Raw genomic sequence first — 91,532 nt, 5'->3', positions numbered from 1 at the left:
TCATATTAGATATGATTTTCTATAAAATAGTAAATATCATATCTGATATAATATCTATCGAAAATAAAAGCAATCATATTAGTTGTGTGATTTAATTTTCTGTGCCAACAGGAGCTTACGAATGGCATAATCCAATACCGTTTTCTCTCAACGATGCGCAGCTGACGGCTGAACACTCGATGGCATCCATGCTTTGCGTGACGGAGTGCGTATGTATCAGACAAAAAAAGAGCGGATGCGGCGTTTCTGCTGTAATTCGTTCAGGTACGTACAGGATAGATCGGTATATGTAATGCAGAACAGATTAAGTACGCCCCCTTGAGCAGTTTGACCTGATAATCAGGATATAAATATGACGTCCCACATGAAGATACGGCAGCCTTCTCCGCTGCAGCGAAGAATACTTATTGTGCTGGCAGCCCTCGATGCGAAGCATCCCGGGCCAGTGGCCACTCGGGATATAGAGAAACTACTGGGGAAGGATGGAACTGTCCCGGTTTACGGGCCTAATCTCAGGGCCTCATGCCGTCGAATGGAAACCTCAGGCTGGTTGCGCACCCTGCGCGCGCCGAACCTTAGGCTGGCTGTTGAGCTGACTGAGGCAGGTTATAAGCTTGCCGCCCCACTACTGACGGCCGAGCAGGAGCGCGTCCACGCTGAACAGCGTGCGACGGAAATCAGAGTTCTGCCTCTGGTCCCGCTCAGTGAGACCGCTAATGCAGACGGTAGTCGTGACGATCTCCCGGTAGAACTGAACGGTACCTGGCACATGGTGTGCCGTAGCGATTATGTTATTCGTATCGACGGGAGCACCTGCATGCAGCTGTGGAACGCAGCGGGTCTGGTCACTCGCCTGGCTGACGATCCCCTTCAGATCGCGCAGTGGCTGCAGGCCTGCCATGATGCCGGGATAAACATCCGGATACAGATCAATGAAAGCGGTACACCTGATGAAGGAACAATGGAAGGTACAGAGCCGTCTGATCGGACTGACACATGGTTCTGCCAGTTGGATGGCGCGCTGCGGGCGGAGGGGATCACAGGACTGAATGAGGATATCAGACAGGCAGTTATAATGCCAGGCGAGGATTTGCGCGCCCTGTCGGCACCGGCACGCCTGCTGCACGTTTTGCGCGATAGTCTGGATGCGTTCCCGCTCATGGGGGACGGATATGAGGAAAACACTGAAACCGCGCTGGCTGACCTGCTTGCCCGCGCAGGGTTCACCGCCGTCCAGGCTGAAGAACTGCAGCTGCATCTCCGCTGGTCGCTGACGAGTGAAGACGGGTTCTCCAGCTCCCTCCGAAAAAATGACAACGATAAGGAAACAGAATGACGCCAGATATAAGAAGGCCTTATTGATGCTCCGAAAAATTAGTCAGTATTTCTGACAGGTGCTCACTTCGGTGGCAGGGCAACGTATCGTCTCTGTCATGGTGACCGATGTGGCTCGCGATGAACGCATACTAGGAGGCAGTATGGATGTGAAATTGTTGTGTTCTTAGCGTGAAATGTTGCTGGTAGTAACTGTATAGTTGCCTGTATACCATTGTCTTTATCTGGCTCAGACGTACTTTCTGACTGGCTCTACCTTTTTAGCGGCATCAAATTGGTCTTAAATCAGGGATGTAATTGCCACCAACAGACATGATGCAAGTTGCGGATCGACAGGGGCATCCAGAATAGCTGGGAGCTTACTGATATGTTCTTTAATTGTTCTTGAGACATCCATAGACTTTATTGCGTCAGCATATATTTTATTTTTTACTAAGTATAGAGATAGCCTGATACTATCAGGCTATCTCTATACTTAGTAAGCAGAACCGGACAGAATGTCCAGTGAAGTGTGAGACGGCTGTATTATAAATAAATCTTATACCACATTCTGGTTTTACAGACTGTTATATATCACGACGATCCCTAGTATATATTCAAAGTTGTGAACGTAATTTTTTCAAGGAAAATACCATCTTAATATTCTTCTAAATAAGAAGAATATTTCGTAATCTATAACTTTGTTGTAAGGTAGTTTTCCTCTGTTACGTTTTCTTGTTAGATCCTGTACTGAAACTAATACAGCGAATGACAATGAGTTTTTTTCGACCCCACGTCAGATGCACATTTTAACATATTTATAGTGTTGGAAAATAACTTTTATTTCGTCATAAAATAAATTATGCACGAGATGATAAAATTATAACAATTTGCAGTTCAGTGTCTTTCAGGGTATATCCGGTATCCGGATGTGCCTTTATACTGACGACAGGAAACTGAGTTTACTTACTTACCTTTCAAAAGTGAAAGGTCATCGCAGAACGCTGTTTATAGGCGGACTGGCAGAAGAGGCGGTTGACAAAATTAAGATGAATGAGTGATGGAGTACCCTTATGAAATTAAAGCATTTGTCCTGTATAATCCTTGCCTCACTGGCCATGGGTTCATTTTCTGTAGCTGCTGATAATAAATCAGCTATTTATTTCAATACCACTCAACCCGTAAATGATCTGCAGGGTTCGCTGGCCGCCGAGGTGAAGTTCGCACAGAGCCAGATTATACCCGCCCATCCTAAGGAAGGGGAAAGTCAGCCGCACTTGACCAGCCTGCGGAAAACTCTGCTGCTTGTTCGTCCGGTGAAAGCCGATAATAAAACTCCTGTACAGGTGGAAGCCCGTGATGATAATGACAAACTTCTCGGTACGTTAACACTTTCTCCTCCTTCGTCACTACCGGATACCGTCTACCATCTGCAGGGCGTTCCGGCTGGAGGTATCGATTTTGTCCCTCTCAATGGAACAAAAAAGCTTATTAATACGTTTGCTGAAGTCAAAAAACTCAGTGACACCAGCGGGAGTTCCATTAAAAGCTATCTGGCAAATAATGCTCTTGTGGAGATCCAGACTGCGGATGGTAGCTGGGTAAAAGATATTTATCTGCCGCAGGGGGCTGGGCTGGAAGGCAAGATGGTGCGCTTTGTTTCGTATGCAGGCTATAACTCAACGGTGTTCTATGGCGGCCGTAAGGTCACGCTCTCGGTGGGTAATACCCTGCAGTTTAAGTATGTAAACGGTCAGTGGTTCCGCGAGGGTGAGCTGGAGAATAACCGTATAGCTTATGCGCCGGATACATGGAGTGCTGAACTGCCTGCGCACTGGATCGCGCCTGGGCTTAACTTGGTGGTTAAGCAGGGCAACCTGAGCGGCCGCCTGAGTGATATTAAGGTTGGTGCACCGGGTGAGTTGCTGTTGCATACCATTGATATCGGGATGCTGACTTCTCCCCGGGATCGCTTTGATTTTGCCAAAGACAAAGAGGCGCACCGGGAATATTTCCAGACCATCCCGGCCAGTCGCATGATCGTCAACAATTATGCTCCGCTTCATCTGAAGGAAGTTATGTTACCCACCGGTACATTGCTGACAGACGCGGATCCAGGTAACGGGGGATGGCATGCAGGTACTATGCGTCAGAGTATTGGTAAGGAGCTGATCTCTCACGGTATCGATAATGCCAACTACGGTATTAACAGCACAGCTGGTTCGGGGGAGGGCAGCCATCCTTATGTGACTGCACAGCTGGCCGCGCACACAAGCCGCGGTAATTACGCCAATGGAGTACAGGTGCACGGTGGTTCAGGAGGCGGGGGAATTGTTACCCTGGACTCTACGCTGGGTAATGAGTTCAGCCACGAAGTCGGGCATAACTTCGGTCTGGGTCATTATGTGGATGGCTTCAGGGGCTCCGTTCATCGTAGCGCTGACCAGATCAACTCGGCATGGGGTTGGGACAGCGATAAAAAACGCTTTATGCCTAACTTTTATCCGACCCGGACGAACCAGAAAAGTTGTCTTGACGGACAGTGTCAGGAGCCGTTCGAAGGCCGCAAGTTTGGTTTTGACGCCATGGCGGGAGGCAGTCCCTTCTCCGACGCGAACCGTTTCACGATGTATACCCCTAATTCATCGGCAATAATCCAGCGCTTCTTTGAAAATAAAGCTGTGTTCGATACCCGTTCCTTCACCGGTTTCAGCAAGTGGAATGCAGACACGCAGAAAATGGAACCGTATAAACACACGATTGACAGGGCTGAGCAGATTACGGCTCCCGTCAGGGATCTGAGTGAAAACAAAATGGCTGAGCTGATGGCGGAGTACGCCGTCGTCAAAGTACATATGTGGAACGGCAATTGGACCAGGAATATCCATATCCCTGCGGCATCTGCAGAGAATAAAGGCCGTATCCTGAGCATCAACCATGAGGCCGGTTATAACAGTCATCTGTTTATAAACGGCGGCGAAAAGATAGTTTCCCAGGGTTATAAGAAGAGCTTTGTTTCCGATGGTCAGATCTGGAAAGAACGTGACGTGGTTGATACCCGCGAAGCGCGTAAGCCAGAGCAGTTTGGCGTTCCGGTGACGACCCTGGTGGGTTATTACGATCCAAAAGGCACCCTGTCAAGCTACATCTATCCTGCGCTGTATGGTGCTTATGGCTTCACTTATCCCGATGACAGTCAGAACCTGTCCGGCAACGACTGCCAGCTGCAGGTGGATACGAAAGAAGGGCAGTTGCGATTCAGACTGGCTAATCACCGGGCTAACAGCACTGTAATGAACAAATTCCACATTAACGTGCCAACAGAAAGCCAGCCCACTCAGGCAACGTTGGTCTGTAATAACAAGGTACTGGATACTAAATCGCTCACACCTGCGCCAGAAGGTCTGACCTATACCGTAAATGGACGGGCTCTTCCAGCAAAAGAAAATGAGGGATGTATCGTTTCCGTGAATTCAGGTAAGCGTTACTGTCTGCCGGTTGGCCAGCGGTCAGGATACAGCCTGCCTGACTGGATTGTTGGCCAGGAGGTCTATGTCGACAGCGGGGCTAAAGCGAAAGTCCTTTTGTCTGACTGGGACAACCTGTCCTATAACAGGATTGGTGAGTTTGTGGGTAACGTGAATCCTGCTGATATGAAAAAAGTCAAAGCCTGGAGCGGCGAGTACCTGGATTTCAGCCGACCCAGATCGATGAGGGTGGTCAGTAAGTAATCCTGCAGACGGAGCGGCCATCTTGGCCGCTCCGGTAACACATTCGTCCCGTTAATCAAAACCGAAAGTGGCTCTCAACGTTGTATGTCGTTACTTCGTCCATCTCGGGGAGACTGGGTGTTATTCATGAAAGATATCGCACGCAGAATGCTGACACCGAACCGGCTGTTGTGCGTGGTTTTATTCATTACTGGGTATCAACTGGTTACCCTCATACGCCACTTATGGCCGCCACAGGTACCACCGGCGTCCGATTTATCCCGTGTAGCCGCAGCAGAAACGGCGGTAACCGGTAGCCACACTGAGGAAAATTTTGTGTTTACTGTATTTGGTACAGCATCCTCGTCGACACCGGAGCGGGGAGCGCAGGAAACGACTTCTTCACTGTCTGATCTTCCACTTTCAGTGCTTGATCTCGACGTGACAGGTATCCTTTGCAGTTCGGTTGCCGAGAATTCGATTGCCATTATTATACAGAATAGCAGGCAGTACAGTCTGGGCGTCGGTGAAAAAGTACCCGGTTACGATGCCACGATTAGTGCTATTTTTGGCGATCATATTGTTATTAACTACCAGGGAAAAAATGCCACGCTGCCGCTGCGATATGATAATCCGGTAAGAAAGAAAGCACAGGACGATAATAATTTAACGGCTGGAATAGTGACGGCCCGAGGTGACTCCCAGCCCAAAAATGTTTTGGATATTATGAGTATTTCACCCGTTACGGTGAATAATACATTAAACGGCTTTCGCCTGAATCCAGGTAAGGACAGTTCGTTATTTTATAATGCCGGGTTGCAGGATAAGGATCTGGCCGTATCACTTAATGGTTCAGATCTACGTGATGACAGGCAGGCGCAGCAAATAATGAAACAATTGCCAGAACTTAATGAAATAAAAATAACCGTCGAGCGGGATGGTCAGCTGTATGATGCTTTTATTGCTGTGGGAGAGATCTGATTGTTCAGGAAATGGTTGAATGGGTGCTTACCTGTATTTGTGCTCACAACAACAATTCTGGGAGCCATTCCGGGATGGGGGGCTGAATTTTCTGCCAGTTTTAAAGATACCGATATTCAGGAGTTTATTAACACCGTCAGCAAAAATCTGCACAAAACGGTCATTATTGATCCCGACGTTCAGGGGACCATCACCGTACGCAGCTACGATAAGCTGAGCGAGGAACAATATTATCAGTTCTTTCTCAGCGTACTGGATGTGTATGGTTTTGCCGTGGTCGATATGCACAACGGCATACTGAAAGTGGTGCGCTCAAAAGATGCCAAAACGGCGGCGGTGCCGGTAGCCAGTGATGCCAGCCCCGGGACCGGCGATGAGGTTGTCACCCGGGTTGTACCCGTCAGTAACGTGGCGGCAAGGGACCTAGCCCCCCTGCTGCGCCAACTCAATGATAATGCCGGCGCAGGAAGCGTGGTGCATTATGAACCCTCTAATGTTCTGTTGATGACAGGCCGCGCTGCCGTGATCAAACGACTGATGGAGATTGTCGAACGGGTGGATAAAGTGGGCAACCGTAGCGTTGTCAGTGTACCGCTCACCTACGCTTCCGCAACGGACGTGGCCAGACTCGTCACGGAACTGACTAAAGAAAGCGATAAGACTGCCATGCCCGCCTGGATGACGGCGAAGCTGGTTGCCGACGAGCGGACAAACTCAGTCCTCGTCAGCAGCGAACCAGTCTCCCGCCAGCGTATCATCGCCATGATTAAGCAGCTGGATCGAGAGGAGGAGGTTCAGGGTAATACGAAAGTAATATACCTGAAATATGCGAAAGCGAAGGATTTAGTAGAAGTCCTCACGGGGATCAGCAGCAGTATTGACAACGATGCCAAAAAGAGCCCGTCAGCGGAAGCCCTGCGCAAAGGGGTGACGATTAAATCCCATGAACAAACCAATGCCCTGATCCTGACGGGGGCACCTGACGTCATCCGTGACCTGGAAAATGTCATTTCGCAGCTGGATATTCGTCGTTCTCAGGTCCTGGTGGAAGCCATCATTGCTGAAGTGCAAGATGCTGATGGGCTGAATTTAGGCATCCAGTGGGCGAATAAACATGCAGGCGTAACACAGTTCACCGGTACCGGATTGCCCATCACCACGATAGGACAGGCTCGTCAGAACGGCACCGTTGACAACGATAAGAGCAACGCTCTGAGTGCTTTTAACGGTATTGCTGCGGGATTTTACCAAGGTAACTGGGCGATGCTGCTGACGGCACTCTCTACAAGCAGCAAGAACGATATCCTTGCAACCCCCAGTATTGTCACGCTGGACAATATGGAGGCGACATTTAACGTTGGTCAGGAGGTCCCGGTCCTTTCGGGCTCACAGACCACCTCCGGAGACAACATTTTTAACACGGTTGAGCGTAAAACGGTGGGGATCAAACTCAGGGTTAAACCTCAAATCAACGAGGGCGATTCCGTATTACTGGAAATAGAACAGGAAGTGTCCGGTGTGGCGGATAGCGCTGCAGGCACTACAGCTGATCTGGGGGCAACCTTCAATACTCGGACGGTGACTAATGCCATGCTGGTAGGGAATGGCGAAACGGTGGTTGTCGGCGGGTTACTGGATAAGTCGATAAGGGGGAGTGAGAGTAAACTGCCGCTGCTAGGGGATATCCCACTACTGGGGCATCTTTTTCGCGCGAAAAGTGAACTGACAGCCAAACGTAACCTGATGTTGTTCATCCGGCCTACCATTATTCGCGAGCGCGACGGATTCCGCCGTGCGTCGGCCGAAAAATACCAGTCATTTAATCAGGAGCAGGTGCAGTCGCGCGGCAAAGACATAACTTCGCTGACGCTGAAAGAGGAACAGCTCAGGTTATCGCCCGCTCGGGACGATACAGCTTTCCGGAAGGCGAAGGCTGCGATAGCTGCGTTTTATCTGCAGGAAACTCAATGAGCAGAGCAGTACAGAACGTCAGTGAATCCCGTCCTCTGCTGCCTTTTCCCTTTTCCCGAACGCAGCGAATCTTGTTGTTGCGTGACCAGGAGGGAGACCGGGTGTTCTGCATAGCGGACACGCCTGCCAGTGCCCTGCTGGAAGTGCGCAGGGTAGCTGAAGGACCTATGACCGTCACCACTTTGTCGGCGGAAGAATTTGAAAAAAAACTGGTGAGCAGTTATCAGCGTGATTCTGATGAAGCGCGACAGATGATGGCGGAGATTGGTAATGAAATGGATTTTTATACCCTGGCCGGGGGTTTACCTGACAGTGAGGACTTACTGGATGCGAATGACGATGCGCCGGTCATCCGCCTGATTAACGCCATGTTGACGGAGGCAATTAAAGAGAAAGCCTCCGATATTCATATTGAAACGTACGAACGCCATCTGCAGGTTCGCTTTCGCATCGACGGCGTTCTGCGGGAGATCCTCAGTTTACAGCGACATCTGGCTTCGTTACTGATTTCACGCATCAAAGTCATGGCTAGGCTGGATATTGCTGAAAAACGCATCCCCCAGGATGGCCGTATGGTGCTACGTATTGGCGGTCGGGCGGTGGACGTGCGTGTTTCAACGCTGCCTTCGAACTATGGCGAACGCATTGTACTGCGTTTGCTGGATAAAAACAGCGTCAGTCTCGATCTTGCCACCCTTGGCATGTCGCCGCAAAACCAGCGGCACATCGATGCGCTGATCCGCCGGCCCCACGGCATTATTCTGGTGGCCGGTCCTACCGGGTCGGGCAAAAGCACGACGCTGTATGCCGCATTAAGCCGGCTGAATGCCCGGGATCGCAACATCATGACAGTCGAGGATCCTGTCGAATACGAACTTGACGGTGTTAGTCAGACCCAGGTCAACCCGAAGGTGGATATGACCTTCGCCCGGAGCCTGCGCGCAATTTTACGTCAGGATCCGGACGTGGTGCTGGTGGGGGAGATCCGTGACAGTGAAACCGCCCGGATTGCCGTGCAGGCCTCGCTGACTGGGCATCTTGTGTTGTCAACATTACATACCAACAGTGCAGCAGGGGCGCTGTCGCGTCTCCAGGACATGGGTATCGCTCCCTTTCTCCTTTCCACGTCATTACTGGCTGTTCTGGCCCAGCGCCTGGTTCGCACGCTGTGCCCGCACTGTCGTCAGCCCTGTCAGGTCGGTACTGAGCTGGCGAGGGACATGGACATTTCCCCGGGAACGACGATCTGGCAGCCTGCCGGGTGTCAGCAGTGTAATTTTAGTGGCTATCACGGACGAACCGGGATCCACGAACTGTTGCTGATTAACGATCGCATCCGGACGGCAATCTGTCAGGGGGAAGGTGAGCTGGGTATTACTCGCCTGGCAGGGAGCAGCTATCAGACGCTGCGTGGCGACGGGCGACATAAGGTGCTTGCCGGTGAGACCAGTTGGGAGGAGGTAATTCGCGTCACTGAAAGCAGGCTGCAGGAAGAAGAATGACATGGCGTTATTTCATTATCAGGCGACAGATATTCACGGCAAAAGACGCCGTGGCGTACTGGAGGCGGATTCGGCTCGACATGCCCGCCAGCTGCTGCGTGAACAGGCGCTTATTCCGCTCAGGCTGAATGAGCGACAGGTTAATCACCGGCACTCAACGTGGAGTATTAGGCTCTTTCGGCCGCAGGGGGTGAGCAGCGCCGAACTTACGTTACTGACCCGGCAGTTAGCCACTCTGGTTGCTGCCTCACTACCGCTCGAAGAGGCGCTGGATACGCTGGCGAGGCAGAGTGAAAAACAGCGTCAGCGGGAATTAATCGCTGCAGTTCGCACTAAGGTTCTTGAGGGCCATTCACTAGCTGCGTCGATGGGCAGGTTTCCCGGTACGTTTGAGCGTCTGTATTGCGCGATGGTAGCGGCGGGTGAAACGTCCGGTCACCTGGATATGGTACTTAGTCGTCTGGCTGATTACACCGAGCAACGCCAGCTAATGCGGAACCGTCTGCTTCAGGCACTGATTTATCCCTGTGTTCTGACGTTGGTGGCGATCGGGGTGATTTCTATTCTGCTTACTGCGGTTGTGCCGAAAGTGGTAGAGCAGTTTATGCACATGAAACAGGCATTACCCCTCTCCACCCGCGTACTGATGGGGCTTAGTGAGGGCGCGCAGATCTATGGTCCATGGCTGCTGCTGGCCGCGGTACTAGGCGGGATAGCATTTCGCATAATGTTACGCCAGCCCTCACAGCGTCTGGCTTTTCATCATCTGCTGCTGCGGTTGCCGGTCGTGGGCCGTATATCGCGTGGGCTAAATACCGCACGCTATGCCCGAACGCTGAGCATTCTTAATGCCAGCGCAGTGCCGATGCTCCAAGCCATGCACATCAGTGGCGACGTGCTGAGTAATGACTGGGCTCGTCGTCAGTTAGCCGCCGCCGCAGAATCGGTGCGGGAAGGCGTCAGTCTGCATCACGCGCTTGAGCAGACCGCGCTGTTTCCGCCCATGATGCGGCACATGATAGCCAGCGGTGAAAACAGTGGCGAACTCGACAGCATGCTGGAGCGGGCGGCCGACAATCAGGATCGTGAGTTCAGCGCACAGATGCAGCTGGCGCTGGGACTGTTTGAGCCTTTGCTGGTGGTAAGTATGGCCGGCGTAGTCTTGTTTATTGTTCTGGCAATTCTGCAGCCGATCCTGCAGCTCAACAACATGATGAGTATGTGAGTCATTGATTAACACACAACGGAGATAAACATGCGTAAACAGCGTCAGCGCGGTTTTACCCTGCTGGAAATAATGGTGGTGATTGTGATTCTGGGGGTTTTGGCAAGTCTGGTGGTGCCCAATCTTATGGGGAACAAGGATAAGGCCGATCGACAGAAAGTGATAAGCGATCTGGTTGCGCTGGAAAGCGCACTGGATATGTACCGGTTAGATAACAACCGTTATCCGACAACGGAGCAGGGTCTGCAGGCACTGGTCAATAAACCCAGCGTACAGCCTGAGCCCCGCAACTACCGGCAGGATAGTTATATCCGCCGTTTGCCTCAGGATCCATGGGGGGGCGATTATCAGCTGTTAAATCCTGGTCAGTACAGCGATATTGATATTTTCTCTCCCGGCCCGGACGGTGTACCAAACACGGAAGACGATATTGGTAGCTGGACGCTTGGTAACGTGCAGCCGTGAACCAGCGCGGCTTCACAATACTGGAAATGATGCTGGTGCTTCTGCTGACTGGCGTCACCGCCGGCCTGGTGCTGATGTCATTTCCTGATGCTGCGCAGAATCAACTGCAGCAACAGCGGGAACGTCTGCAGGCGCAACTTGATTATGCCCTGGACAGAAGCCTGCAGGACGGCTTGCTGATGGGGATTAAGTTCCGGTCTGACGGATGGAGCTTTATGATTCTGCAGCAAGGGGCTGCAGAATCTTCCCCTTTGTCAACAGGGGGGGAGATCTGGCAGGGATATGTCTGGCAAACCTGGCAACCGCGCCGTGCTGCCATCGAGGGCAAACTGCCGGAAGATATGTATCTTGAACTGAAATATCTAAGAGGTCAGCAGTGGATGTCTGAGCATGGCGATAGGGCCGAACCCGATATTTTTCTGCTGCCTGGAGGCGAGGTGACACCGTTCTGCCTTCTGTTCAGACAGGACGGAGGCGAGGCCGTTGTGGGGCTTCAGGTTGATGAGAGTGGCCTGATGACCACTTTTGAAGGTGAAGTCGCGTTGTGAAGGAGCAGGAAGGAATGACATTACTGGAAGTCATGGTGGCGCTTGCGGTGTTTGCGCTGGCAGGAATGGCACTGATGCAGACCACGACTCAGCAGACCGTGGGGATCGGGCGGATGGAAGAGAAGGTGCTGGCAGGCTGGCTGGCCGATAACCAGATAGTCCAGCTGCAGTTGGAGAGGAGTTGTCCGGAAAAAGGTTGGGTTGAGAAGACGGTCAGCTTCGCAGGCAGCGAATGGTATTTACGCTGGCGTGGGCTGGGCAGCGACATACCACAGCTGTGCAGCTTGGAGGTTGAGGTACGGCGTACCAGAGAGGAGGCGTTCGCGCTGGTTTCGTTGTGTGCCTATGTGGATCGTGAATGTTTCAGCAACGGGTAAAGGGCTTTACGCTACTGGAAATGCTACTGGCGCTGGCTGTTTTTGCCGCGCTAAGTATCAGCGCATTTCAGGTGCTGCAGGGTGTAATACGGGCGGACGAGCTTTCCCAGAATAAAGTACAACGTCTGGCTGAGCTGCAGAAGGGATTCAGCCAGATGGAGCGGGATTTTACGCAGATGATCCCAAGGTACAACCGGGAGAGTGAAAGCCTGCTACTCGCTGCACCTCATTTGCTGAAAAGCGATGACTGGGGGATTTCCTTTACGCGTAACAGCTGGCTGAATCCCGGCGGGATGCTGCCACGCCCGGAATTGCAGCGGGTAGGCTATCGGTTGCAGCAGCAAAAGTTAGAACGCCTGGGCTACTTTCATGTCGATCACCCAGCCGGTGTTTCTCCGGATGTAAAGGTAGTTCTGGATGGCGTTAATACATTTCGTCTGCGTTTTTTTGTTAACGGCGCCTGGCAAGACCACTGGGACAATACCAGCATCCTGCCACAGGCTGTTGAAGTGACGCTGGCGGTGGATGAATTCGTTGAACTGACTCGTCAGTTTCTTTTAAGCCAGGAGAGGGGAGAATGTCGTCGCGGGAGCAGGGCGTGGCGCTTCTAGTGGTGTTGTTGATCCTATCGTTGATGGTAACAACAGCGGCGGCGATCGCGGAGCGCAACGGCCGGACATTTTTACGTGCAGTGGCGCAGTTGGATCAACTGCAGGCAAAGTGGGATGCCTATGCGGCAGAAACGATGGCAAAACAGCTCTTACAGAGGGACAAGCAGGACTCACCCCGGAAAACGCATCTGGCGCAAAACTGGGCGCAGTCTGAACGGCAGTTTCAGGCCGGAAGGGGAGATGTGCGGGGGCAAATTGTGGATGCGCAGGCCTGTTTTAATCTTAATGCTATTAATTATGGCGCAGTGGATCAGGCCAGTATGCCTTACGCCGCCAGAATTTTTCAGCAGCTGTTAATAAACCTGCAGGTGGAGACGTTACAGGCCGGGAAAGTAACGGCTGCCCTTCGTGACTGGATCGATCGTGATGATAAACCGGTGAGGGGAGGCGCTGAAGACGAGGCATATATGGGCATGGCCCCCCCCTATCTTGCTGCCAATCAGCCGATGCAGGACATCAGTGAGTTACGCCTCATCCGAGGTATTGATGCCGGGCTTTACCGTAAACTTTTGCCGTATGTTTGTGTACTGCCCGTATCGGACCTGTCAGTGAACGTGAATACCCTGCATGATTCACAGGCACCGCTGATGGCGGCTCTCTTTCTGACGGATCCGGGCAGCCTCCCGGTGACGAAATTACTGCAGCAGCGGCCCCGTACCGGGTGGGACAGCGTGGCGGCATTTCTGGCGGTGCCACAACTTAAGGATACCGACACTGCGGCGGCCATACCTGTACTGGCAGTCAACAGCAACTATTTTCTGGTCCGGCTACATGTGCATTCCGGGGAGCACCGATTCAGTCAGCAGAATTTAATGCAGTGGAGGGAGGAGCGTTTCTGGAGTGTTCAGCGACAACATGGATTAACGGTGAGTAAGTGAGCTTTAAAAGGAATAAAAAGCACGACGAGGGCGGCCGGCTTTTTCTGCGTCTGCCGGAGGATGAGACACAGCCTGTATGGTGGCGGCTGGCTTCGTCCGAGGAGACAGAGGCCGGCAGCGTAGCGGCCGGAGCAACAGACCCACGGTTGGCCGGTTTACTGTCCCGTTATCCCGTCAAGGTCCTAGTACCTGCAGGAAAAATTGCCTTCCATCATGTGAGGCTGCCACAGCGTACGCGGCGTCAGTGTCTGCATGTACTTCCCTTTCTTCTGGAAGAACACCTAGCGACAGACATTGACAAACTGCACTTCGCTATTCTGCATCAGACGGGTGATATGTGTGACGTGGCGGTGGTCGAAAAATCGGTTATGCAGCGCTGGCTGGCGTACTGTGACCAGTTGGGGGTCCGGAACGCGAGGCTGCTACCTGACGCGCTGATGCTGCCACTGGTTGCTGAAGGATGGAGCGCCGTAAGATTTGCCGATCAGTGGCTGTTTCGCCGGGACCGTTATGCCGGGATGGCGGTAGAGTCGTCGTGGCTGGAGTTGTTCCTGTCTCTTACTGCGCCACCGGTGATTGAGTCTTACTCCGTACCGCCAGCGCAATGCTCGGGGACGGATATCACTGAGTGGCGAAGTCAGGAAGAGCGTGATCTGCTACAGCTGGCAGCCGAAGGTGACGGGTATGATGGTGTAGATCTGCGGCAGGGGGAATTTGCCCGCCAGGGAACATGGTACGCGGGATTCCGTCCGTGGCGGTATGTCGCAGGGGTAATGATGGTCTGTTTGCTTCTGGCAGGAACCAACGCGAGTCTGGCTCATTACCGGCTCTGGCAGCAGGCTGAATTCTGGCAGCAGGAGAGTGTACGCGTTTATAAGCACCTGTTTCCGGGCGAAAAGGCGGCGCAGGATCCCCGTCGGCAGTTGCTGAAACATCTGCAACAGTCACCGGGAGATAATACGCCGGAACTCGGCAGTGTGGTGCGCCAGCTTCAGCAATTGCTGTCAGAAAACTCAACTGTTCGTGTACAGGCACTGGCCTGGGACAGCAGCAGTCAGACACTGAAAATTGATATGCAGGCACCCTCTTTTCAGTCGCTGGAACAATTTCAGCAACGCGCTGGGGAAGTATACCTTCTCCAGCCTAGCGAGATACGACAGCAGCCGCACGGTGTGGAAAGTCGTCTGATCCTGAGAGTGAACAATGAACGAGCTTAGAAAACGACTGCAGCAAATCAGCTCCCTTGAGGGAAGTCTGCTTACCGGATGTGTTGCCTTACTTACTGTCATTTTTGTCTATTATGGTCTCTGGCAGCCCTGGCTGTTACGGGAAGATAAGTGGCGGGCTACAGCTGCCCGTGAAAAAAGCACAGTGGAGTGGATGAAACAGCAGGCCCCTAACATAAAGAGACTGGAGCTCGGTATGCCACAACAGGAGGAGCCGTTAAGTTTATCTGCAGCTGTAGCACGTACTTCAACCGCATACGGTGTGTCAGTCTCCCGACTGCAGCCTCAGGGAGAGCGTCTGGCCGTCACCTTGGCTCCCGTTGAATTTAATGCGCTGATGCAGTGGCTTACGCAACTGAAGCGCCAGCACCGTATCCGTACCGTAGTATTTGATGTGTCGGCGCAAAGTAACCCACCCGGACAGGTCACGGTTAACCGGTTGCTTCTGTCCCGGGATGACACAAAGAGGAATGCTTCGCCGGGGCACTGACGTTGCGATTTGACAGGTTAACGCCTGAATACGGATTGATAAGTAGGAGGATGTGTGAACAGGTTGCCGGAATTTGCGGCAGATTTTCCGTTGTTATGGTTCATCTTCACTGGAATGCTGGGGGGCATTACCGGCAGTTTTCTTAACGTCGTGATTTACCGTTTACCGGTCATACTGGAAAGACGCTGGCAGCGTGAAGCTCTGCTACAGCTGGCACAACCTTTGCCTGTGTCTGCGCAGACCTTTAACCTGATATTACCGCGGTCACATTGTCCCAACTGCTCTCATCCGCTCAGGAACCGGGATAACATACCCTTAGTCAGCTATCTCCTTTTAAAGGGAAGGTCTCGCTGCTGTGGTGAACGTATTCCCTGTCACTACCCGCTGGTCGAGATAGCGTGTTCAGTTTTATTTATTCTGGCCACGGGCAGGTTTGCGCCGGGGCTGCCATTAATTGCTGCCTGGCTTTTTTTTGCTATGTTATTGGTCCTGGCGGTTATTGACTGTCGAACGGCGCTAATGCCGGATGTACTGACGTTACCGCTGCTCTGGCTTGGCCTGTTATTCAGTTTACAGGGAGGGATTGTCCCCCTGGAGGAGGCGGTGATGGGGGCGGTCTCAGGATATCTCTTTCTTTGGGGAGTATACTGGCTTTTTCGTTTCGCCACCGGCAGGGAAGGACTCGGTTACGGTGATTTTAAATTATCAGCGGCACTGGGCGCCTGGCTGGGATGGCAGACATTACCCTCCGTTCTCCTGTTAGCTTCAGTAAGCGGGTTCGTTATTACGGTCCTGATACGTTTTGTGGCAGCCACGGACCTTACCCGGCCATTGCCTTTTGGTCCGTGGCTCGCCTTGGGCGGGATGTGTCATTTTTTATTGTTGTAGGGTCCAGTTACCGGCGCTGTAAATAAAAACAGCTCAGGTGAAAACGGGACAGTAGTAAACTTAAATCGGGTTAAACAACCCGGGGTTAAAATTACAATGATTAATAAGTTAAACAGAGTGAAACGTATCACTTCCTTACTGCTAATGCTGGCTATCGCCGGTTGCCAGCAGTCTCCCTCCCCCCATAAACAGACTGCCGTTTCCCTGAGCGATCAGCTGGAACAGACGGCTTCTCTGGTAGCGGCGACCCAGTATCTTAAATCAGCGTGCAACCGCAGCGATTTGCCTGATGAGCAGGTAATCCTCCACGTCGCAACCCGTGTCGCCATTGAGAAAGGGTGGCGATCCATAACTCGTGAGGGGATACATAAACACAGCGACATAATTTCTGAGCGTCTGAACAGGGACAGCACTCCTGAGCAAATAAAATGCAGCGAATTTAACCGGCTGCTGAGCCCGTTTATCAGTGAATTACAGGCAGAGTCCCACAAATAAGAAGGGACTGACAGGCACAGAGTGTGTATACCGCTTTGCCCCACAAGTCTCGTTTTTTGCCAGGGCCGTATACAGCCTGATCTTGTTCAGGCTGTATACGACTTCGCAGGCGTGATACATCGTACTTAGCTGAATGATTAACCGGTCATGATTTGTCGCGGGCTTAATTTAATAATTAAACTTATGTAAAAAAAGTAATCTATTTGATAAGTTATGATATTTATTTTTTAATTGTATGTTTTAAATTTATGATGTTGTTATTTTTATATCATATACAGAGGGCTAATTATGGTTATAGTTGAAGAAAGTGTAGTGGCTGAAGTTATGGCTGAACTTCTTGATTACAAAAAGTGAAATGTTAATAATCTAAGGTTCTAGTAAAGTGCTTTTATCTCTATCACCAAAAACAAAAGGTGTTCTTGCTATTGGAGCACACCCTGATGATATAGAACTTGGTTGTGGGGCATCCCTTGCGCGTCTTGCACGTAATGGAATTCATATTTCCGCTGTAGTAATGACGCCAGGAAGGTCAGGAGCAAGCGAACTGATTGATCGTCACCAAGAGTCTCGTGATGCCTTGAAAATATTAGGGTGTCAGCAAACTATTCATCTTGACTTTGCTGATACGCGTACTCATTTGCAGCTCAATGAGATGATTGCCGCATTAGAAAATATCATTCAGCATCAACTTCCCTCAGATATTGAAATTAAGCGAGTATATACAATGCACAATGCTGATCGCCATCAGGACCATATGGCGGTCCATCAAGCTTCTATGGTTGCTTGTCGGGCTATTCCACAAATTCTTGGTTATGAAACGCCAAGTACTTGGCTTTCTTTTATGCCACAAGTATTTGAGTCAGTCAAAGAAGATGATTTTAAATTAAAACTTAAAGCCTTAAGTAAACATCAAAGCCAGAGTGGCCGTGACTATATGCGTCCTGAGCGCCTTCGCGCACTTGCACAATTTCGCGGGCAACAGATTAATAGTGATTATGGGGAAGGCTTTGTTATTCATAAAATGATTCTCTGAGTGTATTAGATGAAAACATTAATCTTCATATTTATGGCTTTAGTAATATTGATATGGTTTATCTGCACACTAAAGCTTAAACCAAGTCAGAAAAAAGGGAGCGTTGATGCTATTATTCCTGCATATAATGAAGGGCCTTGCTTGGAGGAAGCATTAGAGAATCTTTTGCGAAACCCATATTTTTGTCGAGTTATTTGTGTAAATGATGGTTCTACCGATAATACATCTGACATAATGGAAAAAGTAAAACAAAAATGGGGTGATCGTTTTATTGCTGTTACGCAGAAAAATACTGGTAAGGGCGGGGCTCTTATGAAGGGACTTGATCATGTAACTTGTGATCAAGTCTTTTTAAGTGATGCAGATACTTACGTTCCGCCGGATAACGACGGCATAGGATATCTTCTTGCAGAAATTGAACGGGGCGCAGATGCTGTGGGTGGGGTTCCTTCCACATCATTAAAAGGTGCTGGTTTGCTACCCCATATTAGAGCCACCGTAAAGTTACCAATGATTATCATGAAACGAACATTGCAGCAGTTTCTCGGAGGGGCTCCATTCATTATTAGTGGTGCATGTGGAATGTTTCGAACAGATGTTTTACGCAAGTTTGGTTTCTCCGATCGAACAAAAGTAGAGGATCTGGATCTTACTTGGACTTTGGTTGCCAATGGTTATTGTGTTCGTCAGGTCAATCGTTGTATTGTTTATCCCCAAGAGTGCAACAACCTGAGTGATGAGTGGCGTCGCTGGAGACGTTGGATTATTGGCTATGCTGTATGTATGAGATTACACAGATCGCTCTTGTTAAGTCGTTTTGGCATATTCAGCATTTTTCCTATGGTCATGGTTGTGCTTTATGGCGTGGGCATTTATCTGGCTACTTGGCTTCATGAGTTTTATGCTAACGGACTATATGGTGTGATATTAGCTATATTTCCTTTAATTTGGCTAGGGATAGTAAGCTTGATTGGGATATTTAGTGCATGGTTTCATCGTTGCTGGATGTTAGTGCCATTAGCACCTCTATCTATTTTATATGTTCTCTTAGCATACTCTATATGGATTATTTATGGAACTGTTGCCTTTTTTACTGGACGTGAGCCTCAAAGAGATAAACCCACACGCTATTCGGCCTTGGTGGAAACGTCAGAAACTAATACCCAGACATCTTCCCCAGGCTGTGAGGGATTTTCTAGGACTTGATACCGAAGAAAAAAATATTAAAATTGATGAGAATGTAATTATAGATGAAACCGACGGTGAAGTTATTATAGGCTCTAATACAAGAATTTGTCACGGTGCGGTTATTAAAGGGCCTGCAGTAGTTGGTGCTGACTGTTTGATTGGTAACTACGTATTCATCCGTCCTGGAACGGTGATTGGCAATAGAGTGAAAATAGGATTCGCAACCGAAATTAAAAATGCGGTTATTGAGTCTGAAGTATCAATTGGACCACAATGTTTTGTTGGTGATTCTGTTATTGAACATAAGGTATATTTAGGGGCGCAGGTGCGTACCAGTAACCATCGTTTGGATGAACAGGTAGTATGTGTTCGCACTCAAGAAGGAACAATTTCTACTGGCTGTATTAAATTAGGATGCTATATCGGGCAGCGTTCTCGACTTGGAGTGCAAGTTATTATTTTACCTGGGAGAATTATCGCTCCAGGCACTCAGCTTGGACCACGAATTATAGTGGAGCGTAATTTATTTTCAGGAAAATACTCCCTTCGACAAGATTTAATTTGTTTAGGTGATTAAAATGAAAAAGCCAGTACTATTCGCATTAGGTATTCTAAGCTCATTGCCAGTGTATGCGGAGTTAAAATCAATTACTACAGGATATGATTTTATCGATTATTCTAGCAAGCATGGATCGAAAAATATAACATATGCTGAAATGATCGCAAATATTGAAAAGGCGACACTGCTTTTGAATATTTCTCGAGGACAGCGAGATTATGATACAGAACGGTTCACTGCTACGAGAGGACAGGGAGCTGTATGGTATAGATGGAATAACTGGTTGACAACTCGTACAGGTATTGGTTTTGCTGAAAATAGCCCTGTCTTTGCTCAACAGGATTTTCGCCAGGATATTAATCTAAATCTGCTACCTAAATCGTCGTTTACAACCGGATATCGCTATACCAAATATTATGATGATGTAGAAGTTAATGCTTTGCAGGGGGGGATCATCTACTATATAGGTCCGTTTATAACTAGCTATCGTTATACCCACTATGATTCAAGTAGAACAGGTAGCAGTTATAGCAACATGATTTCAATTCGTTTCAAAGATTCGTATGATAGTGGATATACTCAACTTTGGATTAGTAGAGGAACGGGGGCTTATATCTATGACTGGTCTCCAGAAACTCAACATGGCAGTATGAAGAACATAAGTCTTCAACGTATCCAGCCACTGACTAAGAAAATGAATTTGGGGGTTACTGCAGGTAAAATCTGGTATGAGACACCAATACATGATTATAGTGGTTTACAACTTGCGGCCCAGCTTTCTTGGAAATTCTAACTCCCCCACTTTAATATGTGGTGTTATTATATGACTAACATAACACCTATTTCTATGTAGAGCTGGTCTTGGAGCTATTATCATCCTAGAGTTATGGAAACGGATTTGCTATTAGCTCAGAGCGTTCTTCAGCGCACAAGCAACATTCTAGCTCTAATTGATCTTTCTGGTCTATTTATAGGCCAGAATACCTTTATTGCTGATCAGATTATACTGATACCCATAACTATCTACGATGTTTTATGTAAGATAAATAATGATATGAATTTTGATATTAATTTTGTTCTGGTTACTATAAAAGAAATCAATGGCAACAATTCTAAATAAAAAAGATGGGCAAAAACTATATCACGTCACCTTGTGTTTGCCCATCCAATATGACAAAAGAATGATTCTTAGTATATTAAAGTATTTTGGTTGTTTCTATCTCTAAAGTAAATTATGAATTGTTTTGGTGTAATTCCAAAGTAATTTTTAAAGCATTTTATAAAGTAAGATGTGCTAAGTATCCCAACATCCTTTGATATTTGATGCATTTGCAAATCGTTTTCAAGTAATAATTGTATTGCTCTGTTCATTCTTACCTCAATTAATAGGTTATTAAATGACTCTCCCTCTGAGTCTAATCGTTTTCTAACAGATATTTCTGAAATGTTAAACTCATCAGCGATCATATTAAGACGCCATTTCCTTGATACATTCCTTTCTATTATACCTTTCACTTTATCTGTAAATGTAATGGCAGCTGAGGCAATCAATGAGTTAATTATCTCATGCACAATCCCCATTCTTGAGATAATATATGCTAACTTAAGTATTTTCAGTCTTGTATCTCTGGAATATTCAATTCGATTAAATATTTTTATACAATCTGTGCATCCATTAGTCCCAAAAATTTTGTTTTTAATTCTTCTTTCAAGAATTTTCTCATCAATATAGTAGCTGTGTGTTGATCTAAATATATCTTTTAACATCAGCAATTCTTCTTTATCAAGCCGTATAGCTCTATAAGGTTTTTTATCAGAGTTTTTCTTCTTTATATTGCAGGAGAATTTTATACTTCGTTCTATAAACACAAAACTCCCTTGCGGAAAAGAAAGAACTTCGTTCTGTTTTTGTATCGTTAAATCACAGTTATCCGTATAAATGATCATGTATTTATTAGTTGTTATGTTTTTTATAGCGATAATAGATGGGTCAACGTTATGTAGTTCATCTAATACATCATTCATGTTCTCTCCTGAGGGTGTTTTATAAATTTAATATCCATACTGAATTACTCTCTATTGTGTTTTATTTTTAGAGCTGAACTTGATACTTTTTTGCCATGAAATGTGAGCTTGTTTTTTGTTTTGCGTTTTTTTTATCGTATGCTGTGGATTCTTGGAGATCTAAAACATTTGTAATATACTTTTGATATTTGACCGTATTCTGAACGAAACATCATAATTGCTTTAGACTTTGTCAGCCATTACAGAGTTACTTGAATCTGCCGGGCAGAAATGTAATAAGATAATTCATCAGTCCCTTCTTGAATCATGCGCACAATTGAAGATATGTCATCGCATGATGACGTTTCTTGCAACCGATGAGTCCTGAGCAGGACACAAATAGTCGATCGATGTGAGGCAGGATGTAGGAAGATTTTAACTGTATCACAGTAGATTTTGAGATCGAAATCGAGCACCATTCTCTATATAACATATTTATTATTTAACATAATCATTCTTGTGCGCACTAACGTTGTCAGCGCAAAGCGTTATCGTCGTCTCAGCACAATTCACACGCGTCGATTCGCGGGTTGCGGCTTGCCGACAGAACGCATCATTCGTTCTGCCCATATTTTACGTGTCCCGCACCGTTGGTAGAGTGAAAAACTAGGGATATGAGCTGATTGAGTTGCTTGCTTAAACCAAATGACAGCTCTGGGAGAAGAGCAGGCAGTGATACTTAAGGTCAGTTATAACCATCAATCTATAGTATTGACGTGTAGGACTCACCAAGGGTAAGTTTACTTTTTATACTACGAATTCCACGCTCGGCATATAAAAGCGAGCGTTGCCATCCCAGATTTCGCTGCCAGGAAGTGGCGCCACGCAAACGCCACGCCCCGGCATTTATGCCGGGATGAAGCTTTATATAGTCGTATCGCATAACACCGTTGGTGCTTTTGTATCTTGTCTGTTGCGACTCAACCTGATAATCCATCAGTAATGCCGGGATCCCATCATCCCATAAATTTTCTGGTACCCTGTTTTCTGACCTTGGAACAAGAGTCTTTGGGGGAACAACGATAGACAGTTGTTCTTGGTTAAAATCGAAAGAAATATCTGCCTGAGGTACAAGTGAAAAATCGACACAACCTTCGACTGGCTTTAACAAAGCCGGGAATTTATTTTTATCAATACCATAATCACTTAACCATTCAGGCAGAATACAGGGCATCAATGACAATGAATCTGATACTTTGCTAAGTCTGAAATCAATATAGCGCTTATCGACAATATTACCGTTCAAATAAACAGATACATAGTATCGCCCAGGCAACTGTAATCCATCGTTAAACAACGATATATCTATCGATTCATCTCCTTCATTGAACATAGCCGCATCAAATTTGTAACTCTTTCCTGCAGAAAGGAAAGGAAACAGCGCAAATATAAATACAGTAATCTTACGCAATAACATTGCAAACCATACAGACATTATCAGAATCAGATTTTATTCGTAAAATCTTTACTTACTGCACCATAATCGTCAATAACATTCCAGGTTACCGTTCCGGTATCATCCCCCCCTTTTCTCTCAAGCATAAACCTGCGCTCACCACCTGGCGGAATATAATCTGGTGTCAGCTTTACACCATTAAACGACAGAGTGCTCAAATTTATGTAAAACGCAGATTTATTGTAACCAATAAGTTCATTACCCGACTTGCGCCAGAGGAGCTGATTAGCATGATCCAAGGTTTACGCAAAAGCACACCTCATTACATTGCATTATTCTCATTGATAATAATTGATTTTACTCAAGGGAAAAACACAAAAAAAATACAAAAAAATATAAAAACAGTCGAAATGTTCAGCCAAATTAAAATATATAAAATAAAAAACTACAATCTATTTGGTGTAGTGAAATTATATTTCAATAAAATACAAAAAAACAATCACTCAAAATATTCTTTTTCTACACAGTAAATGCCGAGTATTTGTCATCAGCAATACAGGCGGACGTAATGCGTGGCATTTTTAATAATGTCCGTTCTGAGGTAGCGTTTATGCAGAGACTGATCGAACTCATTCAGTATGATGTTCGACAGCAACTGAGAGATCATACCGCCCTGAGACATACCTTCACTGGCCGCCCGGAAGAGACCAACATCAACATGCCCAGCCTTGATTGTTTCCACAGTTGGTGAGCTGTAATTTCACCGTGCGGATTGCGTTCAGGCTGGAAGCCATACGAGAGCGTATCAAAATCACTCTCCCAGATAGGCTCCATCGCCATCAGCATTGTCCGCGGAACAATACGATCCTGCAACGCGGGGATAACCAGGGGTCGCAGTTTGCTGTTGCTTTTTGGGATATAAACAGTCTGGACTCAGACATACTGAAGAGGCTGCCCGTCGCACTCTTTATCCTTTCTTGCCGCAAGTTGGCAGGAGGCAGCAGTTCGGACTGTGAAAAAAACTGCTGACCCGATTTTCAGCCTACATGTCTGATTATCTTCGCCCGGCAACGGCTGCATATCTTTTCGTCATTCCCGTTTCAGCTGGTCGTCAAGGCACTTTCGCTGAGTACGCTTCTCCGGATGCTGGCGGTATCCTGCAGCGGCATTATTTTTTCCACAGTCGGTCGTACTCCGCCTTCGCAAAATAAGCTGAGGCCTGGCGCAGAATATCGTTGCTGCGCCGCCGTTCACGAACCTCTTGTTCCAGCAACTTGAGGCGCTGATGCTCATCGCTAGTGAGTCCGCCATCGCCAGCACCATTATTGCGTTCATGCTGACGCAGCTCTGGTGGGTAACGGTTTGCTCGTTTAGATGTTATTTCGGCTCTCCTTTCACTGAGAGCTTAGTCTCCCGAAAACCCGGTACGGTTTACCTAGTCCGGCTCCCATTTTCCGGGTTCAGCAAGCTCGTTCCGCAGTACAGCGATAATGTTATCACGACGTGATTCGTATCCAGCCTCAGCCAGGGCAAATACGATGCTGCCGCTACCTAGCATATTTCTTCATGCTGACGCATGAAGGTATCTGAATAATTCATCCTGCCCCCTTGAAAATATACCCCACTTTCTGGAGTGATTATGTCGCGAGGTGGCATGGAGGCGCCAAAGGATGATACATATGGCACTGTAGTAGAATGGCGCCGTAGCCCGGCACAGCCGGTTACAGAGTTGATAGTTTCCACCAGGCCATCCCTCCGCCTGAAAAGCCATAATTTGTTTATAACTATGCGTTATATCATTAAGCCCTTTCAACTCCGGTGAGCGGGCTGTACGGCGCTTGCGACGTACAGGGCGTGATTTCCGGAGCCGTGGTGCCGGCAAAGCCGGTGCCGGGGGCTGTACAGAGGAACTTACCGCGATGTAACTGGCAGTGGTTCAAATGTTTAGTTACATCATCCAGCATTAAAAGCGATGTAGTTCCCGGCCTTCGGCCGGGGCGGCGGCGCTTTTCAGTGGTGGGGAGGGGCTGGCTGGATGGTTGGGTGGGCACTGGTTTTTGCCTAAATATTTTGGATGTTGTAACTAATTTATGATGTTTTTTTGCCCGCCACTTGTTGGCGGGAGGTACCTCAGTTTTTCCGAACCGGCGCGGACGTAAGTCCGCTGCAAGGGCGGTCATTCTTATGAGCCTGTCCACAGGACGGGCGACGAACAGGTTATGTATTTATAAGAGAGAAAGGTTATGTATTTAAAAGAAGTACAGAGCAGGTTTTTAAAGGAAACCACGCACATTGAAATCACAGCGGCTGGCGCTCTGTCAGGATAACGGTTGTAGCCTAATGGAAATTTCCCTTGCAGTTATATGTTGATAACTCAATCTGGCGACCGCAAGCAGGGTCGAAGGATGAATCTCGGGCCACTGCAGGTGAATTTCAGTGCATTTTTGAAGTTAAAACAGCGCGGATTGGGTAGATTAACAGGCTGGAGAGAGGTACAGACGTGAGAAATCCTCCGGCGTCAGCCGGATTTTTCGGTCAGGAGGATCTATATGGGGACGGTGGCCAGCCGCGTGTAGTTGTTGCCACGCGACATCAGCATGCGCTCTGTGACACGCCGCTCAAGTTCACGTTTTATCGCATCGCCGCCTCCGGTAAAGCGACCACTGGCGAGTTCTCGCGTCAGTTGCTGCTTCACCAGAGTTTCAATGTCCTTGCGGGTTCTGTCGACATCACGTCGCGCACGGGCGCGCTTCAGTCCGTGCTGTTTACGTTCCGACTGATAGCTACGGAACCGCTCGCGTACAAAGCGCCAGGCCTTCGCTATCAGTTCATCCATCTGCAGCGGTTCCAGGCTCTGCTTTTTACGCAGCTTGTTTTCCCACTCAACGCGGCTGCGGCGCGCGGCCAGTACAGCCACGTCAGAAACATCGAGCGCGGAAAACAGTGCCGGCGTAAAGGTGATATCGGTCGGAATATTGCAGCCAATCTGCGGGTCATATTCTGTCTGGTACGTTATCAGCCCCAGCTCCGACATAAACTTCAGTGCGCGTGTGGCACGGGTGATGGACAGATTACCGCTTTTCGATTCCGTGGCCAGGCCGCACTCGATGGCCAGATTGGTAATGGAGCGCTGAACGCGATTAGCCAGGGGGTCGTAGTGGAAGCATAACCCCTGCATCAGCGCATCGATGGCCCGACGACGCAGTACCGGCGGCATACGCTGCCGCTTACCCAGCGATCGCATAAACGCCACATGTATGGAAAAATCAAAACGGGATGTAAAACCTTCGGCTTTCGCCATCAGCTTACGACAGAACGGCAGAGTCTTTTTGCCCTCTCGCGGAGTAAACTCCGGCTCAGGATTTTTGACCTGTCTGTAAAAGATAGGTTTTTTCTCAGTCACACCGACCTTTTCTTATGGCGGTCGGGTGTTGTTTTATATGGTGCGTGCGTTATAATCCTTCACAGGCAACGCGCCTGCTTTTGGACCCCCTGATATTCTGAACAGCCCGCCAAAGTTGAGCAGATTTCAGGGGGTTTTGCATTCAGGCTCCGGAGAACTTTCCGTCACCTGTTCCTGAGCGTCTTATGGACACGCTCCCATCCATGTTCCTGCTTCCGGAAGTCCGCATTTCTTCCGAAATAAAGTTTTACCCCCATCTGCCTCACCACAAAGCAGCCAATAAAGTTTGGATTAGGGCGTAAATCTAAAATTATTCAACAGAATACCCCACCACAAGGCATCTGTACGTCCGGGAAGTTTACCTTTTCACTCGTAAATTTTCCATACGAAAAGATCGCGGATCGTGACAGAAACCCATAGGATCTCGCAAGAAATACTCTAACTACCAGGGGGTAATATGGGAATCCTTCACGGCGCTTTACGCAGGATAGCCGCCCAGGTGCAATAATGGGGTTATGTTTTAGCAGGATACATACCGGCATTATCAGACAACGTTTTCTGGCGGGAAACCGCTGTCAGGCCGGGAGCATGGTGTTATCTGGAGGCTTTTTCGATAGCAGACAGCAGTCTTTCTGCCGGAATAAAGCCTGGAAATACAGTGATGTTTTGGGGCGACGCACCACTGATGGGCATGACAATGATACCCGGAGTACCGGTGAGACCCAGTTTGCCTGCAAGTTCCTTGTTTCGGGAAAGCGCCGGGGTAAAATCTTCTCTTCCCGGATCCATCCAGCCAGCCTGACGGGAAGCCTCTGAAATATCGTTTGTACTTAGTCTTCCCTTATCATGGCCAGTTCTGTAAATAGCACTGTGGTATGTCATATACCCTTCAGCCCCCTTTTGCTTCCAGACAGACAATCCACGTTCAGCCGCCTTCAGGGAGTTTTCCCATCGTTCACCAAAGATTGGCAATTCTTTAAATACATACCGTACATCAGGATGCGCCTGCATGATTTTTTCCAGAGCTGACGCCAGCTTGCTGGTAAGCGTCTAGCGAGAACCGTATTGACGGGGATGTGTTATTCAGTTGGCAGTGTGATGCGCCAGGGTAGCAGCTCGCTGACCCGGTTGACCGGCCAGTCAGCTATGACGTCAAGGACATGGCGAAGATAGCTTTCTGGATCCACGCCGTTCAGTTTGCACGTCCCGATCAGACTGTACAGCAACGCTCCACGCTCACCACCGTGGTCTGAGCCGAAGAACAGCCAGTTCTTTCTCCCCAGACTGACCATCCGCAGCGCATTTTCGGCCAGGTTGTTATCGGCTTCGGCCCATCCATCGTCTGCATAGTACGTCAGTGCCGGCCACTGGTTCAGGACGTATGCGAACGCTTTCGCCAGTTCTGAGTGTCGCGACAGGGTTTTCATCTTTTCACGTAGCCAGCTTTCCAGGGATTTCAGCAGCGGTTTCGTTTTCAACTGGCGTTCGGCAAGGCGCTGCTCTGCCGGCATTCCCCTTTTCTCCGCCTCGATGGCGTACAGTTCGCCGATCCGTCTCAGGGCTTCTTCTGTCAGTGCTGACGGGGTACGAACGTGCACATCGTGGATTTTACGGTGGGCGTGAGCCCAACAGGCAGCTTCCGTTATCCGGCCATCCCGGTACAGCTCGTTGAACCCGGCGTATGCATCCGCCTGCAGCACACCACTGAACCCCGCAAGATGGGTCTGCGGATGGATGCCTTTTCTGTCGGGACTGTAGGCGAACCAGACCGCCGGCGCCAGTTCTGAACCGGCGTTGCGGTCATCACGAACATACGTCCACAACCGCCCGGTCTTCGTCTTCTTATTGCCCGGCAACAGCACCTGGACGGGGGTATCATCGGCATGGAGTTTGCCGTCGGTCAGGACATAGTCCTGAAGCACCTCTTCCAGCGGTGACAGCAGCCGGCAGCACGCATCCACCCAGCCCGACAGCAGTGAACGGCTCAGTTCCACACCCTGACGGTCGTATATTTCAGACTGGCGGTACAGCGGGGTGTGCTCTGCATACTTTGAGCTCAGCACGCGGGCCAGCAGCCCCGGTCCGGCGATACCCCGCTCGATGGGGCGTGAAGGCACGGGAGCCTGCACTATAGCGTCGCATTTTGTGCAGGCATGTTTTTCCCGCACCGTACGGATAACCCGGAAGGCGCTGCGCATCAGCTCCAGCTGTTCGGCTGCATCTTCACCCAGGTAGCTCAACGCACCGCCGCAGTCCGGGCAGCACGGCTCTGTCGGCAGCAGCCGTTTTTCATCACGGGGAAGTGATTCAGGGAACGGTTTGCGGGTGCGGGTCTGCCGCAGAGGGCGCTGTACTGCCGGGTCGTCAACCCGGCCGGTCAGCGTATCGCTTTCTTTCTGCAGCCGGTTCAGGTCTGCTTCTATGTGTGCGATACGGCGGGAGACTTTTTCGGAACGACTGCCGAAGTTCATCCGGCGGAGTTTATCCAGCTGCGCCTGCAGATGGTCTATTTCACGCTCCCGGTTGCTCAGTTTTTCCTGCAGGGCGTGGATCAGCGCTTCCTGTTCGGCAAGGCGCTGTTTCAGCAGAAGGATATCGTCAGAAGAGGTGTCGTTCATAAGCCCGTATTTTACCAGGCTTATTCTGCGACAACCAGGATTAAAGAGGCCTACAGCATCGTCAGGGAGGTCAGCAACCGCTTTGGCTGCCGCCAGTCGATACCTTCCAACAGCATTGCCAGTTGCGCCGGCGTCAGGAACACTTTGCCATCACGGGCCGAGGGCCAGGCGAAGCGGCCACGTTCCAGCCGTTTGGTCAGCAGACACAGCCCGTCGCCGGTAGACCACAGCAGTTTGACCTGGCTGCCACTGCGGCCGCGGAAGATGAAGACATGGCCGGACATCGGATCGTCTTTCAGCGCCGTCTGCACTTTTGCAGCCAACCCGTTGAAGCCGTTTCTCATATCGGTAATACCGGCAACCAGCCAGATTTTTGTTCCGGAAGGTAACGGGATCATCGCTTCAGTTCCTGTATCAGCAGAGTCAGAAGATTTTCGCTGACAGTACCGTTGAGGCGGAGTGTCCCGTGCCGGAACGTTATCTCACAGCTGATACTGAGTGATTCAGGTACCGCAGCTGCTACAGGTTGTGACCGGGAGGAAGTTGTAGGAACAACATCTTCGGCATCAAGTGTTATCGGGAGCAGCTCAGGCACGCTGTTTTCTGTTGCTGAAGGAGGACGTAGTTTTCCTTCGCGCCAGTACTGGCGCCACTTGAACAGCAGATTATCGTTGATCCCATGCTCACGAGCGAGTTGCGCTACGGAGATCTCTGGTCGATGCGAGAGTTCAACCATTTTGATTTTGAACTCAACGGGATAATTAGGGCTTTTTTTACGCACTGCGGTTAATGATTTCATGGATAGCGTCCACCATATTTGGTGTCCACTATCCTCTCAGGAATTTCAGGATCTGCCAGACGGTGCTGAGACGACGCTTACGCTTGCTGCAAAACTCGCACTGGTAATCAAAAAATGTTATGAGGGCCACTTTCGCGCGCTCTGGCCCGATAACGGGCGTGTCGTAATCATTCAATAACTCTTTCTGGTTTTTCATCACGCGGACGGCATAATTCAGCTGTTCACGCCGTAGTTGTTGTTCCTGAAGTTTTTTACTGACCGTGACCAGCACATCGGGATGTGCCACCAGGTAGTCTGCTGCAATTTCACCAATTCTGGCTTCCTGCTCAGGTGTAAATGGAGAAGGTTGTGCTGAAGCCTGTGCGACTGGATTTATAAAAAAGGATGTTGCAACGACAAAGAGGGATAAGATCGTTCTCTTCATAAACGGTTTCTCGATTTCTATAGGGGATGGGGATTAGCGTTCTTTCTGGATGGTACGTGTCAGTGACGGTTCTTCACGCTCCGGTAAACGACCGTGTTCAATACTGTTTGTCTGTCGCGCTATATCTCGTTCATTACGGGCCAGTTCAGTCACCTGGCGGGATACACCAGAAATATCCGCACCACGTCCGGCATCAATCTCCTGCCCGGCACGCAGTAATTTTGCCGACTCAATCTCCTGGCGTTCCTCTGAGGACGCGATCCTTCTGAGGACATTTTTATCGGGTTCAGGAATGTCTTTTTGTCCATCAGCACCATAAATCTCCGGTTTGATGTTCAGCTCTTCTCCTGCCGGCTGAATTATCTTCACTGACAGCGGATCTGCAGCTTCTCCCGAAGATTTACCGGCATCGGCTGCCAGTGACTCTTCTGTAAGCCTTCGGGCTTCATCCTGGTCACGAATAAGACTGATATCGACAGTGGAATTCTTGTCGGCGTTGTGTTCAGTTTCGGGCAGAATAATTTCAGAGGATTCACGGCTGACACGTTGTACACTGATTTCTTCGTTCTCCCGTCTTTCTCCGCCACTGACTTTAATCAGTTGTGCAGAGAGAGACTCAGTGCCAACCTGCCAGAACACACCATCTTCCGGTCGATTGCGAACGGCATCGAGCGCAGCCGAAAGCTCACTTACAACGACCGTATTCCCCGACTTACTTCGCTGCAACAACGCTCCGCGGCCACGTTCACTCATCACCATACGTGTCTCGCCCTGCGTCAGCCTCCCTTCATTGCTCGCAACCAGAGAAACTAGCGCCAGGCCTGAACTTTTGCCGTTGTTATCATAGACAGGCAGAGCGAGCGCAGGCTCCGGAAAGCGTCGGGTCGCCGGGATGATTTTCGCGGTAAGTGATGAGTCATGCATGTTCTGGTGTCGCAACCAGGCTCGTCCAATGGCCGTCTTACTGACAGGTTGCCCCATTGACCAGATAGCTTTTGCCTGTTTACGCTGTGTTTCTGGCGCAAGCGCATCGTGGGCGGTTTTGATATCACGCTCCGGGGATTTAACCGCTTTGATCCAGTCCTGCTTACCGTCTGTATAAATCTGGACGTGCTCCTTCACACGCGAAGCTGATATGTAAAATGCCCGGCGGGTAGCCAGAGCCTTACGCCCTTCTTCTGTGCCCTCCAGTGTTATCACGTAATCGGTGCTGGCACCTTGTGCACCATAGCCGGTTACTGCCCAGCCGTAGTCTATGTGCTGCTGTGCGCGAACGTCTTTCGGGTTAATGGTTGTGTAACCTTTCTCGCCCTTAAGCCTGATATCACCTGTCTCACTGACAGATTCGACGGTATATCGCTTATTCGCTGTCTGGCCCAGGTCGCGATCGGTCGCCGTAAATTTCAGTAAATCTCCGGCTCTGACTTCTATCTCACGACGGTGAAACAGCTGCACATCACCGGTAATAAGCTCCCGGGGTGAATAAAGGCCAATCCGACCTTCGTCATCACGTACTGTTACGGTACGGCCATTACGGTCAACAGCCAGCACATCCTGATAACGATCGCCACGTTTCACCACCATTCCCGACTGCCAGGCCTGAGTCTGGTTGAATTCATGACGTGTATGCGTGATTTTCTCAAGCACAGGCACTCTGACCGCTTTCTCGCCCAGCTCTCCCCGTTTTGCCAGCGTGGTATGAATGCCGGCATTTACTGCTCTGCGGTCGGCGTTAAGCTGTGTAATGATAAGTGTGCGATCACGTGCATCCTGCGTCCGGCCCGTCCAGTCAGCCACAATATCATCCACCGGCGTGGTCGTTTCCTGAAAGGCACTGTCAGGCGCGGTCGCATCCACATTGCGCGACACACGGTCACCGGGCTGACTTTCAATTCGTTTCAGGGCCGCATCAATACGATTATCGATAATGTCATGAACCGCGCCTCGCAGCTGGACATCTTTCTGACGAACTATCTCCTTCATGATGGCCACGTCCATCGGGCTGCGTTCCTGCATCAGTTTAAAAGGCGCGCCAACATCGACAGACTCAAACTGGTCGATGTCCCCCATTGAAACAGCGCGACCTCCCCCTGCAGCAATCGCCTGAAACAGCGCTGCAGTATCCTGGTTTCCTGCCATTGAAGATTCATCAATAAGGAATACCTGCCCTTTATAGTCAGGTTTTTCTCCACCGGCTGTCGCCTGTTCATGTTCCACAATAAAAGATTTAATGGTCTGTGCCCTAACGCCTACATCACTCATCTCCTTCACTGCCTGGTGTGTCGGTGCCAGACCTGTCAGTACCGGACGTACACCTGCTGGAAGAGTATCCAGTGCGGCAATGACAGCCTTAATTTGTGTGGTTTTCCCTACCCCTGCATACCCCTGAATTCCGATAAACTGGTCGGTACTGCCAAGCACCAGGGTGGTAGATTTTCTCTGACCATCAGTCAGGCCGCTCATGACGGCTTCAGGGACATGGTCAAGTAGCGGTAGCTGCGTGTTTTTCCCCTGATCCACAACGCGCAGAATTGCCTTTTCCATCTCCCATGTTGAACGGGCAACCAGCTTAGGCTCCCCGCTCAGTGAAACCTGCAACAGTTCACCGGTTTTAAGCATCGAGTTAATTTCATCCCCGATGGCATCCAGGTCAGGGTGGTATTTCACAGCATCTTTTGCCAGAACCAGTGGGCTGAACGTTACCGTTCTCTGGTCGTTGACCGCGCGCCAGACAGCAAGCCCTGCCTCTGTACGTACGCCGTCCTGCAGGGTTTCAACCGCACTACTGACGTTATCCTGCCCACTGAGTGTGCGGACCAGTTGCACGGGGGACACATTCGTTTTCATCCTCTGCAACCGTGCTTCAGCTCTGTCCTGCACTTCAGCTGTAAAAATTTCCGCCCTGTGACCACTTTGCGCCAGAGAGTTAACCGTCTGACCTGATATATCCCGTGTGTTCAACGCGGCCAGAACCACACCACGGTCATTATCACGCCCACCAGGCGCACTGACGTAAGCATGGGTTACATACAATGGCTGGTTTTTAGGGAGCGTCAGCATGTCATTTCCTCGTCTGATTTCTATTCCTTTGTCACTGATCCCTGTAACCTCGAGACGGTCTTTAGCTTTAAGATGATGTTCGCGGTCACCGGCAACAGCCAGAAGCTTTTCACCGGTAGACACATTCAGTGTTTCCCGGTTAAAAAGACGCCAGTCTGCGGTGACATCGCTTAATTTCATCCTGGTAAGCACTCCATCTCCGTCAATGAGTGAAAGTACACGGGTATCCTCATGCACCCGATCAATCACGTAAGACTGACGATTTCTGGAATCACTGCGGTCCTCAAGCACCATTTCGGGGCGATAAGAACCTGGCATGCGGCGGGTCCGCTGATCGAGCCAGACAGGGTGTCTGGCTTCAATATCCACACCGTCGCGGGCCAGTTGCCCTGCATTTTGAAGCGCATTACGAATAAGCCCTGTCAGGTGTGACTGTTCACGCTTTCCGATTACCACTGCAGTTACGTTCTCGCTACCGCCGTTCAGCTCTGCGAAGCGCGTGGCCAGTGATTCGTAGCGTTCGCGTTTGTCAGGGATACTGACCACCGAGGCTTCCAGACCTGGTGCTGGTTCTGTTCGACGGGAACGACTTATACCGGCTGACTCCAGTACCGACATGGCGTTACCGTTAGCCTGGCGCCCGGCGCTGTCGAGAAAGACCAGTTGAGCATCCTGCGCGCGGGCTTCACCCAGCAAAACCAGTGTTTCTTTCAGTCCAAGACGTTCTGCCCCCTCAATAATCAGCGTACTCTGGGGTTTAAGATGGAAATCGCCACTCAGGACATGCTGGCGGCTGATAAGTCTGTCGCGCAGTGTGTCTGATTTTGCCAGTGATATGGCACGTTCTGCGGAACTGGCCAGAACCTGAACATCACGACCGAGTGCCGTGGAAATACCGGTTAGCTGAGTCGTCAGGTCGCGGATACCTGCCACCCCTGACGGAGCATTCATCAGTACCAGTGGGTCCTGCTCCACGACCGCCAGTGACGGCGGTGCATACTGCTCAGGTCGGGTAAAACTGACCACACTTGTGGATTTAATGTGTTCCTGGCTAAGAGCCTGAATGGACAACTCATCCAGCAGGTGGATCCTTGAAGTAAAAACACCCTTTTCACTGTCCAGCGGTACAATCATGCCGTCTTTCAGTGACGCATCAATCGCAACACGAATATCTTTCATGTCCGGGAGTTTTTCACTCAGTTCGGCCGTTGTCAGCATCAGTTCACCAAAGGTGAAACGTGTTTTATTGTCGCTCAGCTGCGAGATGGCCTGGCGAACAGCTTCGGTCACCTCCGGAATCGGTAATGGTTCCTCGAAGCGACCGTTCGTGGTGAGATGAATCCCTCTGTCACGCGTCTGAGAAGGTGCCTGTTTCTCTCCCGACACTTTACCCTGATCCTGTTCCGGAGTTGTTGAGGTGGTTAATCCGGGCGTTACGGGAGTGTTTCTGAGTACGCTCCCTGCTTCTGGTACCTTTTCCTGGCCTGTGTATTCAGAAGGTTGAATACTGTCCTGGTAAGCCCTGAGATCAAATCCCTTCTCTTTCATCTGCCCCAGCCAGCGCTCCATGAGGCGTAACCGGGAGGGATCAACTTTGGCCCTTCGGGTATCCTTTGCCGCCACATCCCGGCTGCGTAATGTGGCCTCAGCGCCGATTGCCCCCTGAATTTCGCGTCCCCGCGAGGAAAATTCTTCCCTGACTTCTTCCGGCACCCCCTTTATTTCCCACATGCCATGTTTACCGACTTCTTCTACCTCATGGCCCAGCGCCTCCACACGGCTTCGCAGTGCGCTGCGGTATATTTTCCCGAGCGTCACCTGCATTTTCATAACCGTCTCAATAAAACCGGCATTATGGATATAGTCAGTGGCCAGCGCTTTCCACTTACCATCCTGTTCTGTCATGTTGGCCACAAGAAGATGCGTGTGCAGCTGGGGATCAAGATTTCTGGATGTATCATGGGTGAATGCCGCCGCCACCATTTTGCCGGTATGTACGATGGAAGTGATCCCGTCTTTTGTATCACGGGCAGAAATCAGCTTCTCAACATAACCTGCAGCAATACGAACGGCATGGTTATGGGCTTCCAGCATCTCCTTATCGCCCCCAATGAGTGCCAGTATTGAGACGCTTTTGGGAGCAGAAAAGGTAAGATCATGGCCCGGCCGGTGTACATGGTTGCCATTAATTTCTTTACCCAGGCGGGAACCATCAGGTAAACGCCCTTCCAGTACGGCTGTCAGGTCATCTCCCCTGACCTGACCATCGAGGCCCAGCGCGTCAGCGCCTTCCCCCATCCAGAGGCTTTGCAGGTTACCGAGGAAATAATAGTTATCTGAATGGCTGTAGTAGCCAGCAGCATCCGCTGCCGAGCCAATAGGGGCGACTGACATCATAATTCAGGTTCTCTGTCGTCATAATGTTGATCGTGTTCGCCATAACCCGGATCGTCGGGATGGCGATGCAATAAAATATTTTCTTCGTCCTGCGCGAGACGTTTATTCGTCTGGTGTGTTTCCGGACTGGTGTCTGTACGGGCTGTTTTTCCCGACGTCGTGACCGTTATTCCCCCATCACTATTCGGGGTGATTCGTGCATCCAGGTTCAGCGTTTCCCCTGCCGCGCTCTCATCTCCCTGCTGATCGTTCCCTGATGCGTTAGGCCGTTGGCGCGCCTTTTGCAACATATCCAGGGCTGAGGTAACGGGCTGTTCAGTACCGGATGTACGATGGCGGAGACTGCGCAATGCCGCCGGCAGAGTGCTGTCCTGAACAACAGGATTGGGCACAACTGGAATGGCTGGTTCCCCAGAACACGGAGAGTCATTTGCAGAAACAGAAACTGAGGGCGTCGGTATTTGCTGTGGCGCTTGCCGGGTAAAAGGCAGTGGGAAAACATTATTTTTCTCAACGGAGGAAACCTTCACGACATGAGATTTTTTTTCGGGAATTACTGATGGCGAAACAATGTGTTCCTGCTTCGGCTCCGGTTCCGGTTCTGTGGCCCGGACAGGAGTAACGTCTGCCGGTGGTGTTTCTTTTTCTGTCACAATGGGTGAGGGCCGGGAAGTAATGACTGTATCGCCTCCGGATGCAGTTGTATTAGTACCCGACTTTTCCAGTATTTCATCCCCGGTCGGGAAGGTCAGACCGGCAGCAGAAGCAGCACGCTCATTTTTTTGAATCACCTTTTCCAGCTCGGGACTCAGAGCATCGCGAATGTTTCTTTCAATCAGTCCGGGATGATGTTTCTTTGGCTTCCGGTATTTGAGTTTCAGTCGAACAACAGGATATTCACCCGGCATGCGAACATAAAAACTCAGGTTAGGCAGACGCATAATCTGGTCGTAATCGACAATTGGGTCGTTAACCTCATCCTTGCCCAGTGACACACCATCACGGACCTGATCCAGACCGTAGCTGTTCTGTTCACGGATTTTTCGTTTACGCTGATGCCCCAGTTCCTCTTCCACCACTTTGGCCATCTCCGCGCTTGGGGAGCGGCCATACATGCGGGTGTTCATCAGGTCGAAAATGCTTTTGGCCAGTTCACGACCATAGACGTGGATCATCTGTGCCATGTTCTGCATTCCCAGGACAAAACAGCCGCCGAATTTACGCGCTTCAGCCATCGTTTCTGCCAGTTCGGGAATGCGCTGAAGGCTGGGAATTTCGTCACAGATAAACCACACTCGCCGATCGCTGTTCTCCCCCATACTCTGTAAAAACATGGTGGCCAGTGATAACCAGAGAGATATCAGAGGCCGGACACTTTTGCGGTGTCGGGCCTGTGTGGAAATAAAGAGCCAGCTGCTGTCGTACTTCGACTGTGTCATCCATTCGCGGATGGTAAACGGGGGTTTGGTACCGTCATCCAGTCCCTGCAGGTATCGCAGTGATTTGGCATAGTTGGTGACTACTGAACGGATCGATATGGCGGTCTTTTCAATTTTCTCCTCAACCAGGTTGGCCGATGGGGTGTTGGCCAGATAATCACGCAGGCTTTTCATGCTGAGGGACAACAATGTCTTGAGAAATTTCTCGATGCTGCGCTCCGGGTCAGCAGACATCCTTATGGCCAGGTCAGCATAAATGGTCCGGGAACTGGATACCCAGAAGGGGTCGGACTCACCTTCAACGGGGATAAGACTCGTTGCAAGGTTGTCATAGTCCACAGCATCCACACACTCTCCCCACATATCCCAGTTAGCGCAGCGTTCGTCATGAGCGTTAAGAATGAAATCAGTTCGGGGGTTGTAGTGAGTCTCGGTAAATGTACAGCCGGAATCATATATTATGGCCCGATCGCCACGTTTTCGGATGAACTCCAGCAGCCAGCGAATAAGTGTCGACTTACCCACGCCAATCGTGCCGTGGATCAGGAAGTTCATTACTTCGGCCATCCTGACCATGTGTAATTCACCCACACGTAAGTCGGACAGTTCTCCACTCTTACGCAGTAGCCGGTTCACCTCAGCCGGATTTTCCGTCAGTTGCATGCCGGAAATATACTGGTCTTCACTTTCCTTGCGGCCAATGTCGGCAATGTACCAGGCGATGCCCACGAATACACACAAGCTGAACACCCCGCTGACCAGCACTGCCCACTGCAGTTGATTGAAAAACTGCTCCCCCATAGCCGTCATGTAAGGGTCTGTGAGTATCTGTGGCAGGGTCATTTTCAGGACCATCTGCGTCTGAGTGGCGGCATACCAGTAATGGATGTCATAGAGTTTTGGAGTGCCCGGCGGCATCAGGTCGATGAAGCTGCTGTTAATGCTGGCAAACCACCACAGTGAGCCGTTATCGAAAACCTCCTGTGGTATGCGTAAGAAAAAGATGACGGCTGCCAGCACAGCAAAAAGGATGAAGATCCAGAATCCTATCCAGTTGTTGACCTGAAAGAACATGCGCCAGCGATAGGCAGTCATCTGCCCACCCTGAGTGAGATTTTTACCTGCAAAGCTCATAGAATTTACCCGGCAGTAATCGCATCGCCAGAACGGCAACGAGACAAATGGTTGGTTAAAAAAGAAATTCCAGCGCTCGCCGCAGACATGACTGCGCCTGTGCAGTCATGTGAGGAAGCGAAATATCACAGGAATAACGGCAGGCACTTACGCTCTGGAGCAGAAATGCGCTATATTTATGCGCATACATGATGCGCAGAGGATTTAACAATGAATACGACTATACGGTCGCGCAAAAGAAGCACCAATATTTCGCTGGATGCCGCCCTGGTGGACGAAGCGAAGATGCTTAACATCAATCTTTCAGCAGCCCTTAATTCTGCTCTTGAAGACGTGGTCCGTGCCGAACGTCAGGCCAGATGGAAACAGGAAAACAAAGCGGCTATCGATGCCATGAACAAATTTACTGCTGAACATATTATTCCTGGCAGCAGTGCAGCTTTGAGAGTCTTTAAATGAATCAGGGAACCGTATTCAGAAGACTGGACAATCCGGAATATCCGTATTTCGTCATAGCGCAGTCCGATCAGCTAATCGATCTCAATACGCGGGTCATCATTCCTTTTGTCAGATGGCGCCAGTCATTACCTGGAATGAGCAAGATTAATCCCGTCGTTAACATCGATGGTGAACGATATATTCTGATGACGCAGCTGATTCAGACGGTCTATCTTCATGAGCTTGATGAGGAGGATATTCACAGTTACCGCCCTGAGATGAGAGATCTCATCGTCAGTGCGGTAGATTTCCTGACAACGGGAAGTTGAAAGGAGTTACATAATACCGGCGATTGATTTGGCCAGTTGTGCTTCCAGTACTGGCTTCGCCTCTTCAAATTTGAGGTTTACCTTGTTGGCATTGGAGACCACGCGGGTTTGATATTTTGCCCTGTTACCTTGTTCCGTGCTTGTCTGCACCTTAACTCCAGAAGTCCCTTGCTTTAAAGCGGCAACATTATCCGTTGTTACAGTCGCTTTACTGCGCTCAGAGATTTGCAGATCGGTCACCATCGTGTAGTTAATATCTTCAACCATCGCATCAGCGGCCATACCGATCAGGCCGCTAGCCAGGCCAACTCCGAGTGTGGCGCCTGCAGAACTTGAGTTATACGCAGTGATGCCTGCACCAAGAGCTGCGCCCATCGCTGCTCCTTCATAGCCAGTTTTCAGGAATCCCTGTGCTTCACGCAGGTCCATCTTCTCTGCCTTCAGAACGTTGGCCTGAATCCAGTAGTAGGCGGTGTCCGGAGAACTGGAAACCCGGTAACCTTTTGCGGCCAGTTCACTGGTAATTTTCGCCTGCAGGCCTGACATGTCTTTGTCGGAAGTATTGCGAATCTGGAGATAAACAGTCTTCTCTGAAGATGGTTCCAGCCAGATGGTTTCACTCATCTGGGTCTTTACTTCAAGGTTGCGCTTTTTCACAGCCGTGGACATGGCTCCGCAGCCCGAAAGTACCAGGGTAGAGGCAACTAAAGTTACAACTGCATATTGTTTTAATTTCATGGTTTATCCTGTTTGTTTTTCCAGCACACTACTTATCCTGAAATTCAGGATGAAATTCATTGATATAGCGCATTAAGTTAAGAATTATCTTAACCAGCAATTAATAAGCATCGCTCAAGCCTTAACATATAAGGGCGGCTAACAATTTTAATTGTTAATAACCACCAATGAAATTATGAAGCTTTAATTGACAAATATTAAACAACACAACCAGTTCAGGCAGTTAAACATTCATTAGGATAAATCATGATAAAGACCTGCATTCTTCGAAAAGGATGCAGGCTTATAAGTTGAAGTATATTCAATTCAGATTTTTATTAATTTTTTTAACAATGGTCCAATTCCATATTTTGTCACTTTAAAATTTACAGTGATTGAAGTAACAAAAATCGCCACAAACATCAGTATTGGTGTTGAAAGTAAATATATGGGATCGTAGAGGGACATCAAGCATGTCATCACTAATGCACAGATGTAAATAACAGCCCACTTATACAAGGCGCTTTTAAAATGAATTATCAGAGGGGTTGTTCTCCTGATATCTTGAGGTATCAGATTGTAAAGGCCAATGTAAGGAAGCAACATCATGTACTGGGCAAGGCTTACCACTATAGACAGATAAACTGGTATGGCTCCACCTGAGAAAAAATACTCTACAAACAGGCTGGCGCTTAAATTTCTATGGTTAAAGTTGGCACATACCATACCAAATGTTAATGCAGAGAGAAGACTACCAATCGCGGGCAAAGTTAATGCAGTTATCATTATCTTAACCGCTGATGGTACAGGTCTATCATTGTCAGAAACACCATCTAAAATCGCCTTCACATCACGATTAACGTCGTTGAATGTAAGCATTTTTACCTCGTTCTCTTTCTCAATTCTTCAATGTTTTGCTTATGTTTCTCAATCTCATCACTGTGTAGAATAGGCAATGCAGTTTGTCTTAAATCCTCTGCGTGCTTACCTTCTATAAATTGTGATTTAATATTCTCACTTTCGCCTTTAAGAATATCACTGGATGCCCGAACAGTGGATTGTTTTTTATCAATTTCTCCAGCAGAATTGTTGATGTTATTCTGAATATCAGATCTTTGTTCTGCAGCCCTACGTTTCAAGTCGTTTTGAGTCTCAAAAATCTGCCCACTGTGTTCGCGCAGTTTTTCCTGATTTTCCTTAAAAGAATCTGACATATCATTACCTGTGACATTCCCGCCCACAGCAGTTCTGTTATCGGTGATATTTCTCGACTTACTTACCTGGTCAGTTTCCGTTTTATACTTGTTGTGACTTCCGGAGTGATTCTCTTCGCGATAAGTATTAGCTAATGGAGTTGAACTATTTTCTTCATTCCCCCGCGCCCTATTACTTACAGATGAATGTGAGTCACCTGAAAATGTACTGGTTACCCCTTCTGAAATTCCAGACGAACTGTAATGCAGTCCCCCTTGTGTATCTTCAGTCCCCACCATATGCTGATTACTCTGAGCTGGATCCACAACATGTTTACCACTGAACGGGGCATGCTCTGAACCGGTTATAAGGTCTGAGCGACCTTGCTGATAATCTCCGATAATCTCAGGTTTCAAACGTTCATTCACAAACTCCATAGCAGCTTCACGCGCACTTGGGGCACTTGTCAGAATACTTTGTGCTTTGTCACCATACTTATTAACAGCCCAATCCACAAACTCTTGATTGTAGTTAGTATCTAAGCTTGCACTCTGGTTCTGTGCGATCATGGCCATCCGGCTGAACTCATCGCTCTGCGTCGAACTGGTGGTGTATTGATGATATTTGCTTTCCGCATCATTAAGAGTGGCTGCAAATTGCTGAACGTCGTTGGTTGCCGCATTTTCCGTATGATTTGATCCCTCACTCACACGGCTGCTGGTAACCATATCCATACCCTGACGGAAGTCATTTATGGCCTGACTGTTTTTATCATGCCGCATATCCTGAGTATTTGAGTTAGTCTCCTGAGTACCATGAGAACTTCCACTACTCCCCTTAGCCTCAACTCCTCCATGCCCCTCAACTGAAACTCCTGTTACCCATTTACCAATCTTACCGAAAGCCTGGTCACCTGATTTGAATTTAACGCTACCTCCCGCGTTAACACTCATCTCACTCGATTTTGACATAAGCTCATTGTAGGCTTCCTGCGTGGAAATATTGTTTCCTTTGGCGTAGCTCTCCACTGCAGACATCATCATGTTTGCGCCGCGCGTAGCATTTGTAGCCTGACTGTTTTCACTACTTGAGATCAGGTTGTCGCTGGTGCCACTCTGGCGAGAGAACTGCGCCAGTTGGGACCAGCCACTGGCCACGCTATGGTTATAACCATCCAGTGCAGTCTGCGCCTGTACCTGCGACTGACGCGCCGATTCCTGAAATCCGCTGCTGGCCAGTTGGCTGAGCTTCATATTCACCGGGAGATTAGACATAGCACCAGAGCCATCAATAACGGTATGGCCACCGGCAGTCATTGTCTGTGTGGAACCATTATCAGCCTGCCATGTCTGTTGGCCCTGACGTTGTACCAGGTTTGTATCCATTTTGTTCTGGTTTACGTTGTCCATCGACATATTGTTAAACGACCAGTTTCCATCTGCAGTCGTGGAAGATACACCTGCAGCCGTGAAGGCCGCCGAACTAAGCATGCCTCCTGCTACCTGTGATCCAATTGCCGCCGCACCCCGGGTAAGGTAGAACGAAAGAACAGGAATCGAGAGTGAAAGATATCCGGCCAGGTTCGCCACATCCGAATGCTGTAACGCCACAATATCTTTGTTAGAGAGGACAAGTGCTGTCCCTCCAGTTTTCGACTGCAACCAGTAATTTGAGGCGTAGTTAAGGATCGCGAACATGATTGGCCATAGCTGGAAATAGATAAAACCACTCACGTATATTTTCAGTGTATTCAGGCCGAATACACCGTGGTTAGTGGCCGCTAAAGCAATCATTAACGGGAAAAGACACACCAGGATCAACATCAGCAATGATTGAGCAAATGGCAGTGTGCGTGTTGCCAGTTCGTTCCCTGATGCCCAACTGAGCCGTTGCTTAGTGGCCGCATTCTCTGTCGCCAGATTCAGCAAGTTTGCGGTATCTGACGAACGGGCTGCGAACCCTTTAATTCCCTGTCGTATCGCGCTGTTGGTGATATTGTTCTTCATAATCTGCGAGGCAGTCATTCCTCCGGCATAAAAGAAACCGTAGCTGTCCCCCATCGCACTGGATAGCAGTGTGGCTCCATTAATTTTATTGCCGAATATCTTCTGCGTCAGCCAGGTAAACGTGGCGCTGCCAGGATTAGCTTCAACGTTGGCCAGCGTTTTAATTTCCGCAGCTGCCTGTTGGCAGGTTATAAACTGCCTCGTTGTGGAGGATGTTTTAAATATTCCACGCAACGGGCTTGGATTACTGGTGATTAGCGCCAGCGGATCGGACGAGTTAAGCAGCTGATTCACGGTGTATTTCCCGTTCAGCAAAATGTCACCAATTACGCAGTTTTCCACATAATCCGGCAGCATCTGTGCCAGTTCCGGGTTCTGTGTCGTGAAGTCACTTGTTTCGGCCACTATCTGTGAACCAAAAAGCATCCCCGTTTTGCTGTAGGTTACCGAGTCCGGGCGAGCCATCAGAGAATCATATAACGAGGTCATCTTATAGCCGACACTTGTCGTCAGAGAGGCAATACCAGCCAGTCCAACCGGAACATTATCGGTTTTCCAGACAGCTGCAGGATCAGATATATCGATCACCTGAACGGAACGCTTCGGAACTAACAAAATCGTGGTAATAATCATGAAAACAGCCAGCCACTGCACAAACAACATCGGGTTACGTTGTTTGATAAACATGATCAACGCAGCCAGTACCCCGAAGGTGCCCGCCATACGCAGCAGCGTACTGAATGTACTGGAGCCGATGAGGGTTACAACGGCGTCCAGCGCCGTTTTCCACATCCCCCCGCCGTAAATGGTGTAAATCTCAAGCATCAGCGATCACCCCAATGGTAGTTGCTCTGGTATGAGCCAGAAACGATGGTGGATACCTGCTGTTGCAGGTACTGCATATTGCGGTCGATACCATCCAGTGCATTCTGATCTGCAGCTGACTGCAGTTTCATGTCAGCCAGAAGCCCCTGCGCGTGAATAACGTTGTCACGCAGCTTCGCGGCAGCTTCTTCCGGGAAATTTTTACCCGCCAGGGACATACTGGCCTGTTTAACCAGCTCCTGGAGATACTGAATCATCAGGTCCTGCGCGATAAAATCCGACACCTGCAGCAGATAGGTCGCGCTCATTCCCATGCTCTGAGCGTTAGTCAGATATTTCAGTACCGGGACCGACGTGGTGTTCACAAACCCTTTTTCCTGGTCGGTCAACGGCCTGTCATCTACCAGTTTGTTCTGCATGGAGATCATCAGGTTTTTAACCAGGGTAACAAGAGCACTTGATTCAGAAATACTGAGGTTGGTGACGACCGGATTAAGACAGAGTGAGGCTTCATCACATCCGTATACTTTCGCTGTACCACCGCGCATCAGGACTTTTATCAGATCACGGTTATCAACCAGCGGCGTAAGAATAGTGACATCACCATTCCTGTTAAAAATGATTGAGCCGACAGTACTCATCACCAGTTCTTTCAGGGCGCGGTCACCACTCAGTAATCCATTTTTGCTGAGTGAATCCCAGATGAGATTCTTGTTTTTCAACACCTGGTCTTTCTGCTTATCTCCGGCCCGGGACGTCACACTGTCGCTCTGCCCGCCGACCGTACACCCCTGACGCGATGCAGCCCAGTCCGCAAACATATTGGTTTCACCGGCTATGTCCTGACAGATCTTTTGCTGTGACACCTGTGTCACCGGCCATAACCCTCCTATGATGCCCTGTGCTGCCTGACACGAACTCATATTCATCGAGTTCACATCGCTGGCCAGTTTTTGCAGGAAGTCCTTAGCCTGTTTCAGTTCCGGGACCATCGTCTGTAAAGCAAGGTCAAAGGCATATCCCAGCGCGTTGCTCATGATCTGTTTAACGAAGCGCTGAATTTCTTCACCGCTGATCATGCTGAATGAACCAAGATACGCATCAATGCCACCGCAGCCGGCATTGAGGGAGGGTAACTGCATCGAAATCAGTTGTACGTTTTTAACCGGATTTCGCAGATACACCGAACCACCTGAAAAATAACCCGCAGCCTGTCCCTGCCATGCCTGCGCCTGTGAGACGTTTCCGCTGTACCCCAGACTGCCAAAAAATCCGTTCAGATCACCATTTACATCAGCCCGGACAGGGGATACTGACAGGCCCATAAAAAAAATGCCTGTGGCTACTGCCAGCGACTTAATCATGCCCATGCCTCCTGAAAGCTGGTTTCTGAAGCGAAATTCGCAATGCATAATGTCCGGCAGTACAGGCCATAAAACCGATGCTCAGTGAGATTAAGAGCAGTACCGGTATATCCTGCAGAAAGGTACTCAGCTCAGATTTTGAAAGCCCCCCAGCAAGTCGGGCAACCAGGAAGCCATAAATTGTCGCGGATACCAGCAACGTCACGCTGAACAGAAGCCAGACGCGCTCGGTACGCGAGAACGCATACGAATATGTAGTCATTTTGTAGTCCGGTTATATTACTGAGGGGTGAGCTGCGTACTTGCCGGCATGGGCGGCAACATTTTCGGATCAACATTGTCGAGGTCAGCTTGTATGAGGCTGGCCATCCGACTTTCAAGAACAGGAATATCCATCACGCCCTGCGTTAGTGGATAAGCCCTGAGTGTGTTGACGTTCACCATGAAGGCCGTCGGCGTGGCAATCGGCAGACCATTACCAAAGAAGGTGACTATCTCATCTGCTATAGGGGAAGCCGGGTCCGTTTTGCGTGGTATCATTGGCGAAGGGTATGACGGGTCTCCGCCTCCATCGAGCGTATAAGGATATACTTTGATATCGTGCAGATCGGTCCATTCTTTGATTTGAGGGTCGAATTTTGCGCTGTACTGGCAGTGCGCCTGCATAAACAATACAACCGCATAGTCCTTCATATTAACCTGACGACCGTCAGGTAATGTCATCAGACTGGTTGTCGTCCCGGGGGATTGCATTGTCAGGGCAACAACTTCCGGAGAATTCATTTTTGCTGCATCCATTGCGGCAAGTTCATCCCGAACACCGGCAATGACTATCAGAGGAAACACCATCAACAAGCTGGCGGCGACTTTACCGATCATGCAGTACCTCCCTTCTTTGAAAGGTTACAATCTTCAGTCTGCCATTCATGTACGCATGCGATTGTCATGAGCACCACTGAAAGTGCCCACATCAGGTAACAGGTCCAAATCAACAGGTTTTGGGAGAGTGTTACCGGCGCTGCAACCAGATAATCCAGGCACTTTGCCGCCACGCCCCACCACAGAAGATGAATCAACCTCAATTGACATGATTTCATTCTCCTGAAGATGGAACGAGCAGGAATGAGCCCACCACTGAACAACCACGAGACAAGTAACCCCATAACCACAGACAGCAGATACAGATGTCGTATGGTGCTGTCTGTTTCATTTTGCCATTCGGAGGCTGGTTTCCGTCCTGTCAGGCATGTTGCTAAATACACCGGAGAAGACTGTTGCAGAGCGTTATCCTCTGCGGACAGGGATGGAATGGCCCATTCATCAGGTAAGTCATCGAGAGATATCTTAGGTTTGTCGCACACAGAGATATTGACCATCCCATCCGGAGCGCCAGCGATAAGAGCCCGGGCAGTCGAGAGGAAGCTGCCGGCAATCGAGTTGTTGAATGACAGCATGATGAACAGGAAAAACAGCACCAGAGAGGGCGCCGTCACCAGAGAAAAAAAAGCGACACGTAGCAACGTGCACGCAGTACGTATGTATGCAAATTTATTCACGGGAAATCCTTAAGAGGCGGGTCTGAACCCGTGGGATACATTAAGAAAGCGCTTGGCTAGTTCATCCTGCGTCATGAAGCCGTAGGACAATGCCCGATAGTTTTTCTTCTTTGGATCAACCAGAAACAGTGCCGGGAAATGCGTAATGTTCATAGAACGGACCTGACCTGAATCAGGGCGGCTTTGTGGTAAGGAGGCCGCAACCTGTCCATCCACCGATACCGGGATCAGTGATATTCCGTTGGATTTAGCAAAATCAGCAACAACACCGGCCATCTGTACATCAATGGGGTCGCTGCCACGGTAAAAATAGAAGAGGCCATACTGTTGTGACATCTCTGCTACCGCGTGCTGCCGTGCCTGCTGATCTCGCGTCTGAACAAACGGAGCCATACTGTTGTAATGCGGATACTCAAGATTGTAATCGAGGTCCGGATGGCTCAACTGGGCAGCCGCAAAAGACTGGCTGAACATCGATCCTCTGTCAGTCCAGAATTTCTGCCAGCGCAGGAATGTGGCAGTATTTTCCCGTGTCGGATACAGGATGGCGCGATTAAGCGCCTCCATTGTGTATCCTCTGAGTACCTTTGCCTGCTCCTGGGCAGTCATTTTGCTGAGGTCAGGAATGACTGGCGCCGCGGGTTGTTGCTGTTTTTGTGGCTTTTCAGGCGGGGTTTTCGGTTCGTTGTACCAGAACCAGCCAGTAAAGGGAGCTGCCGGTTTCACAATCTCATCAGCTGTTGCAGGCAAACTGACCGTCAGCACCAAGAGAACTGTTATGAGTTGCCTCATTTTTTCCCTCCCTGACCTTGTTGTTGCTGTACCTGAGCCGCAATTCGGTCTTTTACCTGTTTCACCATCACAGATGAATCCGGGATTTTTTGGTTATCCATCAGGTCACTGTAGAAGTCTGAAAAATTAATTAAGTCAAAATTAATATTCTGCAATTCCGGGATAGTGATTCCACGACAGTCAGGATTCTTACCGCTTCCAAACCCAATACCAAGCTGATCGCGACGCCCCTGCTCCTGAATTATACGAGCCAGTTTTCCCTCGAACACGCAGTAAACTTTACTCTTCTGAAGACAAACACCCAGAACCTCACGATCGCAGCGCTCACCGAGACTGACCGTAATCTTTTTCGCTTTTGCTTTACCCAGCGCCAGTTCTTCACTGTTACAAGCCGACAACCCTACATCCTGACCCCATCCGGAGTCTTTACAGCAGTTAGAAAAGCCGGCAATAGCTTTGCGGCAACTGGTCACTTTCCCGGTAAATGCCCTGACATCCATTGCATTCTGCCCCTTTTTAACATCATCTGCCGCAGATGCCAGTCCAGCCAGTTTTGACACTGCCTCGTCAAAACCACTGTCCCCGGCACCATCCGTGTCACTGCAGTCCCCCGTTTTACAAAAGTATTCCCCACCGCAGATAATTCCACCTGAAGTGAACTTACGCTGACATTCGTAGTTCACCCTCTCATGCTCGCAATAACTCCCGTTTTGCGTAAGGCACTGCGTTCCCGTCACGGTACACGCAGGATCATTCATCAGTGGCTCGCAGGTGCCATTTGAACCTGACTGAACCAGATACTGATCCAGATACTCCCAGCAATCACTCCACACCTGCTGGACAACACCGTCTATAGTCACCGGTCTGTACCCTCCGGCCACTGAGCAGGTGCTTGATACAAAGACAGGAGTACTTTTTGCTGCAAGAGCGCTTCTGCTTTTCTGGAATCCACACGATTCAGTCCATTCAACTTTGGGCACACTGTTATTTTTCTTCACCCGCAGGACCAGACGGATAGACATCGGGACATGTTTATAAAATTTCTGTCGGCCCGAACCGTCCCTGAGTTCATGCGGATGAGATGACGTAAAAGCAACGCCGGCGGTCAGCGTCGCCGGTACGGGTGTGAAGCTGACATTCTGGTAATTGCCTTTATTGTGCCAGGGAATTTCTGCCCCCAGAATGGAAACATTCATGAAGAAACGGGGTTTATTTCCGCTGTTATTTTGCCATGAATAAGTGGCCTGAATAATTTCCCCGCTCACCTGGGGAACGATGGTGACGACATTTCGTCCGTTAATTTCCTGCATGGGTATATCGTAGAGTTCGTATTGCAACGTCTGAGTTTCCCAGGTGGAATCCCCCTCAATCACAATTTTTGCAGTACGGCTACAGCTTTGTTCTATCCAGGCGTCACGCTCGCAGGTGTATTTCTCGAATTCGGACTTTGAAACGTTCGTTTCCTGACATTGTTGAGGATTTCCGGTTCCGTTGATCATTCCATCAGCATTTGATTCTGCATCCTTACCTGCTGTAATAAAGGGAGCATTAGGATCGATAACCGGTAACGGGTTTTTTGTTCCGGCATCGATAACTGCCTGACCCGCGTTACTGTTCAATAACCCTTCCATGCCCTTATTTACAAGACCGCCATCATCGCCTTTTATTCCGCCGTAATACCCTGTTTCAGGTGGATTTGATGTATATCCAGGGATGCTTCCTGTTACCGAATCCGGGTTATTCAGGCTGTTAGTACCCTGCCCTTTATTTCCTTTTCCAAATTCAGCGCCAGAATTAAAAGCATCGCTGGTTGTATCAGCCACGGCCAGTAACGGCAAAAGGAGTATCAGCCCTCCCCAAAATGCTCTCATTCTCCCTCCTTCAACAACCGTTTTGCTGTTGCTGCACAGTCTCCACGTTCAGCCACTCTTTCCAGGGCCTGTCTGAGAGGAAGACTGCCGCGAATCACATCAAAATGTCCCGTACAGGTCACTACCAGAGCAGGTATGGCGGTAATGCGGTATTCGGAATACAGTGTCGGATCTATTTGCACACCAATATTTTTATCTTCTTTAGCCAGTTCAAATATCGTCGCAGCGGTCTGACGCATATCATTGTTAACCAACCCGCGAAGAGTAGCGGGAATGCCATAACGGTTTGCATCACGAAGCATGGGTAACAACCCCTCACGGGGCAGGCCCAGACTGACAAAATAGATGGCGGGGAAAGTACGCTTTTCCACATTCTGGCTGGCCTGTTGTTGACGGTTAATATCCTCCTGAAGACGGTTAATCTGTCTCTGTTGCTCAATTGGGAGGGGCAATGTCTGGCCCTGAAGGTTCTGTTTGAATACTTCCAGCTCCTGCTGTTGCTGTTTGATCCACGACATATCTCTGACGGACACAGCAGACTGCTCACTGGCTGATACAAACGAGGTGCAGAATATAAGAGTGCAGACAAGCAGCACCCGGCACTTGATTGTGTTCATTGTCAATTCCTTACAGAAAAACGCAGTTACGTTTGCGCCAGAAGAGGTAACCAAAATTCTTTTTTGAGTTTGGGGAGTTATGTTTAATCCCCCAGGTTTGGGTAGTAGCACCAAACGCATGGCAATTTGAGCTCTCAGGGAACATGTTCACCATCTGATAACGCCAGCGGTCTTTCGGAATGATGGGAGACGGATACTGATTACAGACTGCGTTATCTGCACCAATGGAATTCCAGACCAGACCTTCACGATGCATCTTGAACGCCATACGCTCACTGACAAGAAGTGATGATTCCAGAGGGGAAAACTCACCGCTGGTAAAACCTGTCATCGGATACATCGATCCCTGGCTACCTGCACACCAGAATAAAGGGGCCAGAGGGCGCCCGGCAGCGCTGGCCACAGAATCCGCTGCGCATGCAGCCTGTGCAATCAGATTACCGAAAAGCGACGCTTCCGGACTAATCATCATGGACAGCGTGCTGTCATTCCATAACGGGTCAATTTCAGAGAGGTAAGCGATATCCAGGTCCCCTGTCTGCAGACAACCAAGACTGGTAATAATGTTGAGCCAGAAAATCAGAGGGTATTTGTACCAGTGGACATGGTAGAACGTGCCTGCAGCAGGACGGTCACTCTGACCAGCGGTTCCTGTTCCTGTCCGACCGAGATCAATTTTAAATCCGCCCATGTTCACCATAACGCCAGGCTCACGGGTCACATCAACCATCGCCATCGGTTCCCAGAATCCAATCGCCAGCCCAATACGATAGAGGATTCCAACAGGGCAAATTTGTATGGGAGACGAGGGATTACTGGTGTCAGGCAGCGGACCGGAGGCGAGCTTGATGCTACCAATTGACATCGGGAACATGCACTTCCAACAGATATCGGAAATTGGATTTACCCATCGTCCCTCACCAGCATTACTGGAGGCAAAAGCCTGAGACGGTGTACAACCCAGCACCAGAAGTAATGTGGCGAACCAGACAAAGCGCCTCATGCTCCCCCCCGAAGCCACACACAAACCGGACCGTCTTCAGTGTCATGTATTGAACCAATAAACCAGCCATCTTCTGAAGGAACAGAAGGCTGCCATTCACTGATATCAGATGCTCCGTTTTCCCAGGCTTCAATAACCTGAGGAGGTGCATCGTTCTCCAGCCAGCGAAGTGCACAGACAAGTTGATTCGTGCGTAACCATTCATTGAAATCGGCCTGGGAGGCCTCATCACATGAAGGCTTAAAGTAGTGTGGGTGAGTCCAGAATCCGTTTTGGTCACGGATTACTGCAACCGCCTTTACAGGTTCAGTGTGGGTCATGGGGATCTCCGGATGTGCCACCATCAGAGTTGCGGGGGCTGGAAAATATCAGTGGTTTTTAGCACTGGCGGCAGCTTTCATAATGATGGCCAGTCGCTGTTCCTGTGTCATTTCATACAGGGCAAGAATGCCACCACGCATTACGGCAGAAGGTTTGTAGAGCGGATTCTCATTGAGGATCTCATCCAGCCATCTGGCTGAACCTTCATCATGACGTAGTGACGAGATAGTATTATTCCGGCCCTTTTCACATTCAGGGTCTTTTTTCATGGAGTTACCTTGTCTGGGTTAAACAAAAACGGGGAGCTGGCTGAGCGCAGAGCGACGTCCAGATGCCAGACATGTTGATATCAAGTGGGGTAAATCGTCAGAGCGGTGTTGGCTGAACGACAATAAATGCGTAGCCGTAATCATCGTCAGACTCAGCGTCCTCGGTCGCGCCGGTGGCGATTGCGTTCGCAGCCTTAGTGATATACCGGGAAAGTGATTTACGAGAAGTTTGCCGCGTTCCCTGGACAATAACGACGATATGGCGGGCCAGACTCCCTTCAGCAAGATAGCCAGCCATTTTGATCCAGGGGGGTAACGCAGAACCCGCTGCATCCGGGAAAAAACCGGGAGGGTCAAAGCACAAACGCACGTGCACATGCCAGTGAACAGAGTATTCAGGAAACATTAAACCGGTATTTCCATAATCACCACGATAATGGCATCCTTCAGCATCCACTGGCAGTTCGTTATTCATGATACTGTCGGCAGCGCGTTCAAGACAAAACACCAGGTCGCGAGTTATCGTGTGTGGTTTTGCATTCACACTGACTATCACCTGAGTAAGAGGATAAGCACGTTTTTCCCACTCCCCCCTTACAGGAGGGGCATACTCGGGAAATGGCTGTGGAACAGTGACATTTCTGTCCTGACGATCTTTTTTCATTACCGAAAAGAAAAAAAAGCAGCCGTTCAGTATTACGATCAAAAATAGAATTATTGGCCACTCTATGTCCATGACTCAGTCTCCTTCATATGCGACAGCATCAGCTCAACCAGGTATTCAGGAAAGCGCTCATCTCTGTTTTCCGGTTCGACCAGCTCCATCTGATTTGCTCTTAGCCAGTTAAACCATGCCTTCGTCACCAGTACCGGACTCCAGGAGGCAGTCTCCGGGTATAAAGCCTTAAGTTTGTCTGCCGTTCCCTGACGGTTGTGCTTCTTTACAGATTTGCCGGGGAGTTTACGGGGGAAATTACGCTCTCTTTCACGTGAGGTTACGACGGTACGCATTTCGGGAAACAAATCACCTAACGTTGTTGCGGTCATTTTTTTACTCCTGATACCGGAATTTCTTCCACTTTCAGTACACGGCCATCGGGGGAAATACGAACAGGGATGTTTGAGAAGCCAAATTTCCGCGTGAGGGTTCCTGACTGGTCGAAGTAAATACGTTCATTCAGGCTATCGCTGGTATTCTTAATATTGCCTTTAACCAGAATTACCTTCGCGTTCGTCTTACCGGCAATCTCCTTTCTGGCCCATTCCATCTGGTCTTTATTATCGCCATCGATAAAATACAGAACCTGATTGAAAGGGACTTTATCCAGTGGATTCACCTGCTCCCCTTTGCGCGCAATAACATTTCCCTGCATATCCGTAACGGTTTCCTGGACGGTAAACGTGGGATCAAATGCAAAGCTGCGGTATTTTTCAGCATTGGTTAGCCCACTGACAGCAGGTGGCCGGACGGCATTCCTCTTCACCCGATCAACGGCTTCTGCACGCAATTTGTCCAGTTCACCGCTCTGCTCCATCCCCTTCAGACGGTTCTGGATAAAATCCAGCATGTCCTGTTCGGCAGGTTCAAACACATTTCCCCAGGTACCGAGATCTTTCGCACCGCTACTGGCTGACAGAGCCAGTAGTACCAGGGCTGTCAGTGCCAATCGTTTATTCACTGTCCCTCCTGAGTACGGCGGGCGATATCGCTGCGGATTTCGGTCGTGATATCCGGTAACGGGCTGACAGCTGCAGGTTTCACCAGGATGATAGCGTTATGCGAGGTTTGCCACTCATTCAGGCTATCGGTCATCGCCGTGTTGAAACGGCTTGTCAATGCTTTCGCCTTGTCCTCATCGAGCTGCAGTTGTGCTGACTGCTGCATGAAAAGGTCGATCGTGCCTTTCATGTCGAAAACCACAATTTCCGGGGTTGTGAGTTTTATGTAAGCCCCTGCTATTCCGGTCAGCACCATCTGAGAGGCCAGCACACAGGCAGCAAGTTTTACATTCCTGGAACTAAGCCAGCGCGACATTGTTACGCCGTGTCGCACTGTGCCGCCGCTGAACGGTTTTTCGTTACTGTCACTCATGCCGCTTCCACCCATTCTTCAAGTTCATGAAGTTCGTCTCCAAACTTCCTCTCTGCCAGCAAATAGGCGGCCTCCTCGGATGTGGCCCCTGCTTTCTGAGCGTTCTGCATATATGCGAAGTCCTCACCACGGGAACTGAACATGGCGCGAGTAACAGGATCAACAAACAGCCGATGGAACGAGCTGTATTCGCCGGCACTGATAAGCAATGAACTGTAATCGGTCTGAATTGCCGGCTGGAAACCACGGATAACTTCCTTTTCCATGTCCGAGAATTGATCCGGATTTTCGGAAAGGTATTGTTTGAATGCCTTCGTATCCTGCAGCAGCGTGATTTTGGTCGAACTGTTGTTCCATGCAGCTTCAGCTTCCTTACCGGCACTGAAGTCTTTGATGCCCTGAGTAATCGTAATGAATGCACCACGATGTCGGCGAACAGTACGGTAACCAGTTTCGATAAAGCGGGCAGCATGAGGATTAGAACCACCGAGCAGTCGCCAGGCTTCGTCGATAATGCAGACTTTTTTGAGATCTCGCGGGCTGTGGTACATCTTTTCCTGAATCGCGAGGATGAGAGAAAACAGGATAGAGGAAAGTAACTTCGGCTTGTTTTCCAGACTCAGAAGCTCCAGCACAGCAAAACGGGTTTCGTCATCAAGTGTAGGTTTGTCGGCATTAAAGTATTCGCCATCAGCCCCCCAGGTACAGTAGGTTTCCAGCAACATAGCCAGTTCAGCCATTCGGGCAATGATGGTCGGTTTGTCTGCAAACGCGGTGTTAACATCCTCACTGGTCAGATAGTTATAAACATCATCTATACGTGCCCGGTTTTGCTTTTGTTCCCAGGCATGCATGACCGCTTTTTTCAGTATTGCTTCACAAACGACATCCAGTGGTTCGGTCGGGCTTGCCAGTACCGCAAGAAGTCGAACAATCCCTTCTGCTGAAAGCTTGATGTCTCTGACGTTGGCAAACGGATTAAAACGAAGTTGAGCACCATCCAGATACACACCACCGGCCTGCAGGCAGTAGTTCTTGTAGCTGTCCCCCATATCAATAACCCAGCCAAATCCACCTGCGTTCAGTACATCGCGGAGAATACTTTGTGTCAGGAATGATTTACCAGCACCAGATGTTCCCGTGACAGCAATGTTGAAGTTGGTACTGCCATTTTCTTCGTCGAACATATCGAAGAAGGCTACCTGGTTGCGATAGGTCGGCAGCGGCATTCCTCCACGTGACAACTGACGTTCGGCTACCACAGGCATCAGGCTTACCGCATTCCATGATTTTCCACGTAATGTGGCACCCGTCGTTTTAAGATCCTCCCACATTCCCTCCTGCATAACGAACGGGAAACTGGCCAGCCAGTTACGCATCTGCTGGTACTGAATCGTGACCATTTCCAGTTCGTTTTTACGAAAGACGTTCACGGCAGCAAGTTCACATTTCTGTGCTTCTGTATTGTTATCTGGTGTAAACAACGTCACGTTGAAATACGTGCGGCAAAGTGCAATTTCATTGGTGTACAGCTGCTCACGGGTTTTACGCCATTCATCTGCTGCTTTTTTGGTTCCAGGGAACAAAGCACCATAGGCTGAGTTTGCTTTTTTGGACAGATCCGTATCCTTACGGAAGGCCTCACCCTGACTTGCTGTCTGCTCCTCGAGCTCGGTTGTCCAGGTAATCATAAACGGGCAAGGAATGCCGAGGTCCGGGAAGCGGATATTCTGCAGGTTATCCGCCCCCTGCCAGAGCGCAAAGCGACGTGGATTCTTGCTCAGCTGCATGTTTACGATACGACAAGCTGATGCCGGAAGCCGTGTACCGTCCGTTTCAATTTTTTCAGGTAATTCAATACGTAAATGGGAAGGATGAACTTCAAAGTCAATGGAAGGGTCAACCACCTGACGATTGAGCAATTCATCCTCGTTATAGTCGCCTGGAGACGTCATAACCTGCTCATGACGGTAGTTCACCATTTCACGCATAACTGACAGGAAACCGTTCACGTCAGTATTGATGGAATCAATACGAGCCGCCCCCAGAGAAACACGAATGGTGTTGCGCAGCTGAACCAGCTCATCCATCACCTGCTGAGAAAATCGTTTAACGGCTTTACCATAGACAATAAAGATCCGGTAATTACGCAGGTAAAGCGGGTATTCACGCTTGTTTGCCAGACCGTGTAAAGCTGATCTCTCCCAGAACGCACGGGTGATTTTATTCAGGTGATCGGCCATCTGGCCTTTCCACATGTCGGTACTGACGCCAGCCGCAATGCGCTCACCCACACATTTACTTGCAGTCAAAATAACGGTGACAGGTGTTTTACGAGGCAGTTTCTTACGCAGCATGTCATCAAGAGCCGCCATCACCTGCTCATTAGCCCCCGGTAGCGGGGCCAGTTCAAGAACAAATCCGGCCGTACCCGTATTAATGAACAGATCATTTTTTTCATCGTAATAACGGTATGGCAGGCTGGCAACGAGGGAGGGGTAATCCCATGTTTGCTCAAGATTAGCGCGAGCAGTTGCTGCGCCATCCTTGTGCTGTCCTCTTTCAATCAAACCCATCAGAGTGTCCAGAACACTGCTCATTTTCGCCCCTCCACAACAGAACGGATCAGCTCAAGACGGCGCTGCCGGGCCTCTTCAGTGAGGTTGAAACACACTGGCTCATCGACACTCATCTCCATTCGATATCCGGAATTGTTTAACACTCTCCCTTCGGCCAGCAGTGCCATATCTGGCGAAGTGGGGTCATCTTTTAAACTGATCATTCGCCCCCCTCCCCGATAACACGATAGCTTTCATCCCAGTGCGATTTGTTTTTCACAAACTCGACCACGGACGGTTGATGGAAGTTGTCATCGGTATCCACCCACGGTGCAATCCACAGACGCTGGGTCGCGTCAGGTATACGCTGCGCCTGAACCCGTCCTGCCGTATTGACAGGAGCTGGCTGCCCAACGGCTGAAGAAGTAATACGCGGAGTCACTCCAGTCTGCATCGTTCCTGCAGGTACAGCAGCCAGAGGACGTGGCGCGATTAACTTAGAACCAGGAGATCCGGTTGCTGCGACTGAAACAGGACGTGACGTATTAACGACAGGAGCCACATTGCGCAGTGCCGGCAGGGTTTCACCCGCAGGCTTTTTTGCAGCTTTATCCGCGGTGAGGTCGTCAAGACTTTTGCCCTGTGCGGCCAGTTTATTTGCCTCCCCGGTTGTGAGGCACTGGTCGGTCGCGGTTTTATTACAGTCAAAATCAGAATTCATACCGGCGCAGCCGGTCAGTACGCTACACAGCAGTGCAGCGCCCATCAGTTTTTTCATGGGATAACTCCGGTAAATTATTAGGTACTAATGGAGGTAATTGAGGATGAAAATCAGTGTGGCTGGAGTCCACAGAATATATTAACGTTCACGCACCCCGCTCCCCTCGCCGTTGCTGTCCGGGATGTTCTGAATGAACAGGAAGTGACATGTTTTCCTGGATTTCCCTGATGTTATTTCATACCGGTATTTTTTTTCTGCCTCATACCACTGCTGAATAACATCCAGAGAAAGCTCCTTTCTTTCGGTAACCGTGGACTGTAGCCACTGCCACGCGCCGAGGTTCAGTGGCTTATATATGGCCAGTTTTCTGTCCAGTACTTCAGGCCAGGTACCAGGAAGGGTGCCAAAAATTTTCATAAACAGAAAAGGGAAAAGGCATATACCAACAAAGATGGCAGTACACTGAAACCACCAGGATGACCACCAGTATGAATTTACATAAATCCATACACCTGCGTTGAGGAGACTAAACGTAATTGACAGTATCCAAATCCACGTGATGCGTGGAGGATAAGCATTGTCGCGCCACATCCGTATATCCACGCCAATCTTGTTAAACAACCTGTCGTTATCATTCATCATCCACCTCAGTTAATCGTGTCGCCGAGACGCAACTGGCTGGCCTGTCGTAACACATCATCCGGGTTAATATTCCCCACTGAAGTAGTGCTGTTTGAGGTGGTCTGGCTGACGGACTGAGGCGCGGCTTCACTCTGTGTGGAATTTGCAGCATTCTGCAGGGCTTCCTTCGCTTTTTGCTCTTCCGCATCCTCCAGCGTTTCCAGGCGGAAACCTTTCTGGAACACCACTGTGACCTGGTTACCTGCACCGATATCAATGATCGGATGGTATTGTTCGGCGCGCTTAATCCAGTACTGACTCAGCGTATCAGCAGCCTTGTTTGCCCCACCCCCTAACCCTTGTTTAAACACATCACCGGCACCAACATCGGCAGTAGCTCCAAGCCCCACTGACGGCGTGGCAGCAGATTTAATCCCCTCGCCAAAACCGGAAAGCAGACCAGCCGCACCTGCATACCCCACAATCATACCGTTACGCATAACCGGTTTTCCCCGGATACCACCTTTACCCTGATAGCTGACATGACCGTCAAACTCCATATCGATATGCTTTCCATTCTTCAGTACACAACTGATCGATTTAGTTCGTACCTCACCACGCTCACTGGAAATATCGCCCCAGATTTCACCCACAACAAAACAGCCATCGGCGCTGTATTCTTTATTGTTGGGCATCTGGATATTGCCAAGTAACCGGAAGGTGACGGGACGGGTATTCTGCTGGCCAGTCACGCTGGCGTTAGCATCAGCACCTTCAATCATAATGGCTTCAGAAAAAGAACCTGACGGGATCCAGGGTAGTTTTGTTGGTTTCTTTTTCAGACTTTCATAAGTAAATTTTGAGGTGGTAAGTCCCCCCATAACCCGCTGGCCTGAACCTCCTGGATAAAACCCTGCCCCCTGACCTGCATTAACAGCGCCATTGGCGGACGGCGTGCCTGTTGGGGTGACAGAATATTCTGGCGGTCGGGCCTGACCGGCAGCAACAGGGCCAGGAAGTGGTGTTCCGTTCTGGTCAGCAGGTGGTGTCTGCTGGCCACTGGTCGAATTGCTGCCGGAGGCTTTCTGGTTTAACAGGTCAGTCAGGCGCTGTATTTCAGCATCCTTTTCAGCCAGCTTCTGGCCTGTATTAAGTATGTTTTGGTCAAGCTTTTGTGACAGCATGTTGACATTCTGCTCAAGCGCAGACGTTTTGGCCTGTTGCTGTGCCAGTGCGGCATCATTGACCTTTTCATTGAATGAGGCTGTAACCACGCCCGTCATATTTGGCACGGCAGCGGGTGGAGGTGCTTTCTGTTTTTCCTGATATTGCCCATACCAGTAAACCCCTCCAGCCAGAGCAGCCCCGGAGGCAATGACGGCCGCCAGAACAGTAATCTGTCTGCGTCGGGTTTTGAGATTTTCATTCAGACTCATGAGCGCGGTTCTCCGTCATCTGAAAAAATAACCCAGGCATATCCTTCTCCACCGGCGTACAGCTGATGCTGGGAGAGCATCACAGCCCTGACACCTTTACGCCAGAAGTCACGTTCACGCAGATTCTGAGTAATACTGCCGGGATTGGACATACGGAAGCGCACAATTCGCAGATGGTTTCCCACAAACTGGCGTTCAGGAACAAGGTGTACCGACGTGCCAGGGTTATATACTGGCATACGACTTATCGGATATTCCTGGTAGTCATCAGGAACGTCGCCGTTAACGATAATACGTGACAGGGAAACGAGCGTTTTTTCATAGCTCTGCCCTTCCTCCCACGCTTTCGCATCATTGTTTTTACGCAGCGGTGGAGACATGGGGGTGAATCGCAGTGTTTTACCGTTTCCTGGCTGGGGCCGGACATTGAGGCTCAGAGAGGAACCCCGGTCAGTCTGAATGAATACAGTGAAGTTTTGCCCGACCAGTGGTGAAAGAATAAGGGCGCCGTCATCTGTCTGGCTCTGGTCATAGGCACCGGATGGTCCGCTGATGCTGGTAATCAGTTCTCCGTTAATAACAACCTTACTGGGATTGGTATTGCTGAGAGTGACATTAAAGGCGGCGTCGTTCTCAAACGGAATGGCTGCGGGGGCGGAAGCGGCCCGAAGGCCGCTGGTAAAAAGTCCCGTTGCCAGTAACACAGCAACAGCTGCCGGTGAAATACGGATTTTCATTGGCAGTCCTGTCAGTTAGTGGTGGTGACCGACTGAAGTTCTTCGAACAGGTGAAGATTTACCAGTCCTTCGATATAACTCAATTTCAGTCGGTAGGTTTTTTCCTGGTCCTTTAGCGGTGTGGTGATAGCGCCGTTGGTTGTGGAGGACTTTAGCGTTCCGCTGAACTCGACCACGCCAAGTTCATTCATTACCCTAATTTCCTTTGTATCAAAGCGGGTGGTGATTCCGCCTTTCTTGATACGTTCCGCCTCAATATCCAGTGCTTTCTTCAGTTCATCCCGTTCGGCGGATGGGACGAAACCGAGAAGCATTTTCTGGTTGTTATCAACGTTTTCCGGACTGACATTCAGTCGCCAGTAAATAAAGGCGGCGGCGAACATAGTCATGCCGGTGGCGTCAGCACCAGAGGCATCAGAGGTGAATGGTTGGTTGAATGACATGGGTGTGGTGATGGTTTTCTGTTTTGTGGCGAAATACCACGCGAGAGACCCCGTCAGAACATTTCCCACGGCGCTGAGCAGAAGCAATAAAGCCAGTGCAATAAACGCATAACGGAGTTGTTTATCGCGCTCGCCTTTAATTTTAAGCTTCATATTAGTTAAGCTCTCCAGTGCCGGAAACTAGAATCAGGTATTTGTCGAAAGGTAATCTTGAACAAAATGGAGGGGAGGTGCCAGTAGCAAAAATTAAGTAACCAGTACGAACCCTGCCCTTTTTTCAGATGCCTGATTATTGCCCACAGCAGACCCGCTACAATTGAAAGTTCGAGAGACATATCGTTGAGAACCCCAAGGACAATTAAAGGTGCAACAATAAGTACTTCATCGAGCGGAAGACCAATATAGCGTTCCTGCTGATTGAGAGTTTCCGGGAAGTAGTATTTATCGTCTTCCCCATTCATTGTTAGCTCGCAATACCGAAAGCAACACGAGTAAAAATAATACACATAACAATACCGACAAATACCAGTGGTGAGCGTACTTTTATGTAAATAAAGAGCCCCATGATAATTTCGGCTATATAGAACCATTTAACTAGAGATGAGCCGGAACCGAAGGTTGAATTGACGGTAGCATTTTGGGTAGCCAGTAAGTCAGTTCCGCCTGCAAAAACCGGATGTGCAGCCATAAGTGAAATTAAAATTAACCCTCCATTTTTAATGAATTTTCTAATCTGGTGATTTTCACGCGTTTTACGAAATAAAGACGCTACCGCCCATCCCTTCGTGACTTTAAGGGCATTACCTTGTGTGGACATGCTTGTTTTCTCCGGAAGTAAACAATGTGTTTATGCATAAGTGTTTGTTTACGCACGCGATATTGTCCCATGACACTAAAAAAAAAAAACCGTGACACATGTCACACTGTTAAAAGTTTTTGGGAATATTCCTACTATGCAAGTTGGGTAGGCTTTGTCTCTCAGACTGACGATGTATCGCTTGCGAGATCTATAGCAATGAAAGTAAAAGAGAAAATGTGGGAAGGGCGCGGAAGGCCACGTAAATTCCAGCCTGGTGAGGCTGTTGAATGGAGGCTACGCGCTCCCGACAACTTACTCATGGAGCTTAGGGTGTGTGCCCGCTTAGGCAAAAGAAGTGTAAATGATGAAATTATTGCAAGGTTGTTATTATCACTAAATTATCAGCCAAATAGTCCTGTGATTAAAACGGCAGAAGGAGAACGTTTGATTGCGCTGGCTGTAAAATTTGAAAACTGGCTTAGTAACCAGCTTGATAGTGAGAGTGGTACTGCGGATGAAAATACAGAGTCCATTGCTTATGCGGAACGGTTATGGATGTGGCGTGAGGGTGAACGTATTTTACTGCCGGGTAAAACCACGGGGTATAGTATGCGAATTCCTGAGAATCTTGCGGAAGAGATTCGAACTATGGCGAGGGTTCATAAACGCAGCCTTAATGATGAAATGCTTACAAGGTTGATGAATACTTTTGGATATTTCACAGAGCGAATTCTTGAGCAGAATGAGGATGCGCAGGCATTGAAAGTTCTATGTCTTGAATTTGAAGTGTTTCTAAAAGAGAAAATCGCCGAGGCTGAAAAGAGTGTACTGTCAGGAGATAAAGACAGTACACGGTGATCGATGAAGCCGGTTCAGCCCGGCTTTTGAATTACTTCTCATCGATGATGAAGTGCTTTCTGTCAGCTTCATCTTCGGCATCATTAATGGCGCTAATGTTATTATTTATGAGGTCATCCAGTGATACACCCGACTGTGGCCCTTTGAGGTTTACATAAATTTCTGATACAAGCGCCGTTAAAATCATAATACCTTCTCTGGAGCCGGATACTTTTCTTATCAGGTCACGCCTGAATCCATCGAGGTCGAATGTTGAACCTTCTTCCTTTGATTTATGAACCATAAGTCCGAGGCGAACCAGTTCGTTAACTGTTGATGAGTAGTTGGTTTCAGATCCGGTTGCGCCCTTCTGTATCTCTATATCGACAATATCCTGAATCTCTCTGTCAATTTTATCTTTGAAGTAGATGTTCTTGCGCGGCATAATATTTTCCTGAAAATTTCATGCAGTGCCGGATGCGGCACTGTGCTATCCCGATGAGACAGATTTAATACATCAGAAAGCTGCTGTTTTAAAGTCTTTGCCGGGTATTAGAATCATAATCAAGCTTTTATGTGTGTGGCAATCCGGCACTATGATGTGTGTGCATGCAGCACCATCAGGTGTGTTAATTAGGCACCATTATGTGTGTTGATCAAGCACCACTGTCTTTTAAGTTACTCTATTATTTATATACACACAATCCCCACACATCACAGTGCTTAATCAGGCACTGCAAGGTGTGTTAATCCGGCACTGTTAAGTGTGGGGTAACGGCACTGCAAAGTGTGTTAATCCACACACCTTTTATCTCTATATACTCGCATTCCGCATTACAGCTTAAAGTAGCATGATGAAATTAAAGAAAAAATCTGCAAGATGAAATCTTGCGTAGGGTGTGATGTTTTAATGGGTGAGCAAAGAGCGGCAAGTTAATAACCGTGTCATGGTTGATTCCCTTATTTGAGGCTGTGGCTAAATGCATGATTTGAAGCGCTTCCGCGCGTTTGTAGGAAATTATCTTGATTAAAATGATCTGGCGGGATATTTTTTATTGCATAGCATGCACAGGCTTATGGTAGACATAAGGGCCACAAGATGAAAATAACTAAAACCCCGGTCTTATTGCTGGCGTTCTCGCTCTCAGCAACGGCTACTCCTCAAATGTGTTTCGACCAGGCGGGGAGAGATTACCAAATAGATCCGCTTCTGCTTATGGCAATATCAATTAAAGAGAGCCGTCTTAAACCTGCAGCGATTAATGGATCTAATGGTAATGGAACGGAAGATGTCTGTGGTATGCAGGTAAACAGTTCTCATTACGGGAAACTTAAAAAGTTTAATATTACCCGCGAAAGATTATTAAGCGATCCATGTATATGTGTGTATTCAGGTGCATGGGTTCTAGCACGTAACTTTCAGTCTTATGGGCGAAACTGGGATAGCGTAGGAATATATAACACGGGACCTCGTGATGAGATGATAAAAAAACGCAAAGCTTACGCCACAGACATTAAGAACATCTATCGAATTCTCCTTGCAAGAAAAATAATCATTGCAGGTTCATCGGGAAATCGAGACTCCCTATCTATTGAAGAGATAAAAGAAATCGATGTAAGTAAAAACCATTAAAAAAAGCCGCTCACTTGAGCGGCTATTATTCAGGCTTTAAGTCTTGCGAATTCCTCTGCCATTTTCCAGAGTGCCTGGTTAAGTTTTACATCACCATCAATACCAGTGACTTCTCTTGTTTTTGTTCTTTTCCCTTTTGCTGTCTTACCTGAAATTCCGCCTTTGATGACGTTCTCCTGAATACGGTTAAATGTACTCCACAGATCCAAACCTCTGTCTTCCCAACGGCGAGCCTGTAATAACTGGTCAGGTGTCACAGGTGAATGAGCACCATCATATTTATACTCAAGGGCTGCAAGGCTTAACAAACGTTGCTCCGGCTCAGTCAACTGAATACCTTTCATGATATCAATATTTTCAATCACGGTATCGAACGTATCCATCACAGTGTATGCGCCTTCAATCACCTGTCCGACAATATCACCTTTATGCGGCACTCTAGTTTCGCCAAAATCTTTCCACGCTACCAGACCATTGGTACAAATCTGGCGGAACATACCTGGAATCATTTTATAGCTACTGGAACCATCGTGACTGTTCAGCAAAATAATCTCTGGTACTTCTTTCCCCGCAATCTGATCATGGCGACGCAGACGTAATAAATGTTTTGTGAACTCACGCTTTTCAATATCGCGTGTACGGGACTGTGTTGCATAAAAAGGTTGAAAGCCTTCTTCACGAAGACGGTCCAGTATTTCAATAGTTGGAATATATGTATAGCGTTCTGAACGTGAATCATGTTTTTCGGAAGAAAATGCACTGGGTACAATGCGCTGTAATTCATCATTAGTCAGCGGACGATTCTGACGAATAGAGGACGGTGCGCGATAACGATTAGCAAAACTGATCATAATATTCCCCTTTAGTTAATACTTACTGGCGTGATTGTGCGAAAGAAATTATCTACTGGTGCAGCAGCAGCTACCGGATAGCCGTCCAGGATCCAGACAGAGAGATAATCAATGCAGTTCTCATTGATTAATGACAACTCATAACTCCCGACTGGCGGTTCAAAAATCTGAGGTTGTAATTCCCCTTCCGTCGCAGCCATGACCCAGCAAAACAGATCAACGATTTATTCAGCTGTGATTTCTGATTCACATCTTCCGGAAGATTCTTGAGCGGCGGTTTTGACGTTGACGTTTCGTGTGTGCATCCTGGTTTTCTCCTGTGGTGATGGTTTTCCATCTCCCTGGTGAGTTCTCTCGCGGCAAAGGGCAAAGGAGCAACGGCTGACGAATGAACGCAGGGGCGTCACCGCAGGCCGCAGCGCAAGCGAGCCGACAGGCGAGTGCGAACGGGCGAGGAACGGCGAAGCGTACCCTTGCGGGCAGGCGGCTGACGGTGCTACAAGCAGCCCTCCGCGTGAGGACACACAGGGCGATGACCTCACCGGATGAACAGGATGCACACACCCGACACGTCGGAACGGCGTGGCGGCATCAGAGCGACGGCATCGCCGGCGCGGTGGAGGCGGCGCGACCGGCACGGGCGCAGCAAGCCGCAGGGGTTGACCTTCGCCATCAGACCCTAGCCGCATGGCCCGAAACGCGCAGGGGTTCGGCGGAGACTGGCAGGTGCGCAGCAGCTGCCCTGGCGGAGTGGGGCTCGACGACTGGACAGCGCCAGCTGGTCAGGAGCCGAAGGGGGCCATCAGTCGGTTATTACTGAGACCAGAGGAATAGAACAGAACCATGCAGACAGTAGATAAATGATCCGCAATCAGCAAATCACAATGGACAGGGCGGGAAGAGAGCGGGCGCGCCGCAGGCGCTGCCGCCCTGCCCCGTTCCCGGAGGGAACCGTCCTTCCTGGCTGTTCATGCTTGCGATCGCACCAGAAGAGGAAAAAGGGGCTGCCAGCGAACCGGCAACCCCTTCATAAAGGCGCTTCAGGCATGACCAAACCACCACAGCCCCTGATTGGCGGGGGTTTCCCCCCGCCGGGGTTAGCTACTTAGCGGATTCGTAAGCCATAAAAGCCGCCACCTCCCTGTTCGTGTCCCTGTACCGGATTTCGCAGAGCGATTTCCGGGTCAGGTAAGTGAATATTAACAATGTGAGACACACTATCAATACACACCAAATCAGGGTACTTCGTGGCAGTTTCATAGCCTTCTTCTCCTTGCCTTGCGGCATCTAAGAGGCTATTCTGTTGGTGTCTAGTCAAGCAGATCGCCTCGTGTGTTGGTTAATTTAATTAACTTCCTACGGGGCTTTCTTCTTTCTGCCACACAACATCTTAAACGTCATGAGGCAAAAAGCCTCAAGCGCCACCGCCATTATACCTCACCACATACCAGGCTGACCAGGCATCTTCCCTTTATCTCGCTGATTTTATGTGAAATATCGTGTTTTTTTCGATATGTAAATCTCGGATTTACCCCAAAAAAACTGCACCTTAATCAGTCGGGTATCCAACTTTTGGGACGCAGTCCAGTTCAGGCGCAATTGAAATTATTCAAATCCTAGAACGGAATATCATCGTCGAAATCATACGGCGGTTCAGGCTGAGCTGGCGGCTGCTGAGGTACTGCCTCTGCGTTTTTTTCTTTTGCCGTTTTACTCTTTCCTTTTGCTGCCTTGCCCTCGCCTTTTGCGCCACCTTTTACCACCGGAGATGGGGTCTGAGGTTCCGGCTGCGGCTGTCCACTAAACTGCTGACCGCCCTGCTGTGCCTGGCTGTCACGACGACCGCCCAGCATCTGCATAGTGCCGCCCACATTAACAACGACCTCTGTGGTATATTTTTCCTGACCAGACTGATCGGTCCATTTGCGGGTACACAGCTGGCCCTCGATGTAGACCTGGGCACCTTTACGCAGATACTCCGCTGCGATTTCCGCCAGTTTTCCGAACACGACAACACGGTGCCACTCGGTGTGTTCGCGTATCTCCCCGTCCTGCTTATCGCGCCATGTTTCAGACGTTGCCAGGGTAAGATTTGCCACCGCGCCCCCGTTGGGCATGTAACGCACTTCAGGGTCCTGCCCCAGATGACCGACCAGAATGACTTTGTTTACGCCACGTGTTGCCATGATAAATCTCCTTAATTCAGTGTCTTGCGTTTAAAAACCATCACCCGTTGAGTTTCGGGAGCCGCGGTGTTGATGTTTGCGGGAACCTGCTGCGCTGTTCCCCTGGTATTTAACATCACCCGTTTGAGAACCTTCGCCGCAGGGGCGTAAACGAGCACGGGCGATGACAGCCGTCCTGGGCGCGGTTTACCGCGTGCCATTTACCCTGGACGGCTGACAGCGTTTGTGCTTGTCTCAGCCCAGGCGAGAGGGGCTTAAACGGTGAAAAGGCACCAGAAGTGGATGAGAGCAGGGGCCCGCCGCAACGTCGGGGCGCGGCACGCGAAACGGCGTTGCGCCTTACAGCCCGGCAGCCTTACCGCCGGGGTGCGAAAAGCGCAGGCTACGGCGCGCCAGGGGGCGGCGTGACCGGAACGGTCGCAGCAAGCCTGCCTTTGACCTTCGCCATCAGACCCTAGCCGTATGGCCCGAAACCCGCAGGGGTTCGGCGAAGACAGGCAGGTGCGCAGCAGCTGCCCTGGCGGAGTGGGGCTCGACGACTGGACAGCGTCAGCTGGTCAGGAGCCGAAGGGGGCCAGCGCCCTGGGTATTTAGTTTTTGAAAAAATCGGATCAGTTGCTGATTCCCATCGGGAGATGTAATAGCTACAGGAGCAAGGGGCAGAAGAAGACAGAAATACAGCCAGTTGCAAAGCCATTCATCAGAACGGCTATGACGCGAAATGAAGGGCGTTGCGCGTCAGCGCAATGCCTTTCAGCGCCGCAGGCGCGCGGCCTTTTCCGGCGCGGCCAGACGGGGGCATCCTCCCCCGCCCGCCTCACTGTGCCCGTCAGGTCTGAATTCTGAGCAGGACGGTTGAAACATCGGTATACGTGAATGTGCCACGCGGCAGCGGCTCCCAGACATCAGACAGGGGTTTCAGGATCTTTTGTTGCCGTGGCCCGTTGAGGCAGACCGCCGTCAGTATTCCGCCTGATTCGAGCAGCGTTAAGGCGTGCTGTATGTGGCGGATATCCTGCGCATGCTGAAACGGCGGATTCATCAGGATTTTGCTGTAGGTGCTTCCCGGCTGGTAATCCAGAAAATCCCCGCACCGGACGTTAACGCCCGGAAATGCCGCCCGCAGATGAGCGGCTAACGCGGCGTTAAGCTCCACGGCGTCACACCGTGCCTGCGGGACCGCCTCCCGTATGGCCCGTAAAATGGCCCCCGTTCCGGCCTCCGGCTCAAGTATCCGGTCAGAATCGTTAAGTTCTGCCAGGTCAGCCATCTGACGACAGACCGGATCGGGAGTGACGAAAAGCTGCGAGCTGGCCCGGATTTCGGCCACGGGTGTGCGCCCGTCAAGTCTGACCCGCATCGCCTGAATGCGATCCCTGAGTTCACTATGCATATAAATGGCCCTTACCTCCCCGGCGTAATGCCGGGGAGTCTGTCGGTTATTTTTGCGGGATTTCCACGGTTTTCATGTCGGTGATGTACACATTATCGAGCGTGTAACCGCTGGTCATGATGCGGCGGAAGCGGTACGCGCCATGCTCATCATTTTCAGCGACACCCCGGACCGACTTATAATCAGCCGGGGTTTTCGACCATTCAGCTTTTGTCATTTCGCGGAAACCCTCCCCCGGATAGTTAACGATCGGCGGGCGTTTCGCGGCCTGTTTTGCGGCGCGGGCTTCTTCCGCAGACGAGGCTTTATAGTCCGTGATACGGTCGGGGGTCAGTGTCATGGTCCCGTTGCAGCGCATAAAGCTGTAATAAGGGGTGACAACCGAACTGACCGCCCCGCCGCTTTTATTGATGCGGATGATGGTCAGCCACTCGCCCCGGCTCTGAACCTGCCCGCCCGGCTCAAACTCCTGGGTACGGGTGACCACGCCGCCGCTTTCGTCCAGCATGGCGCGTTCATAGGCCAGGCGGTTCTGGTAGTGATTCAGCCAGCGCTGCTGATGGCGGATCGTGCGTTCATGATATGGGGCGGCAATGTCGCGGGCCTGTTCAAAAGTAATAATCTCATTCTCAAGCGCCGAATGCAGGGACATCTGGCCTTCGTACTGGCTTTTCTCCGGCGGGCGCGGGTATTTTTCCAGCGTGAAACAGGTGTAAATGTGATCGTAATTACTGACAAGCCGCGCCATTTTCAGATCCAGCGTCTGCGCCCGCCACATCGTCAGATATTTCTGCGCCTGTGCAATGTTCCGCTCCGCCTTGCGCTTGTCCGCCTCGATCGTTCTGATACGGCGGTAACGCACATCCGGGCGTTCTTTGTATTTCGCCAGACGCAGGGATGCATGCGCCCGATCCTCCCAGTATTCCGCACGTTCAAAGAGCATCACGGCGCGTTTCATACCGTTTTCAATACGCTGCGCATCCCGTCGCGCGCGGCGTTCGCTGTGATGCCCAACCAGGATAGGCTGTCCGAACGGGATAACCGACGCCATCGCGTCCACCTGTGCGAGCGTCTGCTCTGACTCCCCGGCGCGTTTTTCGCTGTAGCCGCTGAAACGGTCGGCGCGTTGCTCCTGACGGTCAAACAGGGTGTTGTCATCGTCTTCAATATCTCCGGCAAGGGACAGAAGCACGTCCTCACGGGCTGGCGTCCAGGCTGGCGCGACAAACAGCGCCTGTTTCGGTGCCCAGCGAAAACCCACGAGATGGATTTTCTGATAGGATTCATCATCAAGGCGCTCTGCGGCATACAGGCGCAACTTGTTGTCATCCGGGGAGTATGTCGCCCGGTACGACTGCGCGGGGATGTCTTCAGAAACTGGCGGCGGGGTGATACTGGCAGTCAGTGCCAGGGCGGTGGTCTGTGTCATGTGGGTTTCTCCTTCCTGTGGTTGCCGCCCCTCTCGGGGCGGCTCACCTGATTAGTTACAGTCCGCGTTTCAGTTTCAGGGTGCGAAGCACCTGGCCGAACGAATCATTAGTCATCGCGGGAATATGCACCCCGCGCCCCTTGCAAATACGCCTGGCGATGTGTCGCCCGAACGCTTTCAATTCGGGTTTAATCTCTGATGCAGATAGCTCGGCGCGACTGATGCGCTTATGTTTGTGGGGCTTTACAGCTCCGGCGGAAGGTGAAACAATAGAAACGGTCATATAAAGTTAACTCTTTATGGTAGTTAATGAAGCCGTAAAAGCCGTTAGTGCGACTTTTACGACGTGGATAAAGCAGGGTTTACCCCCTGCTTTTTTCATGTCTGCGGGTTGCTGCCCGTTCCTTCTGCCTCCTTCTATACTTTGTCCGTAATATCTTCGGGGTCGCCTAAAAACCAGCCGCTGACGGGTTTATAACGTTCAACAAACGCTCTCACCGCCTTTTTACTGGTCATAGCTTTTACGCGGGTAAACATCGGTAAAACGCCCTGTGCATCGCGTCCACTGAACGCAATTTGATAAACACGCATCGCCTGAGCCTGCATTTTTCTTCCTCCTGGTTTTTAAAGAACATCACCCGTTGAGTTTCGGGAGCCGCGGTGTTGACGTTTGCGGGAACCTGCTGCGCTGTTCCCTCTGGTATTTAACTTCACCCGTTTGAGAACCTTCGCCGCAGGGGCGTAAACGAGCACGGGCGATGGCAGCTGTCCTGGGCGCGGTTTACCGCGTGCCATTTACCCTGGACGGCTGACAGCGTTTGTGCTTGTCTCAGCCCAGGCGAGAGGGGCTTAAACGGTGAAAAGGCACCAGAAGTGGATGAGAGCAGGGGCCCGCCGCAACGTCGGGGCGCGGCACGCGAAACGGCGTTGCGCCTTACAGCCCGGCAGCCTTACCGCCGGGGTGCGAAAAGCGCAGGCTACGGCGCGCCAGGGGCGGCGTGACCGGAACGGTCGCAGCAAGCCTGCCTTTGACCTTCGCCATCAGACCCTAGCCGTATGGCCCGAAACCCGCAGGGGTTCGGCGGAGACTGGCAGGTGCGCAGCAGCTACCCTGGCGGAGTGGGGCTCGACGACTGGACAGCGCCAGCTGGTCAGGAGCCGAAGGGGGCCAGCACCCTGACATTTTATATTTCAAAAACACAGGGAAGCAGCAGCAGCAGGAACAGGAACAGGCAGCGTATTATCACCGGCAGGAAAAAAACCACACACACTGGCCAGAAAATACTATCACCTGGCATGCGTAAAATCCGGCCGGCGACAGGCAGAATGCATCAGGAATGGCGCTATTTTTTAACCTCATCCTCTTTTCTGGCATATTCCGGGGCATTTTTATCCGGGAGCTGCTCACTGAGCTGGCGGTAATAGTGCAGCCGCCCCCAAAAATATGCTCTGAGATGTTCAGAAACATCTCTGGCCACGAGTTCAGCGACCACCGGCATAGCCAGCCTTTCTTTATACGCCACACCTGAAGCGACCAGGTCAATGGCCACTTTATCCTGATCTTCTTTCGATGTTGCCGCGAGATTAAATACAGACATCAATATACTCCGACGGAAATGTAAACCCGCAGTCAGGGTATGCCATCTGAGTCAGGGGGGAAAAGGACGTTGAGCGGCGCGAAGCGCGGCGCAGGTCCTTCCTCCCGCAGGCGGCAGCCTGCATGGTTTTTCGCGCGGGCTGACAGGCGGCATAACCGCCTGCCATCATGCTTACCTGCCCTTTCCTCCCTGTAAGATGAAGTGACCGCCGATGTGCACGGCACACTGACAGGTCATGTATTCGCAGATTTCATCCACGACCTGCGCGGTTGTCAGTTCGCGCTAGTCGGCATCACGGCGGCGGGCATTAATCAGTGCTTTGTACTGGCGAAGAATTTCGCGGGTTTCCGGTTTAATATTCACGGGTTACTCCTTCTTATGCGTCGATCGCGGTCTGTAACTGGCGCATGGCGTCCATTTCTTCAGCCACAAATGCCTCTGCATTACCACCCCCCCTTCTTCTGCCACGGCATACAACCGATTTAGTTCACTGCCTGCCAGTAACATTATTTTTTGCAATGCACTGGTCGGAACGCTGACATCACGTATTGCGCGGCGCTCGTCCATCAGTTCTTCAGTGACGCCACGGACCATGCTCACATCGGCCCCCTGATCATACGTCGCATCCAGTCGCTGCATGACACACGTAATATCGTCCTCGGACAAATTCCACTCACTGGTCAACATGCGGATATCCTCACGGGTAATACAGAGAACCAGCAATGCTTCATCGGATGACAGGTTATATTTCAGGAGATCGGTCATGATTTCTTTCACGGGTGCGTACATTTTTTATTCCTTTTTAAAAGGGGCGGCATCGCCGCCCCGTTGGTTAATCAGTCGAGTGCGGCATAAATGGCGTTGCATTCAGGGTGAAAAACGATGTGATTCCAGAGCTGGGTATCACGCAGCATATACAGGTGAGTGAGTGCAGCGTTGCCGCAGTCGTGATGCGTCCAGCAACGGCGGTTAATGGCAAGTGAGGTCAGAATAATTCCGGCGGCGTCGGCGCTGACGGTACGATCAAACCAGTTTTCACCGTTGATCATGTGTACCCGACCGCAGTCGGGCATCATGTAGCCGCCGCCGTCCGGCAGACGGATGAAATGCCAGAAACCACCGTTGTATTCGGGCATCCACTGTTTTGCCAGGGCATACACCTGTAATTCAGCCAGCATAAAATCGTTGCCGAACATGTACGGCAGGAAAGAAAGACGGTCGGATTCTTCGACGTTAAGGGTGTGCTGACGTGTAGCTAACTGCATGGTAAACCTCCGTAATCACATATACCGCGACACCGGGCGGTGCCGTGCATCCAGACCAGTCGTGGATACAAGGGCGCAAGGGAAGCCGCAGCCTGACGCGCACGGCAGACGGGAGCTGAAGGGTGAGACCGTGAAACCTGAGCGGTCGAACGACCGGAAGATAACGGCTGACGTGAAGGAAGGACCGGGTGACCGCTGCGGCGCCAGCGAACCCTTGTATCCACGACTGGTCTGGATGCACGGCACAGCCCGCACACGGCTCCGGACTGACAGAGTGGAAAACCACCAGGCCACGTCACGCCGGGACGGGGCCGCCATAAAAGCGGAGCCGGCGACATCCTTTTCAGCTTCTGAGTCACCGGCGGATAAAAGAAGGGGTTTCCCCCTTCCCTCCCTGACTTAATCCCCGATGGGATCTGTGTTGCGGACCTCGTTCAGCACATCCCGCAACACGCGGCGGTCAAACCAGCGGCGGACCGGTTCCCCCGGGAAACGCAGGAGATCGGTCATCACTCCGGCCGCTTCGATTTCCTCCCGGGACTCATTCACCAGGGTGAGCAGGACCGGACAAAACCGCGCCCCCCGGACCAGTATGCCGTCCAGTACCTGATCCAGCCGTTCCCCGTCCTCACTGTCCAGCCAGTTGTCGTGCTCGTATTCGTCCGCAACCAGTCGCCAGACTCCGAAACGTTTTTCCATCAGCCGCGGCGCGGCAGACGGCACCAGAGCCGCCGCGATGCGCTTCGCGTCCTGACGAACAATGTCACAGATCCGGTCAATGAAATCTTTCAGGAAGGTCAGCAGGTCCCCGCATTCGGCTTTTGTCAGCCATTCCCGGGCATACGGCAGACTGATACAGGTAAAATCAGTCAGGGCTTCGGGCCGGGGATAAGACTGAGCCGGGTACAGATGCAGCCGGGCGGGCGTACCTGCCAGCCGTTGCGCGCTGGCGGTCAGCAGTTTCGCCCGTCCGTCATTCAGGGCCTGGCACAACCGGGTTGTCAGCGCCAGGATCTCGTCTGCATCGAGCACACCACTGGCGAACAGCCAGCCGGGTACGGTTTCGGGCGCGACGGGCGTCATACCAACTGAGTCGGGCCAGCCGGACCGGCGCAGCAGATTGTCACCGTGGCGCAGAATGAGGGCGTTCAGGGTATCGTTATTCATGGTTATTCTCTTATGCTGTACGGGAAATGTCGCCCCGTCAGAACGGGCGGGGCGGTCGGTCACATCAGGCGGCCAGGAGCTGCCTGAGCCACGTGATATCGGCCTGGGCATCAGCCACGGACGGGTAATGCTGGCAAACAAGCGGCCAGGCCCGGGCGTCCTCTGCGTCCAGCGCCAGCCCCGCGACGTCAGTCAGGCGGGCCAGCAGATCAGCAGGAACGATGACGGTCGCGATGTCGGCCCGTAATCCGGCATACATCTCCTGGACCGTGCGAAATGAAACGCCCTCTTCGGTATGCCCGGTCACGCTGCCGATTTCCTGCAAAATCGCGGCGGCCTCGCTTTCCGTCATGTTTTCCACCTGGGCCATCACGTCCTGCTTCGTCCAGACCAGAAGGGCAAAGTGTTCATCGTTACCAAACATACGTTTCAGCTTTTTATTCAGTTCCTTACGGGTGCCGTACATCATGATCTTATGTTCCTCTGAGCAGATTCAGTCCACGCCGCCGGGGCGGCGTGGGGTTTCAGTTTTTCAGTAAGGCGCGCACTTTCGCCGTATCAGCCAGGCGGCGGGCTACGCTGTCCGGGACCGGGTGGTTGTCATCCCGGGCGGTCCATTCCCTGTGCCACAACGCCTGTTCGGCGGTCGTCAGCAGGGTTTCAAGCAGGTCAGCCGGCACCATCACCGCCGGAAGGGCCTGTTTCACCTGATCAATCAGGTCCATCACCGCACTGGCAGACACACCCGACTCAAGCCGTTGTTCTTCCGGTATGGCGTCCAGACGCGCCAGCACCTCCCTTGTGTCCTGTTCAGAAACGGCATACTCCATCCCGTCGGCCAGCGCTTCGATATCCGCCGGGGACCAGACAATCAGGTTCAGCGGGGTTTCTGCGGGATACTGCTCACTCAGCAACCGGCAGAGGGTTTCACGGGTTCCGTACATGTTTTTCTCCTCAGTCCTGAAAGCAGGAATCCAGCTCAAGAATTTCGTTGTACGCCGCCATAAACAGGGCATTGATGCGGAAAAGCGTCTGTCGGGTCAGGCGTTCGGTCAGCACATCAGAATCAAAGCGATAGCGGTGCTGCATGTCGTTCAGCGCGTCCCGCAGGTCACTCATGCTGTTGGCCAGCTCCGCCACGTCTGCACGGAGTTTTTCGTGTCCGGCATAGTTCATCACGCGGCCTCCGGATAAAAGACGTCGTTGGCGGCCGGGCGCTGCATGGCGCGCTGCACGGCTGACAGGCGGGTAATCCCGGCTTTGTGGTACTGCTCCATCAGCTCAATGCCGATATAACGGCGCCCTGCCTGGACGGCGGCGACACAGGTGGAGCCGGAACCGGCAAACGGATCGAGAACAATGGCGTTCGGGTGTGTGAAGCTCTCGATCAACGGTTGCAGGCTGGTAACAGGTTTTTCGGTCGGGTGGTGGCGGTTGCCGCTGTATTTCCAGCCCTGGACGTCCGGTAACGGGTCCAGCGGCAGCGCCGGACGGCCTTTCGCCAGGATATAGGCACATTCATGGCGGTAGCCGACATAGGCCGATTTCGACGAGTAGGTTTTGGTGAAAACAAGATGCCCGACCACGCTGAATCCGGCACTTTTCCACGCGGCCATGAAACGATCGACGCGGTTCCAGCCGTAGAAACTGACCATCAGCGCGTCTTTTTTCAGCACGCGATACATCTCATTGCAGGCGGGTTGCAGCCATTCGTCGGTTTTGTCACCGGCAATACTGCGGCCGGAACGGTCACGGAACCCGACCAGATACGGGGGATCGGTGAGAATGAAATCAACGGCGCGATCCGGAAAGGAGGCCATAACACGCACACAGTCACCCAGGATAAAACGGGACATAGGGACACCTCGTGGTTACAGGGGGCACCCAGGAGGACGTCGGTACGACGTCCGTTCCCTGCTGCCCGGAGCCTGTACGCCGCGACCGGTAACGGGTCAAGCTGACCGTGGAATAACGAGCCGACAGTCCCCATCGTCGGCGAGCTTATGCCGCGAAAGCGGCTTGAAGGGCGCTCCTTAAAATGCGAGTGGATGGCGTAAAATCACAGCGACGCCGGACAGGAGCGGAAAAGCCGCCCGTCCCGTGTCCGTCCGGGCGCGGCACACTGGCTCCGGGCAGTGGATATCCCCGCGCATTGCGCGGCATGGATGCGGAGCAGTGCGACATCCTTTTCCTGCCTGAAGTACCGGGCCGTCGCCCTGCCCGGAATTCCGTCAGCGGGTGATATCCCGCCAGTCATTATCCCACTCATCGCGCAGTACCGGCGCATCCGGCGCACCAGTCACTGCCCACGCATCGAGGAACTTCAGGCCACGCAGGATACTATTCTCCACGTCATCGAGCAGAATGATGCTGTTGAACCAGACCACGCCTGCGGCATATTCCCACCGATGCCGGTCATCCTCGCGTTGCAGCGCTGGCCACCAGGTGCGCCCCATTTCCATGACGCCCGCTTCGGCATGCGCCAGGTCACTCGCGGAAACCAGGTAATACACCATCATTTCAATGCCACTGACGTCGACACTTAATCCAACAAGCCACGTATTCATATTTAACCCCATGTTATTCCGGGCGGTTTCCCGCCCGCCTCCGGTCAGCCTCCCAAATGCGCCACGTTGTTGATAATCCACTCCGGGCCGGTTACGTCCGGGAAACTGTCCTCATCGTCCGGGTCAGCCTCGCCCCACTCCAGCTCGTCCGTGATGTACACGTCTGTTTCGCCGCAGACATACCGGGCATAGCCGCAGTAATTGCAGCCCTGCTCCGCAAACCAGTGCTCCACCTCCCCGCCATACCGCTGACTGAGTTCAGCCACAACGTCTTCGCCGACCGGACTCCAGGGGGTATCAAAATCCACCGTCAGCGTGTTCTCTCCGGCGAAACAGATATTTGCCTCATAACCGACCGGCCACTTGCAACCGTACTGGTTCAGATAGTGGTCACATGACGACGGGACACCCGTCAGCAGGTCACCGTTGAAGGCGTTCACCTCAATATCCAGACGCGTCGGCAGCACGTCGCGGAAATCCATTGGATCAGCAGCAGGTACGGCAGAACCGGCGTCGCACAGGCTGTCCCACCATTCATCCACCGGCGCAGGCCGGAAACTGTCTCCCCAATCGAAAGACTTTTGCTGGTACAACTGACGGATGACCGACTGTTCCGGTTCACTGAGGGTGTCCCAGCGGGCACAGGCATTATGGCTGTCCAGCCAGCACTGATGCAGCGTCTGGCAGGTTTCCACATCCAGCACAGCTCCGGCCATAAACATCGCCAGCCAGTCGCTGTATGCCTGCGCTGAAGGCCGGTTGTCTGCGGCTGCCCCGCAAGAAACCAGCTGCGGGTATGGCGCGTAATGCTGCTCTGTCAGGGGGCGCAGTATCCCCGCGCGGCCTGCCAGGAAAAGCTGGATACCTTCTTTTCTGGCGCGACGATGCAGGGACAGCCCGCCTCCAGCAATCCACGTTTTGAGGACATCACTGTTTTGAATACCGTTGAACATCAGTCGGTTGGCACACCAGTTCGGCATGGGAAGCTCCTTACACAGTCAGGGTGGGCAGAAGGCATCACCGCGATACCGTTTCCTGCCGCACGCTGCCTGTTCGTCGCATCCGGTAACGGGTCAAGCCGACCGTGGAATACCGCAGCCGTCAGTTGTTTCGACGGCCAGGATATGCCGCGAAAGCGGTTTGAAGGGCGCACCTTAAACTGGCGAGGGCATGGCGTAAAATCACAACGACGCGGGGCCTGAGCGATAAAGACGCCCGTCCCGTGTCCGTCCGGACACGGCACACTGGCAGCGGGTGGCAGTCAGCTACTGGCGGGCAGAAATGGCCGGGTTGACCAGAGGATTTGTGGGAAGGGAAAACACCAGAGAGGGAGCAGATGACATACCAACAGTTCTGCGCCGGTCCTCCACAGGGTTATTAACCGATTCTGTGGATAACCTGACATCTGTTTTTCCAGGCAGAACAGTTACCTGACTGGAAACAGTAAAATTTTACTTGCAGGACAGGACGGTAATCTGTCCAGTGAAAAGCTGCTCATCCCCACGCAGGATACACGGGACATTATTGCCGCTGCCGTCAGAGCCCTGGACAGGATCTGGGTGAATGGCCACTGCTATGCAAAGGTAGGCTGCATGCTGAAGATTTCACACCAACCGGGCTATCGCAGCTGAATTTGTTTGATGAAGAACAGCCACGGGAACGGAGCGAGCAGCTGATGAAAGTCCTGGATGGTATTAACCATTCAGGACTTGAGAAAGTATGGTTCGCCGGTCGGGGGATAGCCCCCGAGAGGCAGATGAAAAGGGAACTACTTTCGCCAGCTTATACGACACGCTGGGCAGATATTCCTGCAGCGAAATTGACTTGAAATTGTGGCGATTTCACCTTGAAATTCTCAACATAAATATCTTAATTACAATAAGTTAGATGTGAAATCGCCGTGGCGAAATTATTGACTCAAATTTCTATCAAGAACCTCGTTGATAGCTTTGTCCAGTTCATCCTGAACTACTTTTGACATACGGCTAAACTCATAAGTCAGCGTACGCCCTTTCACACAGTACAGCCGCGAGAACGGAGCAAGTCCTGGTTGGTATTAACCATTCGGGCAAGGGGAAAGTATGGTTCGCTGGTCGGGGGATTGTCCCCGAGTGACAGATGAAAAGAGAACTACTTTCGCCAGCTTATATGACACGTTGGACAGATACTCCTGCAGCGAAATTGACTTGAAATCGTGGCGATTTCACCTTGAAATTCTCAACATAAATAACTTAATTACAATAAGTTATATGTGAAATCGCCGTGGCGAAATTATTGACTCAAATTTCTATCAAGGACCTCGTTGATAGCTTTGTCCAGTTCATCCTGAACCACTTTTGACATACGGCTAAACTCATATGTCAGCGTACGCCCTTTCACACGCTTGCGCGCGAACTTGTCCTTTTCTTCAAAGGTCCAGAGTGCGGAAATTACTGACTTTTCCTTAGGAGGCGGAGCTATCAATGCCTGAGAGGCCTGAGAAATCAATTTCAGTATACTGGCTTTCTGTTCGTCTTCTGGTCGCTCGTAGTCACTCAAAATTACATCAAGCTGATCTGAGACAGACTGAATGAGCCCTTCAGACGTTAAGCCCTTTTCACTGAGTTTTTCATTAACCTCTAACAAAATTTTATAGTCACTAAACGACAACTCAGACTGAACCGGGAACAGAGAAATCAATTCTTGCGGTACTGCTGCCGCCTGCAGTGCCCTGGTGACCTTAGCCTGGGATAACCCCTCCAGTTCAGCAATTTCCTTTTGATTGAATCCAGACTCTTTCAGAGCCATCAATCTTAAGCCGATCTCCCGAAGGTTATGCTCTTTAGCTGTCTGGATATCTTTAGCCAGCTGGCGAGCTTCATCAGCTGATAAAAGTTCATCGGTAACCATTACATCAAGGCCTGTACGGATATAAATCGCTGAGGCTCGCCGTCTTGAACCATCCAGTATCTCAATCCTTTCACCTTGCTGAATACCAATACAAGGGAAGAACTGCTGAAACTTAATCGTCTGGATAATAGATTTCAGGGACTCCCTGGTCAGAGCAAGTTGATCTCTTCCGTTGGTTTCCTGGTTTACGAATGTCTTACTTTCAACGTCCGATGCAGGTATCCGAACAAACTTGAACGTTATCTTCCTGCCGGTTTTTAGGGTAAATACCTGACTTCTTTGGGTGTCAGTCATCTCGACCATTGACGCCTGGATATTTAACTGTCTGCCAATGGTTTTTCTTTTCTCATTCGACATCACATACCTCCGTTAGTACGAATGAACTCAATGCGATCAAATACGGCCTTCGCAAAGTCTTCCGCTGCTGATTTTGCGCTTTTAAGCGCCTCGGTGCTTCCATCATAAGTTGCTGGATTTGCTGAAATAACTGTGTCAAAAGTCTCCCCGCAGCGCTCGAAGCCATCCAGCCTCGGCAGAACCATGTCGAGCATATCGGCACCGAATACCTCTTTGGCCTGACTATGGCAAATTTTGTGATCAGGCTTGTTCAGGATTTTGGACATAAAACCGACATTTCCGATGAGATTACAGGTGTGTCCATCCTGTTCGATCGAATCAATAAGCGCAGGAAGGCTGGCTACAAACTTCAGGGAAGAATGAAAATCAACCGTTGCCGGTGGAAGAGGGGTCAACATCAGGTCTGCCGCTCCGATGCAGTTTTTCAGGAACGCATCGAGGTGAGGACCACTATCAAGAAAGATAAAGTCGTAGTCATACCGGAGCTTGTCGATAATGTTCTCTTTAAGCACTGCATGAATATTTTGCCCTGGCAGATGTTCCTCACACAATCCCTTCCAGCCTTCAGCAAGGAATGCATCGTCAATGGAGGCGGGAATAACATCAACGCCCGGGATAATTGACGGCACGATGAAATCGGACAGTAATTCTTCACGAGACACGTTCTGGAGCATAGCCTGAGCAGCCGTATTTTCAACCAGGCCTACTGAATTCTCATGGCTCAGGAACATTGTCAGAGATGCCTGTGGATCGAAATCGATGGCCAGAATACGCAGGTCTTCGAACAGAAGCTGAGGATGAGCCCGAAAAGCATGGGATAATGAAGCGGTAGAAACTGTCTTGGAACCGCCACCTTTAAGGTTACATACAAATATAGTGAAGGCTTTATCGAAGCGATCTCTGTACTTGGGTACTTTACGATGGAAATACAGATCGATGACGTTCTGAATCGTCATCGCGTACTTCATCGTATTGCCGGAAGGTTTCTTTTTAAAAATGTAGCCACTGGCTTCCATTTCGGCCACAGCATACTCAACACTCCCTTTGCTGAGCTTAGGCAGCTTATATAGGGCGGCTTTGCTGTATTCCTGATAGAACTCGGTAAGCTTCAATTCCTCTTTTTGCTGGCGGATACTTTCGCTCAAGGATGTCAGAAGTTTACCTGCACGTGTGGCGACTTTCCGTAACTGCTCAATATTTTCCATTTATCACCTCATGACGTTTTTTGTCATTTTGAACAAAAAGAATCATGTTGCAAGAAATAAATCATAATATTTTGATTTTGCTCTCACAGGAGGCACCTAAGATTAAATGGAGAAGAGGGCACTACATCCACAATCATTTTGTTGACCCACAGTGCAAACCGTGAGTCTGTTCAGAACTTGCATCTGAGCAGGCAACCCGACGGGCGCGTCAGCCTGTCACATTGGGGTATACCCGCAGGATACCACTCAGACTGTACGGAAATACCATTAAGTGGCCACTCCAAAGTGACCGTCACCCGCTTTAATATCTAAATGTTTCCTTTCAGCATGGCCACAGCATCTGCTTCCGGCATCTGGAACTGAACCCTGTGGCGAGCGGCCACATCGAGCGCGAACACTTTCGTATACACCTCCGTCGAGCTGATGCTCTTGTGTCCCATCAGGCTCTGCAGCACCTTCCGTTGTACAGCATAGGAATGCCGGAAAGTATGTGGCGTCATCGGTACAGAAAACTTCACGCCATCGACTGCCGCGGCATCTACCGCTTCATTCAGCTAGGTCCGCACTGTGCGGTCGGTAATTTCCCAGATACGCGCTTTCTCCATTCTGCCGGTACGTTTATTGCGATGCTCGAGCGGGATACGCAGCGTGGCCACCATCATCTCCAGTTAGCCAACGTACTGTTTATCCGACAGCGGCACCAGACGATGCGCCTGGCTGCCGGCAGGTGTTCTTCCGGCCGTTCTAGCCGCCTTTTCTGCCCGCTGTTTCAGGGTGGCCAGTTGTACAAACGGGTAGGGCGATGCCAGTGAAAAGTCAGCACGCGTCAGGGCCAGCGCTTCATTGATCCGTGCGCCGGTATTCCACAGCGTGGCCAGCAGCATCTTGCGGTGCAGATCCGGCACGTAATGGAGCAGGTCGCTCACTTCTGGCGCCAGCAGATACTTCGGCAGTTCGTCCTGGACGATCGCCATCTGACGCAGAGCCAGCGCAGCCGGGTAATCGATGGCCACTGGCAGGTGCACTTTTTCCGGGGCGAAGGCCTGTCCGGGAAGAGAAGGGTAATTCATGATACCTCGGGTGCTTCATCACTTTCTGGTGCAAACGTCTGACGTTCCCGGGCATCATGAATATAATGGAACTCATCCAGCATAAGTAGCACGCGGCGACCAGTCTTCCGGGGAAACATTCTCCGCATCTCAGGGGTTAGCTGGTTTCGTTCCCATCCGTAAGGAAAAATTATGCTGTAGTCATTTCTTTCAGGAAGAATATCAGGGCCTGCGGCAATACGCGCCACTTCCTGATTCAGACGCTCTCCGCGCCAGCCATAAGATGACAGACGCTTGCGGATACGCCCGATTGGGAAACGGTTATCAGAATGACGGGGAAATATGAGCTTCCCGTCCTCACCCCGGGTGATACCAAACATATCCAGAGACTGTTCGAGCACCACTGTTCGCGTGGGGAAATACTCACGCATAGTTTTCATCATATTTTCCATTACTGCCCCTGAAACACTTCAGAAAGATATTTGACTATCTGCGCCAAACCAGTCAGCCATGTTTGCTTCTTATTGGGAAATCCCGTCCGTACTCTGTGTTTGTGAACCTCAACGTTTTAATACTACCAGTACCAGCAGGAGAAACATCAGCGTCAGCATTTTGTCCAGCGTGGACAGTCCCAGAAACAACAGGATGATTCGCAGTAATAACTCACACATCTTAATAAGCCTCTCGTGATTCAGAATCTTTGAGGCCCGATAGTAAGGAGTCTGTACTTTGCGTATTTTGTAAAGTTCGGTAAAGCCTCTGACGCAGACTGAGCGCACTTCCTCATATACGGATGAAACTGTCACTCAGAGTAATCACACTCTCCCGCATAATATTTCGTCAGGTTGTCCTTTCCGCACGGAGCTGACTCCGCCCAGACATTTTTGCATCAATCTGTCCGTGATTATCACCGTCATGACAGTTCCGGCAACAGGCGCAACACCACTGGCAGACTGTGCTGCAGAATATCGCCAGAGTGAAGCAGGACTACCGAAATAACCAAAACCGGGAGTAAGCTGATGATGACTAAATAATGCTAATGTATGTGTACATTAGCATTAACCTCTGGCAATAAAGGCTCGGGTGGACACATCCATGCAATACTCGGGGTTTGACGCTCAATGGAACGAAAACGTACGCTAAGAGCATAAATTTATGAATTGTTTGTGCAGTACAAGAAATACCAAGTTTATGACTTTTATCATACTGATACTCGTCACTTTTAGTGCCCAGGCAGATATTGCCGGGAGGGTCGTTCGTGTACTGGATGGAGATACCATTGAAGTCCTGCAGGACAGCGGAGTACGCAGCCGGGTCAGACTGGCTGGTATCGATGCCCCCGAAAAAAAACAACCATTTGGACAGCGTTCACGCCAATCCCTGAGTGAGTTGGTGTCACAAAAATATGTCAGTATCACTGGCGAGGAATATGATCGATATGGCAGACTTCTGGGAACTGTCTGGTCAGGGCAAACTGATATCAATGCTGTCCAGTTGCAGAAGGGTATGGCATGGGCCTACAGATTCAAAGGACAGATTAGTATTTCAGAATATGAAAAAATAGAAAATGAGGCTAAAAAAAGTCGTGCTGGACTATGGTCTTCCCCGTCACAAACTGAACCCTGGTTATGGCGTAGGGGTCAACATAAAGTTGATAAATAATTAATAAATTCGACAGTGAATAAGTGAGTTAAAAATGACAGTGAAGCTGACACAAACCCGACTGGATAATTTAATTGATACACTCAATGCCCTTATTTGTGATGATAACTTGTTAAACAGTGAACAAAAAGAAAACATGGTAAGAACGGTTGCCACTCTGGGAGGTCTTGAAGAACGAATTCGGCAGATGACGGAGGCCAGAGAAGCGAAAAAAATAGCTAAGGCCGAAAAAGCAGAAAAGAAACCCCGCGAACCCGATCTGGTTTTCCCTCGTACAGGAAAGATCTGGACGGCTGACGATTTAGCACTGATCCATTCGATCATTGATGAACTACCGGATTCTGAAATCGATAATCACATACTCTGGCTGTCTGACAGGCAGGGGCGTACCCCTTATGCCATTGCTCTCAAGATTGCCTCGGAGGGCCGTCTTGATGAAGAGTGGGCTAAAAAATGGAAACCCGTTGCTAAAGAATTGCGTGAAAAATACAGTATTCAGCATGCAGATACTCAAAGTAAAAACAGTTAGCTGTGCAACATATATAAATTGACATTAAATTATTAAACTCAGGATCATATATCTATGAGTTATTATTAGTGATTAACAATGCTTAATATATAAATAATTCTAAATATAATTTTTAGAAAACACATTTTTAATAATGTGAGCTTATTAAAATTCACATGACATTCATGAAAATTATAATTCCCTTACTGCTGATTGTAGTGAGTTCAGGGAGTGAAGAGGATGAATGAATTTCATACATTAAATATCTGCCTACAGAATAAGGACAGGAACGGTGCCATGAGAATATTACAGGACAAATCAGAGTTTGCCGTTCGTAAAATTCTGGAAAAAATCAAAGTCAAAGCAACATTACAGACTGGACGGCCTTTCTGGCTCTGGGTACAAAACTGGATTAACAGTACCTGTAAACATGAAAAATTACAAAGTGAACCTGCCTATGTTGAATCACAGGATAAATCCAGCGCCCCTGTTTCCGGTTGCAATGAATCCCGTAACTCTGGATGTAGTGAAGCTGGTCGCTCTGCTGGCCATGTTTGTGGATCACGTCAACACTCTGTTTCTGACAAATCCCGATCCTCTCCTTTATGCGTTCGGACGGATGGCCTTCCCACTATTCACACTCATCTGGGCGATGAATGTACAACGCACATCTGAACGTCTTCAGAAAAGAGCAAACAGGTTATGGCTGTGGGCGTTTATCACTCAGCCAGTCTTCAGTCTGGCTTTCCGCCATCACGAGCCGTGGTATGCGCTGAACATTCTGTTCGTTTTCGCGGGCGTTACACAGATGCTTGCCCTGAAGTACAGGTATGGGGAAAAAGGTATAATCAGTGGTGTACTGCTTCTTGCTTTAATGGTGTGGCCATTACAACCGGCAAGTTACGGCCTTGCCGGAATTATGCTGGCAACAGGGCTAGTATTAGTTTACTCCGGGCAGGGTTACTGGATGTACCGGCTCGGTATTATCGTATCCCTGCTGTCACTTTGCAGTCTGAATGGTATTTCACATATACTTGGTCAGCCAGCTGAAATCCTTTTGTTTGCCACACTCCCGACAGTATTCTTACCCCTGATAGTGATATCACTGGCAGCCAGTGTAAGCTCCACTAACCGCTCGCGATTTATGCCTGCTCGTTTTTTTTACTTTGCCTATACAGGGCATCTTTTTATAGCGTTTCTTGCAGGTGCTTGACGGAAAGAAGATCCACAACAGTACACAGACCATCCTTATCCTTAAAGAGCCAGTAGGAATTTGTTCGCTATAGTTGGTTAGTGTCGTTGTAACAAATTAGCGGTTTGAAGACTTCTGCATATAAATATTGCTATGAATACATCAGTGCTCGCCGCAGTCCGGTGACCGGGTGTAAGCCCGCGAACCGGCGAGGAAGCGCAATAACACAGAAGCTGAAGGAAGCAGGTACGCACTGGAGTTACGGCAGGTGAACATTGAAGAACCATCTGAATTACCTTGTCGGTCAGCAGGTTATCCACATATACAGTCATTCGATCCAGTAATAAGATCCTTAAAACGATCCCTGTAAGATCCAAAGAAGATCCTGACACCTCTGAAAGCCGCGTCAGGACTGGGCCTGGAGCATGATCACATAAGCTGTAGCATGTTAATCATAAGCTGTAACTGGTATACAATAAGCTGTATTATGCAACTGATATGCTGTAATGAGCGATTGATATAAACTACAGTGAGTATATCCCCTGAAAGCTAATCAGGGTTGTGTATAAACTGAAGCCAGTTTTCTGGCACCTTACAGGCCATAAAATGAGAACAGTGGCTGCTTTTATTCTTAAACTATCCACCGATCGGAGGCGCTCTGGACAAGGACAATCTGGACATTAAAAAGCTGTTTGAAGAGGTGGATAAATCCTCGGGTGAAGTGGTTACCCTTACGCCAAATGCAGCCAATACAGTGCAGCCAGTGGCACTGATGCGGCTCGGAGTGTTTGTTCCCACGCTCAAATCACTGAAAAACAGCAAAAAGAACACACTTTCGCGTACTGATGCGACGGAAGAACTGACGCGCCTGTCGCTCGCCAGGGCCGAAGGGTTTGATAAGGTCGAAATCACCGGCCCCCGCCTGGATATGGATAATGACTTCAAGACCTGGGTAGGGGTGATTCATTCCTTTGCCCGGCATAAGGTTATCGGCGATAAAGTTGAGCTGCCGTTTGTCGAGTTCGCCAAACTTTGCGGCATCCCTTCAAGTCAGTCATCCCGCAAGCTCCGGGAACGTATCAGCCCTTCACTTAAGCGTATCGCGGGTACGGTGATCTCGTTTTCCCGCACAACGGAGAAACATACCAAAGAGTACATCACGCATCTTGTGCAGTCGGCTTACTATGATACGGAAAAAGATATCGTTCAGCTGCAGGCCGATCCACGCCTGTTTGAGCTCTACCAGTTTGACCGCAAAGTCCTGCTGCAGCTCAAGGCCATCAACGCCCTGAAGCGCCGGGAGTCCGCTCAGGCCCTTTATACTTTTATAGAGAGTCTGCCGCGGGATCCGGCGCCGATATCACTGGCGCGTCTGCGGGCCCGTCTGAACCTGAAATCCCCTGTATTCTCACAGAACCAGACGGTGAGGCGTGCCATGGAGCAACTCCGGGAGATTGGCTATCTGGATTACACTGAAATCCAGCGGGGACGCACAAAACTCTTCTGCATTCACTACCGCCGGCCCAAGTTAAAGCCTCCGCATGATGAGAGTTCGGAGAACCCACAGCTGCCTGCCACACCGGGTGATGTCAGTCCGGAGATGGCTGAAAAACTGAAACTCCTCGAGAAGCTGGGCATCACGCTTGATGACCTGGAAAAACTCTTCAAATCCCGCTGAACATAAGCTGTAGTGAGTAATCCATCTCTGTTTACTTACTACAGCTTATATAAGTAGTGATGAGAGAAACCCATACCGGAAGCATATCCTTCCTGATCCACAATCTCAGTCAGAATGACATGCCTGTTACTTCCGGAGTCCTGCGGGCCTGTCGTGCCCACCATAAACCGGCATCTGCTCACTATAGCTTATGTTGCCTGCTACAGTTTATTTCACTCACTACAGCTTATCTTCGGGAAGATTTACTCACCACAGCTTATATAAACTGTGGTGAGTGACGTTGTCACGTCAGAGGGGGAAGTGTCCGGAGGATTTGCGCGGCATCATGCCCGTCACCGGTGAACGGCACGGCCAGTGTGGCCGCCATATCCAGCGCGAACACCCGGGTATACACCTCCATGGAGCGCGGATCCTTGTGACCGGCCAGTGCCTGAATAACCTTCCGGGGCTGGCGATGATAGAGCATGTGCATGATATAGCTGTGCCGGAAAGTATGCGGTGTCACCGGAATTGAAAAATGGACCCCGTCAGCTTCGGCCCGCTTCACGGCCTGCTTCAGCCAGTTACGCATGGTTTCATCGGTGACGGCCCACAAAGGTTCGCGCCGGCGGGGGCGGGTAGTGACCATCCAGCTCGCCATCTGCCTGACATAGCTTATATCGGTCAGTGGTACCAGACGGACCTCATCTTTCGGCGGGCGCCCGCGTCGCGCACGCACTTTTTCAGACAGCACCCGCACAAACGGCCGCAGCCCGTCGAGATCAAATGACTCCGGTGTCAGCGTTCTGGCTTCTCCGATACGGATGCCGGTGTTCCACAGGGTGGCGAACAGCATGTGATGCCGCTGGTCGGGCATATACCAGAGGAGGGCACTGACTTCCGGTGCCAGCAGGTAGGCCGGGGTGGCGCCGGTGGAGGTGGCCATGCGTCGTAATGCCACGGCGGTCGCAAAATCAACACCGGGGGCGATCGGCAACAACGAAACGCGTTCTGGTGAATTCTGCAGGGGAATGACGTTGTTCATCAGTTATTTTTCACGTAGCGCACGCACTGTTTATGGATACAGGTATTTTGCACCTGACCGGCCGATCCTGCCATGACAATAAATCGCAGCGCGCGGATCCTTTTGTTGTCTTATCCCACATTATTGCGGGTAAAACCAAATGCGTAAAGGATCCTTTTTCAACATGGATCCACGTTAAAGCCAGTTATGACGCGGGCTGAGGGCCGTTTTACGGTTTTTGGGAGAATTGGGGTAATGCCAGGACAAACAGGAGCGGCGCCGGCCGAGAGGAGAACTGAAAGAGGGAAGGCGCGCTACGTGAATTCTGACCTGGGTACAACCCCTGTAATCCTGTCAGTTTTCACATAGAGCAATATGAGAGGATATTACTAGCAGTTGAGGTGACAAGCAGCATCCTGATGCTGGTTTAATATATGGATCACAATAAGATCCGGTATCTGTTTGCAGAAAATAAATGATATACCGAATAGAATATAAATTATTGATATTGAAAAGTATTCTAAAAAATTCAGATATGCGACGGATATTTTTCTCATCCTGCTCTTCACCGAAATGATGATAATTGTAGAGCCTGATATCTTCCAGATCCTGATTGGCTTTCGGTGACAACTCTCGTAGCATTTTTGTCTATATAAAGTAATACATACTTATCCTACTCCACGGGGCAGCCTTTCCGCCAGTATATCCCTAAGGGCCTTAAGATGCACCCCAGCCTGTTTCTCACACAGGATACGAGGTGATTCGCAAACACCAGAAAGGTAGAAAAAGTAACTTTGTTGTGATCTGTGCACTGGCAAACATGTTAGCCAGAATAGCCTGGGTACTGACAAAACGACAACAAACCTTCTATATCGTAAGACTAAAAGTAATAAATAGTTTAAACAATCAGAATTTATATAGTTTGTGAATGCTGATTATCGATGATATAAGCGGTCGATCGGTCAGTTGAGATATTATTAAATTTTTATCGAACACTGCCTCATCGCGGTGCGATATTAGAGGAAAGATAAATTTAAGCAAGGCAATGATATCGTCGAAAATCAGTGTTGCAAAAAATGGGAGTGATCATGGTTTCCGTTTTCCAGGTGTTCCCCTAATCATCCCTATTCTCAAAAAATATTTTCACTAGTTAATATTAAATTGCAATCTACTTTAATGTATTTTTGCGATAAAATGTTTTTATAAAAACAAGAATCAGATCACAAATTTTGTATTGACTGAGAAAAAACAATGCTGTTATAAAATAAATAAGTAACAAGAGAGTGAGAGGAGTGAAGATATGAATAAATATATTAAAATTACTATTTTGGCTGCGTCTACTATTGCCTTTAATAGTTATGCACAACATCAATCAAGTTCTTCATCAAAACAAGAGATTTGTGAACACTACAGACAAATAGCTAAAGAAAATTGCAAGAAAGGTTTTTTAGGTATCAGGGATGGCGCTGCTGGTGCATGCTTTGGTGCACAAATAATGGTGAAAGCTAAGGGATGTTAATAGTTATACTGGATTCTGGCCTGTTATCATCATAGCAGGCTTTGATCTTTGCTCAAAATCAGTTCGCTCCGGATTAACTTAGCAGAAGCCATATTATTTAATATTAAATACGTTCTTTCATAATTACACTCCCTGCACTACTTGCCGAGTTTGTTGTGCGTACCTTTCAGCGACTGAAATCTATGCGTTCAGGCATTCATGTTTCAGGCAACTATTAAATATTTTAATAAACGGATTATCTGTCGGTCGTCGTTCCCTTATGAAGCTGATTTTATTCTAATACTGAGGTGAGGTGCGCTGGAAAAGCATAGATATACCATAAAGCTATGGTAAGTTAATACCATCTATTTTGTTCACAGATAAATTTTGAACTAAAAAAGATTCGTGAGCATGCCTTTTCTGATATCAAGTTCTGAAGACTTTTTATAAGGGTGATCAAACTTTGGCTTTAAGACTGTTCGATGAAATGAAATATACTATTATCCATACCTGCGTAGCAATGGAAATTACCTGAAGTAGTCAAATCTAGGTAGGTAACTCGATAGTATTATATCTTAAGTTAATTTTGAAGAGATATTTGATATTAATAAAAACAGTGAGCAAGGATTTCTTTGTTGGCGGTAGCCTGAGCAATATAAAGCTATTGCTAAGGAGTGTAAATATAGAATTTATTGCGACAAGATGAAAAGTTATCTGTGAGATGGAAACATATGATGTGGATATTTTTAATAATATCTATCTGGACAAATAAATGTCTTTTAAGAAATCACTTAGAGTATAGAATAGTTAATTCAGGTATTGTATGAGAATGCAGGATCATTTTCAGGTTCTTGGTAAAGTGTCATGGTTATGGGCCAGTTCTCCTTTGCATAGAAATTGGCCCGTATCTTTATTAGCGATTAATGCATTACCAGCTATTGAATTAAATCAGTATGTGTTGTTAACAAAAAACAATTTCCCTGTGGCTTTTTGTAGTTGGGCAAACCTAAATTTGAACAATGAGATAAAATATCTTAATGATGTAACCTCTCTAATTAAGGATGACTGGAACTCCGGCGATCGCAAATGGTTTATTGATTGGATTGCCCCTTTTGGGGATAACGGCGCCTTGTATAAATATATGCGAAAAAACTACCCTAATGATTTATTCAGGGCTATCAGAGTAGATACAACAACTCATGTTGGCAAAGTGTCAGAGTTTCACGGAGCTAAAATTGATAAACAATTAGCAAAAAAGATATTTAAGCAATATCACCATGAACTAATAAATGAAGTAAAAAACAAATCAGACTTCAATTTTTCATTGATAGATTAAAGGATAATTGCATGCCTACATTAACCACAACACAACTTAAAAATCCACTCAAGTCTGCAAAAGAAACAGCTGCAAATAAATTGCAATCTGCGGGTAAATCCACTAAAGATACGTTAAAAAAAGCTGCTGAAAAAACACAACATGCTGGAAATAAACTTATCCTTTTGTTTCAAATGATTATAGCGGGCAAGGCTCAAGCCTTAATGATCTTGTTAAAACAGCTGATAAATTGGGTATTGAAGTTCAATATGACGAAAGAAATGGCATTGCTATTACTCGAGAGATGTTCGGTACTGCAGAGAAGTTAATTGGACTTACTGAGCGAGGTGTAGCTATATTTGCACCGCAATTAGACAAGTTTATACAAAATTATCAGAAGACAGGAAATAAATCAGGAGGGAGTGCTGAAAATATAGGAGATACTTTAGGAAAAGTTGGCGGTGTATTATCAACCTTTAAAAATTTTTTAGATGCCGCCACTTCTTCAATGAAAATAGATGAATTAATTAAAAGACAGCAAAACAATGGAAGTGTTAGTTCTGATGAATTAGCCAAGGCTAGTATTGATCTTATTAATCAACTTGTTGATACAGTTTCTAGTTTGAACAATAATATCAGTTCATTTTCGGAACAACTAAATAAATTAGGAAGTGTTTTGTCTAATACAAAACATCTAAACAATGTTGGTAATAAATTACAAAACTTACCTAATCTTGATAACATTGGATTAGGGTTAGATGCTGTTTCTGGCATTTTATCAGCTATTTCTGCTAGTTTTATTTTAAATAATACGGATATAAATAGTGGAACCAAAGTTGCTGCAGGGGTTGAATTAACAACAAAAGTATTGGGTAATGTAGGAAAAGGAATTTCTCAATATATTATCGCACAGCGTGCTGCACAGGGTTTATCAACTTCAGCAGCAGCTGCCGGTTTAATTGCTTCTGCAGTGACATTAGCAATTAGCCCACTGTCATTTTTGTCCATTGCTGATCAGTTTAAGCGTGCAAATGAAATAGAAGAGTATTCGCAACGTTTTAAAAAATTTGGATACGATGGTGACAGCTTGCTTGCAGCTTTCCATAAAGAAACAGGGGCTATTGATGCCTCATTAAAAACGCTTAATACTGTATTAGCCGTTACCGTACAGCAAGCACCGTCTGGTAATCATCTGATGAATTCGACAAAGTGGTGTCCACCAAATAGTGGTGGGAACCAAAATGTCAGATATGCACAAAAGTATGACTCCCGGCAGGCGTAAGGGC

91 protein-coding genes and 12 pseudogenes are annotated in these 91,532 nt (G+C 49.6%); 36 read left to right on the top strand and 67 right to left on the bottom strand.

Annotated features, from left to right (window positions below; genetic code table 11):
* Positions 1 to 532 precede the first annotated feature (532 nt).
* The 19 genes from BZK41_RS22120 (at position 533) to BZK41_RS22030 (ending at position 20,314) form a co-directional block, all read left to right on the top strand.
* Positions 533 to 1,336, top strand: a complete 804-nt coding sequence (locus BZK41_RS22120; protein ID WP_253193783.1) for a hypothetical protein — start codon at positions 533 to 535, stop codon at positions 1,334 to 1,336.
* A gap of 1,051 nt (positions 1,337 to 2,387) precedes the next feature.
* Positions 2,388 to 5,045 (top strand): M66 family glycomucinase StcE, encoded by a 2,658-nt coding sequence (stcE, locus tag BZK41_RS22115; RefSeq protein ID WP_079939601.1) that lies wholly within the window; start codon positions 2,388 to 2,390, stop codon positions 5,043 to 5,045.
* Between the two features lie 147 nt (positions 5,046 to 5,192).
* Entirely contained in the window at positions 5,193 to 6,005 is an 813-nt protein-coding gene (gene gspC / locus BZK41_RS22110; protein ID WP_079939608.1) for a type II secretion system protein GspC, read from the top strand.
* On the top strand, positions 6,006 to 7,976 hold the full coding sequence (gspD, locus tag BZK41_RS22105) for a type II secretion system secretin GspD (protein WP_079939600.1): 1,971 nt from the start codon (positions 6,006 to 6,008) through the stop codon (positions 7,974 to 7,976). It begins immediately after the preceding gene.
* Complete coding sequence (gspE, locus tag BZK41_RS22100; protein ID WP_079939599.1) at positions 7,973 to 9,478, top strand: type II secretion system ATPase GspE; 1,506 nt, start codon at positions 7,973 to 7,975, stop codon at positions 9,476 to 9,478. The genes gspD and gspE overlap by 4 nt, the downstream gene beginning before the upstream one ends.
* Position 9,479: 1 nt before the next feature.
* A complete protein-coding gene (gspF, locus tag BZK41_RS22095; RefSeq protein WP_079939598.1) occupies positions 9,480 to 10,703 on the top strand; it encodes a type II secretion system inner membrane protein GspF in 1,224 nt (407 codons plus the stop codon).
* 30 nt (positions 10,704 to 10,733) lie between these two features.
* A complete protein-coding gene (gene gspG / locus BZK41_RS22090; RefSeq protein WP_079939597.1) occupies positions 10,734 to 11,168 on the top strand; it encodes a type II secretion system major pseudopilin GspG in 435 nt (144 codons plus the stop codon).
* Positions 11,165 to 11,716 carry a type II secretion system minor pseudopilin GspH gene (gspH, locus tag BZK41_RS22085; RefSeq protein ID WP_079939596.1) on the top strand — a complete coding sequence of 184 codons (552 nt, stop codon included), beginning with the start codon at positions 11,165 to 11,167 and terminating at the stop codon, positions 11,714 to 11,716. Before gspG ends, gspH begins: the two co-directional genes overlap by 4 nt.
* Positions 11,713 to 12,093 (top strand): type II secretion system minor pseudopilin GspI, encoded by a 381-nt coding sequence (gene gspI, locus BZK41_RS22080; protein ID WP_274660094.1) that lies wholly within the window; start codon positions 11,713 to 11,715, stop codon positions 12,091 to 12,093. Before gspH ends, gspI begins: the two co-directional genes overlap by 4 nt.
* Positions 12,075 to 12,704, top strand: a complete 630-nt coding sequence (gene gspJ / locus BZK41_RS22075; RefSeq protein ID WP_079939594.1) for a type II secretion system minor pseudopilin GspJ — start codon at positions 12,075 to 12,077, stop codon at positions 12,702 to 12,704. The genes gspI and gspJ overlap by 19 nt, the downstream gene beginning before the upstream one ends.
* The gene (gspK, locus tag BZK41_RS22070; protein WP_079939593.1) at positions 12,671 to 13,642 is read left to right on the top strand and encodes a type II secretion system minor pseudopilin GspK; all 972 of its coding nucleotides are present in this window, start codon (positions 12,671 to 12,673) and stop codon (positions 13,640 to 13,642) included. Before gspJ ends, gspK begins: the two co-directional genes overlap by 34 nt.
* Positions 13,639 to 14,859, top strand: coding sequence for a type II secretion system protein GspL (gspL, locus tag BZK41_RS22065; RefSeq protein ID WP_253193782.1), 1,221 nt, complete (start codon positions 13,639 to 13,641; stop codon positions 14,857 to 14,859). Before gspK ends, gspL begins: the two co-directional genes overlap by 4 nt.
* A complete protein-coding gene (locus BZK41_RS22060) occupies positions 14,846 to 15,358 on the top strand; it encodes a type II secretion system protein GspM (protein ID WP_079939592.1) in 513 nt (170 codons plus the stop codon). Before gspL ends, BZK41_RS22060 begins: the two co-directional genes overlap by 14 nt.
* Before the next feature lie 114 nt (positions 15,359 to 15,472).
* Entirely contained in the window at positions 15,473 to 16,246 is a 774-nt protein-coding gene (locus tag BZK41_RS22055; protein ID WP_079939606.1) for an A24 family peptidase, read from the top strand.
* Positions 16,247 to 16,342: 96 nt separating this feature from the next.
* A complete protein-coding gene (gene gspS, locus BZK41_RS22050; protein WP_079939591.1) occupies positions 16,343 to 16,741 on the top strand; it encodes a type II secretion system pilot lipoprotein GspS in 399 nt (132 codons plus the stop codon).
* Between the two features lie 382 nt (positions 16,742 to 17,123).
* On the top strand, positions 17,124 to 17,774 hold the full coding sequence (locus BZK41_RS22045) for a PIG-L deacetylase family protein (RefSeq protein WP_079939590.1): 651 nt from the start codon (positions 17,124 to 17,126) through the stop codon (positions 17,772 to 17,774).
* 9 nt (positions 17,775 to 17,783) lie between these two features.
* The gene (locus BZK41_RS22040; protein WP_079939589.1) at positions 17,784 to 18,980 is read left to right on the top strand and encodes a glycosyltransferase family 2 protein; all 1,197 of its coding nucleotides are present in this window, start codon (positions 17,784 to 17,786) and stop codon (positions 18,978 to 18,980) included.
* Positions 18,958 to 19,539, top strand: a complete 582-nt coding sequence (locus BZK41_RS22035) for an acetyltransferase (RefSeq protein WP_079939588.1) — start codon at positions 18,958 to 18,960, stop codon at positions 19,537 to 19,539. Before BZK41_RS22040 ends, BZK41_RS22035 begins: the two co-directional genes overlap by 23 nt.
* Position 19,540: 1 nt before the next feature.
* Positions 19,541 to 20,314, top strand: coding sequence for a YaiO family outer membrane beta-barrel protein (locus BZK41_RS22030; protein WP_079939605.1), 774 nt, complete (start codon positions 19,541 to 19,543; stop codon positions 20,312 to 20,314).
* Between the two features lie 395 nt (positions 20,315 to 20,709).
* Here BZK41_RS22030 and BZK41_RS22020 read toward each other — a convergent pair whose 3' ends face one another.
* From BZK41_RS22020 to BZK41_RS27790, 3 genes are all read right to left on the bottom strand, one after another.
* The gene (locus tag BZK41_RS22020) at positions 20,710 to 21,546 is read right to left on the bottom strand and encodes an AraC family transcriptional regulator (protein ID WP_079939586.1); all 837 of its coding nucleotides are present in this window, start codon (positions 21,544 to 21,546) and stop codon (positions 20,710 to 20,712) included.
* Between the two features lie 742 nt (positions 21,547 to 22,288).
* Positions 22,289 to 23,020 (bottom strand): FimD/PapC N-terminal domain-containing protein, encoded by a 732-nt coding sequence (locus BZK41_RS22015; protein ID WP_079939585.1) that lies wholly within the window; start codon positions 23,018 to 23,020, stop codon positions 22,289 to 22,291.
* 8 nt (positions 23,021 to 23,028) lie between these two features.
* A complete protein-coding gene (locus tag BZK41_RS27790) occupies positions 23,029 to 23,280 on the bottom strand; it encodes a molecular chaperone (RefSeq protein ID WP_079939584.1) in 252 nt (83 codons plus the stop codon).
* Here BZK41_RS27790 and BZK41_RS27125 point away from each other — a divergent pair.
* On the top strand, positions 23,272 to 23,511 hold the full coding sequence (locus BZK41_RS27125; protein WP_139762650.1) for a hypothetical protein: 240 nt from the start codon (positions 23,272 to 23,274) through the stop codon (positions 23,509 to 23,511). The genes BZK41_RS27790 and BZK41_RS27125 overlap by 9 nt on opposite strands.
* Before the next feature lie 68 nt (positions 23,512 to 23,579).
* Here the strand turns inward: BZK41_RS27125 and BZK41_RS27120 are convergent.
* The 10 genes and pseudogenes from BZK41_RS27120 to traD all read right to left on the bottom strand — a co-directional run.
* Positions 23,580 to 23,905 (bottom strand): annotated as a pseudogene (locus tag BZK41_RS27120) (group II intron reverse transcriptase/maturase); the annotation flags it as partial.
* Between the two features lie 168 nt (positions 23,906 to 24,073).
* A pseudogene (locus BZK41_RS21995) lies at positions 24,074 to 24,326 on the bottom strand (IS3 family transposase); the annotation flags it as partial.
* A gap of 1,200 nt (positions 24,327 to 25,526) precedes the next feature.
* A complete protein-coding gene (gene repA, locus BZK41_RS21990) occupies positions 25,527 to 26,384 on the bottom strand; it encodes an incFII family plasmid replication initiator RepA (protein ID WP_079939583.1) in 858 nt (285 codons plus the stop codon).
* A 594-nt stretch (positions 26,385 to 26,978) separates the two neighbouring features.
* Positions 26,979 to 27,395: a hypothetical protein gene (locus tag BZK41_RS21985; RefSeq protein WP_079939582.1), complete on the bottom strand. Its 417-nt coding sequence runs from the start codon at positions 27,393 to 27,395 to the stop codon at positions 26,979 to 26,981.
* A gap of 68 nt (positions 27,396 to 27,463) precedes the next feature.
* Positions 27,464 to 29,002 (bottom strand): IS66 family transposase, encoded by a 1,539-nt coding sequence (locus tag BZK41_RS21980; protein WP_079939581.1) that lies wholly within the window; start codon positions 29,000 to 29,002, stop codon positions 27,464 to 27,466.
* 50 nt (positions 29,003 to 29,052) lie between these two features.
* Positions 29,053 to 29,400, bottom strand: a complete 348-nt coding sequence (tnpB, locus tag BZK41_RS21975) for an IS66 family insertion sequence element accessory protein TnpB (RefSeq protein ID WP_042922210.1) — start codon at positions 29,398 to 29,400, stop codon at positions 29,053 to 29,055.
* On the bottom strand, positions 29,397 to 29,801 hold the full coding sequence (locus BZK41_RS21970; protein ID WP_079939580.1) for a transposase: 405 nt from the start codon (positions 29,799 to 29,801) through the stop codon (positions 29,397 to 29,399). The genes tnpB and BZK41_RS21970 overlap by 4 nt, the downstream gene beginning before the upstream one ends.
* A 28-nt stretch (positions 29,802 to 29,829) precedes the next feature.
* Positions 29,830 to 30,225: a hypothetical protein gene (locus BZK41_RS27315; protein ID WP_172313273.1), complete on the bottom strand. Its 396-nt coding sequence runs from the start codon at positions 30,223 to 30,225 to the stop codon at positions 29,830 to 29,832.
* Positions 30,226 to 30,258: 33 nt separating this feature from the next.
* Positions 30,259 to 35,682 carry a conjugative transfer relaxase/helicase TraI gene (gene traI, locus BZK41_RS21960; protein ID WP_079939579.1) on the bottom strand — a complete coding sequence of 1,808 codons (5,424 nt, stop codon included), beginning with the start codon at positions 35,680 to 35,682 and terminating at the stop codon, positions 30,259 to 30,261.
* Positions 35,679 to 38,255 (bottom strand): type IV conjugative transfer system coupling protein TraD, encoded by a 2,577-nt coding sequence (gene traD / locus BZK41_RS21955; RefSeq protein ID WP_079939578.1) that lies wholly within the window; start codon positions 38,253 to 38,255, stop codon positions 35,679 to 35,681. The genes traI and traD overlap by 4 nt, the downstream gene beginning before the upstream one ends.
* 210 nt (positions 38,256 to 38,465) lie before the next feature.
* Between traD and BZK41_RS21950 the strand changes: the two genes are divergently transcribed.
* The gene (locus BZK41_RS21950) at positions 38,466 to 38,714 is read left to right on the top strand and encodes a type II toxin-antitoxin system CcdA family antitoxin (RefSeq protein WP_079939577.1); all 249 of its coding nucleotides are present in this window, start codon (positions 38,466 to 38,468) and stop codon (positions 38,712 to 38,714) included.
* Positions 38,711 to 39,022 carry a CcdB family protein gene (locus tag BZK41_RS21945; RefSeq protein ID WP_079939576.1) on the top strand — a complete coding sequence of 104 codons (312 nt, stop codon included), beginning with the start codon at positions 38,711 to 38,713 and terminating at the stop codon, positions 39,020 to 39,022. Before BZK41_RS21950 ends, BZK41_RS21945 begins: the two co-directional genes overlap by 4 nt.
* Positions 39,023 to 39,028: 6 nt before the next feature.
* Here the strand turns inward: BZK41_RS21945 and traT are convergent, their stop codons facing one another.
* The 26 genes from traT to BZK41_RS21815 all read right to left on the bottom strand — a co-directional run bounded on the left by traT (position 39,029) and on the right by BZK41_RS21815 (position 60,982).
* A complete protein-coding gene (gene traT / locus BZK41_RS21940; RefSeq protein ID WP_079939575.1) occupies positions 39,029 to 39,760 on the bottom strand; it encodes a conjugal transfer complement resistance protein TraT in 732 nt (243 codons plus the stop codon).
* 306 nt (positions 39,761 to 40,066) lie between these two features.
* Entirely contained in the window at positions 40,067 to 40,618 is a 552-nt protein-coding gene (locus BZK41_RS21935) for a hypothetical protein (RefSeq protein WP_079939574.1), read from the bottom strand.
* A 2-nt stretch (positions 40,619 to 40,620) separates the two neighbouring features.
* Entirely contained in the window at positions 40,621 to 43,764 is a 3,144-nt protein-coding gene (gene traG, locus BZK41_RS21930; RefSeq protein ID WP_079939573.1) for a conjugal transfer mating-pair stabilization protein TraG, read from the bottom strand.
* Positions 43,764 to 45,128: a conjugal transfer pilus assembly protein TraH gene (gene traH, locus BZK41_RS21925; protein ID WP_079939572.1), complete on the bottom strand. Its 1,365-nt coding sequence runs from the start codon at positions 45,126 to 45,128 to the stop codon at positions 43,764 to 43,766. Before traH ends, traG begins: the two co-directional genes overlap by 1 nt.
* Positions 45,121 to 45,390, bottom strand: coding sequence for a hypothetical protein (locus BZK41_RS21920; protein ID WP_079939571.1), 270 nt, complete (start codon positions 45,388 to 45,390; stop codon positions 45,121 to 45,123). Before BZK41_RS21920 ends, traH begins: the two co-directional genes overlap by 8 nt.
* 17 nt (positions 45,391 to 45,407) lie before the next feature.
* The gene (trbB, locus tag BZK41_RS21915; RefSeq protein WP_079939570.1) at positions 45,408 to 46,007 is read right to left on the bottom strand and encodes an F-type conjugal transfer protein TrbB; all 600 of its coding nucleotides are present in this window, start codon (positions 46,005 to 46,007) and stop codon (positions 45,408 to 45,410) included.
* Entirely contained in the window at positions 46,004 to 46,684 is a 681-nt protein-coding gene (locus tag BZK41_RS27615; protein WP_253193781.1) for a hypothetical protein, read from the bottom strand. Before BZK41_RS27615 ends, trbB begins: the two co-directional genes overlap by 4 nt.
* Before the next feature lie 9 nt (positions 46,685 to 46,693).
* Positions 46,694 to 47,476, bottom strand: coding sequence for a type-F conjugative transfer system pilin assembly protein TraF (gene traF / locus BZK41_RS21905; RefSeq protein WP_079939569.1), 783 nt, complete (start codon positions 47,474 to 47,476; stop codon positions 46,694 to 46,696).
* Positions 47,473 to 49,347, bottom strand: coding sequence for a type-F conjugative transfer system mating-pair stabilization protein TraN (gene traN / locus BZK41_RS21900; protein WP_079939568.1), 1,875 nt, complete (start codon positions 49,345 to 49,347; stop codon positions 47,473 to 47,475). Before traN ends, traF begins: the two co-directional genes overlap by 4 nt.
* Entirely contained in the window at positions 49,344 to 49,964 is a 621-nt protein-coding gene (gene trbC / locus BZK41_RS21895; protein ID WP_079939567.1) for a type-F conjugative transfer system pilin assembly protein TrbC, read from the bottom strand. Before trbC ends, traN begins: the two co-directional genes overlap by 4 nt.
* Before the next feature lie 10 nt (positions 49,965 to 49,974).
* Positions 49,975 to 50,967, bottom strand: coding sequence for a conjugal transfer pilus assembly protein TraU (gene traU, locus BZK41_RS21890; protein WP_079939566.1), 993 nt, complete (start codon positions 50,965 to 50,967; stop codon positions 49,975 to 49,977).
* Entirely contained in the window at positions 50,964 to 51,287 is a 324-nt protein-coding gene (locus BZK41_RS21885) for a hypothetical protein (protein WP_079939565.1), read from the bottom strand. Before BZK41_RS21885 ends, traU begins: the two co-directional genes overlap by 4 nt.
* A 48-nt stretch (positions 51,288 to 51,335) precedes the next feature.
* Entirely contained in the window at positions 51,336 to 51,557 is a 222-nt protein-coding gene (locus tag BZK41_RS21880) for a hypothetical protein (RefSeq protein WP_057102328.1), read from the bottom strand.
* A 97-nt stretch (positions 51,558 to 51,654) separates the two neighbouring features.
* Entirely contained in the window at positions 51,655 to 52,101 is a 447-nt protein-coding gene (locus BZK41_RS21875; RefSeq protein ID WP_139762649.1) for a hypothetical protein, read from the bottom strand.
* 182 nt (positions 52,102 to 52,283) lie between these two features.
* A complete protein-coding gene (locus BZK41_RS21870; protein WP_079939563.1) occupies positions 52,284 to 52,604 on the bottom strand; it encodes a hypothetical protein in 321 nt (106 codons plus the stop codon).
* Positions 52,601 to 53,236 (bottom strand): type-F conjugative transfer system protein TraW, encoded by a 636-nt coding sequence (gene traW, locus BZK41_RS21865; RefSeq protein WP_079939562.1) that lies wholly within the window; start codon positions 53,234 to 53,236, stop codon positions 52,601 to 52,603. The genes BZK41_RS21870 and traW overlap by 4 nt, the downstream gene beginning before the upstream one ends.
* On the bottom strand, positions 53,233 to 53,649 hold the full coding sequence (gene trbI / locus BZK41_RS21860; RefSeq protein WP_079939561.1) for a type-F conjugative transfer system protein TrbI: 417 nt from the start codon (positions 53,647 to 53,649) through the stop codon (positions 53,233 to 53,235). Before trbI ends, traW begins: the two co-directional genes overlap by 4 nt.
* On the bottom strand, positions 53,646 to 56,249 hold the full coding sequence (traC, locus tag BZK41_RS21855) for a type IV secretion system protein TraC (protein ID WP_079939560.1): 2,604 nt from the start codon (positions 56,247 to 56,249) through the stop codon (positions 53,646 to 53,648). The genes trbI and traC overlap by 4 nt, the downstream gene beginning before the upstream one ends.
* Positions 56,246 to 56,431, bottom strand: coding sequence for a hypothetical protein (locus BZK41_RS21850; protein ID WP_079939559.1), 186 nt, complete (start codon positions 56,429 to 56,431; stop codon positions 56,246 to 56,248). Before BZK41_RS21850 ends, traC begins: the two co-directional genes overlap by 4 nt.
* Complete coding sequence (gene traV / locus BZK41_RS21845; RefSeq protein ID WP_079939558.1) at positions 56,428 to 56,985, bottom strand: type IV conjugative transfer system lipoprotein TraV; 558 nt, start codon at positions 56,983 to 56,985, stop codon at positions 56,428 to 56,430. The genes BZK41_RS21850 and traV overlap by 4 nt, the downstream gene beginning before the upstream one ends.
* An 81-nt stretch (positions 56,986 to 57,066) precedes the next feature.
* Positions 57,067 to 57,570 (bottom strand): hypothetical protein, encoded by a 504-nt coding sequence (locus BZK41_RS21840; RefSeq protein WP_139762648.1) that lies wholly within the window; start codon positions 57,568 to 57,570, stop codon positions 57,067 to 57,069.
* Positions 57,571 to 57,575: 5 nt separating this feature from the next.
* A complete protein-coding gene (gene traB, locus BZK41_RS21835; RefSeq protein ID WP_079939556.1) occupies positions 57,576 to 58,985 on the bottom strand; it encodes an F-type conjugal transfer pilus assembly protein TraB in 1,410 nt (469 codons plus the stop codon).
* Positions 58,982 to 59,722 carry a type-F conjugative transfer system secretin TraK gene (gene traK / locus BZK41_RS21830; RefSeq protein WP_079939555.1) on the bottom strand — a complete coding sequence of 247 codons (741 nt, stop codon included), beginning with the start codon at positions 59,720 to 59,722 and terminating at the stop codon, positions 58,982 to 58,984. The genes traB and traK overlap by 4 nt, the downstream gene beginning before the upstream one ends.
* Positions 59,723 to 59,733: 11 nt before the next feature.
* Positions 59,734 to 60,318, bottom strand: coding sequence for a TraE/TraK family type IV conjugative transfer system protein (locus BZK41_RS21825; RefSeq protein WP_079939554.1), 585 nt, complete (start codon positions 60,316 to 60,318; stop codon positions 59,734 to 59,736).
* A 5-nt stretch (positions 60,319 to 60,323) separates the two neighbouring features.
* Positions 60,324 to 60,626, bottom strand: a complete 303-nt coding sequence (gene traL / locus BZK41_RS21820; protein ID WP_079939553.1) for a type IV conjugative transfer system protein TraL — start codon at positions 60,624 to 60,626, stop codon at positions 60,324 to 60,326.
* 2 nt (positions 60,627 to 60,628) lie between these two features.
* Positions 60,629 to 60,982, bottom strand: a complete 354-nt coding sequence (locus BZK41_RS21815) for a type IV conjugative transfer system pilin TraA (RefSeq protein WP_079939552.1) — start codon at positions 60,980 to 60,982, stop codon at positions 60,629 to 60,631.
* A gap of 198 nt (positions 60,983 to 61,180) precedes the next feature.
* Here BZK41_RS21815 and BZK41_RS21810 point away from each other — a divergent pair, with 198 nt between their 5' ends.
* Positions 61,181 to 61,822, top strand: coding sequence for an Arc family DNA-binding protein (locus BZK41_RS21810; protein ID WP_079939551.1), 642 nt, complete (start codon positions 61,181 to 61,183; stop codon positions 61,820 to 61,822).
* Positions 61,823 to 61,853: 31 nt separating this feature from the next.
* On the opposite strand, the gene BZK41_RS21805 is transcribed toward BZK41_RS21810, so the two are convergent.
* A complete protein-coding gene (locus BZK41_RS21805; RefSeq protein WP_079939550.1) occupies positions 61,854 to 62,246 on the bottom strand; it encodes a relaxosome protein TraM in 393 nt (130 codons plus the stop codon).
* 654 nt (positions 62,247 to 62,900) lie between these two features.
* Here BZK41_RS21805 and BZK41_RS21800 point away from each other — a divergent pair.
* Positions 62,901 to 63,434 (top strand): lytic transglycosylase domain-containing protein, encoded by a 534-nt coding sequence (locus BZK41_RS21800; protein ID WP_079939549.1) that lies wholly within the window; start codon positions 62,901 to 62,903, stop codon positions 63,432 to 63,434.
* Between the two features lie 29 nt (positions 63,435 to 63,463).
* Here the strand turns inward: BZK41_RS21800 and BZK41_RS21795 are convergent, their stop codons facing one another.
* The 5 genes and pseudogenes from BZK41_RS21795 to BZK41_RS21775 all read right to left on the bottom strand — a co-directional run bounded on the left by BZK41_RS21795 (position 63,464) and on the right by BZK41_RS21775 (position 66,471).
* The gene (locus tag BZK41_RS21795) at positions 63,464 to 64,285 is read right to left on the bottom strand and encodes a DUF932 domain-containing protein (RefSeq protein ID WP_079939548.1); all 822 of its coding nucleotides are present in this window, start codon (positions 64,283 to 64,285) and stop codon (positions 63,464 to 63,466) included.
* An 11-nt stretch (positions 64,286 to 64,296) separates the two neighbouring features.
* A complete protein-coding gene (locus BZK41_RS27710; protein ID WP_290439982.1) occupies positions 64,297 to 64,422 on the bottom strand; it encodes a hypothetical protein in 126 nt (41 codons plus the stop codon).
* A gap of 964 nt (positions 64,423 to 65,386) precedes the next feature.
* Positions 65,387 to 65,509 (bottom strand): type I toxin-antitoxin system Hok family toxin, encoded by a 123-nt coding sequence (locus tag BZK41_RS21780; protein WP_224776414.1) that lies wholly within the window; start codon positions 65,507 to 65,509, stop codon positions 65,387 to 65,389.
* Positions 65,454 to 65,603 (bottom strand): annotated as a pseudogene (locus BZK41_RS27610) (DUF5431 family protein); the annotation flags it as partial. The gene BZK41_RS21780 and the pseudogene BZK41_RS27610, both read right to left, overlap by 56 nt.
* 298 nt (positions 65,604 to 65,901) lie before the next feature.
* Entirely contained in the window at positions 65,902 to 66,471 is a 570-nt protein-coding gene (locus tag BZK41_RS21775) for a single-stranded DNA-binding protein (RefSeq protein ID WP_079939547.1), read from the bottom strand.
* Between the two features lie 278 nt (positions 66,472 to 66,749).
* Here BZK41_RS21775 and BZK41_RS27310 point away from each other — a divergent pair, with 278 nt between their 5' ends.
* Positions 66,750 to 66,929 carry a hypothetical protein gene (locus BZK41_RS27310; protein ID WP_172313270.1) on the top strand — a complete coding sequence of 60 codons (180 nt, stop codon included), beginning with the start codon at positions 66,750 to 66,752 and terminating at the stop codon, positions 66,927 to 66,929.
* Positions 66,930 to 67,300: 371 nt separating this feature from the next.
* On the opposite strand, the gene BZK41_RS21770 is transcribed toward BZK41_RS27310, so the two are convergent.
* The 4 genes from BZK41_RS21770 to BZK41_RS21755 form a co-directional block, all read right to left on the bottom strand.
* Entirely contained in the window at positions 67,301 to 67,864 is a 564-nt protein-coding gene (locus tag BZK41_RS21770; RefSeq protein WP_079939546.1) for a class I SAM-dependent methyltransferase, read from the bottom strand.
* 46 nt (positions 67,865 to 67,910) lie between these two features.
* Entirely contained in the window at positions 67,911 to 69,293 is a 1,383-nt protein-coding gene (locus tag BZK41_RS21765; RefSeq protein ID WP_079939545.1) for a DUF3560 domain-containing protein, read from the bottom strand.
* Between the two features lie 55 nt (positions 69,294 to 69,348).
* Positions 69,349 to 69,576: a hypothetical protein gene (locus BZK41_RS21760; protein ID WP_079939544.1), complete on the bottom strand. Its 228-nt coding sequence runs from the start codon at positions 69,574 to 69,576 to the stop codon at positions 69,349 to 69,351.
* A gap of 134 nt (positions 69,577 to 69,710) precedes the next feature.
* Positions 69,711 to 69,899 carry a hypothetical protein gene (locus BZK41_RS21755; RefSeq protein WP_079939543.1) on the bottom strand — a complete coding sequence of 63 codons (189 nt, stop codon included), beginning with the start codon at positions 69,897 to 69,899 and terminating at the stop codon, positions 69,711 to 69,713.
* A 267-nt stretch (positions 69,900 to 70,166) separates the two neighbouring features.
* Here BZK41_RS21755 and BZK41_RS27605 point away from each other — a divergent pair.
* Positions 70,167 to 70,315 (top strand): annotated as a pseudogene (locus BZK41_RS27605) (hypothetical protein); the annotation flags it as partial.
* Positions 70,316 to 70,536: 221 nt separating this feature from the next.
* Here the strand turns inward: BZK41_RS27605 and BZK41_RS21740 are convergent.
* The 11 genes and pseudogenes from BZK41_RS21740 to BZK41_RS21675 all read right to left on the bottom strand — a co-directional run bounded on the left by BZK41_RS21740 (position 70,537) and on the right by BZK41_RS21675 (position 76,870).
* Positions 70,537 to 70,891, bottom strand: a pseudogene (locus BZK41_RS21740) (DNA polymerase III subunit theta).
* A 171-nt stretch (positions 70,892 to 71,062) separates the two neighbouring features.
* Positions 71,063 to 71,254: pseudogene (locus BZK41_RS21730) on the bottom strand (hypothetical protein).
* A 3-nt stretch (positions 71,255 to 71,257) separates the two neighbouring features.
* Positions 71,258 to 71,680 (bottom strand): hypothetical protein, encoded by a 423-nt coding sequence (locus tag BZK41_RS21725; RefSeq protein ID WP_253193780.1) that lies wholly within the window; start codon positions 71,678 to 71,680, stop codon positions 71,258 to 71,260.
* A 47-nt stretch (positions 71,681 to 71,727) separates the two neighbouring features.
* Positions 71,728 to 72,156, bottom strand: a complete 429-nt coding sequence (locus BZK41_RS21720; RefSeq protein ID WP_079939540.1) for an antirestriction protein — start codon at positions 72,154 to 72,156, stop codon at positions 71,728 to 71,730.
* A 399-nt stretch (positions 72,157 to 72,555) separates the two neighbouring features.
* A complete protein-coding gene (locus BZK41_RS21710) occupies positions 72,556 to 73,323 on the bottom strand; it encodes a hypothetical protein (RefSeq protein ID WP_079939539.1) in 768 nt (255 codons plus the stop codon).
* Positions 73,324 to 73,387: 64 nt separating this feature from the next.
* Positions 73,388 to 73,792 carry a DUF1380 family protein gene (locus BZK41_RS21705; RefSeq protein ID WP_079939538.1) on the bottom strand — a complete coding sequence of 135 codons (405 nt, stop codon included), beginning with the start codon at positions 73,790 to 73,792 and terminating at the stop codon, positions 73,388 to 73,390.
* Positions 73,793 to 73,847: 55 nt separating this feature from the next.
* Positions 73,848 to 74,267, bottom strand: a complete 420-nt coding sequence (locus BZK41_RS21700) for a DUF1380 family protein (protein ID WP_079939537.1) — start codon at positions 74,265 to 74,267, stop codon at positions 73,848 to 73,850.
* Between the two features lie 10 nt (positions 74,268 to 74,277).
* Positions 74,278 to 74,499 carry a hypothetical protein gene (locus BZK41_RS21695; protein ID WP_079939536.1) on the bottom strand — a complete coding sequence of 74 codons (222 nt, stop codon included), beginning with the start codon at positions 74,497 to 74,499 and terminating at the stop codon, positions 74,278 to 74,280.
* Positions 74,499 to 75,179, bottom strand: a complete 681-nt coding sequence (locus tag BZK41_RS21690) for a DNA methylase (RefSeq protein ID WP_079939535.1) — start codon at positions 75,177 to 75,179, stop codon at positions 74,499 to 74,501. The genes BZK41_RS21695 and BZK41_RS21690 overlap by 1 nt, the downstream gene beginning before the upstream one ends.
* Positions 75,180 to 75,554: 375 nt before the next feature.
* Positions 75,555 to 75,902 (bottom strand): hypothetical protein, encoded by a 348-nt coding sequence (locus BZK41_RS21680; protein ID WP_079939533.1) that lies wholly within the window; start codon positions 75,900 to 75,902, stop codon positions 75,555 to 75,557.
* A gap of 32 nt (positions 75,903 to 75,934) precedes the next feature.
* The gene (locus tag BZK41_RS21675) at positions 75,935 to 76,870 is read right to left on the bottom strand and encodes a DUF1281 domain-containing protein (protein ID WP_079939532.1); all 936 of its coding nucleotides are present in this window, start codon (positions 76,868 to 76,870) and stop codon (positions 75,935 to 75,937) included.
* A 489-nt stretch (positions 76,871 to 77,359) separates the two neighbouring features.
* Between BZK41_RS21675 and BZK41_RS21670 the strand changes: the two are divergent.
* A pseudogene (locus tag BZK41_RS21670) lies at positions 77,360 to 77,718 on the top strand (DUF4113 domain-containing protein); the annotation flags it as partial.
* 81 nt (positions 77,719 to 77,799) lie between these two features.
* On the opposite strand, the pseudogene BZK41_RS21665 reads toward BZK41_RS21670, so the two are convergent.
* A pseudogene (locus tag BZK41_RS21665) lies at positions 77,800 to 77,907 on the bottom strand (ParB family protein); the annotation flags it as partial.
* Positions 77,908 to 77,910: 3 nt separating this feature from the next.
* Between BZK41_RS21665 and BZK41_RS21660 the strand changes: the two are divergent.
* A pseudogene (locus BZK41_RS21660) lies at positions 77,911 to 78,080 on the top strand (DUF4113 domain-containing protein); the annotation flags it as partial.
* Between the two features lie 81 nt (positions 78,081 to 78,161).
* On the opposite strand, the gene BZK41_RS21655 reads toward BZK41_RS21660, so the two are convergent.
* The 4 genes and pseudogenes from BZK41_RS21655 to BZK41_RS21640 all read right to left on the bottom strand — a co-directional run bounded on the left by BZK41_RS21655 (position 78,162) and on the right by BZK41_RS21640 (position 81,842).
* On the bottom strand, positions 78,162 to 79,136 hold the full coding sequence (locus BZK41_RS21655) for a ParB family protein (RefSeq protein WP_079939530.1): 975 nt from the start codon (positions 79,134 to 79,136) through the stop codon (positions 78,162 to 78,164).
* A complete protein-coding gene (locus BZK41_RS21650; RefSeq protein WP_079939529.1) occupies positions 79,136 to 80,341 on the bottom strand; it encodes an AAA family ATPase in 1,206 nt (401 codons plus the stop codon). The genes BZK41_RS21655 and BZK41_RS21650 overlap by 1 nt, the downstream gene beginning before the upstream one ends.
* A gap of 308 nt (positions 80,342 to 80,649) precedes the next feature.
* Positions 80,650 to 81,411 (bottom strand): annotated as a pseudogene (locus BZK41_RS21645) (tyrosine-type recombinase/integrase).
* Positions 81,408 to 81,842: a hypothetical protein gene (locus tag BZK41_RS21640; RefSeq protein WP_079939528.1), complete on the bottom strand. Its 435-nt coding sequence runs from the start codon at positions 81,840 to 81,842 to the stop codon at positions 81,408 to 81,410. Before BZK41_RS21640 ends, BZK41_RS21645 begins: the two are co-directional and overlap by 4 nt.
* Positions 81,843 to 82,581: 739 nt before the next feature.
* On the opposite strand from BZK41_RS21640, the gene BZK41_RS21635 reads away from it, so the two are divergent.
* The 4 genes from BZK41_RS21635 to BZK41_RS21620 all read left to right on the top strand — a co-directional run bounded on the left by BZK41_RS21635 (position 82,582) and on the right by BZK41_RS21620 (position 86,430).
* Positions 82,582 to 83,052 (top strand): thermonuclease family protein, encoded by a 471-nt coding sequence (locus BZK41_RS21635; protein WP_079939527.1) that lies wholly within the window; start codon positions 82,582 to 82,584, stop codon positions 83,050 to 83,052.
* Positions 83,053 to 83,086: 34 nt separating this feature from the next.
* A complete protein-coding gene (locus BZK41_RS21630; protein WP_079939526.1) occupies positions 83,087 to 83,581 on the top strand; it encodes a hypothetical protein in 495 nt (164 codons plus the stop codon).
* 436 nt (positions 83,582 to 84,017) lie between these two features.
* A complete protein-coding gene (locus BZK41_RS21625; protein ID WP_139762652.1) occupies positions 84,018 to 84,773 on the top strand; it encodes a TraX family protein in 756 nt (251 codons plus the stop codon).
* A 667-nt stretch (positions 84,774 to 85,440) separates the two neighbouring features.
* Complete coding sequence (locus BZK41_RS21620; RefSeq protein ID WP_139762643.1) at positions 85,441 to 86,430, top strand: RepB family plasmid replication initiator protein; 990 nt, start codon at positions 85,441 to 85,443, stop codon at positions 86,428 to 86,430.
* Between the two features lie 283 nt (positions 86,431 to 86,713).
* Here the strand turns inward: BZK41_RS21620 and BZK41_RS21615 are convergent, their stop codons facing one another.
* Positions 86,714 to 87,454, bottom strand: coding sequence for a site-specific integrase (locus BZK41_RS21615; protein ID WP_079939524.1), 741 nt, complete (start codon positions 87,452 to 87,454; stop codon positions 86,714 to 86,716).
* A 174-nt stretch (positions 87,455 to 87,628) separates the two neighbouring features.
* The gene (locus tag BZK41_RS27600; protein ID WP_253193784.1) at positions 87,629 to 87,757 is read right to left on the bottom strand and encodes a hypothetical protein; all 129 of its coding nucleotides are present in this window, start codon (positions 87,755 to 87,757) and stop codon (positions 87,629 to 87,631) included.
* A 457-nt stretch (positions 87,758 to 88,214) separates the two neighbouring features.
* Here BZK41_RS27600 and BZK41_RS27595 point away from each other — a divergent pair.
* The 4 genes and pseudogenes from BZK41_RS27595 to BZK41_RS21595 all read left to right on the top strand — a co-directional run.
* Positions 88,215 to 88,361 (top strand): annotated as a pseudogene (locus BZK41_RS27595) (hypothetical protein); the annotation flags it as partial.
* 372 nt (positions 88,362 to 88,733) lie between these two features.
* Entirely contained in the window at positions 88,734 to 88,952 is a 219-nt protein-coding gene (locus tag BZK41_RS21605; protein ID WP_079939523.1) for a Heat-stable enterotoxin II, read from the top strand.
* An 802-nt stretch (positions 88,953 to 89,754) separates the two neighbouring features.
* Positions 89,755 to 90,267 carry a toxin-activating lysine-acyltransferase gene (locus BZK41_RS21600; RefSeq protein ID WP_079939522.1) on the top strand — a complete coding sequence of 171 codons (513 nt, stop codon included), beginning with the start codon at positions 89,755 to 89,757 and terminating at the stop codon, positions 90,265 to 90,267.
* An 11-nt stretch (positions 90,268 to 90,278) separates the two neighbouring features.
* Positions 90,279 to 91,405: pseudogene (locus BZK41_RS21595) on the top strand (RTX toxin hemolysin A); the annotation flags it as partial.
* Positions 91,406 to 91,532 lie beyond the last annotated feature (127 nt).

Source organism: Citrobacter sp. A316 (assembly GCF_002042945.1).
Taxonomy (GTDB): domain Bacteria; phylum Pseudomonadota; class Gammaproteobacteria; order Enterobacterales; family Enterobacteriaceae; genus Citrobacter; species Citrobacter portucalensis.
This window is presented reverse-complemented; position numbering and strand designations above follow the sequence as displayed.

Excerpts from the sequence above, each read along its gene's own strand:
- BZK41_RS22120 (WP_253193783.1), top strand. The coding sequence starts at position 533 with ATGGAAACCTCAGGCTGGTTGCGCACCCTGCGCGCGCCGAACCTTAGG.
- stcE (WP_079939601.1), top strand. The coding sequence starts at position 2,388 with ATGAAATTAAAGCATTTGTCCTGTATAATCCTTGCCTCACTGGCCATG.
- gspC (WP_079939608.1), top strand. The coding sequence starts at position 5,193 with ATGCTGACACCGAACCGGCTGTTGTGCGTGGTTTTATTCATTACTGGG.
- gspE (WP_079939599.1), top strand. The coding sequence starts at position 7,973 with ATGAGCAGAGCAGTACAGAACGTCAGTGAATCCCGTCCTCTGCTGCCT.
- gspF (WP_079939598.1), top strand. The coding sequence starts at position 9,480 with ATGGCGTTATTTCATTATCAGGCGACAGATATTCACGGCAAAAGACGC.
- gspG (WP_079939597.1), top strand. The coding sequence starts at position 10,734 with ATGCGTAAACAGCGTCAGCGCGGTTTTACCCTGCTGGAAATAATGGTG.
- gspJ (WP_079939594.1), top strand. The coding sequence starts at position 12,075 with ATGTTTCAGCAACGGGTAAAGGGCTTTACGCTACTGGAAATGCTACTG.
- gspK (WP_079939593.1), top strand. The coding sequence starts at position 12,671 with ATGTCGTCGCGGGAGCAGGGCGTGGCGCTTCTAGTGGTGTTGTTGATC.
- BZK41_RS22060 (WP_079939592.1), top strand. The coding sequence starts at position 14,846 with ATGAACGAGCTTAGAAAACGACTGCAGCAAATCAGCTCCCTTGAGGGA.
- BZK41_RS22055 (WP_079939606.1), top strand. The coding sequence starts at position 15,473 with ATGCTGGGGGGCATTACCGGCAGTTTTCTTAACGTCGTGATTTACCGT.
- gspS (WP_079939591.1), top strand. The coding sequence starts at position 16,343 with ATGATTAATAAGTTAAACAGAGTGAAACGTATCACTTCCTTACTGCTA.
- BZK41_RS22040 (WP_079939589.1), top strand. The coding sequence starts at position 17,784 with ATGAAAACATTAATCTTCATATTTATGGCTTTAGTAATATTGATATGG.
- BZK41_RS22030 (WP_079939605.1), top strand. The coding sequence starts at position 19,541 with ATGAAAAAGCCAGTACTATTCGCATTAGGTATTCTAAGCTCATTGCCA.
- BZK41_RS22020 (WP_079939586.1), bottom strand. The coding sequence starts at position 21,546 with ATGAATGATGTATTAGATGAACTACATAACGTTGACCCATCTATTATC.
- BZK41_RS22015 (WP_079939585.1), bottom strand. The coding sequence starts at position 23,020 with ATGTCTGTATGGTTTGCAATGTTATTGCGTAAGATTACTGTATTTATA.
- BZK41_RS27125 (WP_139762650.1), top strand. The coding sequence starts at position 23,272 with ATGATCCAAGGTTTACGCAAAAGCACACCTCATTACATTGCATTATTC.
- BZK41_RS21985 (WP_079939582.1), bottom strand. The coding sequence starts at position 27,395 with ATGCAGGCGCATCCTGATGTACGGTATGTATTTAAAGAATTGCCAATC.
- BZK41_RS21980 (WP_079939581.1), bottom strand. The coding sequence starts at position 29,002 with ATGAACGACACCTCTTCTGACGATATCCTTCTGCTGAAACAGCGCCTT.
- tnpB (WP_042922210.1), bottom strand. The coding sequence starts at position 29,400 with ATGATCCCGTTACCTTCCGGAACAAAAATCTGGCTGGTTGCCGGTATT.
- BZK41_RS21970 (WP_079939580.1), bottom strand. The coding sequence starts at position 29,801 with ATGAAATCATTAACCGCAGTGCGTAAAAAAAGCCCTAATTATCCCGTT.
- BZK41_RS27315 (WP_172313273.1), bottom strand. The coding sequence starts at position 30,225 with ATGAAGAGAACGATCTTATCCCTCTTTGTCGTTGCAACATCCTTTTTT.
- traI (WP_079939579.1), bottom strand. The coding sequence starts at position 35,682 with ATGATGTCAGTCGCCCCTATTGGCTCGGCAGCGGATGCTGCTGGCTAC.
- traD (WP_079939578.1), bottom strand. The coding sequence starts at position 38,255 with ATGAGCTTTGCAGGTAAAAATCTCACTCAGGGTGGGCAGATGACTGCC.
- BZK41_RS21950 (WP_079939577.1), top strand. The coding sequence starts at position 38,466 with ATGAATACGACTATACGGTCGCGCAAAAGAAGCACCAATATTTCGCTG.
- BZK41_RS21945 (WP_079939576.1), top strand. The coding sequence starts at position 38,711 with ATGAATCAGGGAACCGTATTCAGAAGACTGGACAATCCGGAATATCCG.
- traT (WP_079939575.1), bottom strand. The coding sequence starts at position 39,760 with ATGAAATTAAAACAATATGCAGTTGTAACTTTAGTTGCCTCTACCCTG.
- BZK41_RS21935 (WP_079939574.1), bottom strand. The coding sequence starts at position 40,618 with ATGCTTACATTCAACGACGTTAATCGTGATGTGAAGGCGATTTTAGAT.
- traG (WP_079939573.1), bottom strand. The coding sequence starts at position 43,764 with ATGCTTGAGATTTACACCATTTACGGCGGGGGGATGTGGAAAACGGCG.
- traH (WP_079939572.1), bottom strand. The coding sequence starts at position 45,128 with ATGATTAAGTCGCTGGCAGTAGCCACAGGCATTTTTTTTATGGGCCTG.
- BZK41_RS21920 (WP_079939571.1), bottom strand. The coding sequence starts at position 45,390 with ATGACTACATATTCGTATGCGTTCTCGCGTACCGAGCGCGTCTGGCTT.
- trbB (WP_079939570.1), bottom strand. The coding sequence starts at position 46,007 with ATGATCGGTAAAGTCGCCGCCAGCTTGTTGATGGTGTTTCCTCTGATA.
- traF (WP_079939569.1), bottom strand. The coding sequence starts at position 47,476 with ATGAGGCAACTCATAACAGTTCTCTTGGTGCTGACGGTCAGTTTGCCT.
- traN (WP_079939568.1), bottom strand. The coding sequence starts at position 49,347 with ATGAGAGCATTTTGGGGAGGGCTGATACTCCTTTTGCCGTTACTGGCC.
- trbC (WP_079939567.1), bottom strand. The coding sequence starts at position 49,964 with ATGAACACAATCAAGTGCCGGGTGCTGCTTGTCTGCACTCTTATATTC.
- traU (WP_079939566.1), bottom strand. The coding sequence starts at position 50,967 with ATGAGGCGCTTTGTCTGGTTCGCCACATTACTTCTGGTGCTGGGTTGT.
- BZK41_RS21885 (WP_079939565.1), bottom strand. The coding sequence starts at position 51,287 with ATGACCCACACTGAACCTGTAAAGGCGGTTGCAGTAATCCGTGACCAA.
- BZK41_RS21880 (WP_057102328.1), bottom strand. The coding sequence starts at position 51,557 with ATGAAAAAAGACCCTGAATGTGAAAAGGGCCGGAATAATACTATCTCG.
- BZK41_RS21870 (WP_079939563.1), bottom strand. The coding sequence starts at position 52,604 with ATGACCGCAACAACGTTAGGTGATTTGTTTCCCGAAATGCGTACCGTC.
- trbI (WP_079939561.1), bottom strand. The coding sequence starts at position 53,649 with ATGAGTGACAGTAACGAAAAACCGTTCAGCGGCGGCACAGTGCGACAC.
- traC (WP_079939560.1), bottom strand. The coding sequence starts at position 56,249 with ATGAGCAGTGTTCTGGACACTCTGATGGGTTTGATTGAAAGAGGACAG.
- BZK41_RS21850 (WP_079939559.1), bottom strand. The coding sequence starts at position 56,431 with ATGATCAGTTTAAAAGATGACCCCACTTCGCCAGATATGGCACTGCTG.
- traV (WP_079939558.1), bottom strand. The coding sequence starts at position 56,985 with ATGAAAAAACTGATGGGCGCTGCACTGCTGTGTAGCGTACTGACCGGC.
- BZK41_RS21840 (WP_139762648.1), bottom strand. The coding sequence starts at position 57,570 with ATGATGAATGATAACGACAGGTTGTTTAACAAGATTGGCGTGGATATA.
- traB (WP_079939556.1), bottom strand. The coding sequence starts at position 58,985 with ATGAGTCTGAATGAAAATCTCAAAACCCGACGCAGACAGATTACTGTT.
- traK (WP_079939555.1), bottom strand. The coding sequence starts at position 59,722 with ATGAAAATCCGTATTTCACCGGCAGCTGTTGCTGTGTTACTGGCAACG.
- BZK41_RS21825 (WP_079939554.1), bottom strand. The coding sequence starts at position 60,318 with ATGAAGCTTAAAATTAAAGGCGAGCGCGATAAACAACTCCGTTATGCG.
- traL (WP_079939553.1), bottom strand. The coding sequence starts at position 60,626 with ATGAATGGGGAAGACGATAAATACTACTTCCCGGAAACTCTCAATCAG.
- BZK41_RS21815 (WP_079939552.1), bottom strand. The coding sequence starts at position 60,982 with ATGTCCACACAAGGTAATGCCCTTAAAGTCACGAAGGGATGGGCGGTA.
- BZK41_RS21810 (WP_079939551.1), top strand. The coding sequence starts at position 61,181 with ATGAAAGTAAAAGAGAAAATGTGGGAAGGGCGCGGAAGGCCACGTAAA.
- BZK41_RS21805 (WP_079939550.1), bottom strand. The coding sequence starts at position 62,246 with ATGCCGCGCAAGAACATCTACTTCAAAGATAAAATTGACAGAGAGATT.
- BZK41_RS21800 (WP_079939549.1), top strand. The coding sequence starts at position 62,901 with ATGAAAATAACTAAAACCCCGGTCTTATTGCTGGCGTTCTCGCTCTCA.
- BZK41_RS21795 (WP_079939548.1), bottom strand. The coding sequence starts at position 64,285 with ATGATCAGTTTTGCTAATCGTTATCGCGCACCGTCCTCTATTCGTCAG.
- BZK41_RS21775 (WP_079939547.1), bottom strand. The coding sequence starts at position 66,471 with ATGGCAACACGTGGCGTAAACAAAGTCATTCTGGTCGGTCATCTGGGG.
- BZK41_RS21770 (WP_079939546.1), bottom strand. The coding sequence starts at position 67,864 with ATGCATAGTGAACTCAGGGATCGCATTCAGGCGATGCGGGTCAGACTT.
- BZK41_RS21765 (WP_079939545.1), bottom strand. The coding sequence starts at position 69,293 with ATGACACAGACCACCGCCCTGGCACTGACTGCCAGTATCACCCCGCCG.
- BZK41_RS21760 (WP_079939544.1), bottom strand. The coding sequence starts at position 69,576 with ATGACCGTTTCTATTGTTTCACCTTCCGCCGGAGCTGTAAAGCCCCAC.
- BZK41_RS21755 (WP_079939543.1), bottom strand. The coding sequence starts at position 69,899 with ATGCAGGCTCAGGCGATGCGTGTTTATCAAATTGCGTTCAGTGGACGC.
- BZK41_RS21725 (WP_253193780.1), bottom strand. The coding sequence starts at position 71,680 with ATGTACGCACCCGTGAAAGAAATCATGACCGATCTCCTGAAATATAAC.
- BZK41_RS21720 (WP_079939540.1), bottom strand. The coding sequence starts at position 72,156 with ATGCAGTTAGCTACACGTCAGCACACCCTTAACGTCGAAGAATCCGAC.
- BZK41_RS21710 (WP_079939539.1), bottom strand. The coding sequence starts at position 73,323 with ATGAATAACGATACCCTGAACGCCCTCATTCTGCGCCACGGTGACAAT.
- BZK41_RS21705 (WP_079939538.1), bottom strand. The coding sequence starts at position 73,792 with ATGATGTACGGCACCCGTAAGGAACTGAATAAAAAGCTGAAACGTATG.
- BZK41_RS21700 (WP_079939537.1), bottom strand. The coding sequence starts at position 74,267 with ATGTACGGAACCCGTGAAACCCTCTGCCGGTTGCTGAGTGAGCAGTAT.
- BZK41_RS21695 (WP_079939536.1), bottom strand. The coding sequence starts at position 74,499 with ATGAACTATGCCGGACACGAAAAACTCCGTGCAGACGTGGCGGAGCTG.
- BZK41_RS21690 (WP_079939535.1), bottom strand. The coding sequence starts at position 75,179 with ATGTCCCGTTTTATCCTGGGTGACTGTGTGCGTGTTATGGCCTCCTTT.
- BZK41_RS21680 (WP_079939533.1), bottom strand. The coding sequence starts at position 75,902 with ATGGGGTTAAATATGAATACGTGGCTTGTTGGATTAAGTGTCGACGTC.
- BZK41_RS21675 (WP_079939532.1), bottom strand. The coding sequence starts at position 76,870 with ATGCCGAACTGGTGTGCCAACCGACTGATGTTCAACGGTATTCAAAAC.
- BZK41_RS21655 (WP_079939530.1), bottom strand. The coding sequence starts at position 79,136 with ATGTCGAATGAGAAAAGAAAAACCATTGGCAGACAGTTAAATATCCAG.
- BZK41_RS21650 (WP_079939529.1), bottom strand. The coding sequence starts at position 80,341 with ATGGAAAATATTGAGCAGTTACGGAAAGTCGCCACACGTGCAGGTAAA.
- BZK41_RS21640 (WP_079939528.1), bottom strand. The coding sequence starts at position 81,842 with ATGGAAAATATGATGAAAACTATGCGTGAGTATTTCCCCACGCGAACA.
- BZK41_RS21635 (WP_079939527.1), top strand. The coding sequence starts at position 82,582 with ATGACTTTTATCATACTGATACTCGTCACTTTTAGTGCCCAGGCAGAT.
- BZK41_RS21630 (WP_079939526.1), top strand. The coding sequence starts at position 83,087 with ATGACAGTGAAGCTGACACAAACCCGACTGGATAATTTAATTGATACA.
- BZK41_RS21625 (WP_139762652.1), top strand. The coding sequence starts at position 84,018 with ATGTTGAATCACAGGATAAATCCAGCGCCCCTGTTTCCGGTTGCAATG.
- BZK41_RS21615 (WP_079939524.1), bottom strand. The coding sequence starts at position 87,454 with ATGAACAACGTCATTCCCCTGCAGAATTCACCAGAACGCGTTTCGTTG.
- BZK41_RS21605 (WP_079939523.1), top strand. The coding sequence starts at position 88,734 with ATGAATAAATATATTAAAATTACTATTTTGGCTGCGTCTACTATTGCC.
- BZK41_RS21600 (WP_079939522.1), top strand. The coding sequence starts at position 89,755 with ATGAGAATGCAGGATCATTTTCAGGTTCTTGGTAAAGTGTCATGGTTA.